Below are 115,343 nucleotides of genomic sequence, written 5' to 3'. Positions count from 1 at the left end.
GCCACCGGGCCGCGGACATCAAGGCAGCCGCGTCCCTGTTGGGCATCGAACACCGCCACGTGGTGCTCTCATGACCACGGAACGCGTCTGCTTCCAACTCCAGGTCAAGCCCGGGCTGATCGAGGAATACACCCGCCGGCACGCCGCCGTCTGGCCGGAGATGCTCCGGGCCCTCAAGGCCTCCGGCTGGAACAACTACTCACTCTTCCTCCGGCCCGACGGGCTCCTGATCGGCTACTTCGAAACGGACAGCCTGACCGGAGCCCAGGCCCGGATGGCAGCCACGGACGTGAACGCCCGCTGGCAGGCCGAGATGGCCGGTTTCTTTGACGATCTCGCCGGAGCACCGGACCAGGGCTTCCTCCAGCTCACCGAAATTTTCAATCTCGAGGACCAGTTGTCCGCGGCCAACGCCGCCGAGGACAACCACCAACCGCAGAAGGAACAATCATGAACACCACAGAAACGGCCCTGGGTCGCCTCGCGGAACTCGCCATCGAGGTCCCGTCCTGGGCCTACGGCAACTCCGGCACCCGCTTCAAGGTGTTCGGCACCCCGGGCACCCCGCGCACCGTCCAGGAAAAGCTGGCCGACGCCGCGAAAGTCCACGAACTCACCGGCCTGGCACCCACGGTCGCGCTGCACATTCCCTGGGACAAAGTGGATGACTACGCGGCCCTGAACGAGTACGCCGCGGGCCTGGGCGTGGGCCTGGGCACGGTGAACTCCAATACGTTCCAGGACGACGAGTACAAGTTCGGCTCGCTGACCTCCCTGAACCCCGCGGTGCGCCGCCGCGCCATCGATCACCACTTGGAGTGCCTGGAGATCATGCACGCCACGGGCTCGCAGGACCTGAAGATTTGGCTCGCGGACGGCACCAACTATCCGGGCCAGGACGACATGCGCGGCCGGCAGGACCGCCTGGCCGAATCCCTGCAGGAGATCTACGCCGCCCTGGGCCCGGAGCAGCGCCTGGTGCTGGAATACAAGTTCTTCGAGCCGGCTTTCTACCACACCGACGTCCCGGACTGGGGCACCTCCTACGCCCAGACCCTGGCCCTGGGCGAGAAGGCCTTCGTCTGCCTGGACACCGGCCACCACGCCCCGGGCACCAACATCGAATTCATCGTCATGCAGCTGCTGCGCCTGGGCAAGCTCGGCTCCTTTGACTTCAACTCCCGCTTCTACGCGGATGATGACCTGATCGTCGGCGCGGCCGATCCGTTCCAGCTCTTCCGCATCATGTACGAGGTCATCCGCGGCGGCGGCTTCGGTAAAGAGTCCGGCGTCGCCCTGATGCTGGACCAGTGCCACAACCTGGAAGAAAAGATCCCGGGCCAGATCCGCTCCGTGCTCAACGTCCAGGAAATGACGGCCCGCGCCCTGCTCATCGACACCGACGCGCTCGCCGAGGCCCAGCGCAACGGCGACGTCCTGGCCGCCAACGGCATCTTCAACGATGCGTTCTACACCGATGTCCGTCCTGCGCTGGCGCAGTGGCGTGAATCCCGCGGCCTGCCCGCGGACCCGCTGGCCGCCTTCAAGGCCAGCGGCTACCAGAAGAAGATCAACGAGGACCGCGTCGGCGGCCAGCAAGCCGGATGGGGCGCTTAAGAGTTATGACTGAGAACAAGACTGTTGAAGAACTGATTGCCCGTTCCAACCGCCTCGGCGCGGACAAGCGGAACACGAACTTCGCCGGCGGCAACACCTCCGCCAAGGGCGCCGAAAAGGACCCGGTGACCGGCGAGGACGTCGAGCTCCTGTGGGTCAAGGGCTCCGGCGGGGACCTGGGCACGCTGAAGGCCGAGGGCCTTGCCGTGCTGCGGCTGGACCGGCTGCAGGCACTGAAAAACGTGTATCCCGGCGTCGAGCGTGAAGACGAAATGGTGGCCGCGTTCGATTACTGCCTGCACGGCAAGGGCGGCGCCGCCCCCTCGATCGACACCGCCATGCACGGCCTGGTCGACGCCGCCCACGTGGACCACCTGCACCCGGACTCCGGCATCGCCATTGCCACGGCAGCCGACGGCGAGGCCCTCACCAAGGAGATCTTCGGCGAGAAGGTGGCGTGGGTGCCGTGGCGTCGCCCCGGCTTCCAGCTGGGCCTGGACATCGCCGCGATCAAGGACGCGAACCCGCACGCGGTCGGCACTATCCTCGGCGGCCACGGCATCACCGCCTGGGGCGCCACCAACGAGGAAGCCGAGGCCAACTCGCTGTGGATCATCGAGCAGGCCGAGCAGTACATCAAGGACCATGGCAGGGCCGAACCGTTCGGGCCGAAGCTGCCCGGCTTCGGCGCCCTCCCGGAGGCCGAGCGCCGCGCGAAGGCCGCCGCCCTGGCGCCCGTGATCCGCGGACTCGCCTCGACGGACAAGCCGCAGCTGGGCCACTTCAGCGATGACCCCGCCGTCCTGGAGTTCCTCGAAGCTGCAGAGCACCCCCGGCTCGGCGCCCTGGGCACGTCCTGCCCGGACCACTTCCTGCGCACCAAGGTCAAGCCGCTGGTGCTGGACCTGCCCGCCGACGCCCCGGTGGAGGATTCCGTGGCCCGGCTCAAGGAGCTCCACGCCGCCTACCGCGAGGACTACCAGGGGTATTACCGCCGGCACGCAACCCCGGACAGCCCCGCCCTGCGCGGCGCGGACCCGGCGATCGTGCTGGTGCCCGGGGTGGGCATGTTCTCCTTCGGGGCGAACAAGCAGACCGCCCGGGTGGCGGGGGAGTTCTACCTCAACGCCATCAACGTCATGCGCGGCGCCGAGGCCGTCTCCACCTACGCCCCGATTGAGGAATCCGAGAAGTTCCGGATCGAATACTGGGCCCTGGAAGAGGCCAAGCTGGCTCGGATGCCCAAGCCGAAATCCCACGTCGGCCGGATCGCCCTGGTGACCGGGGCGGCGTCGGGCATCGGCAAGGCGATCGCCACCCGCTTCGCCGCCGACGGCGCGTGCGTGGTCATCGCGGACCTGAACCTGGACAACGCCCAGGCCGTGGCCGCGGAACTCGGCGGCGCCGACGTCGCGATCGGTGTGCAGGCCGACGTCACCGACGAAGCCCAGATCGCCGCGGCCATCCAGGAAGCCGTCCTGGCCTTCGGCGGCCTGGACCTGGTGGTCAACAACGCCGGGCTCTCCATCTCCAAGCCGCTCCTGGAAACCACGGAAAAGGACTGGGACCTGCAGCACAACGTCATGGCCAAGGGCTCGTTCCTGGTGGCCAAGGCCGCCGCACAGGTGATGATCGGCCAGGAAATGGGCGGGGACATCATCTACATCTCCTCCAAGAACTCCGTGTTCGCCGGCCCGAACAACATCGCCTACTCCGCCACCAAGGCAGACCAGGCCCACCAGGTCCGGCTCCTTGCCGCGGAACTGGGCGAGTACGGGATCCGGGTCAACGGCATCAACCCCGACGGCGTGGTCCGCGGCTCCGGGATCTTCGCCGGCGGCTGGGGCGCCAAGCGCGCCGCCGTCTACGGGGTGCAGGAAGAGGAACTGGGCAAGTACTACGCCCAGCGCACCCTGCTCAAGCGCGAAGTGCTGCCCGAAAACGTGGCCAACGCCGCCGCCGTGCTCACCGGCAGCGAGCTCTCCCACACCACCGGGCTGCACATCCCCGTGGACGCCGGCGTGGCCGCGGCCTTCCTCCGATGAGTGCCGCGTCACCAGCGGATACCGCACTAGCCAGCGGCGGCCTGTCCGCCGGCAGTGTCTTTGTCGCTATCGACATCGGCGCGTCCTCCGGCCGGGTCATCCTGGGCCGGGTCGCGGGCAGTCCCGGTGGGACAAGGACCGAACTGGAGACCGTGCACCGCTTCCCCAACGGCGTCAAAGAGTTCGACGGCGGCCTCCGCTGGGACTTCGACGCGCTGTTCGCCGAGGTCCTCACCGGGCTCGCGGCGGCCGCCACGGCGGCCGCGGCCCGCGGCGAGGGCATCGCCAGCATCGGGATTGACACCTGGGCCGTCGATTACGGGCTGGTGAATGCCGCCGGCGAGCTCGTCGCGGCGCCGTTCAGCTACCGCGATGACCGGTCCCGGGGTGCCGTCGCCCGGGTCCACCAAGAACTCGACACGGCCCGACTCTACGCCACCACGGGGCTGCAGTTCCTGCCGTTCAACACGATCTACCAGCTCGCCACCGAGTCCGGCCTGGACGGGCTGCAGGCCCTGCTCATCCCGGACCTCATCGGATTCCTGCTGACCGGCCGGCGCCGCACCGAGGCCACCAACGCCTCCACCACCGGACTCTTCGACGCCGTCGCGGGGGAGTGGGCCACGGAGTTCCTGGCCGCCCTGGGCCTGCCCGGGGACCTGTTCCCGCCGCTGATCCAGCCCGGCGAGATCCTCGGCACCCTGCTGCCGAAGATCGCGGAACGGACCGGCCTGTCCGCCGCCACGAAGGTGGTGGCCGTGGGCTCGCATGACACCGCCTCCGCCGTCGCCGCCGTGCCCGCGGGCGCCGGAGGTGATGAGGAGAAATTCGCCTACGTCTCCTCGGGCACCTGGTCCCTGGTCGGCGTCGAACTCTCCCATCCGGTCCTGACCGAGGCCAGCCGCGCCGCCAACTTCACCAACGAACGCGGCGTGGACGGCACCATCCGCTACCTGCGCAACGTCGGCGGCCTCTGGCTGCTCAGCGAATGCCAGCGCACCTGGGCCGCCGAGGGCTACCGGCCCGAACTCGAGGAACTGCTCGACGCCGCCGCAACACTTCCTCCCGGCGGCCCGGTCATCAACGCCGACGACCCCTACTTCATCGCCCCGGATAACATGCCCGAACGCATCCGGGCCGCGGTCCGCAACACCGGCACGGTCCTGCCGGAGCATCCCGCGCACATCGTGCGGTGCATCCTCAACAGCCTCGCCGCCGGTTACGCCCGGACTATCGCCGACGCCGAACGGCTCGCGGACGTGCATGCCGGCGTCGTGCACATTGTGGGCGGCGGATCCCAGAACCGGCTCCTGTGCCAGCTCACCGCCGATGCCACCGGAAAACGCGTCATCGCAGGCCCGGTTGAAGCCACAGCCCTGGGCAACGTCCTGGTCCAGGCCCGCGCCACCGGCGTGCTCAGCGGCGGCCTGGGTGAGCTGCGCGCCGTGGTCCGTGCCTCCCAGCAGCCGGCGGAGTACATCCCCTCACGCCGGGCGGCACATCAGGGCGCCGGAGGTGCCCTGTGAGGATCGCGCTGTTTGCCACGTGCATCGTGGACGCCATGTACCCGGCCACGGCGCGCGCCACGGTGTCCATCCTGGAACGCCTCGGCCACGAGGTCATCTTCCCCGCGGGGCAGGCCTGCTGCGGGCAAATGCACGTCAACAGCGGCTACTTCAAGGAGGCGCTGCCGGTCGTCGCCAACCATGTGAGGGCGTTCGAAGAAGATGAGTACGACGTCGCCGTCGCACCGTCCGGTTCCTGCGTCGCCTCCGTGAAGCACCAGCACGCCATGATCGCCCGCCGCTGCGGGGACGCCGGGCTGGAAGCCCGGGCAGCCGCCGTCGGGCGCAAAACCTATGAGCTCTCCCAACTCCTGGTCGATGTCCTCGGCGTCACGGACGCCGCGGCGCAGCTGGGCTCCTACTTCCCGCACCGGATCACCTACCACCCGAGCTGCCACGGCATGCGGCTGCTCCGGCTCGGCGACCGGCAGTTGGAGCTCCTGCGCTCGGTGGCAGGCATCGAGGTGGCCGAGCTGCCCGAGGCCGAGCAGTGCTGCGGCTTCGGCGGCACCTTCTCGATGAAGAACGCGGACGTGTCCTCGGCGATGCTCGCGGACAAGACCGCCAACATCTGCGGCACCGGCGCCGAGCTCTGCGCCGGCGGCGACGCGTCCTGCCTCCTGCATATCGGCGGCGGCCTGTCCCGGCAGGGCAGCGGCGTCACCACGATGCACTTCGCCGAAATCCTTGCCAGCACCCTCGAGCACCCCGCCGCCGTCACCGGCGACGTCCGCCTCACCACCGGAAGGACCGCACAATGAGCGGCACATTCCTGGGGATGCCGTCCCTGCCCGTCTTCGGCATCGGCAACCTGCACGAGCACGAGCCCTTCCCTAAAGCCGCGCACCGCGAACTCGGCAACACCCAGCTGCGGGCAAACCTCGGCCACGCCACCCGGACCATCCGGGACAAGCGGCTGGCCGTGGTGTCCGAGCTCCCCGACTGGGAGGAGCTGCGCGAGGCGGGCCGGGCGATCAAGGAATCCGTCATGGCCCGGCTGCCGGAGCTGCTGGAGCAGTTCGAGGCGAACTTCACCGCCCGTGGCGGCATCATCCACTGGGCCCGCGACGCTGGCGAGGCCAACCGGATAGTCGCCGCCCTCATCCGGGACCAGGGCGCCGACGAGGTGGTCAAGGTCAAGTCCATGGCCACCCAGGAAATCGGCCTCAACGAGTACCTTGAGGAACAGGGGATCGCGGCGTTCGAGACCGACCTCGCCGAGCTGATCGTCCAGCTGGACCACGACAAGCCCAGCCACATCCTGGTCCCGGCCATCCATAAGAACCGCAGCCAGGTTCGGGACATCTTCCTGCGCGAAATGGAGGGCGTGGATCCGGAGCTGACCGACGAGCCGGCCCGCCTCGCCGCGGCCGCCCGGGCCCACCTGCGCCGCAAGTTCCTCAGCGCCAAGGTGGCCGTGTCCGGCGCGAACTTCGCCCTCGCGGACTCCGGCACGCTCGCCGTCGTCGAATCCGAAGGCAACGGGCGCATGTGCCTGACGCTGCCGGAAACCCTGATCACCGTGATGGGCGTGGAGAAGCTGCTGCCGGCGTGGGAGGACCTCGAGGTGTTCATGCAACTGCTTCCGCGCTCCTCCACCGGGGAGCGGATGAACCCGTACACCTCGCTGTGGACCGGCGTCACGCCGGACGACGGGCCGCAGAACGTCCACCTGGTCCTGCTGGACAACGGCCGCAGTGCCGCCCTGGCCGACGAGATGGGCCGCTCCGCCCTGCACTGCATCCGCTGCAGCGCCTGCATGAACGTCTGCCCCGTCTACGAGCGCACCGGCGGGCACGCCTACGGGTCCACCTACCCGGGACCGATCGGCGCCATCCTGTCCCCGCTGCTGACCGGGATCACGGCGGAGGAGAACAGCTCACTGCCGTACGCGTCGTCCCTGTGCGGGGCCTGCTATGACGCCTGCCCGGTGAAGATCAACATCCCGGACATCCTGGTGCACCTGCGCGGCGAGGACGTGGACAGCAAACGCGGCAAGAAGCGACTCCCGAGCCAGATGGACCTGGGCATGAAGGCGGCCTCCTGGGCGCTGTCCTCCGGAAAGAACCTCGGCCTCGTCGAGAAAGCGCTGCCGCTGGGCCGGCTTGCCGCCGGGCCGGACCGGAAAATCACCAAACTGCCCGGCATTGCCGGCGGCTGGACCCAGAGCCGGGACATCCCGGCACCGCCCGGACTGTCGTTCCGGCAGTGGTGGGACAAGGAACACCAGGCCCCGGCCGCACCGCCGGCCGCAACCGGTACCGGGGACGCTGGCACAGAGGAGAACCCGTGAACGCGCGCACAGAAATACTCGACCGGATCCGCTCCGCACTCCGTGATGCGCCGGCGGTACCGGACGTGCCCCGCGACTACCGCCGGTCCTCCGCCCTGGGCGAGGAGGAGCTCATCGAGCTCTTGACGGACCGGCTCCTGGACTACAAAGCGAACGTCTTCGTCGAAGAAGCGGCCACGGTTCCGCAGCGGCTCGCCGCGCTGCTCGAGAGCACCGGCCGCTACGCCGTCCCGCACGGCCTCGACCAGGCCCTGTTCGCGGAGGCGGACGCCCACGACGCCGGCTCCCGCCGCGTCACCGACGCCCCCGGGCACCGGCTCAGCGTCGAGGAACTGGACGGAGTGGACGCCGTCGTGACCGGCAGCGCCGTCGCGGTCGCCGAAACCGGCACCATCATCCTCGACGCCGGCCCGGACCAGGGCCGCCGGGTTATCAGCCTCGTCCCGGACCGGCACATCTGCATCGTGCGGGCCGGGGAGATCACGGCCATCCTGCCGGAGGCGCTCCGCCGGCTCGACGCCACCCGCCCGCAGACCTGGATCAGCGGCCCCAGCGCCACCAGCGACATCGAACTCGAACGCGTCGAAGGCGTCCACGGTCCGCGGACCCTGGACGTGGTAATCGTCCGCGGGTAGGCCGGAGGCCGGGCCCTGCTTCCCTTGAGATAAGGGGAAGCAGGGCCCTCCAGTTTGCGGTGACCGGTTCGGGGAATGGGCCGCTAGCTCCCCGATCACTCAGTGGGTACACATGGTCTTCTCAGCGGGGAGTTGAACCATGGACGCATGTACTTAGTCGATCCCAGAGCCTGTGCACAACGCGTGATGCACCCTGGCGCGTGGTTGCCAAAGCCGATCCGCCGGCACCTGGTCGTCCGGGACCGGCAGCCCACGAACTCCCGGCTCGACTATCTCGAGGCAGGCCTCACGGGAACTCTGAGCACGGCCTCTTCACGGCGCAGGGCCAAGGAACTCGAACAGGCATTCCGGAACGGCGACGTTGCCTACGAAGACGCCTGCTTGGAGATGGAGCAACTCGACGGGGAGCCCTGATCGGCTGCCTGCGCTCGCCAAAACTGAGGGTCCGCTACGATGACGCTATGAGCGCGCTGCAACGCTAGCCCCATTCGGGGGCCGGCGCCAATGGAAAGGCATTCCATGATGAAGCGCGCTCTGCCACATGCACTGTTCTATGTCTTCGGACATCGTGTCTGCTGTGGCACCATTCCTGGCTGGACCGCTCACATCGGCCAGAAGTGGGACACCTTTGATGTCGCACCCTACAACCTCTATAACGTCATCTGGCGCGCTCAGAACTGGGTCTTGCAGAACTGCGACGACTAACCGTCTCGGAGCGTTCTTCGCTAGGAACTGCTCCGGCACCTCGTGGCCAGCGTCTACAACGCCGGCGGCTTGGTGGGCGCGGTCATCCCCGGACCGGCCGGCCCTGCTGAGCGTGGAATGGGAGAACGGGCTTCGCCTGGGGCTATCGGCGAGGACGCCATCTCGTGCTAGGCTCCCCAGAATCCCCACGCGACCGTATGCAAGTCGCAATCACTCAGGAGGTTCGCGGTGCCGGACACCACCTGCCACATGTCGATCTCGCTGGACGGCTTCGTCGCCGGGCCGGACCAGAGCCGCGAGAACCCCCTGGGCAAGCGGGGGCTGGAGCTGCACCGCTGGCACATCGGCGACCCGCGAGCCAACCATGCCGACAAGGTCGCGAGCGAGTGGCTCATGCGCCCGCGAGGCGCGTATTTGATGGGTCGGAACATGTTCGGCCCTGTCCGCGGGGACTGGGATGAGGAATGGACCGGGTGGTGGGGAGCCGAACCGCCGTACCACGCGCCGGTGTTCGTGCTGACCCGTCACGAACATGACCCCATCCAAATGGACGGCGGGACCACCTTCCACTTCGTCACCGAGGGCTTCGACGCGGCCTACTCCGCAGCCTGCCAGGCCGCCGGGGACAAAGGCGTGGACATCGCCGGTGGGGCTTCGACAGTCCGACAGGCACTGATCGCCGGCGTGATCGACGAGCTAACTCTCGACATCGCACCGGTCCTGCTCGGTTCGGGAGAGCGAATCTTCGACGGGGTTGAATCCTTCGGCTTCGAACCCGCCGAGGTACTTCACTCACCGTTGGCCACCCACATCCGCTATCGCCGCCTCAGCTAACTCCGTAGACGTCACCACCCGGATGACGCAGCCTTGCTGCCCGATGACCTGGCGGATCTTCGCGGAGACAGCGAAGTGGGATTTGAAGTGGTCTCGGGCTGATCAGCGGCGGGTTGGCTGAGGACGCTCATCTTTGCTGGTGCGATTCATCATCCCGAGGATGAGGAACGTGACGCCCATCGTGAAGAACGCGATCCAGGCCGTGGTGCCCAGGAAGATCATGGCGATCGCAACGGCAAGGAAGACGATCCCGACCGGCAGAAATACTGTGCTGCTGGATCTTTTGGCTCGGCCGTTCGCTTCTGACGTGGGCTTTCCTTCACCGTTCATCTGGCTGAGACTACGTCGCTGAGTAGATGCCCGCAAAACGGTCTTCCGCAAAGGTGCCTTGAAGTATTTCATTGCCAACAAGTACGTTCCAGACAAAGCAAAAGGCCCTGCTTCCCTTTGTTTACAAGGGAAGCAGGGCCTTTCTCATTCGCGGTGACGGTGGGATTTGAACCCATTTAGAAGCGTTACTGCTGAAAGGAAACGTCTAGTTTCAGGATGTAAGAAGTACTGCGTTGGCGGGCAGTCAAGCCCTTCCCGTTCGCACCACTTCTCCACATCCACCCTCGTGTCCCAGAAGCCGCCCGTCTTGGCGTATTCAAAAAACACTTTCGGGACGTTGCCTGACGGTGTCTTACGCCCGCCTCGGGCGAGCCTTCTGCTACTCATGACGGACCACCCATCCAAGCGCCAGCATCCCGGCGGGGGTGAGCCCTAGCTGCCTGCCTGGGTGCCGCATTTCCTGCGCCTGCCATGCGCTGGCGGATCCCTCATAAACTGCCCGCGCGTGGCAGACATAGGCCGCTACAGCAGGCGCGAACGAGTCGTCATACTCGTTGGCCTGCGGCGATTTCCAGTGTTTCGCCGCAATTTCCTATCTTCTGGTGACCAATTGCCCAACTTTGGGAGTTGTGGAACGGGCAAATCGCAACCTTCGGCGGGTAACTCGATGAGCCCGGAACGCACGCCAGGGCTGCGGTGCCGGGAAATCGGCTTACTTGGATTAGCTTTGGGACCGGGTACGGCCGGCCTCCTTTCGGTTGGGTCTATCTGCTTGCAAAACGTGCTGCTCTCCTCGCCGGCGGTCTGGCTGGGGGCGGGCCTAGCCCCACTGGGCGGGGGTGTGCGGCCCTTCATGCAGGTTGTGCAGAGATGGACGCCTATTGGGACAAATTGATTCGGCCGCCCATATGCTGATCGGATGACCCAGGGAACGCGAGAAGAAGACCAAACGGAGAACGCGCGTCTGATGGTCCTTTACGAGGCGTTGACAGCCCGGGTGGGCGACAGGGACGCCTTGTTGTGGCAATCCCCAGCCTTGGGCATGACGGCACAGGCGTTCCTTCTGGTCATAGCCCTCGGGCATGATTCCAGCCCGGCTGCGCGGTGCCTGGCAGCGCTCCTCGGGATAGTCGTGACGTTTATGTCGGTGCAGTTGATGCTGAAACACAGAATGTATATGACGAGCGATCAGCTAATGATGATCTCGTTGGAGCGCAGGATGGGCATGCCTTCGAGCGCTATCGACTTTCAACACCAGATTGCGTATTTGAAACGAGATGTCACGCTGCCGCGGCTTATCAAAAGGGCAAGACCGAAAAAGTACCTAACGAGACTGCGCAGCGTGGATGTCTGGATGTGGGGCCTTGGACTTTTCGGGGTCATAAATCTGGCCCTCCTTATCTTCTCTACATTTGATGCTTTCGGGTTCCCCTGTTCGTGGACGGTTCACACCGTTTCTGGCGAGACTCGCTGCGTCCTATCCCTTTAGCCCGCCGAATCGCTCGTCCAAACCGTCACGCCCTCTCCGCAACGGCCGAGGCCGTCGAGTTGGTTCGTCTTGAAGCCGAGCATGGGCTGTACTCTGGCGGAGTCAATCGCGCTATTTGGGAGAAAAGTGGAGTTCAAACGTTCAGCCGGGATCTTCGTGGCCGGGATTTCTTTGTTCCTTGGGGGACCGCTGCTGAGCTATGCCGGGATACTCTTCATGGCTTTGTCTGCTTCGAGGAACGACAGAGGCTTGACAGCTGTGTTTGTTAGTCTTTCGATTTTCGGGGCGTTGCTCGGACTGGTGGGGTTCTTCATGCTGCTCGTTGCCACGCACCGGGCCCTAATCAAGATCGATGCGCTGCCCGTGCGCATACAGTCAGCACAGCGGCAGAGCTGGCCTGCGGACCGAGTCTGACAGCCATGTCTTCCTAACGATGGTCGTGCCCGTAGCCGCGGCTATGTAGCTACGGGCACAACGCTTCCCTGCAAGTCGCAAGCCGGCAGGGGCGGGGGATCTTCGGAAATTAGCCCAGGTGAGTTAGATCGAAAGCTAGGCCCTTAGCCAGGTGGTAGCCATCGGGAGCCAGCTTGTCGCGGTGATTGTGCCGGAAGTTACGCCCCAGAGCTTCAGCTTGCCGTCAGGCGCCGCGCCGGCAGCCGTGATCTGCCACGTTGAGCACTGCCCGCCTCGTCTTCGGCCTTCTGCGCATTCGCGGAGATGACGTTGTCACCGTTGCGGATGGGTTCATTGCCGTCCGGTTTCTGGAATCCGAGCGGGGTTGTTTCAACAGCCAAAATGGCTCCTTCTGGTCGTTTTTGGGTACAAAAAACCAGCCATGAGCGGGCTGCGAGGGATGGTCTAACTATTCGCCGAAGGTCTCCTCGGAGTGGCTCGGCGGGGACCTTCAAATGCTGCGGTATTGTCGTCCGTGGAATCTTTTACCACGAGGGGGACAATTGGGTAATTTCATCTATGGGACCGATGGCAACATCAAACTGAACATCAATGACGATGTTCTGCGGGCGTTACAGGAGGCCGTAGTTGGCCGGATTTCTAAGGGAGAGGTGCTGCATCTTGCGTTTACGGGTAAGCAAAACGGTCGAGCCGCAACATCCGCGCTTATTCTTTCTTCGTCTATCCCTATGATGTTCACTTACGAGCTCGAAAAACTTCCCGAGATCAACAAGTCTTTGGTAACTGGCTTTAACGGGCTTATCGATGAAACCGGTGGATTGGATCTTTCCGGGTTGGGATCCCCAGCAAAGTCCTAGGCGGTTGGCCCTCGGCCGCCCTGCAAGTCGCAAGCGGGCAGGGGACCTCACCGTGTGGCTGGATCGCAAGTCAGGGGGCTTGTTTGGCCCGAGAAAGCATTCGCCATCGAGCGTGCTGGCGGGGTTCCTGCCAATCTTATTCGACTGTTGGTTTACACCCTTCGACCGGCCCTGGTATCAGTCTGGTTAGCAGGCGTTCCCGGACCAGCGCCTGGCCAGTGCGCCGTGAGCGGGCTGATTGGCTAATTTGACAGTGTGGAAAGCGCGGGCAAGTGGGAAGGCGCCGGCGCCCCGGTCAGTGGTTTGACCTTCGAGCTTTACGTTGCCGACTTCCGCAAACGTCTATCGGGTTCGAGCGCGACGGGTCTTTCTTAGAGTCAGCGGTTGTTCTACCGTTGCGACTATGAGGCTGCACGTGACCTACCAAGGTGGAGATAAGGACAGTAAGTCTGAGCTTCGCGAATTATCGGAGTTCCCGATAGAACTTCCTGGGGGCAGGTACGACTTGACCTTCAGACACGCGAGCCAAGAACCCGAGCCAACGCAAGCCGCAGCTACTTGGGTACCGCAAGCGCTGCCGACGAGTCAGTAGCCCATCAATCGACCGACTTGGCGATAGCCTCAATGGGCGCATCTGAGGCGTAGGAGCTGATTTCGTCCGGCTTGGGGACCTCGAAGGGGGCTGAGACGGAGAAGGACTGGGAAGAAAAGGAAGCTCTTGCAAAAATGAGCGCACCGGATCCCGAGGACTCGGCTTCGTAAATGGCGACCATAGAGCCTTACGAGACGAAGCTGCGCCGACGCTATCGGGTTCTGTATCGAACCCCGGAACGCAAGCAGATCACCAAACGCGGGTTTACGACCAAGCGCGACGCCGAGCGCTTCGCCAGGAGTATTGAAGTTTCGAAGGACCGAGGCGAGTTCATCAACCCCGCGGATGCGGCTGCAACGGTGGGGGAGTTGGGTTCCGTGTGGATCAAGGCTCAGACACACCTTAAAGCGTCCAGCTACAGGCCTGTCGAGTTGGCCTGGCGGATCCATGTTGAACCGCATGGGGCTCGGTGAAGCTGAGTGACATTCGGTCCTCGGCGGTGCAGCAGTGGGTTTCGGAGATGACTAAAGGCGACGGGCCGGTCGCAAGCCGAAGGCCGGGGCCACTGTTATCCGTTACTACGGCGTGCTCGCGGCAATATTGGATGAGGGGGTCAAGGACCGACGCCTATTGAGCAACCCTGCGCGGGGCATGAACCTGCCCAAGAAGGCCCATATCTATCTGAGCCACGAGCAGGTGCATTTGATGGCCTCAGAGTCGAAATATCCGGCCCTGGTCTTGGTGCTCGCACATTCCGGCTTGCGATGGGGCGAAGCGATCGGACTGCGCGTAAAGGATCTAGACATGCTTAAGCGGCGATTCCTGGTAACTGAGAATGCAGTCGAGGTTGGTTCCCGCATCGTCGTTGGCACGCCGAAGAACCATAAGCATCGCTCCGTGCCCTTCCCGAGGTTCTTGGCTGGGATGCTGGCGCAGCAGTGCTCGGGTAAGCATCGTGATGACCTCGTGTTTGCAGGAGAGGATGGCGGCTACCTGCGCTCCGCGCGTGTCCACGAAGACAACATGAGCTGGTTCGCTGGAGCGGTAAAGCGTTCTGGCATCCCGAGGATCACGCCACACGACCTCAGGCATTCCGCACGTAGCTTTGCTGTCTCTGCCGGTGCCAACGTGAAAGCGGTCCAGAAGATGCTGGACATAGCAGCGCGGCGATGACCCTGGACGTCTACGCGGATCTGTTCGATGACGACTTGGACGCCGTGGCGGACGCGCTAGAAAACGCAGTCTCACGGTCTGATGTTGTCAAAATGTTGCCACGGAAGGCCATCTAGACAAAGCAAAAGGCCCTGCTTCCCTTTGTTTACAAGGGAAGCAGGGCCTTTCTCATTCGCGGTGACGGTGGGATTTGAACCCACGTTGGCTTTTACACCAAACAACATTTCGAGTGTTGCACCTTCGGCCGCTCGGACACGTCACCAACCTGACTAGGCTACCGGAGCAAGGCGCCCATCTACAAAACGAGCCACAACGGCTTCCGCGCAACGCCGCGCCCGCGCGCGGCACGCTTCCCCACGAACAAAGAGGGCACTAGATTCGTAAGCACAATGACTAATTTTGAACGGCACGCCACCGCCTATTGGACCGTCGGCCCGGAGCAGGGCGAGCTCCGCAGCGAGGACCTGCCCACCCCCGGACCCGGGGAGGCGCTCGTCCGGACTCTGTATTCGGGCATCAGCAAGGGCACCGAGCTGGTGGTTCATCACGCGAGCGTCCCGGCGTGCGTCGCCGATGCCATGGCCGCCCCCAACCAGGAGGGGGACTTCCCGTACCCGGTGAAATTCGGCTACCTCACCGTAGGGGTGGTCGAGGCCGGCCCGGAGGGCTGGACCGGCAAGACCGTCTTCTGCCTCTACCCGCACCAGGACCGCTTCATCGTCCCGGTCGAATCACTCACCGTGATTCCCGACGGCGTTCCCGCCCGCCGCGCGGTGCTCACCGGCACGGTGGAAACCGCCGTCAACGGCATCTGGGAGGCCGGACCCCGCCTGGGTGACAGGGTTGCCGTGATCGGGGCCGGACTGGTCGGCGGCATGGTGGCCAAGCTCCTGGCCGGTTTTCCGCTGGCGCGACTGCAGCTGATCGACGTCGACCCCGCCAAGCGCGCGTTCGCGGACGCCCTCGGCGTCGACTTCAGCCACCCCGACGACGCCCTCCCGGACTGCGACATCGTGATCCACTGCTCGGCCTCGCAGGAAGGCCTGCAGCGGAGCCTGCAGTTGGTGGGCGACGACGGCGACATCATCGAAATGTCCTGGTATGCCGACCGGAAGATCTCCCTGCCGCTGGGGGAGGACTTCCATGCCCGCCGTCTGTCCATCCGGGCCAGCCAGGTGGGGATGGTGGCCCGCGCCCGCCGGCACCGCCGCACCAACGCCGAGCGCCTCGCGCTCGCCGTGTCGTTGCTGCAGGACCCGGTCTTCGACGTCTTCCTCACCGGATCCTCGACATTCGAGGAGCTCCCCGGCGCAGTCCAGCGGCTCGCCGACGGGACCCTGGACGCCCTGTGCCACGTCATTGAATATCCGTCCGCCGGAGTCGTGTCCGCCAAGCTCCCGTCCACCCAAGACTCATCCGCCCAAGCCCAGCCCACCGAAGCCACGAGGTAGCCCGTGTTCAGTCTTACCGTCCGCCGTAATTTCATGATCGCCCACAGCCTGCCGCGCGAAGCCTTCGGCCCCGCCCAGGGCCTGCACGGGGCCACGTTCGTCACGGAGGTGACCTTCCGCCGTCGTGAACTCAATGACGACGCGATCGTGCTGGACATCGGCGCGGCCGGGGGCGTGCTGGACGAGGTCATCGAGGGGCTGAACTACAAGAACCTCGACGAGCATCCCGACTTCGCCGGCAAGCTGAGCACCACCGAGGCCCTCGCCCAATACATCGCCGACGCCGTCGCCGCGCAGATCCGCGTCGGCAACGACGGGCGCGAGCTCGCCGGGCTGGACGTCACCCTGCGCGAGACCCCCGATGCCTGGGCCAGCTTCTCGCTGGACTTCGACGCCCGCTAAGCACCGCAGATGCCTCCGGCCAGCCTTCGCCTCCGGTTTGTGGTGCCCGGCAACATCCGGCACAACTCCGGCGGCAACGTCTACAACGCGGCGCTCGCCCGGGAACTGGCGGCCCTCGGCGCCGCTGTGGAATCCTGCCCGCTCGACGGCGACTGGCCTGGAGGCAGCGCGGGGGACCGGCGGCGCCTGGCCAGCCTTTTGCACACGGCACCCTCGGTGATCTTGGTCGACAGCTTCCTCGCCTGCGGTGCGCCCGACGAACTGGAGGCGGCCGGGGCGGCGGGGCAGCAGGTCTGGATCCTGCTGCACATGCCCCTGCCGGACCATGCGGAGCATGAACGCAGGGCCCTGCAGGCCGCGGCCGGTGTCATCTGCACGAGCGGTTCGGCCGCGGCGGGCATCCGCGCCCGGCACGGCCTGGACGGCATCAGGGTGGCCCTGCCCGGCACCGCGCCCGCCCGGTTGGCGGCAGGCAGCCTGTCCGGCGGCTCCGGCGTGCCGCACCTCATCGCCGTGGCCGCATTGCTGGAGAACAAGGACCAGTCGCTCCTGCTGGACGCGCTCGCCCGCCTCACGGATCTGCCCTGGACGGCGTCCCTCATCGGCTCGGACACCGCGGACCCTGTTTATGCCGCGCAGCTTCGGAACTCCGTGGAACGGTTGGGCCTGGCCGGGCGGGTCAGCATTCCGGGCGAGCTCCGTGGCCCGGCGCTGGAGGCTGAATGGGATGCGGCCGATCTCAGCCTGCTGATTTCCCGGGCCGAAACCTACGGGCTGGTGGTCACCGAATCGCTGGCCCGCAGCATTCCCGTGGTGGTGCGCGAGGGCACCGGAGCCGTCGAGGCGCTCGCCGCCGGCAACCTGTCCGGCTCGCCGGTGCCGGGCAACCTGCCCGGCTTGCCGGTACCGGACAAGCCGCTGCCTGGCGCCGCCGTCGGGCTCGGAACGGACCCGGCCCCGCTGGCTGACTTGCTCCGCCGCTGGCTGGGCGACGCCGGACTCAGGGAACGCTGGCGGGACGCGGCAGCAGACGCCCACGGCCGGTTGCCCGGCTGGGACGCCACCGCCCGGACCGTTCTGGAGTTCCTATCGGCGGAAGCCCCAGCAACCTCCGCAACCCCGGAACCTCCCGAAACCGGCGAATCCGGGAAACCGGCGGCGCAGGTTGATACGGCTTCTTGATACCGCTGACAGAGAAGCTGTTGGAGAATGAGCCCATGAGCACCCACCCTGTCGCCACGCAATCACCGTCGGTAGAAGAGCCCGTCAACCTGCCGGAGCCGCAGAGCCTGACCCCGGAGCGGCTCCGGGCGTGGTCCTGGCACCGGCAGGGCCTGGACGGCTCACTGGCCGGCCGCACGGCGGAGCAGGTTTTGGCCCGGGCGGGCTGGGCCCGGTCCGTGGGCGGCGCCAACCCGTATCTCACGCTCTTCGCCCGGGCCGGCATCCGCCGCGAACAGGTGGACACCGACGTCCTCGCCCACCGGATCCTCGAACTGCCCGTCGCCCGCGGCTGCACTTACGTCCTGGGCCGGGAGGACTTCGCTTGGGCGCTGAAGCTCGGCAAGGACGCCGCCGAAGCCATCCGCGTGCTCGGCCGGCTGGGCGTGGAACGGGGTGAAATCACGCTCCTGGAGGAGCAGGTGCTGCACGTGCTCGCCGAGGCGGAGGGGCCGATGGATCCGCGGCAGCTCAAGGAGGAACTGGGCGACTCGGTCCGGAACCTCGGCGAAGAAGGCAAGAAGAAGGGCGCCACCACCACGCTGCCCACCGCCCTGGGGATCCTGCAGGCGCAGGGCAAGATCCGCCGCGTCCCGGCCAACGGCCGCCTGGACCAGCAGCGCTACGCCTACGAGCCCTGGGGCCTGGCGCCCAGCGGCCTGGACGACGACGACGCGCACACCGAGCTGATCCGCCGCTACCTGGGCTGGACCGGCGGAGCCACCTTCAAGCAATCGCAGTGGTTCACGGGGTTCACGGTGGCGCAAAGCAAGGCGGCGCTCGCCGCCGTCGGCGCCGTCGAGGTGCCCACCGCGCCGGCCCCGTCACAGGCCGAGACCGGGGGCGACCCGCTGTGGATGCTGCCCGCGGACGTCGGCCGCCTCGCCGCATTCGAGGAGCCCGCGGGAGAACAGATCCAACTGCTCGCCGGAACGGACTCCCTGTTCCTGCTGCGCCGCAACGCGGCGGACCTGCTCGCGGGGGAAGACCAGCACCAACAGGCGCTGGGATCGCTCGCGCTGCAGGCGGATCTCCCGGACCACCCCATCCTGGACCGCGGCCGGATCATCGGGCTGTGGCAATACGAACCGGCCAAGGAGAGGATCGTGCCCTGGCTGTTCCACGGCCCCACGCCCGCCGTAACGCAGCGGATCGCCGAGGTGGAAGCCTGGATCCGCGAGGACCTCGGTGATTTCCGCGCCTTCAGCCTGGACTCTCCGGCCTCCCGGCAGAAGCGGATCGATGCGCTCGCGGCATCTGCAGGAGCCTCGGCGGCAGGGCCGTCTGCCGCCGGTGCGGCCGTCGGTGCGGCCGGCTAGCGGGAACGGATCAGGCGCGGTGCCCGGCGAAGAAATCCCGCAGCATTGCGGCGCACTCCTGCTCCCGAACGCCCGCAATGACTTCCACCCAGTGGTTGAGCCGGCGCTCACGGAGGATGTCGAACACGGAACCCGCGGCGCCTGCCTTCTCATCCCAGGCACCGAACACGACGCGCGGAATCCTGGCGAGGACGATCGCTCCCGCGCACATCGCGCACGGTTCCAGCGTCACCACCAGGGTGCAGTCCTCCAGCCGCCAGCCGTCGTCGCCCTTGCCTTCCAGCGCCCGGTGCGCCCGCAACCGCGCGGCGGCCTCCCGGATGGCGACCATCTCGGCGTGGGCCGTCGGGTCCCCAAGGGCCTCGCGTTCGTTTCGCCCGGCGCCCAGCACGGAACCGTCCGGTCCGATTACGACGGCGCCGATCGGCACGTCCGCGGTGGCCAGTGCATTCCGGGCCTCGGCCAGGGCAAGGCTCATCCATTCGGCATGGCGCGGCTCAGGGGCAGTCATGGGTCAATGATAGTTTCGATCCTAAGCATGCTGTGCAGCTCGGCTGCGCGGCCCAATTAGTTAATGTAGTCAAGTAGTCGGGAGACGGCCGTGACCACCGGAACAGAGAACTGGCTGGCGCGGCGCTGGGGCAAATGGGTGGTGCCCTACGCGGCCCTGTGGATCACCATGCTGATCGGCGGCGTGGTGGTGGTGATCCTGGCGCTGGTCAGCGCAGAAGTCTACGACAACGTGGTGGACGACGCCGGCCTCGCGAACCTGGACAAGCCGGCACTGGCGTTCATGGAACAGTTGCGCAGCCCTGGCTTGGACGCCTTCATCACCGGGTTCACCAACATCGGCGGCGGCATCGGGATGCCCATCTTAGGCAGCATCCTGACGGCGCTGCTGATCTACACCTCCCGGAGCTGGCGGCCGCTGATCCTGATCGGCGGCGCGGCCGCCGCGTCGGTGACTGCCACAACCCTGGGCAAGAAAATGATCGGCCGCGTCCGCCCGGACCATGCCGACGCGGTGCCGCCCTACGAGACCTCGCCGTCGTTCCCGAGCGGTCACACACTGAACACCACGGTGGTGATCGCGCTCGTGGTGTACCTGGCCTGCCTGCAGATCAAACGGACCAGCGCTCGGATCGGCCTGATCGCGGCGGGTGTGATCTTCATCGTCGCGATGGGCCTCAGTCGGGTCTATCTGGGCCATCACTGGCTGACCGACGTGATCGTCGGCTGGGTCATCGGGCTGGCCTGGGTGGGGATTGTGATCCTGGCCCACCGGTTCTTCCATGTGCTGCGGCGCCGGGAACACGCCGGGGAAGCGCCGACCTTCGAGCATCCCGCCCACCTCCATGACGGCGCCGCCGGCGCCACTGCCGGCGGCCCCGCCGGCGGCACTGCCGGCGGCACTGCACAGACCGACGCCAACGACGCCGATACCCCCGGCACTGCGGGACGGTCCTCAGCAACCGGGTGATAGTTTTGACCCATGCGCACTCTCGTTGTGGACCACCCGCTGGTCGCCCATAAGCTCACCGTTCTGCGGGATAAGAACACCCCGTCCCCGGTCTTCCGCCAGCTCACCGAGGAGCTTGTCACGCTCCTGGCCTACGAAGCCACGCGTGACGTCCGCACCGAACCGAAGACCATCGAGACGCCCGTCAGCACCACCATCGGCACTTACTTCACCAAGCCGACCCCTCTGGTGGTCCCGATTCTCCGGGCCGGGCTGGGCATGCTCGAGGGCATGACCAAGCTGGTTCCCACCGCCGAGGTCGGCTTCCTGGGCATGGCCCGCGACGAAGAGACCCTGGACATAATCACGTACGCCGAGCGCCTCCCGGAGGACCTCACGGACCGGCAGATCTTCGTCCTCGATCCCATGCTGGCCACCGGCGGAACCCTGCGTGAGGCCATCAAATTCCTCTTCAAGCGCGGCGCCTCCGACATCACGTGCATCTGCCTCCTTGCCGCCCCGGAGGGCCTGGCCAAGCTGGAGGAAGAGCTCTCCGACTCCAACGTGACAATCGTCCTGGCCTCGATCGACGAGAAGCTCAACGAGAAGTCGTACATCGTGCCCGGCCTGGGCGACGCCGGAGACCGCCTGTACGGCATCGCCGGCTAGGTCCAGTTCGCCAGGGGTCCCTTCCGCATTGCCGCGGTCCGCGCTAGCGTGTGCGGAATGGATTGGAAACTTGAACTCGTGTTTGTGCCGGTGTCCGATGTGGACCGGGCCAAGGATTTCTATGTCAACAAGGTGGGCTTCAACGCCGACTACGACGAGCGGCCCATGGACGGCATCCGGTTCGTCCAGCTGACTCCGCCGGGCTCCGGCTGCTCGATTGCCATCGGCGAGGGCCTCAACGACGCCCCGCCCGGTACGGCTCCATCCCTGCAGCTTGTGGTCAGCGACATCCAGGCCGCGCACAAGCAGCTCAAGGACAACGGCGTGGACGTCAGCGACGTCGACGTCCAGGACTGGGGGCACTTCGTCCATTTCGCCGACCCCGACGGCAACAAATGGGCCGTGCAGTACGTCCCCCACCGGCCCAACGGCTGATCCAGCCCGACGGTCCGAGGGGACTTCGCCCCGGACCGACGGGCGGCCCGGCCAGCGGATAGACCGGGCCATGCGGCAGGATGGAGGCATGAGCCTTCCAGCCCGTTCCAGTACTGCCACCCTGACCGCCCGCGCCGTCCTGTTCGATATGGACGGCACGCTAGTGGATTCCACCAGCATCGTGGAGCAGGTCTGGACCACGTTTGCCGGGCGCTACGGCCTGGATATCGGCGAGATCCTGCGCTCCTCCCATGGGGTCCAGGCCATGGACACGGTCCGCAGGTTTGCCCCCGCCGGATCCGACGTCCGCGCCCTCGCCGCCGAGCTGGGACGGATGGAGCTGGCCGAGACCCGCGGCATCGTCCCGGTGCCCGGCGCCCTGGAGCTGCTGTCGAGCCTGCCGCCGGATGCAGTGGCGCTGGTGACGAGCGCTTCCCGGGACCTGGCCGAGGTCCGGATGGCAGCTGCGGGGATCCGCGTCCCGGCCGTCTCGGTCATGTCCGAGGACGTCAGCCGGGGCAAACCCCACCCTGAGGGATACCTCCGGGCGGCGTCCCTGCTGGGTGTGGCCCCGGCCGATGCGGTGATCTTCGAGGACGCCCCGGCGGGCATCGCTGCGGGGATCGCCGCCGGCATCCGGACCGTGGCGGTAGGGCCCAACGCCGGCGAACTGCCGGACGGTGTCCTTCACATTCCCGACTACACCGGGGTCGCCGTGACCACGCACGTCACCGGCACCGGAGTGCGCACCCTGTCCTTCACCTTCTAGGCCCAGCCGGGGCCCCGGCGCTGCCGAGGCCCGGCCCCGCCCGCCTAGCCTGCGCCTAACCTGCCAGCAGATACACGCTGGTCCCGCCCACGGTCTGGGCGGTGAAATTGTCCTGCACCCACGCGGCAATCTGCGCGGCGTCGTCGGATCCGCTTTCGCCCTGCATCATGCGCCCGGCGATGAAGTAGTGGATCTTGCCGTCGGCCACGTACTGCTGGAACTGTGCCAGGGTGGGCGCGGGGTCCGTGCCGTTGAACCCGCCCACGGCCATCACGGGGAGCTGCGTTGCCAGCTGGTAGCCGGCGGCGTTGTTGGACCCGACGACGGCGGCAGCCCAGGTGTAGGCGCCCGCGTTTGTCTGCAGCGCGGTCACGAGGTCCGCCGACGGCGTGCTGGCCCCCAGCAGTCCGCCCATTCCGCCGACCCCGCCCGCTCCCGGGCCGCGGCCAGTGCCTGTGCCGGTGCCGTTAGCCGCCGTTGCACCGCCGAGGCCGCCGCCTGTTGCACCGCCGAGGGACGGCGGCAGCCCGGCCCCGCCCCGTCCGGACACGGCCGGCCCGGCACTGACAATCGAGCCGCTGTGCGCCGTGGACGCGGTGGACAGCGAGTACGCCAGCGGTCCGGCGAGGGCCGCGACGACGGCGAGCGTCGCCGTCGTCCGCGCCATGATCCCGGACACCTTCATCCCCGGTCCCGCGACCCCCTTGATTCCCGACCCCTCGATTCCCGGCGCCGCGGCGGCCAGCACCAGGGCCGCGGCGGCGAGGGAGCCCAGGAGCGCCACCCAGCGCAGCCACGGCAAGTACGCCGCGGTGCGACCGAGGAGTACGGCGGCCATGGCCCCGGCCGCCACGATCGCCACGGCGAGGACGGCGGCCGCTACAGGCTGGTCCCGCCGCTGCCAGAGCAGGACGCCGCCGAGCCCGGCGAGCCCGGCCATCCCGGGAGCCAGCGCCACCATGTAATACGGGTGGATGATCCCGGCCATGAAGCTGAACGTCAGGCCGGTGACGGCAACCCAGGAGCCCCAGATGATCACTGCGGCCCGCACTGCGTCGGTGCGCGGCGCGCGCCGGCCCAGCCAGAGCAGCCCGGCTCCGAGGAGCAGCACCGAGGGCAGCAGCCAGGCGATCTGGCCACCGAACTCGCTGTTGAAGAGCCGGAACAGCCCGGGCGTGCCCCAGCCGTTGCTGCCGCCCACACTCCCGGTTTCATCGCCGTTCAGCCGGCCCAGGCCGTTGTAGCCGAGGGTCAGCTCCAGGATGGAGTTGTTCTGCGAGCCGCCGATGTAAGGGCGGTTGGCCGCGGGAATCAGTTCGACGGCCGCCAGCCACCACCCGGCCGCGACGGCCATCGCCGCGCCTGCGCAGAGCAGGTGGAGGATCCGCCGGCCTGCCGCGGCCGGCGCCGCGAGCAGGTAGGCCACGGCGAAGCCGGGGACAACCAGCAGGACCTGCAGCTGTTTGGTGAGGAACCCGAAGCCCAGGAGCGCCCCGGCGAACAGCAGCCAGCGCAGGCGCGCATCCTGGATGGAACGCAACACGGCGTAGGCGGCCGCGGTCATCAAAAGCACCAGCAGGGCGTCCGGGTTGTTGAACCGGAACATCAGCACGGCCACCGGGGTCAGCGCCATGACCGCACCGGCGAGGAGCCCCGCGCGGTGGGCCAGGCGGGCGTCGGCAGTGGCGGGGGACGCGGCCCGGCGTACGGCCAGATAGAGGAGCCAGACCGTGCCGACGCCCATGAGCGCCTGCGGCACGAGGACGCTCCAGGAGCTCAGCCCGAAGATCCGCACCGACAGCCCCATCACCCACAGCGACGCCGGCGGCTTGTCCACGGTGATGGCGTTGGCGGCGTCGGAAGAGCCAAAGAACCAGGCCGCCCAGTCCTGCGACCCCGCCTGGGCCGCCGCGGAGTAGAAAGCGTTCGCCCAGCCGGAGGCGCCGAGGTTCCACAGGTACAGCACGGCCGTGGCCAGTAGCAGGGCCGCGAGTTCCAGCCGCCGCCGCAGCGGCCGGGCGGCTGGGACGGCGCGCGTGCCGCCGGCAGCCACGGGCTCCCGACGCCGGCGACCGTCCGGGACTTGCGGCTGCGGCGGGCCTGGCGTCAGGGCCGGTGCAGCGCTGGGGCTCAGGGTGTCAGTCATGGCGGCCTATACTCCCAGCTTGTAGACAGTGGTGTTGCCCAGGGTCTGGGCCTGGTAGTTGGCCGCGACCCAGGTGGCGACCTCGGAGTTGCCCCCGCGGCCCCCGCCCATTCCGTCCATGCCGCCCATGCCGCCGGAGATGAAGTAGCCGATCTCGCCGCGGTCCACCATCGCCTGGAACTGTGCGAGCGTCGGGTAGGGGTCGCCGCCGTTCCAGCCGCCGAGTGCGATCACGCTGGTGCCGGTGGCGAGTTCCAGGCTCGAGGCCTGGGTGGCGCCGGAGACAATCGCGGACCACTTGGCGCCGGAGGACTTCAGCAGCGCTGTCAGCTCCGCCGAGGACGTTTCCCCGCCCGGGCCGCCACCGACCGCGCCGCCGGCGCCGCCATCAGCACCGTCACTGCCGGTCCGGCCTGCTGCCCCGAAGCCGCCGCCCATCGCGGACGCGGTGGGACCGGACGTGGGGATCGAGCCGGAATGCGGCTGGGCCACGGTCGCCAGCGTCCAGGCGGTGCTCCCGAGCCCGCCGGCGAGCAGCGCGAGGATCACAACCCCCGCCGTGGCGGCCTTGCGGAACCGCGCCGGCAGGGCAGCCAAGCTGTCTGCCCGCAGGAGCAACGCCGCGGCCGCGAGTACGCCCAGGACCACGGCGATCAGCCGGAGCCCGGGAAGCCAGGCCGGATCGCGGCCCAGGAGCACTGCGGACCAGATCGAGGTGGCCAGTACTGTCACGGCCAGGACAACCCGCGCCGGCCAGTAGGCCCGGCCCCGCCACAGTTCCAGGGAGCCGATGCCCGCCAAGGCAGCGATCGCGGGGGCCAGCGCCACGGCATAGTACGGATGCACGGTGCCGCTCATGAAGCTGAAGATTCCGGCTGTGATCACCAGCCAGCCGCCCCACAGCAGGAGCGCCGCACGGGTTTTGGAGGTCCGCGCCTCGCGCCGGGTGAACCACAACCCGGCCGCCAGCAGGATCAGGGCCGCCGGCAGCAACCAGGACACCTCGCCGCCGAAACTGGTCCCGAACATCCGGGTGATCCCGGCCGTGCCGCCGAAGCCCACGTTTCCGTTGCCGCCGGGGCCGCCGGCGTTCCCGCCCAGGTTGCCTCCGGTGTTGCCTCCGGCGGGTATGCCCCCGCCTGACCCGGTGATCCGGCCCAGTCCGTTGTAGCCGAACGTGAGTTCCAGGAAGCTGTTGGTTTCCGAGCCCGCCATGTAGGGGCGGACCGAGGTGGGGGTCAGTTGGAACAGCACAAGGTAGCTTCCTGCCACCACCGCAATCCCCGCGGCGGCGGCCAGCAGGTGCAGGAGCCGGCGGCCGAGCGTGGTGGGCGCCGCCCACAGGTAGGCCAGTGCCAACCCGGGAACGATCAGGAAGCCCTGCAGCATCTTGGACAGGAAGGCCAGGCCGATCACCGCGCCGGCCGCGGCGAGCCACTTCCACCCGGCCTTCTCGATGGCGCGCGTGGTGAGGTACGCGGCCAGCACCAAGCACAGGGTAAGCATCGCGTCCGGGTTGTTGAACCGGAACATGAGGGCGGCCACCGGGGTCAGCGCCAGGGCGCCGCCGGCGAGCAGGCCCGCAGCCGGTCCGGACACGCGCTTGACGGTCAGATAGAGAAGCCCGACGGCGGCCACTCCCATGAGTGCCTGGGGAATGAGCATGCTCAGTGCCGAGAAGCCGAAGATCCGTCCCGCGAGGGCGGGAATCCAGAGGGCGGCCGGCGGCTTGTCCACCGTGATGGCATTGCCGGCGTCGAGGGAACCGAACAGCAGCGCGGTCCAGTCCTTGGTCCCGGCCTGGATCGCCGCGGCGTAGAAGGAATTGGCGTAGCCGGTGGCTTCCAGGTTCCACAGGTACAACGCCGCGGTGATTACCAGCAGCAGCGCCGCCGAGGGCCGCACCCACCAGGCCTGCGGTCCGAACAGCAGGCGGTCCCGGCGGCTCTGGGCTGCGGGAGGGTGGGTCGCGGACACGTGGGCTGCGGGCGGACGGGGCGCCGTCCCGGCGTCCCCAGCTACCGTGCCGGGCGTTTCCCGTGCTGCCGGCGGGCTGCCGGCCGGGGAGCCGGACTGGGCTCCGGCGGTGGGGCTGATGGTTGCCGTCATTTACTTGGCCTTTTCTGTGCGGGGGAGGGAAGCTTCGGGGGCGCCGGGCGCGGGAACAGCATTCGTGGCGCCGGGCACCGGAACGGTGTGGCTGGGCCTGTGGCGGAAGACCACCAGCCGGAAGAGCAGGAATTTCGCTGCTGTGGCGGCCAGATTGGCGGCGGTGACCGTGAGCAGTTCAAGCCAGCGGTCCGGTGCCGCTCCCGACGCGGCGTGCACCAGGGTGAGGGCGCCCGAGGTCAGTGCCAGCCCGATCCCAAAGACCAGCAGTCCCTCGAAATGGTGGCGTGCCGCCTGGCTGCTGCCCTGGATGCCGAACGTGAAGCGCCGGTTGGCCGCGGTGTTGGCCACGGCGGTTGTGAGCAACGCGAGGAAATTTGCCAACTGCGGGTCCATGAGCCCGCGGCAGAGCAGGAAAATCGCCAGGTAGGCCAGGGTAGAGGCGACGCCGATGCTGCCGAATCGTACGAGCTGCCCGAAGAGGCTTCCGCCGGAGCTTTGTTCCTGGGTCCGCGAGGCGGCCGGCAGCGGTCCGCGGGCCAGGGCGGCGCGCAGTTCGGGCACCGGGACCCGGCCCGAGACCAGGTCCCGGCTCAACCGTGCCATGCCGCGCAAGTCGGCGAGGGCAGTCTGGACGATGTCCACGCTCGAATCAGGGTCGTCGGTCCAGTCCACCGGGACTTCGTGGACGCGCAGGCCGCACTTTTCTGCCAAGACCAGCAGCTCGGTGTCGAAGAACCAGACGTTGTCCAGCGTGTGGGGGAGCAGCTGCCGCGCCACATCCGCCCGGATCGCCTTGAAACCGCACTGCGCATCGCTGAAGTGGGCGCCCATGAGGGACTGCAGCAGCAAGTTGTAGCTGCGCGAGATGAATTCGCGCTTGGGTCCGCGGACCACGCGCGAGTTGCGGGTCAGCCGCGTCCCGATCGCCAGGTCGGAGTGCCCCGAAATGAGCGGCGCGAGGAGCGGCCCGAGGGCGGCCAGATCAGTGGAAAGATCCACGTCCATGTATGCCAGGACCGGCGACGCCGAGGCAAGCCACACCTTGCGAAGCGCGTTTCCGCGGCCTTTTTCGGCCATATGGACCACCGTCACTTCGCGCAGCTCGCGGGCTACGCGTTCCGCCGCCTTGAGCGTTCCGTCGGTGCTGGCGTTGTCCGCCACTGTGATCCGGAAGGAGTGCGGGAAGGCGCCGAGAAGGTACGCATGGAGCCGGCGCAGGCATGCTTCGAGATCCCGTTCTTCGTTGAAGACCGGAATGGTGATGTCCAGCACGGGTGTGCTGGTACGCGTGTCAATGGCTGAGCGTCGGCCGCCGGGTCCGGAAAGTAGCCCGCCGGACGGGGCCGGGATGGGCGCGTCGGTCAGGGCGAGCCCTGACCGTGCAGCCGGTGCCGCCGGGCCGGCCGGCGTCGCCGTGGAGCGGGGCAGGGTTCCTGTGGCCTGGTCTGTGGATGTCATGGCTCAACTTTCCCGGCGGCCCATATGTGGGCTTTATGGTCAGGCTGTGCGGGGGCTGTGGAAGTCCGGCCAGTGCGGCAGGTCTGGCCGGGGATACGCAAAGGAGGCCCCGGATCCATGTTGGATCCGGGGCCTCCTTTGGTGGGCCGGGTAGTGCCGGTTTAGTACCAGTTGTGCGCGTAGTGGAAGTTCAGTGCGCCGCAGGGGGAGCCGTAGCGTTCCTTGACGTAGTTCAGACCCCAGTTGATCTGGGTCCGGTAGTTGGTCCTGTAGTCGGCGCCGGCGCTCGCCATCTTCGAGGCGGGCAGGGACTGGACCACGCCGTACGCGCCGCTGCTGGCGTTGGTGGCAGTCGTCTTCCAGTCCGATTCCTTGGTCCAGAGCTTATGCAGGCACTGCATCTGGTTAGGTGCCCAGCCATATTTGCCCAGCTGGGCCGCGGCGTAGGCCTGGGCGCCGGCGGGGTCGTCGATGGCGACCGGGGCCTTGGCGGGTGCGGGAGCCTTGACGGGAGCGGCTGCGCGAACCGGTGCCTTGGCGGGTGCGGGGGCCTTGGCGGGAGCGGCTGCACGAGCCGGGGCCTTGGCGGGTGCCGGGGCGGGTGCTTTGGCGGGCTTAGCCGCCGGGGCCTTGGCTACCACGCTGTTGTCCGCTGGCGCAGTGGGCGCAGCGACCTCGACTCGTTCGAAGTTGAGCTTGGCCAGCGGGTCGGCGCTAGTGGCCGTTTGGCTCCCAACGTTCGCCGTGTGGGCGCCCGGCTCTGCCGCCTGGGCGGCGGCGCCGCCCCCCACCAGCATGGCGCAGGCGGCGGTGATGACGGCGGCGCGGCGGCCGGTGATGCCGAGCCCGGTGGCCAGCCTGGACAGGGCGGATGCCTGCGTGGCCGGTTCGGCGCGGTGGCGCGACTTGGTGGAGCTGGAACGGGAATCGCCGTCAGGGCGCGGCTGTACCTGGAATTCAGTCATGATGATGGCCTCTCAACGCCGGCGGAGTTAGCTGTCGGGTTCGGATGAGGTCATCCGGCCGCACGGAACATCACGTGTCGGCTTCACCCCGAGGGCGCAAGAAATGCAGAATGCCCGGGAACTCTGGGTCCCCCGCCTCTGCCTGGTCCAGCGGAATCCGGGAAGCGGCAGAGTTTGGCGTCCATCCGGATATGCGGCACCAATGGCAGCGCACTCCTAAAACGCTACAGGACCCAAACGCTTAAGTCACATTTTGGTAACAGGAGTCACAGCAGCGGGGTGTCGGCTTGCGCCGGATCCCCCAGGGAGATCGAACCAGGGTTCGTGTGGCTGGCTACGCCGACGGCGGCGCCGCGGGCAGCCGCACGGCGAACTCCGTGCGGCCCGGCCGGGACGTGACTTCGACGGTCCCTCCGTGGGCCTCCACGATCGACTGGACAATGGACAAACCCAAACCGCTCGTGCCCTCCGAGGTCGGCGCGGCAGTCGCCGTGCCCGGACCGCGGCCGCCGCCGGCCGGAACGCCGGAGGCACCAGAAACAGTACCGGAAGCAGCACGGGAATCCGTGCCGGAAACCGAGTGTGCGGCGGACCCGGACCGGGCCCCCGCCGTTACGACCGTTGAGTTCGCTGCGGCGCTGGCTGCGGGACTGGCCGCGGGATTGGTGCGCGCCGCGTCGGCCCGTGCGAAGCGGGCGAAGACCCGGCCGACGAATTCCGGAGCGATGCCGTTGCCGTTGTCCGTCACGGTGACCACGGCGCTGCCGTCAGCCGAACGCATGACGCCCGTGACCACCTTGGTCGCGGGTGCCGTGTGTTTGCGTGCATTGGACAGGAGGTTGGCGAGGACCTGGTGCAGCTGGGTCGCGTCACCGCGCACCACCACGGGCTCCTCCGGAAGTTCCAGCTGCCAGATGCGGTCCGGGGCCATGACTTTCTCATCGCTCACCGTCTCGACGGCCAGCTGCGTGAGATCGACGTCGGAGATCTTGAGCGGCTGTCCCTCGTCCAGGCGCGCCAGGAGCAGCAAGTCCTCCACCAGGGTGGTCATCCGCTCGGACTGGCTTTGCACTCGGGCAAGGGATCTCTCGCCGTCGGGGGTGAAATGCTCGGTCATCCGCATCAGCTCCGTGTAGCCGCGGATGGCCGTAAGCGGGGTGCGGAGTTCGTGCGAGGCATCGGCGACGAACTGCCGCACTTTCATCTCGCTCTCCTGTCGTGCCTCGAGGGCATTGGAGACGTTGTCCAGCATCTTGTTCAGCGCGTAGCCCACGCTGCCCACTTCTGTTCCGCGGTGGGCCGCCGACGCCGGGACGCGTACCCCCAGCGCCACCTCGCCGGCGTCCAACGGGAGGCGGGAGACCTTGGTGGCCACCTCGGAGAGCTGTTCCAGCGGCTTCATGGTCCGCCGGATCAGGGCCGTACCGGCGAGGCCGATCAGCACGAGTCCGCCGGCGGAGACCACCACCATGGTCCAGACCAGCGAGGTCAGCGTGCTGTCCTTTTCTGCCAGCGGAAGTCCGGTGACAATCACGTCGCCATAGGGTGCCCGCACGGCGGTGAGCCGGTACGCGCCGGCTGAGAGGGTCCGGTCCACGGGCACACCGTTCGGGGTGAGCGCCAGGAGGACCGCGTTGTCATCGGGGGAGAGGCTCTTGCGAGTGGCGTCCCCGGCCAGGAAGCCGGCTCTGCTGACCTCACCGTCCTCAATGCGGGCGTTCAGCGTCCCGACGCCCTGCCCCCGGGCTTCGAGGGGGTCGGGGCGGCCGGCCGGGTTGCCGGACGCGGGACGGCCGAAGTCGCTCGAGCGGCGCGAAGCATTACTGAGCTGGTCATCGAGCTGTCGGGTAAGGAACAGGTCCATGGAGGCATAGCTGAACAGCCCCACGGCGCCGCAGATGGCCACCAGCAGCGCCATGGCGACGAGGACCAGGCGGGTGCGCAAATGCCACGTGGACGGGTTGCGCCAGTCGCGTCCGGGGACACGGGTCATGCCGGAAAGCGTGGGCACGGATCAGTCCGCCGGCTTCAGGACGTAGCCGGCGCCGCGGACCGTGTGGATCATAGGCGCATGGTTGACGTCGACCTTCTTGCGGAGGTAGGAAATGTACAGTTCCACGATGTTGGCCTGCCCGCCGAAGTCATAGTCCCAGACACGGTCCAGGATCTGGGCCTTGCTGATGACCCGTTTCGGGTTTTCCATGAGGTAGCGCAGCAGCTCGAACTGCGTGGCAGTCAGATGCAACTCCTCACCGGCCCTGGTGACTTCGCGGGTGTCGACATTGAGCACAAGGTCCCCCACCACGAGTTCGGCGGTGTCCATCGCGGCCACCCCTGAGCGCTGGACCAGCCGGTGCAGGCGCAGCAGGACCTCTTCCATGCTGAACGGCTTGGTGACGTAGTCATCGCCGCCGGCCGCCAGGCCGGTAATGCGGTCCTGGACGGCATCCTTGGCCGTGAGGAACAGCGCCGGCACCTCCGGCGCGAACGCGCGGATCCTGCTGAGCAGCTCGACGCCGTCGAACCCGGGGAGCATCACGTCCAGCACCAGCACGTCGGGGCGGAACTCCTTGGCAAGCCGGACGGCTCCGGGCCCGTCTTCCGCGACAGCCACGGACCAGCCAGCCATCCGCAGGCCCATGCTCATGAGCTCGGAGAGGCTGGGCTCGTCGTCTACCACCAGCGCGCGGATGGGGGAGCCGTTCGGATGCGTGAGCTGGGGAAGGTTGTTAGTCATGGAGTGCGAAGTGGCCATGGGACAACTCTCCGATCTGCCGGTTAGGCGGGGCTTTGGGGACCCTGTGCGGCACCTGTGAATCCCAGCCTAGCGAGCTGAATGCCCTTCCGGGCAGTAGAGGGTGCAACGGCAACGCTCAATCCGGTTTTCCCGTCCTGCCCGAACGTCACAGGCCCGGCTGTCGGCCCGCACAGCCGAGGCACAGAATCACTCAGCACTCTGGGGTGGACACCGATCCGCACCCTAAGGAGAAACACCATGAGCGGTCAGCATGCCGGAGCCGGTCCCGGACCAGCCCCCAAGCCCACCCCCGAATCAGCCCCCAACACAACAGCGGCAGCAGCGGCGCCGGCGCCCGTGACCACGCCCCAGGCGGCTGTGCAGTACAACACCGGACAGTACAACGCCGGACACAATGAGGCCGGACAATACAGCGCAGGACACCCTGAAGCCGGACAATACAGCGCAGGACAACATGAATCTCGGAACCCTGACGCCGTACACAATGGCGCCGGGCAGTTCGACGCCGGGCAGTTCGACGCCGGGCACCCGGCAGCCGGGGCTGCCTCCGGCTGGGGCGCGCCCCCGGTTTCGACAGTGCCGGCATCGGCAGCGCCCTGGGGCATGCCCCGGCAGGAGTCTCAGGCGACGGCGGCCGCCGCAGGCTGGGGCCCGCCGGGAGCGGCCGCCAGGACCGGCTCGTATGCCAAGCCCTGGACCCTCACCCGGGGGCTCGCCGTCGCCGGGGCCGCAGCTGTCCTGGCAGTCGGCGCCGGGGTGGGGGTCTACGCCCTTACCTCAAGTTCAGCGGCAGCCAATGGTGCTGCCGGCACGGCCGCCGGTGGGGCGGCGGGCGGCGGGGTGGGCGGCCAGGGTGTTGCCCCGGGCATGCCCGGTTCGGCACAGGGCGGTTTCGCCGGAGGCGGCATGTCGGGGCAAGGCGGTCCCGGCGACTTTGCTGCCGGCGGGATGGGCGGCGGGCTTTCCGCCGCAGTGCACGCCGAATACGTCGTGCTGCAAGGATCCGAGTACACCACCATGGCCGAGCAGTTGGGCGCCGTGAGCGTGATTAGTTCGTCCTCCGTCACAGTCAAAAGCAGTGACGGGTTCACGCGCAGCTATGCGTTGGACGCCGATGTGGTGGTGAGCAATCTGCAACAGAGGCGCCAGCAGGCGGGCGGTACGGGCACGCAGTTGAGCGTGGCGGACATCGTCGCGGGCGGGACAGTGCGGATCGTGGCGGCCAAGGACGGGTCCGGGTATACGGCGTCGTCGGTCATGGTTGTGGCGGCGACCGCCACGGGCCAGTCCAACTGACACCGCCGCAGCCGCCGTTGCCGCCGAGCCAGGCCGCAATGGCGGCTGCCCACTCCGTGGACGGCCCCGCAGGCAACGGCGGAAGGGCCCGGTTTTGCCTGTTTGCCATGCTGTGAATGATTTCAGTCGAATTGCAGGTAGGTCCGAATAATATTCGGCGAATACCATTTCCCAACCTTCCGGTCGGCAAAACACTTGTTATTTTATTGCAGGCTTAGAATTGTGACTTGCGCTACATTCCTCGGATCTGTCTCACTATGTGGAACCTGGGATCCTTTGTTACTTGCACGTTCGCATTGTTACGTTGCACACTTCAATTGTGAACAAGAACTCAACAGCACCTGCAGCCGCAGCTTCCTGGATCAGCACACCCGCTGGTACCGAGATGCGCTGTTGTCGAATGCACGCCTAACTTTTACACCCCTGAGAGTTTCTAGGCATTCGCCCCCTAGCCCAGAGTCGGGCGCCCCTCCCCAATTTCATTGCGGGGAAAGAAGCATTCGAGCCGCGATGACGGCCATTTCACATTGAGGTAAGCATTCCATGTCAGTTGCATCCGGATACGTCCACATCTCCGTCCGTAACGCCAGCAAGGCCGGCCAGGCCGCCGGTATCCGCCAGGGCTTTGGCGGCCGCTCCGCGTTCGCACCCGCCGGCTCCACCGGCAGCTTCCCCGCCCCCGGATATGCAGCGCAGGGCTACAACCCTGACTCCTACGGCCAGCTCCGTGCCGTTCCGCCCGCGCCCGCCACGGCGCCCACCCCCGTGATTGCCCCCGGTGCCGGCAGCCCGGTCCGTCCGGCCCCCAGCGACAACGTGGCCCGTGGCTTCGTGCTGTACATGGGGATCGACGAGGAAACCGCAGCTGCGGCCGGCACGTCCATCGCCAAGCTTGCCCAGGAAATCCGGGCCTACGCACAGTCGCTCGTTGCCGGCGCCGAAAGCTATGCCGCCGTCGCCGTCGCGCCGGCCAGTGCCCCGGGTTCCGCCCTCGACGTCGTCCGCTCGACTTTCGGTGACCCCACCGCAGGGGCCCGCCAGCGCACCGAGACCGCACGCCTGCAGCAGCCGCAGGATCCGCGGCCTTCCGGAGTGCTGATCGACCTCGCCCGCCGTGAGGTGCACCTCGACGGCGAATCCCTGAACCTGACTTTCAAGGAGTTCGAGCTCCTGAACTACCTCGTGGAGAACGGCACCCGCACCGTGGGCCGCGACGAGCTCCTCGAAGGCCTGTGGCGGAACGCCGAAGAGGTCCCGAACGAGCGGACCATCGACGTGCACATCCGTCGCCTGCGTTCCAAGCTCGGCCGCCTCGCCAACACCGTGCGCACCGTGCGCGGCCAGGGCTACCGGTTCTACGAGCACCCCGAAGTAGTGGTCTGGGCCGCTCCGGAATACTCGATCTAGCTTTTAGCCCACGCAAAGCGTCCGTCCCTCTTGTGGGGACGGACGCTTTCGCGTTTCCGGAAGCTTCAGCGGCTTTCCGCCGTGCCTTAGACACCTCCTTCGTTCCTCAGTCGGCGATGCGGCACTACGCGGAAAACCGCTTCGCTTCCGCCGGGGCAGTCACGCTCGCCCGCCTGCGCAGTGGGCGCTCTGGGTGGGTGGCTGACGGGCATGTGCTTCCGCGGCTTTTGGACCCTGTTGCCTTTTGGGGGCGCGGCGTAGGGTGTGACCGTTGAGCCGACTATTGGGAGGAAGACATGTCTGTTGCACGGATTACTACCCTGAGCGCGAACTCCAAGACCTCGTTTGATGCCGCCATCAAGGAGGGCGTCGACCGGGCCAACAAGACCCTGCGCAATGTCACGGGGGCGTGGGTGAAGGAACAAAAGGTTGAAATCAGCGACGGCGCCGTGGTTGCCTGGCACGTCGTGCTGGAAGTGACCTTTGTCCTTGAAGACTGAGCGGCCGCTGGTGGCGTGGGCGTCTGGGAAGAGCCGCCGCACTAGGATTGGGGCATGAGCGCGCATCACATCAAACGGCTGGTGATCATGCGGCACGCCAAGTCCGACTGGCCCGGCGGGGTTGCCGACCACGAAAGGCCGCTCGAAGAGCGCGGCCACAAAGATGCCCCCGTCGCCGGAAAGTGGCTGCTAAAGCACGGAGTGGTCCCTGATTTCATCCTCTGCTCCAGCGCGCTGCGGACCCGCCAGACCTGCACCTGGGTGTGCCACGCCCTGGGGGACAAAGCGCCGACGCCCAAGCTCGAGGATGGCCTGTACGCCGCGTCCGCCTTGCGCATGTTGACGGTGATCAACCACGTCCCGGACACCGTGACCACCCTCATGGTGATTTCGCACATGCCCGGGGTGCAGGACCTCGCCATGCATCTCGCGTCGCGCGATTCCGACCACGACGCCTATATGGATGCTGCCACGCGCTTTCCGACCAGCGCTCTGACCGTCCTGGAAACGGAAAAGTCCTGGTCCGAGCTGGACGGGCAGGACGCCAAGCTGACCCACTTCAAGGTTCCCCGCGCCAAATAGCCGCAGGTCCGCCCGGACATCGGTTGCTGAGACCATAGCTACCGGCCCAGTTCTGCGGTTTACTGTTGCTGTTTGCTGATGTGGTTTTTCCAGTGGTTTTTGGGGCAGGTTTAGTCACCTAAGAGAAAAGGCGGATCACCGTGGATTCAGGGCAGCTCATAGGAATTATCGTCGGCATCGTCGTGGTGCTCGCGATAGTGGCAGTCGCAGTCATGGTCAGCCGCAAGCGCAAGGTGGCGGCGGACCGGAACCGCGCCGCCGAGATGCGTGAACAGGCCAAGGCCGACGAATTCGCTGCGCGGGAACGTGATGCCAAAGCGGTGCGTGCCGAGGCCGACGCGCAGGAGGCCGACCTCGAAGCCGAGCGCCTGCGGCAGGAAGCCCGCAGCCGCAAAGAAGAGGCAGAAAGCGTCCGCTCCGGCGCGCAGGAGCAACTGCGCAAAGCCGACGAAGTGGACCCTGACGTGGTGACGTCCGAACGCGAAGGCGAAACCAAGGAAATGCCGACCCGCGCGGATCTGCGCTCCGAGAGGGCCGCCGGCCAGCCAGCGACCGGCACGCCCGCCTCCGGCGACCAAGTGTCCGGCGACCAGCGCAGCCGGGACGACGTGACCCGGGCCGACACCGCACAGGGCCCGGATACCGCACAGCGGCCGGATACCGAACAGGGCCCGGATACCGCACAGGGCCCGGATACCACCCCCCGGGAAGACAGGCCTCGAAACCTCTGACTCGAAACCTCTGAGCTGAATCCACTGACCCGAACCTCTCACCCGAAACCGCTGAGACAGTAGAGGGCCGGTGCGCGGGCTTTAGCGACGGGCGGTGGTCCGGGCAGGAGACTTGGCAGCGGGCGCCTTTACCGGTGGCTTGACCGGTGCCTTCGCGGGTGACTTCGCCGCGGGCCGGGCCACCGCCCGCGGAGCCGCCGGCCGCGCGGCGGTTCCCCTCGGCGTCGGACGTGGCGCGGACGGGCGCGGGCTCGCGGATCTGGTCCCCGCGCCTCGTGCGGCAGTCGCCGGGCGCCGTTGCGGAGCCCGCCCCGGGGCACGCCGGCCACCGATCTTGCCGGGCAGGACAGTGCCGGCGAACAGCAACAGCAACGTGACGGCCCCGGCCACCGCGGCCAGATAGAAGTACAAATCCGGATGCTCGGAATCGACGCGCGTGGACAGGGCGTCGGGATCGGGGTTGAAGGCCAGTCCCCACTGGCGCAGGAATGCGATCCCGAACGCGATGAAGAGGATACTGCCGACACCGCTCGCGGCCAGGGTCTTGTGCCGGCGCCTGACCACCACCTCTGCAACGCAGGCCACATAGGCTGTGGCGGCGGCCCCGACGAACCACACCAGCACCCACTCGTGCAGGGTGACTCCGGTCAGGACCAGAAGTGCCAGGGCAGCAAGGAACGCTCCGATGGCGACTTTACCGCTGGTGCCCATGTGACGCATGTGAACAATCATGCCTGAGCGGGCGGCTGCTTCACGACGTAGCCGCGCATGGAGGCCATAATTGCGGCCACACTCTGCTCCCTGGTCCGCTCCGGGTTATACGTCTGGCGATCCAAGCCCACCACGAAACAGGCCCCAAAAATTGCAGTTTCGAGGCTGCCCCGGGATACGGCGGGGTCCACGGGATAGGCGGCGGCCACACCGTCGATGGCGGAGCCGATCACGGCGAGCAGACGCCCGCGGAGCTCGGCGAACGTGTCCTGCCATTCACTGGGGGTCCGCCAGTTTTCGCTGACCCAAAGCCGGGCAAAGGACGGGTACTCGGCCATGAAGTCCATGGCCTGGCCGATCATCTCCTCCATGGCGGCCAGGGGATCGGCGGAGTCATCCCGGACGCTCAGGAGCCGTGCCATGAGGATGTCCACGCCGTGGCGCAGCAGCTGGGCAATCAGGTCCGACTTGCTGCCAAAGTTGTAATACACCGTGCCCTTGGACACCCCGGCTGCCGTGGCGATCTCGTCCACCGTCACGCCGGCCGCGCCGCGCTCCCCGATCAGTTCCATGGACGCTTCGAACAGTTTCTGCTTCGTGGCGTTGGTCCGGGCCGGCCGGAGCTTTTTCTCCGCGTCCCCGGGCTCTGCCGGGCTGCCGCCGCTTTGGCTGGTGGTCATACGGCGATCTCCGGTTTCAGTGTCTTGAGGGTCCAGTATTTGTTCTTCCGGACGGCAACTGTGGACATTGCCAGTCCCAGCAAAGTGTAGCCAACCAGTCCCAGCATGGTGGGCAGGATGATGGCGAGATCGGCGCCGTAGATCAGGTGCCGCATGCCGCTGACCACGTAGCCCATCGGCAGGATCTGGTGCACCACGTGCAGCGGCTCGGGTGTGGTCTGCCACGGGAACGTGCCGCCGGAGGACACCAGCTGCAGGACCAGCAGGATGAGCACCACGAGCTTGCCAGGTGAGCCCAGCAGCGCCACCACACCCTGGATGATTGCGCTGAACGCCATGGCGGCGGCCAGCATGAGGAACCACATGAGCACCGGGTGGGCCGGGTCCAGTCCGAGCCCCACGTCCACCACCAGGGTCAGCAGGCTCGCCTGGACGGCGGACACCGCCAGGAACGGAAGCCAGCCGCCGGCGGCAATCTTCCAGGCCGGTGCATTGGAGGCCAGCGCGCGCTGGGTGACCGGGCGCATGGCCTGCACCAGCATGAAGATGCCGATCCACAGGGCCAGCGTCAGGAAGAACGGCGCCAGCCCGGCGCCATAGGAACCGGCCTTGGCCTGCGAGACATTGCTGACGGCGACCGGATCAGCCATGACCTTGGAGAGGCTGTCCTTCTGGGTGTCGTCGGGGTTGGGGACCTTGCCGGCGCCCTGGGCGAGTTCTGTGGCGAGCGTTCCGGCGCCGTCGGAGGCCGTCGCCGCGCCGCTCTCCAGTTGCGCCGCGCCGTCGTCGAGTTTCTGGGCACCCTGCACGAGTTTGCCGGCGCCGTCGACGGCGTTCTGCTGGCCGGCAGCGAGGGCCGCCGAACCTGCGGCCAGCTGGTCCGACCCGGCCGAGGCCTTGGCGACGGCGCCGCTGAGGGCGGGCGCGGCGCCAGCCAGTTGCGAGGCGCCGGCGCTGACGGCGGCGGAACCGTCGGTCAGCTTCTGGATCTGCGCGGCGGCGGCCTGCAGTTTGGCGGCGGAGGCAGAAGCCGCGGCGGAGGCAGCGGGCGGCGCAGCGGTGGCGTCGACGTCGGCTACCACCCTGTCTGCCTGCTCCTGGCTGAGGACGCCGGCGGCGACCAGGTGTGCCGTGGACGCTACCACCCTGCTCCGCTGGGCCTGGGCTGCGGCCTGCTGCGCGGCTTGTTCTGCGGCTGCGAGTTGTCCGGGAATGGCCTGCACCTGGGCGTTGAGGGCGGCGTTTCCCGCGGCCACCTGGGCGGCGCCGTCTGCCAGCTGTTGTGCGTCGGCGGGCAGGGCTGCGGTCTTGTCCTTGAGCTGGGTGAGGCCGCTGCTGAGCTGACCGGCCCCGGTGCTGAGCGAGGTGGCGCCGTCCCGGAGCTTGACCTCGCCGTTGTAAAGCTCGGTGGCGCCGGATTTGAGCTCGCCGGTGCCCTGGTGCAGGGTCACAGTGCCGTCGTGGAGCCGGGCCACGCCGTCGGCCAGTTGGCCTGCGCCATCGGAGGCCTTGAGCATCTGGGTATGGATGGTGCCGAATCCGGTGAGGAGCTGGTTGGCCGTCTCCTCGCCCACCTCCTTGGCGACCGTCGTGTGCACCGCGGTGGTCAGTTTGTCCACGATGGTGCTCAGGAGATAGTTGTTGGCATCGTTGGTGGTGACATTGAGCATGGCCTGGTTGGCGGCGTCGAAGCTGCCGGGGGAGACCAGGTTCGCGGAAAAGTCCTGCGGAATTTTCAGGGCGAAGGCGTAGGTGCCGTTGCTGACGCCCTGGTCCGCTTCCTCCGTGCTGGCGACCGTCTTCCAGTTGAAGACGTGGCCGTCCACCAGGCTCTCGGCCACCTTCCGGCCGGCCTCCAGCCGCGTGCCGTCGGCGGACGCGGCACCGGAGTCCTGGACCACCAGGGCCGCATCGATCTGGTTCAGCTTGCCGTACGGATCCCAGTTGGCGTAGAGGTACACGGCGCCGTAGAGCAGCGGAACGAGGGCCAGGGCCAGGATGGTCAGCTTGGGCAGCAGCCCGCCGGTCATGCGTTTGAGCTCGGAGCGGGCCAACCGCAGCACAGTCACTTTGAGTCCTCGGTTTCGGGGGAGAGGGATTCGGGCAAGAAGGTTTGGGCAGGGCCAGCTTCGTGAGCCGGGGCACGGTCGGCATCAGCGCCGTCAGTATCGGGTCCGGCCGGCGCGGGTTTGGCGGGTGCGACGGCGTTGCCGATCGCGGCGGCGGCCCCGGTCCAGCCGACCGGAATGCGGGTGACGGTGGCGACGACGGCGAGCGGCCGCCCGGCGTCGCGCGCCAGTTCCTGCAGCCGCGGCAGCCAGTCGGCAGCATCGCCGCTGTGCCGGTCGGGGGAGTCCACTACAAGGAGATCGGTGTCCGGGTTGGCGAGGGCGAGCGCCGTGAGGAGCCCGGTCCGCCGGCCCGCCGGCAGCTGCTCGGTCCAAAGCCCGGCGATGTCTTCGAAATTGTTGAGCCTGAGCCAGGGCCTGCTGCGCGCCGCGTCGCGGTGGCGGCGCGGCACCAAGGCCAGATCCTCGGTGACGAGGTCGCGGACGCTCAGGTGCTGTTCGGGCTCGTTGACGCCGGGGGAGTCGACCACGCTGCTTGCCTGCCGGAGCACCTTGATCCGGGCGTTTCCGTCCCAGCTCACTGTCCCGGCGGAGGGCTTCATGCGTCCGCTCAGGGCCAGGGCAAGGGCAGTGCGCTGGTCCTGGCGGACACCTTCCACGAGCAGGAGGTCCCCGCGTGCGGCCTCCAGCGAGGTGGGCGGCAGCAGGTCATCCCGCCGGCCGGTCACGGAGAGCTGTTGTACGCAGAGCAAGGCGGGCCTTTCGTAGAAACGATGTCCACTCAAGGCTAACTAAACTGACCAGTCAGTTCAAATAGAATGCGTGCGGTGTGATGAACCAGACGTGCCGGGCAGCGATGCGGCGGCGGCCGGGGCTGCGCGGTGCCGGTGTGTCTCCGGCAGATTCAGAGGCCGTACTCCTCCAGCAGGCGGAGCCAGACCTCACTGATCGTCGGATAGGAGGGCACCGCGTGCCACAGTCGGTCCAGCGGCACTTCCCCCACCACCGCGATGGTGGCGGCGTGCAGGAGTTCAGCCACATCCGGGCCGGCGAACGTGGCGCCGAGCAGCACTTTGCGGTCCTCGTCGATGACCAGCTGCGCCCACCCTTCGTAGTGTTCGGCGTGCAGGGAGGAGCCTGCCACCTGGATGGGAAGCTCCACGGCGGAGGCCCGGAAGCCGTCTTTCTCCGCCTGCGCCATGGTCCGGCCGACATTTGCCAGCTCCGGGTCGGTGAACACCACATTCGGCACCGCGTGCTCATAGGCCGTCTGGGCAAAGCGGCTCCACGGCGCCGGCTCGCCGGTGAGTTCACCCTTGGCCCGCGCGGCAATGGCGTCTCCGGTGGCCCGGGCGCCGTACTTGCCCTGATGGGTCAGCATGGCCCGTCCGGCGGCGTCGCCGGCAGCGTAGAGCCACGGATTGCCGGACACTTCGTTGTCAGTTGCGCGGTGGACTAGCCCGGTGGAATCAGTGGTGAGCCGCAGGGTCTGGCCCTCGGACGCCGAGAGCCCGACGCTGTCCAGGCCGAGCCCGTCAAGGGCGGGGTGCCGGCCAGTGGTGACCAGCAGCTTGTCCGCCGTGACCGTCACTCCGCGGGCCGGGCCCTGGTCTGGGCCTGCGGTAGGGCCGGCGCCCGGACCATCCTTGGGGCCGCCGTCGAGCACGACGGTGAGGGAGCCGTCGTCGTTCTCGCGCACGCTTCGGGTGCCGGTATGCAGGCGGAGGTCGACGCCGTCGGCGCGCAACCCGGCCGCAATCAGATCGGCGGCCTGCTCCGGGAAAGCGCCCAAGAGGCTGCCGCGGGCCACGAGGGTGACGGAGGCGCCAAGGCGGGCGTAGGCCTGGGCGAGTTCGACGCCGGCCACCCCGCCGCCCAGGACCGCAAGCCGCGCCGGGACCGCGCGGGCGGAGGTGGCCTCCCTCGTGGTCCAGTACTCGACGTCGTGAAGCCCCTCCACCGGCGGCTGAGTCGGGGTGGATCCCGTGGCGACCACCACGGCATGCCGGGCCGTCAGCGCATAGCTCTTGCCGTCCAGCCCTGCCACTTCTACCTGCCGCGGAGCGGTGATCCAGCCGTGGCCGCGGATCAATTCGATCCCGGTGTCCTCCACCCACTTGACCTGGCCGTCGTCCTGCCAGTTCGAGGTGAAGTAGTCCCGGCGCTTCAGGACGGCAGCCGGATCCAGGGTGCGGGTGACGGCTTCCTGGGCTCCCGGGACTGTCTGCGCGCCGTGCAGAGCAGTGCCTGGACGCAGAAGCGCTTTCGAGGGCATGCAGGCCCAGTAAGAGCATTCGCCGCCTACCAGTTCCGCCTCGATGAGCACCGCTGTCAGGCCGCCCCGGACCACGCGATCCGCCACGTTCTCGCCCACGGCGCCCGCGCCGATCACAATGACGTCGAATTCCCGCAGAAGCTGTGGTGTCATGGCACCAGCCTACGCCGGGGCCATGGCCGGATCCGGGCGGGCGCCCCGGGCGCCGGCGGTGCTGGGTTCCGGCGTAACATGCCGGGCCGAACCCTTTGCAGGAGGGGGGACGGTCGCTACTGTTGGGACCATACTTGGGGGAGGAGGCGGCCATGGCCGCACGCAACATGACAACAGGCACGGCCATGCCGCTGGCGAGGTTCAGTGCCCAGGCCCGGCTCCGGGCGCTTCAGTCGGACATCCTGGAGCTGATCCTGGAGCGCGACCTTGTTCCCGGGGACCCGTTGCCGACCGAGAACGAGCTCACTGCCTCACTCGGCGTCGGCCGCAACACGCTGCGGGAGTCCCTGAAGGCGCTCCAGGCGCTGGGCGTCATTGAGATCCGCCACGGTTTCGGCATGTTCGTGGCGCCGAACAATTTCGAGGCCCTGACTGACGGGCTCACCTTCCGGGCCAGGCTGTCGCTGCGCCACCACGGTGAGGAAGCCCTGCAGCTTGTGGAGGTCCGGCAAGCACTCGAATCCGGCCTGGTCGGCGCCGCCATGGACCGGATCAGCGCGGAGCAGCTGGCCGCCGTGGAGGAATCCGTGCACCAGATGGAAGAGCTGGCCGCTGCCGGGGAGCCGTTCATTGAGGCCGACGCGGAGTTCCACCGCAGGCTATTCGAGCCGCTGAACAACGATCTCTTGATCAGCCTGATGGATGTTTTCTGGAAGGTTTATCGCCGGATCCACCTAGAACTCGGCGGTCCGTACGCCGTCGACCTCGTGGCGACAGCTGCGCAGCACAGAGGGATCTATGAGGCTGTCGCCTCCGCGGACAAAGCCCTGGCAGCCGAACGGCTCAGCACCCATTTCGACGCAATCCGCGACATCATCGCCCAGACCACGGACTGATCCCTGCCGCTGGGCGGCAGTTGGCCGCTGGCTGTGTACCCCCGGCTGTGTACTCTGCGCGTGCCGCGGGCGCTTAAACAGAAAGATCCGCCCCGGCGAACCGGGGCGGATCTTCTTTCTTCTGTGCGCCCAAAGGGATTCGAACCCCTGACCTTCTGTTCCGTAGACAGACGCTCTATCCAGCTGAGCTATGGGCGCATTCTCGGCTCTTGGAGAACTTCTCGCTCCCCGAACCTCGAATTACTTTACGCGAGCCCGGGCCCAGTTACAAATCGAAACGGGTGTAATCTGGCCGACTAGACCGGTCTACGTGACCTTAGTCACAAAACGGGTGCACTCGGGCTGGCTACTTCCTTGAATTTTCGCGGTTTTTGATTTGAGCCGCCCTAGTCATCCCATGTCCGGGCCCGAAATGGGCACCGTGCCGAGCTCTAGCATTTAGGACACACCACTGAACCCGAAGAAGGGAACCGTAATGGGAGATCTGGCGCGATTGCCGTTGCTTGAAAAAGCACCCACCACACATGCCGGTCTGCTGGCATGGGTAGAAGAGGTGGCTGAACTGACTCAGCCGGACCGGATCTACTGGGTTGACGGGTCGGAAGCGGAAAACACGCGGCTCACTAACGAGCTCGTTGCCGCAGGCACCCTGACCCGGCTGAACGAGGACCTCTTCCCCAAGTCCTTCGCGGCCTTCTCCGACCCCGCAGACGTGGCCCGCGTCGAAGAGCAGACCTTCATCTGCTCCGAGAAGGAACACGATGCGGGCTTCACCAATAACTGGATGGCCCCGGCGCAGATGAAGGAAAAGCTGCGCGGCCTGTTCGCCGGCTCCATGCGCGGCCGCACCATGTACGTGATCCCCTTCGTGATGGGCCACCTGGACGCCGAGGACCCGAAGTTCGGCGTCGAAATCACCGACAGTGCCTACGTGGTTGCCTCCATGCGCATCATGGCCACTATCGGCACCAAGGTCCTGGACAAGATCACCGCGACCAACGCGTTCTTCGTCCCCGCACTGCACTCCCTGGGCGCCCCGCTGGCCCCCGGCCAGGCTGACGTCCCGTGGCCCTGCAACCCCGACAAGTGGATTGTCCACTTCCCGGAGGAGCGCTCCATCTGGTCCTTCGGCTCCGGCTACGGCGGCAACGCCCTGCTGGGCAAGAAGTGCTACGCCCTGCGCATCGCCTCGGTGATGGCACGCGACGAAGGCTGGCTTGCCGAGCACATGCTCATCCTCAAGCTGACCTCGCCGGAGAAGAAGAACTACTACGTCTCCGCCGCCTTCCCCTCGGCCTGCGGCAAGACCAACCTCGCCCTGCTGGATCCGACCATCGAGGGCTGGAAGGTCGAAACCCTCGGGGACGACATCACCTGGATGCGGTTCGGCAAGGAAGGCGAGCTCCGCGCCGTCAACCCTGAGGCCGGCCTGTTCGGCGTGGCTCCGGGCACCGGCTGGGGCACCAACCCCAACGCGATGCGCGCCATCGCCAAGGGCCACAGCATCTTCACCAACGTCGCCCTCACGGACGACGGCGGCGTGTGGTGGGAGGGCATGACCGAGGAAGTGCCCGCGCACCTGACCGACTGGCAGGGTAACTCCTGGACCCCGGATTCGGACAAGCCCGCTGCCCACCCGAACTCCCGCTTCTGCACGCCGATCGACCAGATCGACATGCTGGCCGAGGAATACTACAACCCGGACGGCGTGGAGCTTTCCGCGATCCTGTTCGGCGGCCGCCGCAAGACCACCATCCCGCTGGTCACCGAGGCGCGCAGCTGGTCCAACGGCATCTTCATGGGCTCGACGCTGTCCTCCGAGACCACTGCCGCGGCTGCCGGTGCCGTCGGCGTTGTCCGCCGGGATCCGATGGCGATGCTGCCCTTCATCGGCTACGACGCAGGCGATTACCTGAACCACTGGGTCAACCTGTCCGCCAAGGCCAACCCGGAGCGCCTGCCCAAGATCTTCCTGGTCAACTGGTTCCGTCGCAATTCCGAGGGCGGCTTCGCGTGGCCCGGATTTGGTGATAACTCACGTGTCCTGAAGTGGGCCATCGAACGCCTCGAGGGCAAGGCCGACGCCGTGGAGACCCCCATCGGGTTCGTCCCCACCGCGGACGCGATCGACCTCACCGGCCTGGACATGACCCCCGCCCAGGTTGAAGAGGCCGTCCGGGTTGATCCGGCCGAGTGGGCCACCGAGCTGGCCTCCATCGAGGATTGGTTCGCCAACTTCGGCAGCTCGCTGCCCGACGCACTGCAGGCCGAGCTGGACGGGCTGAAGGCCCGCATGGCTGTTCAGAAGTAGAAACAGTTCAGCAGTAGCAGCCTGCACGCAGCGACAACGACGGCGGCCCCGCACCTTTCAAAGGTGCGGGGCCGCCGTTTCCCGTTGCCCCTTGTCCGTTCCCGAGGCCCCGCCGGGACTTAGGTCCCTAGGCCGTGTCCGGGCGGGTCCCTAGGCTTGTCCGCATTCCACCAGCCGCCCAGCGAGACTTCAGGAGTGCACCATGCTTGTCAGCGACGACATCCATGCCTTGTCCAGGGCGGTGAGCGGTCCGGTCGTGTTGCCGGACAGCCCCGCATTCGCGGAGGAGACGTTCGCCTTCAACCTCGCAACGGTGCACCGCCCCGACGTCGTTCTTGGAGCCGCAGATGCACAGGACGTCGCAGCCGCGGTGAAATGGGCGGCGGAACACAGGCTTCCCGTGTCCGTCCAGTCCACCGGGCACGGCGCCGATTCCGCGATCGATGGCGGCCTGCTCATCAACACCCGGCGCCTGCAGGACCTGAAGATCGATCCGGTTGAACGCACCGCACGCGTCGGCGCCGGAGTGAAGTGGCGCACCGTCCTGGAGGCGAGCGTGCCGCACGGATTAGTCGGATTGCACGGCTCGAGTACCGATGTGGGCGTCGTCGGGTACACGGTGGGCGGCGGGCTGCCCGTACTCGGCCGCGCCCATGGCTTCGCGGCGGACCACGTCCGCAGCATGGACATCGTCACCGCCGACGGCGCGCTGCGTCGGATTGACGCCCACGACGAGGCCGAGCTGTTTTCACTGATGCGCGGGGGCAAGGGCAACTTCGGGATCGTGACCGCACTCGAGTTCAGCCTCTTTCCGGTCGGTGAGTTCTACGGTGGCGGCATCATCTATCCCGGGGCGGACGCGGCCCCGATCCTGGCCGCCTTCCGCCAATGGCTGCCAACACTGCCCGACGACGCCTCGCCATCGATCTCCCTGCTGCGTCTTCCGGACATGGACTTCGTACCCGAACCGCTGCGGAACCAGTTCGTCGTGCACCTGCGCTTTGCCTTCCTGGGCAACCGCGAGGACGGCGACGGGCTGCTTGCCCCGATGCGCGCGGTCTCGACGCCACTGATGGACACGGCCGGGCCCATGGACTACCTCGACGTCGACCAGATCCACATGGACCCGACGGACCCGCTGCCCTTCACGGAGGGCGGAGCGCTCCTGAAGGACTTCGGCGACGAGACTGTCGCGGACCTGCTCGAACTCGCCGGGGACGGTTCGGGCTGCCCGTTGCTGCTGGCGGAGATCCGGCCGCTCGGTGGGGCCCTGTCCCGGGCCGCGGTTTTGCCAGATGCACTGCCGGACGCGGTGTCGGGGCGGGACGCGGCCTTCTTGCTGTTCCTCGTCGGCTTCAAGATGCCGCCCATTGCGGAGGCGGTAGCGGCCTCCATCCGCGAGATCCTTGCCGCGATGGCGCCCCATTCAACCGGCTATACGCTGGTCAATTTCCACGGCGAACCGGGCGACGAGGCCGACCGGGCCAGGGCGTGGACTCCCGCGGTCTACGAGCGGATGCGGTCCGCGAAGTCCACGTACGACCCCGGCAACCTCCTGCGTTTCGGCCACGCGATCACCGGGGCGCCGGCCGCGGGCTGACTCCTCGGCGGGCTGCGCAGCGCAAAACGCGTGACAACGACGGCGGTCCCGCACCTTTGTTGCGAAAGGTGAAGGTCGCCGTAGTGCTCTCATCGATTGCTCCGCAGCGGCCCTTTTGACCCCTCAAAAGGGCGTTTACGGAGCAGCCGACGAGTATCTTAGCTGGCGAGCCAGATGTCCGGGCCGAAGACCTCATAGTGGATTTTCGTCGCCGGGATGCCGGCGTTGATGGCCTCGTTGCGGATGTTCTTCATGAACGGCAGCGGACCGCACAGGTACAACGAGGCGTTGGCCGGGAGGTCCACCTCGCGCAGGGTCATGAAGCCCGCGTTGGCGCCGGGCTGCGGTTCTTCGAGCCAGAGCTGCAGGTCGGCGCCGTCGAGGCGTTCGACGTCGTCCGTCATCTGGGAGCGCAGCGCCCAGCTGTCCAGCGTGCTTTCCGCGTGCAGGACCAGGACCTGGCGGTCCGAGCCGGACTCGGCCAGGGAGCGCAAGATGGACGCCGTGGGCGTGCAGCCGATGCCGGCCGAGGCCAGGACCACGGGACCGTCGCCCTCCTTGAGGGTGATCTCGCCGTAGGGGTTGGAGATTTCGAGGACGTCGCCCACCTCGACGTTGCTGTGCAGCACGGGGGAGACCTCGCCGCCGTCGTCGAGCTTGGTGGTGAAGCTGCGGCTGGTGCCGGCGTCCCCGGAGAGGGAGTACTGGCGGACCTGGCGCAGTCCGTCCGGAAGCGTGACCTTGACGCTGACGTACTGGCCGGGCAGCGCCGCGGTGATGGGGGTGTCGTCGGCAGGTTCGAGGGTGAAGGTCATGGAGCCGGTGCCGGCCGGAGTCTTGGCGGCAACCTTCCAGGGGGTCCACATCTTGGTGTTGGCCTGGGCGGCGTAGAGGCCCTTTTCGAGCTTGATCAGGGCATCTGCCATGAGCCAGTAGACCTCGGTCCAGGCCTCGGCGATTTCCGGGGTGATGACCTCGGCCAGGTCCTCGGCGATCGCGGCGAAGAGGTGCTCGTAGACCACCTGGTACTGCGGTTCGGTGATGCCGAGGGAAGCGTGGCGGTGGGCGATCCGGGACAACACGGTCTCCGGCAGGGTGTCCGGGTTGTTCACCAGGTGGCTGGCGAAAGCGGCGATGCTTCCGGCCAGGGCCTGCTGCTGATTGCCGGAGCGCTGGTTGGAACGGCTGAACAGGCCATCCAGCAGTTCGGGGTGGGCAGCGAAGAGGCGGGCGTAGAACTTGGGGGTGATGTCCCCGATGCGGGAACCGACCAGCGGCAGGGTGGCCTCGACGACGGGGAAGGATTTGTCCGAGAGCATGCTGACTCCTGAGGTAGTGGCCCGGGGGTCTTCAACCGGACCGCGATACAAATACTGTCATTCTAAATGCAAGTATTTATGCCTCAGTTCTACACGTTGTAGAAAAACGGAGCAAATCGGCTGGATCCCGGGCGTGGCGGGTGTGTGGGGTGGCGGTATCAGTGGCAAGTGTCGCTGCCGGAGAAGGAACCAGTTGTGCCCATGTTCGTAAACGTCATGCCGGGAAGGGGGAGGAACTGCCAGGAGTAGGACGTCTCGTTCAGGGTCAACTTGAGCGGCCCGAAGGCGCTTCGGCTACGGGCCACCATTGCGGTCAGGAGGGGGTCGGTGTTGGCCGACAACGCCTGGAGATCCGCCCCGCCGGCGCCCGCGGTAAAGGACCGGATCCCGGTCGGGGAGAGCGCCGGTACCGTACCTGAGCCGGAGGCACCGATCGGCTTGAAGATCTCGCTGACGTGGTTGTGCCCGGAGATCATGACGTCGACACCGTGGCTGGCCATGAGGTCCCACATTGGTCCCAGTTCCGGGTAGGAGCCGTGGTTCACGCCCGTTGACCAGCGCGGATGGTGCGCCGCCACGAGGGTGCACGCGGTCGGGGAATTGGTGAGTCGGTCCTGCAGCCACAAATATTCCGGGCTGCCGACACCGCATCCACCCGTCACCCCGCCTGGCCCGCATTCACTGTTCAGGGCGATGAAGGTCCAGGCCCCGATCGTCGTCGAGTAGTAGCCGTCCGTCCGAGGCCCAAAGTCGCCCGTGGTGACGCCGGGGCCATAGAAGTAGTCGAAATAGCCACGGGTGTTGTCAAGATATTCATGGTTGCCGAGCACCGGAGAAGTGATGGCCTTAAGGGCGCCGAACGTGTCGTTGTAGCCGCCGGCCCCCATGAAATCGGCAAGGGTGGCGTTCTGGTACTGAAGGTCCCCAACGGCGATGAACCTGTCCGGCGACTGGGCCGCGACCACCGCGGCGACGTCGCCATGGCGGCACGCGGACGTGGTGACAACTGAGCCGGGGGCACAGGCGATGTCGCCAACAGCCAGCACGGTCGCAGTCCCAGCGGCACCGGGTTGGATGGTGGCGGTGGTTTCGTTGGAGCCGGTGCCGGTGTTTCCGGCGGCGTCGGTGGCGGTGACGCGGTAGTGCCAGGTTCCGGCGGGACGGTTGGTGTCGTTGTAGCTGAGTCCGGTGGCGTCGGCGATCCTGCTGGTGGTGGAGGGGGTGAAGCCTGCGGTGGTGGAGCGGTGGACGGTGTAGCCGGTGACGCCGACGTTGTCGGTCGCTGCGGTCCAGGACAGGGCGACGGCGGTTCCGGTGACTGTGGCGGCCAGGGACCCGGGCGCGCCCGGGGCCGTGGTGTCGGGTGGGGTCGCATCCGTGTAGGTGAGGGTGAGGACGGGGCGCAACGTGGCGGAGGCCTGGCGTGACCAGAACCAGGAGCTGTCGGTGCCGGTGCCGGTCAGGGCCAGGGTCCGGGATCCGGTCCAGCCGGTCATCAGGCTGGTGTCCAGGGTGATGTCGTAGGCCGTGTTGGCGACCGTGCCGCCGGGCAGGGACCCGAGGTTGGGCCCGGAAACCGCGGGGCGGTTGGCGTAGAACGTGCCGGTTTCGGACCACGAGTCCGCTGCCGAGCGGAGGTTGAGGGTGTTGGCGGAGCCGGCGGAGGCCAGGCTGGTGGTGCGCATGCGCAGGATCGCACGGGTCAGGGTTTGCCCGGCCGGGGCGGCCGGGAACTGGAACCGGAGTACCGTCGTGGCGTCCGGCGAGCCGTAGACCGCCAGCGAGCCGCTGGTGCCGAAGTCCGTGGTGGGCGCCGACGAGGAGGTGTAGGTATCCGCCGCACTCTCCACCGCCAGCACCGTCGGGGGAGCGGCCGGTTGGATGGTGGCGGTGGTTTCGTTGGAGCCGGTGCCGGTGTTTCCGGCGGCGTCGGTGGCGGTGACGCGGTAGTACCAGGTTCCGGCGGGACGGTTGGTGTCGTTGTAGCTGAGTCCGGTGGCGTCGGCGATCCTGCTGGTGGTGGAGGGCGTGAAGCCTGCGGTGGTGGAGCGGTGGACGGTGTAGCCGGTGACGCCGACGTTGTCGGTCGCTGCGGTCCAGGACAGGGCGACGGCGGTTCCGGTGACTGCGGCGGCCAGGGACCCGGGCGCGCCCGGGGCCGTGGTGTCGGGCGGGGGTTGGATCGTGGCGGATGCCTCGTTGGATGATGTGCTGGTGTTTCCGGCGGCGTCCAGGGCTGTGACCCGGTAGTACCAGGTTCCGGCGGGCCGGTTCGGGTCGCTGTAGCCGGTTCCGTTCGCGTCGGCGATCCTGGTCGAACTGCTGGGCGCGAATCCGGCCGAGGGTGACCGGTGGATCGTGTAACCGATCACCCCAACGTTGTCGGTTGATGCTGTCCAGGACAGCGCGACGGCAGTTCCCGTTACGGCTGCCGACAAGGCTCCGGGCGCACTCGGTGCGGTGATGTCGGCCGGGGCGGAATCGGTGTAGGTGAGGTTGAGGACGGGTCGCAGTGAGGCGGAGGCCTGTCGTGACCAAAACCATGAGCTGTCGGTGCCCGTGCCGGTCACGGCGAGCGTCCTCGACCCGGTCCAGCCGGAGATCTGGCTGGGGTCGAGGGTGATGTCGTACGTCGTGTTGGGCACGGTGCCGCCGGGCAGGGACCCGAGGGTGGGCCCGGAAACCGCGGGGCGGTTGGCGTAGAAGGTGCCGGTTTCGGACCAGGAGTCCGTCGCGGCCCGGACGTTGAGCGTGTTGGCGGATCCTGCGGAGGACAGGCTGGTGGTGCGCAGGCGCAGGCTCGCGCCCGTCAGGACCTGTCCGGCCGGGGCAGCCGGGAACTGGAACCGCAGGACTGCGGTGTTCTCGGGAGAGCCGTAGACGGCGAGCGAGCCGCTGGTGCCAAAGTCCGTGGTGGGCGCCGACGACGACGTGTAGGTGTCCGCGGCCGGCGCCACCGCCACCACGGTCGGCGCCGCGTCGGCCGTTGGGACGCTCACCAGCGAAACTAGGAGCGTACCCGCGCCGACAGCGGCAAGCCTGCGAAGTCTCTTCATCGGTGGCCTTTCGCGTGGCCGGAAGGAAAGAGGCTCCCCGGCGGTAGTGACATCCTTGGGGGTACTTTGTCATCCCACGCCGGTCCGGTGTCAATGCGTAGCCCTACTTGGGATGCGGTCCCGGGGACCGAGTAGGAGGGTAGTCCTGGACTTCTTCAGCTTCCGTCATCGGGACCGCGGCTGGGGGACAGCCGGGCGAATATCAGAGCCCTGGGCGCAAGCCGATCGCCTCAAAGACGGGTGTCATCTGCCGGGCTGTCGGCAGCGAGGCGATCACCATCCCGTCGAGTTCGCGATAAAAGGCTTCGCGGGCCCGGGCAAGCCCGGCCCGGAGGCGGCACTCGGTGATGAGCGGGCACGTTCCGCCCGAGGCGATGCAATCGGCCGGGTCCAGGCGGGTGTCGAGTTGCCGCAGCAGCTGGCCAACCGTGGCGGTCCGGCCGGCGCTGCTCAGCCGGGAACCGCCGTTGCGGCCGCGTTCGACGTCGATCATGCCCAGGGCGCGCAGCCTCGCCATCGCCTTGCTGACATGGTTGTACGGCGTGCCGACGGCGTCGGCGATGCTCTGCGTGGTCAGCAGCCCGCCGTCCGGAACGGCGGCGAGCACCAGCAAAGCGCGCAGGCTCACATCGGCGAACGCATTGATTTTCATATCCCCAGCCTAAGGGAGGTCTAGTCCACCCAGACGGCGGGCTCGTTGGTATCGGCGGCCAGCTGGCCGAATTCGAGTTCGTGCGTTCCTGCGTTGGCGGCGTAGGGCAGGACTGCGGCGAACAGGGAACCGTCCTGGTGCTCTGCGGCAACGTGTATGGCGTCCGAGTCTTCCTCGAGCAGCGTGATGTCACAGACGACGGCGGCGGCCCGGAACTCCTCCCGGTGCTGCCGGAGCAGCTCGTGGAGGTCCCGGATCATGGCGTCCGCGTCGAAGTCTGCGTCGGATCCTTCGCTCGCGTCCGCCGGGGTCACGGCAACCAGCCGGACTTCGCCGTCCTTCTGGACCACCAGGGCGAAGGGCAGGAAACCGCCGTTGCGTTCCAGCTGCTCCTGCGCGGCGCCGACGCCGGTGCCCAGCAAGTTCTCCAGGTCCGTGGCGCTGGCGTCCGGCACGGAATCGCGCCAGGAACCGGCGTTCGAGGATTCTTCCGGATGTACGGCCACTGCTAGCCCCGGACCAGCGCCAGGACGCGGTCGCGGACGCGTTCCATGGTGGCGGTGTCCGTGGCTTCGACGTTGAGGCGCAGGAACGGCTCGGTGTTGGACGGGCGCAGGTTGAACCAGTAGCTGCCGTCGGCGGCGATAAAGGTGCTGCCGTCGAGGTAGTCGACCTCGACGTCGTCATCGTGGAAATCCTTGCGGACCCGCTCCACTGCGGCGGTCTTGTCCTCGATTTCGGAGTTGATCTCGCCGGAGGACTGGTACGGCTCGTATTCGCGGCCGAGCTCGGATAGCGGGCCGTCCTGTTCGCCCAGGGCGGCCAGGACGTGCATGGCTGCCAGCATGCCGGTGTCCGCATTCCAGAAGTCCCGGAAGTAGAAGTGGGCCGAGTGCTCCCCGCCGAAGATGGCTCCCTCCGCGGCCATGACGGCCTTGATGAAGGAGTGCCCCACCCGGGTGCGGACGGGGCGGCCGCCGAGGCGCTCCACGAGTTCCGGAACCGCGCGTGAGGTCAGCAGGTTGTGGATGACGGTGGGCGTGTCTTCGCCGAGGCCCTGGGCGCGGGCGATCTCGCGGCGGGACACCATGCCGGTGATGGCCGACGGCGAGACGGGCTCGCCCTTTTCGTCGATCACGAAGCAGCGGTCGGCGTCGCCGTCGAAGGCCAGGCCGATGTCCGCGCCATGCTCGACGACGGCGGCCTGCAGGTCGCGCAGGTTTTCCGGCTCCAGCGGGTTGGCCGGGTGGTTCGGGAATGATCCGTCCAGCTCGAAGTACAGCGGCACGATCTCCAAAGGGAGCATGGGCAGGAGGGCATCGCCAAGCACAGCCGGAGTGGTGAGGCCGGCCATGCCGTTGCCGGCATCCACCACAACCTTCAGCGGCCGCGAACCGCGCAGGTCCACCAGGCTGCGCAGGTACTCCGCATAGCCCTTGAGGACGTCCTGCACGCCCACCAGGCCGCGGGTGCCGGCGGCGGGGATGGTGCCGGCGTTGAGGTATTCCTCGGCGCGGGCCTGGATCTCCATGAGCCCGGTTTCGGAGGAGATCGGCACGGCGCCGGCCTTGGCCATCTTGATGCCGTTGTATTCGGCCGGGTTGTGGCTCGCTGTGAACGTGGCGCCGGCGGCGTTGAGGGCGCCGCACGCGTAGTAGAGCTCGTCGGTGGAGATCAGGTCAAGTAGCTGGACGTTGGCTCCGCGGGTGGCCGCGCCGTTGGCAAAGGCTTTGGCGAACTCGGGGGAGGAGGGGCGCATGTCCCCGCCCACCAGTACGGTCTGCCCCGCGAGCTCCAGGACGTCGACGAAGGCGGCACCGACGGCTTCAACGATCTCCGCGGTGATGGATTGCCCCACGATTCCGCGCACGTCATAGGCTTTGAACGAGGTCGAGAGGTCAAAAATCTTTGTCTTGTCCGTAGTCACGCGTCCTATCTTACGTTGCGGCCCTGACGCCGCGGCCGGTGTCCACACGCTGGGATTGTGCACATAGCGGGCCCCGGCTTCATGGCTGTCGGAGGGGACTGGGATACTGAAGCAATGGCCAGTAACCAGAACGCCCTTTCCAGCACCGCCCTCGCCGACACCACGGCCTCGACTCGGGAACAGGCCCAGGCTGTGCTGCGCGAGCTCGTGGGCCACCCGGAGGCGGAGTTCCATGACGGTCAGTTCGAGGCCATTGAGGCCCTGGTCGACGGCGGCCGGCGGGCCCTGGTGGTACAGCGCACCGGCTGGGGGAAGTCGGCGGTGTATTTCGTCGCCTCCCTGCTGCTGCGTCGCCGCGGCGCCGGCCCCACCCTGATCGTGTCCCCGCTCCTGGCGCTCATGCGCGACCAGGTCGCCGCCGCGGCGCGGGCCGGGGTACGGGCGGTCGCCATCAACTCGGCGAACCAGTTGGAGTGGGACTCCGTCCGCGAGCAGCTCGCCGCCGATGAAGTGGACGTCCTGTTGGTTTCCCCGGAACGCCTCACCAACCCGTCCTTCCGGGAAAACCAGCTCCCCGAGCTCGTGCGCCGGACCGGGCTGCTGGTGATTGACGAGGCCCACTGCATCTCGGACTGGGGCCACGACTTCCGCCCCGACTACCGGCGCATTGCGGACCTCATCACGCAGCTGCCGGACACCGTCCCGGTGCTCGCCACCACCGCCACGGCCAATTCCCGGGTGGTGCATGACATCGAAGAGCAGCTCGGCAAGGACGTGCTCACCATCCGGGGCGCCCTGGGCCGGGATTCGCTCCGGCTTGGCGTCCTGACCCTGCCGGATTCCCGCGAACGGCTGGGCTGGCTGCTGACCCACCTGCAGGATCTGCAGGGCAGCGGCATCATTTACACGCTCACCGTGTCCGCGGCCGAGGACACTGCCCGCCTCCTGGCCGAAGCGGGGCACGAGGTGCTCGCCTACACCGGCCGCACGGACCCCGCTGACCGGGAACGCGCCGAGCAGCTCCTGAAAGACAACCAGGTCAAGGCCCTCGTGGCCACGTCCGCGCTCGGCATGGGCTTCGACAAGCCGGACCTCGGCTTCGTGGTGCACCTTGGCGCACCGTCCTCGCCGGTGGCGTACTACCAGCAGGTGGGCCGCGCCGGGCGTGGCGCGGCGAACGCCGACGTCCTGCTGCTGCCCGGTTCGGAGGACCGCGACATCTGGCAGTACTTTGCCACCGCGTCCATGCCGTCCGAGGAAAAAGCTGCGGCCGTCCTGACAGCCCTCGCCGAGGCCGGAACGGCGGTGTCCACGGTGGCGCTCGAGGCCCGGGTGGACCTGCGCCGCACCCCGCTGGAGCTGCTGTTGAAGGTCCTGGCCGTGGACGGCGCCGTCGAACGCGTCGGCGGCGGCTGGCGCTCCACGGGACAGCCGTGGAATTACGACGCCGAGCGGTACAGCCGGATCGCCGAGGCGCGGGTGGATGAACAGGACTCGATGGTCATCTACCAGGACACCGCCGGCTGCCGGATGGAATACATCACCTCGGTGCTGGACGACGAAACAGCCCGCGCCTGCGGCCGCTGCGACAACTGCGCGGGCCGCTGGTTCCGGGCCGACATCGCCGAGGACGCCACGGAGACCGCCGGGCAGACCCTTCGCCGGGCCGGCGTGGTCCTTGAACCGCGGCTGCAGTGGCCCAGCGGCATGGACCGCCTGGGCGTGCCGGTCAAGGGCAAGATCAAGCCCGATGAAGCCCTCGCCGACGGCCGGGTGCTGGCGCGCCTGACAGACCTCGGCTGGGGTGGGGCCCTGCGCGAGGCCTTCGCCGCCGGTGCACCGGACCGGGCTGTGGACCCCGGCATGCTGCAGGCCTGCGTCCAGGTGCTCCGGGAATGGGGCACGGCAGATGCCCGGACCCCGGGCTGGAGCGGGGCCGGCCGGCCCGCCGCGATCATCAGCCTGCCCTCCCGCGGGAAGCCGCTGTTGGTGGACTCCTTGGCCCGCGGGATCTCCGAGATCGGCCGCATTCCGTATCTTGGCCAGCTCCAGCTCAATCACGGTGGACCTACCGGCGGCCGCGGTGGGAACAGCGCCTACCGGCTCGCCGGCGTCTGGGACCGCCTGGTGGTGGGTCCGGAGCTGGAGGAGGCCTTGGCTGGAATCCGTGGCCAGAGCGTCATGCTGGTGGACGACCTCGTGGACAGCCGCTGGACCCTGACCATCTCCGGTCGGGCCCTCAGGCTCGCCGGCGCCGGCGCCGTTCTGCCGTTGGTGCTGGGCCAGGCCGGCTGACCTCGGCGCCGGCGTGACGGGGGAGGGCCAGGCTGTCCAGCGTGCTCAGGAGCATCAAGACCGCGATGGCCACGAACGCCGCCCGGTACGGCGCCGCCGGATCGCCGCTGGCGAGACCGGCTCCTGCAGCCTGGCTGCTTGCCTCGAAGACCCGCAGCAGGAACGCCCCGACAGCGATTCCTGCCGCGGTGGAGAGCTGCACGAGCGTGGCGGAGACGGCGTTGGCGGACGGCAGCTGGGCCGGGGCGACGTCGGCATACTGGACGGATGCGTAGGCCGAGAACCCGATCGAGCGGAACGCTCCGCTGGCCACCAGCACGGCGACAATCAGCGGTTCCGGAGTGCCGGCGTCGAGCAGGGCGCACAGCGCAAAAGTGGCCGCGGACGCCAGCGACGCGAACACCAGAACGGGTTTGAAGCCGAAACGCCGGATCAGGGGCGTGGTGGCGGGCTTGATTCCGATGTTGCCCACGAACACGGCGGACACCATCGCCCCGGCGCGCAGCGGATCCCAGCCGAAGCCGGCCTGGAACATCAGCGGCAGCAGGAACGGCACGGCGCTGATGGTCAGGCGGTACACAAAGCCTCCCGTCGCCGTTGCGCGGAACGTCCGTGCGCCGAAGACGGACAAATTAAACAGCGGCGTGCTGGTCCGTCGCATCCAGGCCGCGGCGGCGGTCAGGAACAGCAGGCCCACTACGATCCCTGCGGCTGCCAGCAGCCCGGCGTCCCGGCCGCCGATCAGTTCCAGACCGACCAGCAGGGAGCCCACCCCGAGCGTGGTCAGGGCCAGGCCGAACCAGTCGAGGCGCCGCGTGCTGTCGCCGCTTACTGCGGGGACCAGGCGCAGCGCGGCCAGGAACGCCGCCAGGCCCAGGGGGAGGTTGACCAGGAAGATCCAGTGCCAGGACAGGTACGTGGTGAGCGCTCCGCCCACGAGGGGGGCAAGGACCGGGGCCAGCAGCCCGGGCCACACCAGGAAGGCGGTGGCCCGAAGCAGTTCCTTCTTTGGGGTTCCGCGGAGCACCACCAACGTGCCCACAGGGACCATCATGGCGCCGCCGGCACCCTGCAGCACACGGCTCAGAGTCAGCATGGTGAGGTCTTGGCTGAGCGCGCAGAGCAGCGACGCGGCCGTGAAGATCGCGATGGCGAGGCAGAAAACCCGGCGCGCACCGAGCCGCTCCGCGAGCCAGCTGCTGAGCGGGATACCCATCGCCACCGTCATCAGGTAGGCCGTCATGGTGATGTTGACGTCGGCGGCCGGCACGGAGAAATCCGCGGCGATACTGGGTATGGCCGTGGTCAGGACGGTCCCGTCGAGGAATTCCATGAAGAACGTTGCGGCCACCAAAAGGGCCAGCCGCGGGCTCCAGCTGCCCCCGGCCGGGACGGCGCTGCGCGAGGAGGCCTTCATGCGCGTGTCTCCGAGTTCCGGTTCACCCATTGCGGAGGGGCGGTTCCGATTCCAGCACGGCCATGGCGGCGTTGTGACCGCCGATGGCACTGACGGCGCCGCCGCGGCGGGCGCCGGAGCCGCAGAGGAGGACCTGCGGATCGTCCGTCGCCACGCCCCACCGGCGCGCCGGGGTGTCCAGCGGTTCGCCGTCCTCCACGAACGGCCAGTCGAGGCCGCCGTGGAAAATGTTGCCCCGGGGCATGCCGACGGCGCGCTCAATATCCAAGGTGGTCTTGGTTTCGATGCAGGGCCGCCCGTCCGGATCCGTCAGGAGCAGGTCCTCAATCGGCTCGGCCAGGACGGAGTTCAGGGAGGCCAGGACGGCCGCCTGCAGTTCGGCGCGGCGGTCCTCGTTGTTCTCGGTCGTGACCAGCCGGTCCGGGACGTGCAGGCCAAAGACGGTCAGCGTCTGGGCGCCGGCGGCCTGCAGTTCCGGGGACAGGATGCTGGGGTCCGTCAGCGAATGGCAGTAGATTTCGCACGGCAGCGGCGATGGCACGGATCCGGCGGCGGCGGTGCTGTAGGCGGCGTCGAGCTGGGACCACGTCTCGTTGATGTGGAACGTGCCGCCGAAGGCGGCCTCCGGGCTGACGGAACCGTCCAGCAGCCGGGGAAGCCGCTTGAGCAGCAAATTGACCTTGACCTGGGCGCCCTCGCGGCGATGGTTCGGGTTGCCGGCAGCGCCCGCCGAAATGCCGCTCGCTGAAATGCCGCCGGCGCCGGAAGTGGGGTCGGCGGCAGGCCGGCTGCGCAGTCGGTCGAGGACGGCCGGCGCCACATTGGACAGCACCCACCGGGCGGAAGACGAGTGGTGTTGCCCGCCGTGGCGGTAGTCCACGACGCCGCCGGGCCGGACGGCCGTGACGTCCGCGGAGGTCAGGATGGTCGCGCCGGCGTCGGTGGCAGCCCGCTCCAGCTCGCCGGACACCGCGCCCATGCCGCCGACCGGCACATCCCAGTCGCCCGTCCCGCCGCCGATCAGGTGGTAGAGGAAGCAGATGTTTTGCTGCAGGTCCTCGTCGCCGGCCCGGGCGAAGGTCCCGATCAGCGCATCCGTCAGCACCACGCCGCGGACCAGGTCGCTGCCCAGTTCCTTGCTGATGGCGTGCCCGATGGGATGTTCGATCATTGCCTCCCACGCGTCGGCGGCGCCGGCCCGGGCGGCGAGGGACCGCGCTTCGGACCGCGGCAGCAGCGGTGAGGTCATGGTGGGCCAGAGGGCCTCGGTGAGCTGCCGGCAGGCGGCATAGAACGCGGAGAAGGCAAGGAACTCGCCGTCGGGCGCGCCGACGGCGGCGAAGGACGCCGCAGTGGCGGCCTCGTCCCCGTTGTCCACCAGCAGGGCCCGGCTGCCGTCCGCGGGGTCCGGGGTATAGGAGGAATAGCGCCGCCGCGCAAGCGTGATGCGCAGGCCGAGGTCGTCGATGATCTGCTGGGGCAGGAGGCTGACGAGGTACGAGTAGCGCGAGAGGCGGGCCTCGACGCCGTCAAACGCGTGCGCGGACACCGCGGCGCCGCCGGCGTGCTCCAGCTTTTCCAGGACCAGGACCTCACGCCCGGCCTTGGCCAGGTACGCGGCCGCGGCCAAGCCGTTGTGGCCGCCGCCGACGATGATGGCGTCAAATTCCTTGTTGCTCGACATGGGCCTATCCTGCCATCCGGATCGGCCGGCGGGCGCGAGGCGTCCGGCCACCGGACGGGAGCAGGGCTTGCTGCCGGCCAGGCTCCGCAGGCGGTGTGCCCGGGAACGCAAAAGGCCCCGGTCCAAGGACCGGGGCCAAACGCGGAGACGGGGGGATTTGAACCCCCGGTGGAGTTGTGCCCCACACTTCATTAGCAGTGAAGCCCATTCGGCCGCTCTGGCACGTCTCCAATTGCTATTAACTAGCCAACCAAGGATACGCAGAAGGTGCCACGCAGTGCAAAACGGGCCGCCCGGGACATCGCGGGGTCACTCCCGGCCCACGGCGGGCGCCGAATACACGGGAAGTGACCCCGTGTTGAGTGTCGCTTTCGGGGGTGCGGGATCAGGCCTCCCGGCCGGCCAGCGCCCGCCACAGGAAATGCTGGCTGCGGCTCTGCAGGGCAGCAGCCTGCCGGTTGTCCGAGGCCCCCGCGTGGCCGCCCTCGAGGGCTTCGTGGAACCAGACATTGGGGATGCCCATGGCCTGCATGCGGGCCGCCATCTTCCGTGCCTGGACCGGGCCCACCCGGTCATCCGAGGTGGCCGTCCAGATAAACGTCTCCGGGTAGTCCACGCCGTCTTTGAGCAGGTGGTACGGGGAGAACGTCTTCAGGAACTCCCACTGCTCCGGCACATCGGGGTCACCGTATTCGCCAATCCAGGAATAGCCCGCCGAGAGTTTGGTGTACCGGCGCATGTCCAGGAGCGGGACCCCGCAGGACACGGCGCCGAACAGTTCCGGGTACTGCGTGAGCATGTTGCCCACCAGCAGTCCGCCGTTGGAGCCGCCCACGCAGCCGAGCCGCTCCCGGGACGTGACACCGCGGGAGATCAGGTCCTTCGCCACGGCGGCGAAGTCCTCGTAGGCGCGGTGGCGGTTGCCCTGCAGCGCGGCGCGGTGCCAGGCCGGCCCGTACTCGCCGCCGCCGCGGATGTTCGCCACCACGTAGACGCCGCCGCGGCGGTGCGGGACCTCACCCTCGGCGCCGCTGGACTCGGCGGTCCGCCGCTCCAGCCACGCCCGGCCGATCGCGCCGCTGTATGCCGGAGTCCGCGAAATCTCGAAGCCGCCGTAGCCGGACAGCTGGGTGGGGTTCTGGCCGTCCAGCACCAGGTCCTTGGCGGCCACCTGGAAGTACGGAACCTTCGTCCCGTCGCTGGAGACCGCGAAGTGCTGCTGGACTTCGTAGCCGGCCTCGCTGAAGAACGACGGCGAGGTCCGGATCACCTCGTTCGTGCTGGTCATGGCGCCACTGTCGCGTGCGAGGGTCCCGCGGGTCAGGGTGGTGGGCGTCGTGAAGCCGGTGGCCACGAGCCAGAAGTCGTTCCCTGCTCCGGGAGCCTCGCCCTCGGCCACCGAGGCGGCGCCGCCGGTGCCGTCGTCGTCCGAGCCTTCGGCGTCGTCTTCGTCATCCACCGCGAAGGCATTGACGTCGTGCAGGGGCGGGCAGGCGTCCAGCACGGTGGCCTCCCACGCGGCGTCCGTCCCCGGGCGCCGCGGATCCAGGACGTGGATTTCCGAGGACACGTCCCGGAGCAGGTTCAGCAGCAGGAAGTCCCTGGTCCAGCTCCAGGACTGCAGGGAGGTGTGCGGATCGGGTGTGAAGAGCACGGTGAGGTCCCGGGAGCCAGCGAGGAAGTCCTCGAACCCGGCCGCCAGCAGGGAACCCGCCGGGTGCGTGGTGCCCTTGACGGTCCAGTCACGCTGGGGGCGGAACAGGAGCCACTCGCGGTGCGAGCTCAGGTTCACGTCTGCGGGCACGTCGATCTGCACCCACTCGCCGTCGCGCAGCACGGAGGTGTTCTTCTCGAAGAAGCTGATCCAGTCGACGGCGAATGTGCGTTCGAAGCCCGGAGTGGAGTCATGGGCCACGATCGCCATCATGTGGTCCTCGGGAATCTCAAAAATCTGCTCGGCCTGCGCCAGGGAAGTACCCCGGTGCAGCTTCACCCCAGTCCGGGCATAGGACGAGGTGGTCCGTGGCAGGTCCTGGGCGGTGGTGGCGACGAGCAGGGTGTCCCCGTCCAGCCAGGAGGCGTTGCCCTTGCCGGTCGGGAGGTCGAAGCCGCCGTCGGCCGGGTCCACGAAGCCGCGGGCCTCGACGTCGAACTCGCGGTGGCGGTTCGCGTCCCCGCCGTCGGGCGAGAAGGCCAGCAGGGCCCGCCGGTGCGGTTCACCCGGGGCCGGACGGAGGAAGTTGGCGCCGTGGAAGACCCAGTCCTGGCCCTCTGCAGCGGCGAGGGCGTCGACATCCAGCAGGACATCCCACGCGGGAGTCCCTGCCCGGTAGCTGTCCCAGCTGGTTCGCCGCCACAGGCCCTTGGGGTTGTCCCGGTCCTTCCAAAAGTTGTAGTACCACTCGCCGTGCTTGCCCACCATGGGGATCCGGTCGGTGGAGTCGAGGACCTCAAGGATCCTGCCTTCCAGGGCGGCGTACTCGGCATCTTCGAGGAGTTCCTCGGTGCGGGCGTTCTGTTCACGGACCCACGCCAGCTGCTCCTGGCCGTAGATGTCCTCCAGCCAGATGTTCTCGTCGACGGGTTCGGGGGAAATCCCAGCCGCCGGGAGGGCGCCGCTGGCTTGGCCGGACGCGGACGGGTGATCAGCTTCTGTGGTGGTCATTTGTCAATCCAAGAACATCGGTGCGGCAGTAGCAAGTCACGCCGGCGTCAAGCCAGCGGCCGGGTTGCCGATACGCTGGATGCCGTGGGCATATCGCGAAGCATCCGGACGGCAGTGATAGGCGCCGGTCCCCGGGGCACGAGCGTGCTGGAACGGCTCCTGGCCAATTGGGCCTCCGCCGGCGCCGAGGGAACCCTGCACATCGACGTGATCGACCCTTACCCGGCGGGCCCGGGGCACGTTTGGCAGCCCGGACAGTCGCGGCTGTACCTGATGAACACACAATCTTTCTATCCCACCGTGGTTCCCGAGGACCCGGAACTTGCTCCGCCCCTTGCCGGGCACACGTTCGACCAGTGGCGCGAACTCCAGCAAGGCCACCCGCAGCCAACACTCACTGACGAGGAACGCGACGAGGTGTCCAGTCTCGGCGAGGCGGACTTTCCCAGCCGGGCCCTCTACGGCCGTTACCTGCGGTCCACCCTCGATGAACTGCTCACTGTGCTGCCAGCCGGCGTCAGCGTGGACTTCCACCCGGCGACGGCGACGTCCGTCCGTCACGCCGCCGCCGAGCCGGTCAATCGGGCGGCCGCGGCCCCTGGGGAATCATTGGTGCGGTTCGACGTCGTGCTCGACGACGGGACGGTGCTTACCGTCGACTCCGTGGTGCTGGCCATGGGCCATCTGGACGCGCGGCTGAACGCCGAGCAGCGGGAGCTGCTCTCCGCGGCGCAGGAACTCGGACTCCTGTACGTCCCGCCGGCGGCGCCCGCCGACGTCGACTGGTCCGTCGTGCCGGCCGGAAAACCTGTCCTGGTGCGCGGCATGGGCCTGAACTTCTTCGACGTGATGGGACAGCTGACGGAAGGGCGCGGCGGCCGGTTCGTTGCCGGGGAAAGCAACGCTGAACTGACTTACCTGCCATCCGGCCGCGAGCCGCTCATCATCGCCGCCTCGCGCCGCGGAACCCCGTACCGGGCGAAGGCGACGCTTACCGGCTACTACCCGGGTGAGGTCCAGTTGCGGTACTGCACCGAGGACGCGATCGCGAAGTTCGCCGAATCCGGAATCCGGCCCTCATTCGACTTCGACCTGTGGCCGCTGCTGCACCGGGACGCGATCTGGGCCTACTACTCGACCCTCGCGCGCTCGCAGCCCGATGCCATCCTGACCGGGCCGGCCGAGTTCCTGCGCGCCCTGGAGGAGGCCCTGCGGCCGCACGCTCATTCGACCGCGAAGTGGGAGAACGCCGCGGAATCGGTGATTTCCGTCCATGTCCGGGCAGCCCACCGCCTGGACCTGCTCGGTCTCGCGGCGCCCCTGGCCCGGCGATCGTTTGGCTCCCGGACTGAACTGGACGCCGCCGTCGTCGACTACCTCCTCGACGACGCCCGGCGCTCGGCACTGGGCGAGGACGACCCCGTGAAGATGGCGATCGGCGCGCTGCATCACGGCCGGGCGGTACTGAAGACCGCTGTGGCCGACAGCGGCATCACGGACGAATCCTGGGTCGCGGGCCTCCGCGGCTGGTTCGAATCCTTCGTGGAGGGCCTGGCGAGCGGGCCGCCGGCGTTGCGCGCTGCACAGCTCGCGGCGCTGGCTCGGGCGGGGGTCGTACGCTTCGTGGGCCCGGACCCCAAGTTCGGCGTGGATCGCCGGGCCCGGACATTCACCGCGGCGTCGCCCTGGGTGGGCGGCGAAACCGAAGAGACGGCGGGCGAAGGGTCAGAGGGTGCCGGGATGTACCGTGCCGGACTGGACCGCGTTGGCGTGGGCTCTGTTAGCGCTGTTGCCGGGGCCGTGGGTGGCGCCGGCATGCAGAGCGCCGCTGTGCGGGGCCTTGGTGCGGCGCGGGTGCGGACGGAGAATGCCGTGCCGGGTGCGGTGTCCGCGACAGCGATGATCGAGGCGCTGGCACCGGCCAACCGGGTCGCCGTCAATTCCTCGCCTCTGCTGGAACAGTTGCTCGCCGAGGGCATGGTGCGGCCGCGCCTCATGATGACCGTGGAGGGAACCCCCGTGGAAACCACCGGGTTGGACGTCGTCCCGCATCCATACCGGCCGCTGGGTGCCAACGGGTCCGTGACGCCGGGACTGTATGTGCTGGGGCTCCAGCTCTCCGCCACGCAATGGGGCACTGCCATCGCAGCCGAGGCCCGGCCGAAGTCTGGCCCCGTCTACCGCAGCGGCCAGCGCACCCTCCGCGATGCAGACGAGATCGCCCGCGACATCCTGGCCCATTAGACCGCACTCGCCCGCCTCGCAAAAATGGACATGCCCCGTGGTTCGCGCGCCTCGCAAAAGTGGGCATGCCCTCCCCTGGGACCGGGCAGTGGACACTTGGTGCTTATGTCCGGTGCTGCGGGCCAGGGGAGGGCATGTGCCGTGGTGTGGGACTAGGAAGTCCGGGCTATGGCATCAGCCCTTGAGGCACTTCCGGTAGGCGGCCATGGCTGTCCCGTAGTTCACTTGGCCCACGACGTCGGCGGGCCTTGTCGGCTTGACCGGCGGCGTGCACTTCGGCGGGACGGGGACGCTGGCCGCGACCTTCACGGACGCTTTGACCACGGTGCCGGATTCGACGGCGGTGAGCACCAGGGTGCCCGTGCCTGCGGCAGCGCCGGCCGGAACCAACACGTCCACGTTGGCGGCGCCGGCGGTCACCGGTACCGTGCCGAGGGGCGTCACGGTACCGGCGGCATCAGTGAACTCGGCGCGCAGCGAGGCGTTCACCGGGCTGCCCAGCGAGGTGAGGTCCAGCTTAGAAACCACCAAGGTGATGGATTCCCCGCCCTTGACCTCGGCCGGCGTCGTGTTCACCACGGCCACGGAGCGTCGGGCGAAGTCGGGCGAGACCGGGGTGTGGGTCTGCAGGTACTTGATCCAGGCATCGCGGTCCACGAGCCCCGAGTCCTTGGTGCCGGCGCCTTCCTTGAAGATGCGGAAGTTGTCGCCACCGGTGGCCAGGAAGTTGAACGTCCCGATCCGGTAGGACTTCGCCGGGTCAATCACTGCACCGTTGACCCGGATCGAGGTGATCCGGTCACCGGCGGCGCGGGCGGCGTCGTAGGTGTAGGTCACATTCTTGGACAGGCCCAGCTGCTGGTACGCGCGGCTGGGAACTGTGCCGTCCGCGTTGGTCTGCCACTGCTGCTCCAGCAGGGTCTTGAACTGCGCACCGGTGAGGGACGTGGTCCACAGATTGTTCACGAACGGCAGCACGGCGTTGGCCTCGGCGTACGTGATGCTGCCGTCGGGTGCGTAGTACAGCTCGTTGCGCAGGCCGCCCGGGTTGACGACGCCGATTTCGGCGGCGCCGAGTTCCGGCGCCTTCAGCGCATCCACAAGGGAGTCCGCCACCAGGTTGCCGAGGGTGGACTCGCTGGCCCGGTCATCGCGCACGGCCGGGGAACCGGCGAACGCCGTGGTGATGTCCGCGGTGACCTTGCCGACCGGCTGGTTGCCGATCACGGCGGCGTCGGCCAGGGCCTTGTCCACGATGGTCTTCACGGCCGCGACCCGCGGGTACTGCGCCACCAGGTCGGCCGCCGGCTGCGCGGCGCTGGTGGTGCGCTGGACGTTGCCGGCCTTGTACCCGGTCACCGCCATGGTCTTGGTGTCGATGGTCAGCTGGATCTGGCCGATGAACTCGCCGTAGTTTCCGGTCTGCACGATCGGGCGGGTCTTGCCGGTGGGCTGGCCCGCCGAGTCCAGGACGGGCGCGTCCCAGGAGTACTGCTTGTGGGTGTGGCCGTTGAAGATCGCGGCAACATCCGGGGTGACCTTCTGGACCATTTTGGCGAAGGGGCCGCCGGCGGCGATCTCCTGCTCCAAAGTGGCGCCGTCGGGCGCGCCTGACCCGGCGCCGTCGTGGTTCTCCACGATGATGACGTCCGCCAGTTTGTCCGCCTTGATCTTCGCCGCGACCCGGTTGATGGCGTCGACGGGATCGCCGAACTCAAGGTCCGCGATGCCCGAAGGCGTGACCAGGGAGGGCACTTCCTGCGTGACGGTGCCGATCACGGCCACCTTGACGCCGTTCATGTCCAGGACCGTGTATTCCGGCAGGACCGGGGTGGTGGTGCCCTTCGCATAGACGTTGGCGCCCAGGTACGGGAACTTGGCGTTGGTCCCGCCGGCGGTGACGCGGTCGCGCAGGTCAGCCCAGCCGCCGTCGAACTCGTGGTTGCCCACCGCGGAGGTTCGCAGGTCCAGCGCGTTCAGCACGTCGATGGTCGGCTGGTCCTTGGCCACCGCTGAGGCGAACAGGGAAGCGCCGATGTTGTCGCCGGCCGAAATGAACGCCGTGGCGCCCGGGGCGGCGGCGGCGCGCAGCTTCTCGATGGTCCCCGCGAAGAACACGGTATTGGAGTCGATGCGGCCGTGGAAGTCGTTGATGCCCAGGAAGTTCAGTTCCACGCCGGCCGGGGTGACGGGCAGGTTCAGGCCCACCACCACCGGATCGTGGTCGCTGGCGCGGAACTGGTCCGGAGCGTAGTAGTCGGTGACGTTGTTGTTGTAGCGGCTGTACTCCAGGGCCACGGACTCCACCGAGTTGATGTTCCAGATGTCCGCGCCGGTGACGGCGGCGTTGGCCGCCGGCGAGGCGAGGATGTGGTCCAGCGAGCCCACGAGGCCGCCGAACAGGTAGGAATGCTTGGCGGAACCGTCGGCGTTTTTCGCCTTCTCGTCTTGGTTGACGTACCCGGCGCCGGTGAGGACGTTGATCGGGTCCTCCTTGGCGTAGGAGTTGAAGTCACCGATCAGGAAGACCTTGTCCGTGCCCTTGGACTTCTGCAGTTCATCGGAGAACGCCAGCAGGGACTTGGCCTGGGCGGTGCGGGCGAGGTTGGAGGCGCCCTGGCCCTTGTCGGTGTCATCCGGCGTTGCCGCGGAGCCCTTGGACTTGAAGTGGTTGGCGATCGCGATGAACTTCTTGTCATCGGCGGCCCCGACGGGCTTGAAGACCTGGGCCATCGGCTTGCGGGCGCTGGCGAAAGCGACCGTGTCGTTGTGGATGATGGACTCGCCCACCGGTTCGGCCGCGGCCTTTTTGAAGATAAACGCGGTGCGGATCATGTCCTCGTCGGCCAGCGGGGGTGCGTTGGCGGGCGTGCGGACGTAGTCCCAGATCCCCGGTGTGGCGATGTTCAGCGCATCCACCAGCTTGGCGAGCGCGTCGTCCCGGGTCTTGCCGAACTGGGCCGAGTTTTCGACCTCCATCAGGGTGACGACGTCGGCCCCGGACTTGGAGATGGCGGCGACGATCTTGTCCTGCTGCCGCTTGAGGTTCTCGGCGTTCGCGGCGCCGCGGACGTTGCAGCCGTCCTTGACAGTGATGGGGTTGCCGTCGCGGTCCGTGTAGAACTTGCAGCCGGCCACCTGGTCGCCGGTCGTCGGGAAGTAGTTGAGCACGTTGAAGGAGGCGAGCTTCAGGTTCCCGCCCACGGCGGCCGGGGTGTCCGCGCGGGTGGCGCCGAAGCTGGCCGGCTGGACGGTGTCCGCGTTGGCGGCCGTCAGCTGGGTCAGGGGCTGGAACTTCCAGGCGCTGTTCGCGTAGCTGAGCACCACGTTGGTTTTGAACGACACCGGCGCGCCGACCCGGACGTGATCGGCCGTGGTCAGGTACGGGAGCACCTGGGCCTTGGTGGCGGCGTCCTTGAGGAAGTTCGTAGTGGCGCCGTCGTCGAGCTTGATGCCGCGGGCGGCGTTCGCCGCGACCGTGGCGGTGTACTCCGCGGAGCCGAAGGGCGCGACGGCTGTGGGCTGCTCCAGCGCGGTGGTGCCGCCGGCCAGGCCGATCTCGCCGTACTGGTTCAGCGAGAAGTTGTCCGCCACGGTGACCGGACCCTGCGGGGTGAGCAGCATGCCCTCGAGGGACTCACGGAAGGCCTCGTCGGCGGGGAGGGCGAAGCCGGTGGCCTTGACCTCGGGGGCGGCCTCGGTGAGCTTCTTCAGATCGGCCGCCGCGGCGACGTTCAGCTGGGTCATGCCGAAGAATTCGCTGACTGCGCCGGTGAGTTCGACGTAGTCGCCGATCCTGACGGAATCGACCGTGGAGGGCGAATAGACGAACACAGCGTCCGACGCCGCGTGGTTGGCCGGGGTGAGATCGCCGCCCGTGCCGGGGGTCTGGAGGTAGTAGCCGGCGAAGCCGCCGGTGGGGAATGTGGCAGTGACCCTGCCGCGTGTGGTGACCGCTGATCCGGCCAGCGGGCTCGCGGCGCCGCTGCCCTGGATTTCGGCGATGGTCTTGGCGGCCGGGGGAGTCCCGGGGTCCGGATCCACGGGCGGGTCCACGGGGCCGGGAGCCGTGCCATTGGCGGCCTTCGGCGTGATGGCCGCGGTGAGCGTGGCGTCAGCGAAGTTGTTGTTCGTGTCCGCGCCGTTGCTGCGGTGCAGGCTCTTGACGTCGGTATTCCCCGAGGGCGCAGCGGCCGCCCGGGTCTCGAACGTGTTGGAGGTGCCGTAGCCGAGCAGGTCCGCGACGTTGGCCGGTTCAATGACCGAGCCCGTCGGCAGCGGGTTGAGCGCGCCAGCCTGCCTGGCCAGCACGATCGTGCCGCCAGCCCCGGCCGGGTTGAAGCCGGTGGCGGTGGCGTCGGCGGCCGGCAGGTCCGCGCCGGAAGTGCCGTTGCTGCCGCCCTTGAGCAGGTAGTAGCCCTTGGCGGCGATACTTCCGGTCAGGGCGGCCACCGAGCTCGGCGCCCCGATCCCGGTGCCGGAGCGGTACTGGAGGGACCAGCCCTCCAGCGAGACCGGCTCATCGGAGCCGTTGTAGAGCTCGACGAACTTGTTCTTGAAGGCCGCGCCGGCGCTGCCGCCGCTGAGGTAGGCCTCGTTGATGACCACCGGTGAGGTTCCGGCTGCTGCCGGGGCGGCCTCCACGGCATTGGCCGGCACTGCCGCCAGCGGAGCCGCTATGAGCGCCGCTGACAAGGCTGTGCCAAGCACTGTTTTCCAGGGTGTTAGTTTCATCCGCTCTAACTCTCATTAGGTGCCCCGGGTAAAGGGCAGTGCAGTTAAAAGGCAGGGTGCAGTGCGTCCGCAGGGTGCAGCGGACAGTGGCCGGCCTGAACTCCTGGTCAAGTCGTGCCGGGCCCATCCAAACAGGGGTGAATGAACAACGCATGGATTAGGCGTGCATTCGGCGGGACGTCCCCCAGCGAGACGCGCCGCAGCCTTCCCGGAGCGGCTCGAAAGCCCCGGGCAACGGTGACTGGTGTTGCAGGTGAGCGGTGGCCGGGTGCCTACACCGGCCGCTCCACAGCAGAATACCGGCCAGTAGCCCTTGGGAAAGGGTCTGGCCGGTATTTCTTACAACAATTTTTGTAATTGGGTGGGAGAGGCCTCCCTGCCCCGGTCCGCTAGGCGTCCGCGGCGGGCTGATCGCCCTGTCCGGTGTCATGGACGATCTTGAACATGGCACCGGTGGGGTCGGTCAGCGTGGCCAGCCGGCCGAACGGGGTGTCGTCCGGCCCGTCGATCACCTTGGCGCCCAGGGAGAGGGCCTGTGCGATCGTGGCGTCGGTGTCCGCGACGGCGAAGTAGACCTGCCAGTTGGACGGGACCTCGGCCGGCAGGTAGGCCGACGCGTCCATGATCCCTGCCTTGGCCGCCGGGCCTGCGCCCAGTGTGGTGTAGCGGAATTCCGGGGTGTCGGACATGACGTCGGTGTCCCAGCCGAACACGTCCTGATAGAACTTGACGGCGGTGGCGTAGTCCTTGGTGTGGAGCTCGTGCCAGGCCGGGGCGCCGGGCTCGGCCGCAAGCTCGTAGCCCGTCATTTCAGCCGGCTGCCATACGCCGACCGACGCGCCGGTGGCATCGGCGATCATCGCCATGCTGCCTTGCTCGGGGACGTCCATGGGCTGCATGTAGACCTGGCCGCCGTGCTCTGTTGCGGCCTTGACGGTGGCGGCGGCGTCCTCCGAGCGCAGGTACGTGGACCACATGTCCGGCCAGGCGGCCTGGTCCTCCTGCTTCTGCATCAGGCCGGCCACGGATTTGCCGTCCTTCCAGGCAGTGATGTACCCGCCGTATTTTTCTTCGTCTCCGGTCTGGTACGTCCAGCCGAACAGCGCCGCGTAGAACGACTTGGCCTTCTCGGCATCCGATGTCATGAGGTCGATCCAGCACGGTGCGCCGTTGGAGTGATCGGGTGTAGGCATGAGGGCTCCTGCTCTCTGTGGCGGCTCGGGCATCGTTGTGCGGCCGCCGGGCTCGGATGGGGGGTGGAGACACAGAGAGACTATGACGGGGCACCGACACTTTCAATGGGGCAGCGCCCACAGCGCAAAAATGCCCCCGTTTCCGGCATGAAATGCAGGAAACGGGGGCATTGTTCGCGGAAGGTAAGAGATTCGAACTCTTGGTACGGGGTCACCGCACACTGGTTTTCAAGACCAGCTCCATCGGCCGCTCGGACAACCTTCCCTAACGAGTAGTCTTTCATAGGCAGTCGGCTGCAACAAAAACCATAAACACGGTGCGCTTGCGGACGCGTGGCGCTCCCCGCCATATTCTGGGGAGTGATGTTGATCGGACCTGGCGATCGCGGCGAACGTGCGCGGAGCCAGTTAGGAATCGGGAGTGCTCCATGAAGGCTGTCTACATTTCAGAGCCCGGCGGACCCGAGGTCCTGGAAGTCCGTGAGGTTCAGGCCCCGGTGGCCGGCCCCGGCGAGGTGCTGATCGACGTCGTGGCCGCGGGCCTTAACCGTGCCGATGTCCAACAGCGCAAAGGGTTCTACCCGCCGCCCCCGGGTGCCTCCGAGGTCCCCGGGCTGGAGGTCTCCGGCCGGATTGCAGGGTTCGGCCCGGGGGTAACCAAGGCATTTTCCGTGGGGGACAAGGTGGTGGCGCTGCTCGCCGGCGGCGGTTATGCCCAGCAAGTGGCCGTTCCTGCCGGGCAGGTCCTTAGGATCCCCGACGGCGTGGATCTGGTCACGGCGGCAGCGTTGCCCGAGGTCGCGGCGACGGTCTATTCCAACCTGATCATGACGGCGCAGCTGCAGCCGGGTGAAACTGTCCTCATCCATGGGGCCACGGGCGGTATCGGCACCATGGCCATCCAGCTGGCCAAAGCCGTTGGCGCCCGGGTGGCCACGACGGCGGGCAACGCGGAAAAGGTCGGCACCGCCAAGGCCTTCCTCGGGGCGGACATCGCCATCAACTACGCGGAGGAAGACTTCCCGGCGAGCCTGCGCGCGCAGAACGGCGGCAAAGGCGCAGATGTCATCCTCGACGTCGTCGGGGCCAAATACCTCGAGCAGAACATCGATGCGCTCGCCGACTACGGGCGGCTCGTAGTAATCGGGCTGCAGGGCGGTGCGAGGGCGGAACTGGACCTTGGGCAGCTGCTGCGGAAACGGGCCGCAATCATCGCCACCGCGCTGCGTCCCCGCCCGGTCGAGGAAAAGACCGTGATCATGAACGCCGTCCGCGACGCCGTGTGGCCCATGCTGACCGACGGCAGGATCAGGCCCCTCGTTGCCAAGACCTTCCCGTTGGCCCAGGTCGCCGCCGCCCACACCTACTTCGATTCCGGCGACCACGTGGGCAAGGTCCTGCTGGTCATGTAGCAGGCACCGGCTGGCTAAAACCGCAGGCCGGGAGCCACTTATTCCGTCCGGAGCATGCGTTGTTTTGCAGCAACGGCAGTAAAAGCGATAGCGTAGGTCCATACGCGGTATACACGCGTCTTGGGGCGCGTGTATGCTGTGTGGTTTCGTGACCTCCGGGAGCGCCATGTCTATCCGCCACAGTCTCCTCGCCCTCCTGCAGGACCGTCCGCGCTACGGCTACCAGCTCAGGACCGAATTCGAGGACCGCACGGGTTCCTCCTGGCCGCTGAACATCGGGCAGGTCTACACAACCCTTGACCGGCTGGAACGCGACGGGCTGGTCCGCAACGACGGCGGCGACGGTGACGGGCACGTCATCTACAGCATCACCACGGCCGGCCAGGCAGAAGTCCGTGACTGGTTCGCGGCCCCGGTATCGCGCGCGAATCCGCCCCGGAATGAACTGGCTATCAAGCTCGCCGTTGGGCTCACGATCCCCGGGACCGACGTCGGCGCCATCATCCAGGCGCAGCGGGCCGTGTCCATCCGGGCGCTGCAGGAGTACACAAAGTCCCGCCGCGACACGGCCGCGCTCCAGCGCCCAGCCGACACCGCGAGGCTCCTGGTGCTGGACTCCCTCATCTTCCAGACCGAAGCCGAAGTGCGTTGGCTGGACCTCTGCGAGGCCCGCCTCATGCAGCTCAGCAACCTCCAGGGGTAGCCTGGCGCGCCGCTCGTCGCGCGAACCATGCCGCCGGGCGCAGGACGGCCGCCAAGGGGCGGCCGCATTGGTAGGGTGCGGGGGGCAGTTCTGTACCGGTGGACTGCCCAGCTGGGTTTCTCAAGGAGGAGACATGGGCACAATGCCAGATGGCACAAAACGCGACAGTACGAACAGCAGCATGCACAGCAGCACGCACGCCACCGCACAACTCGACGACGGGATCGTTCCGGATCCGTCCCACCCACCGACGTCGGTGGATGAGTCTGTCCGCGACTCCGCGGACCGCACCTGGACGCCCGCCAAGATCGCGCTGTGGGCGGCTATCGCACTGCTGGGCGGCGTCGCGTGGTTCATGCTCGCTATCATCCGCGGCGAGACCGTCAACGCCATCTGGTTTGTCTTCGCGTCGGTCTGCACGTATCTCATCGGCTACCGCTTCTACTCCAAGGTCATTGAGCGCTACCTGGCCAAGCCCAACGACCGCCGCGCCACCCCGGCCGAATACAAGGCCGACGGCAAGGACTACGTCCGCACGGACCGCAACGTCCTGTTCGGCCACCACTTCGCCGCCATCGCCGGCGCCGGACCCCTGGTGGGCCCGGTCATCGCGGCACAGATGGGCTACCTTCCCGGCACGATCTGGATCATCATCGGCGTCGTCCTGGCCGGCGCCGTCCAGGACTACCTCGTCCTGTTCTTCTCCATGCGCCGCGGCGGCCGGTCGCTGGGACAGATGGCCCGCGAGGAACTCGGCGTAATCGGCGGCACCGCCGCCCTCGTCGCGACCCTGCTCATCATGGTGATCATCGTCGCCATCCTTGCCCTCGTGGTCGTCAACGCCTTGGGCGAAAGCCCGTGGGGTGTCTTCTCGGTAGGCATGACCATCCCGATCGCCCTCTTCATGGGCGTGTACCTGCGCTTCATCCGGCCGGGCAAGGTCATGGAGGTCTCCCTGATCGGATTCGTGCTGCTCATGGCCGCCATCATCGGCGGCGGTGCCGTGGCAGGCACCGAGTGGGGTGCCGCGTTCTTCCACCTGGACAAGGTCACCATCGCGTGGGGCCTCATCATCTACGGCTTCATCGCAGCCATCCTCCCCGTCTGGCTCCTCCTGGCTCCCCGCGACTACCTCTCCACCTTCATGAAGATCGGCGTGATCGTGATGCTGGCCCTGGCCATCATCGTGGTCCGCCCTGAGATCTCTGTGCCGGCGTTCAGCGAGTACGCCGGCCGCGACAACGGTCCGGTCTTCTCCGGCGCGTTGTTCCCGTTCCTGTTCGTCACGATCGCCTGCGGCGCGCTCTCCGGGTTCCACGCCCTGATCGCCTCCGGCACCACACCGAAACTGATCGAGAAGGAACGCCAGACGCGCCTGATCGGCTACGGCGGAATGCTCATGGAATCCTTCGTGGCAATCATGGCCCTCGTGGCCGCGATCTCCATTGACCGCGGCATCTACTTCGCCATGAACGCCCCCGTGGCGCTGACCGGCGGGACGGTCGAGACCGCGGCCGCTTGGGTCAACAGCCTGGGCCTGTCCGGCGTCAACATCACGGCCGGCGATCTCGCGCAGACGGCCAAGGACGTGGGGGAGCAAAGCATCGTGTCCCGCTCGGGCGGCGCGCCAACCCTCGCCGTCGGCCTTGCCCATATCATGCAGCAGTTCATCGGCGGCACCGCGATGATGGCGTTCTGGTACCACTTCGCCATCATGTTCGAGGCCCTGTTCATCCTCACTGCGGTCGACGCCGGCACCCGCGTGGCCCGCTTCATGCTCCAGGACTCGATCGGCAACTTCATCCCGAAGTTCAAGGAGCACTCCTGGCGCCCGGGCGCGTGGCTCTGCACGGCCATCATGGTGGCGGCCTGGGGCGCGGTCCTGATCATGGGCGTCACCGACCCGCTGGGCGGCATCAACACCCTGTTCCCGCTGTTCGGCATCGCCAACCAGCTGCTGGCGGCTATCGCCCTCTCGGTCTGCCTGGCCATTGCCGCCAAGCGCACCGCGCTGAAGTACCTGTGGATCGTGGCGGTGCCGCTGGCGTTTGCCGCCGTCGTGACCATCACGGCGAGCTTCTACAAGATCTTCTCGCCCGTTCCGGCGGTGGGCTACTTCGCCAACAACGCAGCCTTCGCCAAGGCCCTTGCGGACGGCAAGACCTCGTTTGGAACCGCCAAGACCCAGGCCGCCATGGAAGCCGTGGTCCGCAACACCATGGTCCAGGGATGGCTGTCGATCATCTTCGTGGCGCTGAGCATCATCGTCATCATCACGGCAGTAATGGCAACCATCAAGGCCCTGCGGAACACGGCGGCGGGGCTCCCCAACGCCGAGAACGAAGACCCCGCGCGGGCCTCCCGGGTCTTCGCTCCGGCAGGGTTTGTTCCCACGGCGGCGGAGCGCGACCTCATGACCGAGTGGAACCAGCATCCGGCCGGAGAACGGCTCGAAAAGTCCGGTCACCACTGATGCGGAGCCGGACGTGAACGCGGTACTCGCCGGGTTCCGCGTGTTTGCCGGGTACCTCGGCGGCGTGCTGGGCGCCGATGCCTACAAGAAGTACCTGGAGCACCATGAGGCCTCTGGACACACCGGGCCTCCTCTGACGGAGCGGGAGTTCTGGCGTGACCGGACCGACCGGCAGGACACCAGTCCGCAGGGGCGGTGCTGCTGAGCGGGCGCGGCTGAGCGGTGCTGCTGAGCGGTGTTGCTGAGTGGGCGCTGCTGAGCGGTGTTGCTGAGCGGGCGCCGCTGAGCAGGTGTCCGGCAGGGGCAAAGGGAGGGGCGGTGTTGGGCACAAGAGTGTCCGACGCCGCCCCTTCCGCTTCCGGCGGATGCCGGGGCCGCGTCGCCCGGCGCGTGAGAGTATGAAGCCATGAGCGATCAGCACGACACTCAGTCCGGCGCCCAATCTGCCGACGACGTCCCCGTCGAGGGCACGCCCCTGGACGACGTCCTGCCCGGGACGCCGTCGGCGCCACCGGCTGCAGTGCCGGCCGGCCACGCCGGTGCACCCGGAACCGGGCCCAGGCCGCCCCGGGGCAGCGAACTTCAGGACCTCGTGGACCAACCCGCGAAGGTCATGCGGATCGGCACGATGGTCAAGCAATTGCTGGACGAGGTGAAGACCGCGCCCCTGGACGACGCTGCCCGCGTCCGGCTGGCTGAAATCCACGACCGTTCCATAAAGGAACTCGAGGACGGACTTGCCCCGGAGCTCGTTGAGGAGCTCGAACGGCTCAACCTTCCCTTTCCGGAAAACGCCACCCCCTCCGACGCGGAACTGAGGATAGCCCAGGCCCAGCTGGTCGGCTGGCTCGAGGGACTCTTCCACGGCATCCAGACGGCCATCGCGGCGCAGCACGCCGCCCGGGAGCATACCTACGCCCAGATGCAGCTGCGCCAGCTGCCGCCAGGAACAGTGATCGCACCTGGCGTCATCATCGGGGAGAATGGCGAACCGGTCCGGGCCGCAGCGCCGCGTCGCGGCACGGATTCCTCGCAGGCCCCCGGACCCGCAGACCCGGACCACGGTCCGGGCCAGTACCTTTAGCGCGACCTTGGGCTTCTTCAGCACAGCACGGCAAGGCCGCAGGGACGACGCCGAACTCGGCAAAGGCCTCTGGCGGCGCGCCCATGACAGGTTCAATCGCGGACTTGACCGCTACCACCAGGTCCTCGAGGGGGTCGAAGACGAGGCGCTGTACGGCGAACTCGTCGACATCGCCAACCAGCTCTCCGCTCTCGCGCCCAGGGTGCGGCAGGTCTGCGTCGAGGCCCAGCGGCGGTTTCCCAGCAATGGATTGGATATCCCGGGACCGCTGGCAGGGGTTCACCGGGCCCTGTCGACGGCAGGCAATTCGCTGGCCATGACGGCTGAGGCGGCCGCGATGCTCCGGCTCGCCGTTGGGCCAGTCCCGGCGGGGGCTGCGTCGGTGCGGCGCCGCGCCCATTCCGTGCTGGAGCAGGTCCACGACGCCGAGCGGCGGCTTGCGGAGGCTGACGGCACCGGGTCGACGCCGGCCTAAGCCATTCCGCCTTTTGGCGCCGGCGGTGGCTGGCTCCGGCTTTGCCGGCAGCCCTGATAGCCCCTGCATCCCCGGGTATTCCCGGTTACGCGCCTAGCTTAGCTTCGCCCGAACGCTGGCCGGACGGCGTCCATGTTGGCAGGATACTTATATGACTTTTTCACCGGAACTGACTTTCAATGACGGCAACACCATCCCCCAGCTCGGCTACGGGGTGTGGCAGGTTGAAGATGACGTGGCCGAAAAGGTGGTTCTGCAGGCGTTCGAGGCCGGCTTCCGCCACATCGACACGGCAAAGATCTACGGCAACGAAGCAGGGGTGGGCCGCGCCATTGAGCGTTCCGGCTTCAAGCCCGAGGAAATTTTCATCACCACCAAGCTGTGGAACGCGGACCAGGGCTACGAGTCCACCCTGAAGGCGTTCGAGGAGTCCATGGAGCGGCTGGGCCTCGAAACCCTGGACCTGTACCTGATCCACTGGATGCAGCCCAAGCAGGACAAATACGTCGACACCTGGAAGGCCCTCATCGAACTCCAGAAGCAGGGCCGGGTGAAGACCATTGGCGTCTCCAACTTCACCAAGGAGGGCCTGCAGCGCCTGATCGATGAGACCGGCGTGGTTCCGGCCATCAACCAGGTCGAGCTGCACCCGTTCTTCAGCCAGGCCGAACTGCGCGAATTCAACGCGTCCAAGGGCATCCTCACCCAGGCTTGGTCGCCGCTGGGCCAGGGCGGGGAGCTCCTCGAGAGCGCCGTCATCTCCGAGATTGCCAGCAAACACGGCGCCACCCCGGCCCAGGTTGTCATCGCGTGGCACCTGGCCATCGGCAACGTGGTCATCCCGAAGTCGGTGACCGAGTCCCGGATCCGCGAGAACTACGCGGCTCTGGACGTTACCCTAGACGAGACCGACATCCAGGCCATCAACGGACTGGACCGTTCCGCCGAAGACGCCGGCCGGATCGGCCCGGATCCGGCTGTCTCCGACTTCGCCTAAGCAGCAGTCCCACGACGCCGGCAGCCAGCCGGCGTTCGCACAGGGCCTTCATCCCGCACTGGGTGGAGGCCCTTCTTGCTGCCTACGCGGCGGCCCGGTGCTCTTTCGCCGGGATCGCATCGACGACGGCCCAGCCGTCTTCGCCCGCGATGCACCGGCTGGCGAAGCGGTCCGCAGCGGCAGCGTCATCGAAGCTCTCCGTGCGGATCCGGCCGCAGTCGGTGTCCAGGTAGGTGACCGTGAAATACAGTGCGCCGTCCTGTGCGCCGTTGAAATCCGGTTCGAAACTGTGCTGGATCTCGAAACTGTGCTGGAAATTCTGGTTGTTCTCCATGATTCCAGTGTGCAACCGACCTCCGACAGTAAGACTTCACTCCTCCGGCGTGTTGCCAAGCCGCAGCACCCGTTCCCGCGCCAAGACTTCCTTGCGGCGTTCCCGGTCCGCGGCCCGGGCCGTCTGCTGCGCCAGGGCCGCCGTCAGCTCGGCACGTTTCCGTGCTCCCTTGAGCCCGGTCTCTGCGGCGTCCAGACGCCGCCTGAGGTCGCGCGCCTCATCGGCCAGCCGGGTGGTTTCCGCCGTCGACTCCGCCAACTCCGCGGCCGCGCGGCGTGCTTCCCCTTCGGCCTCCGCGGCGGCCTCCGCAGCCGCCTCCAGGCCGGCCCGCGCCCGTTCCACCGCCGACGGCGTGGGCGTCGCCCGTGCTTTACCAACGGCCCGGAGTCGGGGCTGTTCCGGTGACTTTCCCTCGCTAGTACTGCCGCGTGCGGCCCGTGACGCGGGTTCGCCCCGTGACGCGCGTTCGGCCCGTGTCGCGGGTTCTGTCCCGCGGGCGCCTGCCGCCGGTTCTGTCCCGCGGACGGTGGCCGTTCCCCGCGCGGTTCCAGTACGGGTTGCCGTGGGCGCGTGGCTCCCGGGGACAGCCACGGCGCCGGCGAGATCGACGACGTCGACCCCGTCAGCCGAGAGTGCCCGGAGCAGCCAGCCGCTCTGCACGGCAGCAGCGGCCCCGGGGTCGGCGGTGGCGGCGCGCAGGGTCTGCTCCACTTCGGTCGCCACGGAGGCGCTGATGGCCCGTCCCTGCTCGGCTGCCAAGGCTTGTGCCGTCTTTACCGCGCCGGCCAGAAGCTGGCGCCGTTCCTGGGCGAGGCGGCGGAGGTCGGCGGCATCCAGGGCGTCCTGCGCGGCCTGCATCGATGTTCCCAGGCCGGCCAGCTCGCGCAGGATTTCGGGGTTGTGCGCCGCCAGCATGTTCACCACCCACGCGGCCACGGACGGTTTGGGCAGGGCGCGGACATCGGCGGCCAGGGCACGCTGCTCGGCCGCAGTGAGGCCAACGGTGCTGACGTCTTTGGCCGCGGCCGTTCTTGCCGCCACGAACTCCCCGTACGGCAATGCATACAGCGGCCCTGCAATGCCTTCAAGTTCGCGCGTTCCCATGGAAGCATCATATGAGTCCGTCCCCGCCAGGAAGCCAACCCGCGTCGTCCGTTTGGTCGCGCTAGGGCCCCGACGAGGGGCCCCATGGCCCCGGCTTACACCAATGGAACCAGCGCGGCGGGCACGGCCGCCCGGGCCGCTCGATTCCGTATGGCTGGCTGACGGTCTGGAAAAAGACAATACGCAGGTCAGGCGCCTGTTACCGGGTCGAGGCGCGAAAGAAAATGCGGAAGGAAATATTGACCAAAGTGGTTCTTTCTTGCCTGCGGCTTGGTACTTTTTGAGAGCCGATCCGCATTGTGTGGGCCGGGGGGACCCACAATGACGGATTGAAAGGCTTCACAACCAAGAGCTCACTGCTGTAAAAAATTCTGTGCGCCCCCGGGGAACAGCCAAGGGGGCGCCGACGGCACTTCCCGGCTCAGGCCGGACGGCCCTGACGCATCCGGCCATTACGGCTCCCAGCGACGCTTCCTGCGAACCTGGAAACCGCCCACGCCCTCACGGAGGAACTGTGAAGCTATTTTCGAACCCGCCCCGCCACACCGGCCAGCGGCTTAAACCTGTCACCGCCGCCCTGCTAGGTTCCGCCCTGGCGGGCGTGCTCGCGCTCTCGGTCCTCGCCGTCTCGGCGCAGGCGACGACGGGCGGCGCGCCCCTCGCCGTGGGCGCGGCAACGACTCCGGCGCCCACCGGCTGGCTGCACACCTCCGGCGGGACGATCCTGGACTCGAACAACGCCCCGTACACGATCAAGGCCGCATCCTGGTTCGGCATGGAAACCCCTGACTGCATGCCGCACGGCCTCTGGGGGACCCTGACCATCGACGACGCCCTGGCCAACATCAAGTCGATGGGATTCAACACCGTCCGCCTGCCTTTCTCCAACGAGTGCCTGGCTGCGGCGTCCATCAACGGCAACCTGAATTACTGGGCCAACCGCGCCTACGCGCTTGAGGGCAAAACGCCCTTGGTCCTGATGGACACCGTCATCGCCCGCGCCAAGGCCAACGGCCTCAAAATCATCCTGGACCGACACCGGCCCTCGTCCGCCGACCAGTCCCCGCTCTGGTACACCTCCGCCTACCCGGAGTCGAAATGGATCGCCGACTGGAAGATGCTCGCCACCCGTTACAAGAACGATCCCACCGTCATCGGTGCCGACCTTCACAATGAGCCCGCCGGGGCAGCGACCTGGGGCGGGGCCGCCGCCACCGACTGGCAGGCCGCGTCCACTCGTGGCGGCAACGCCGTGCTTGCTTCCAACCCCAATCTGCTGATCATCATTGAGGGCATTGAAAACCAGGGCAACGGCACCTCCACCTGGTGGGGCGGCGGCCTGGCCGACGTCAAGAACAAGCCGGTCACCCTGGCCACGCCCAACCGCGTGGTGTATTCCCCGCACGACTACCCGGCCTCGCTGTATGCCCAGAAATGGTTCAGCGACGCTAACTACCCCAACAACCTGCCAGCCGTGTGGGATGCCAACTGGGGTTACATCCAGAAGCAGGGCATCGCGCCGGTCTTGCTCGGCGAGTTCGGGACCGCGCTGCAGACCACGTCCGACAAGCAGTGGATGGCGAAGATCGTCTCCTACCTCGGGACCAACTCCATGAGCTTCGCGTACTGGGCGTTCAACCCGAACAGCGGCATCACCGGAGGCCTTGTCCAGGCGGACTGGCGCACGCCGGAGGCCGCCAAACTGACTGCGCTCGCGCCTATCCTGAAGGGCACGCCGTCGCCGTCACCGTCGGTATCCCCGACCCCGACCCCGACGCCGACCGCCACTGCGTCACCTGCGCCGACGGCCACTGCGTCACCGACGCCGACGGTGTTGCCGTCGCCTACAGCCACTGCGTCGCCGTCGCCGACGGCGTCTCCCGCGCCGACGACGGGCGGGTCGATCAGCGCAGTCTGGAAACTCGGCAGTTCGTGGACCGGTGGCTACGTGGCCAACATCGAGGTCACCGGGCTCCGGGCGGCCCCCAGTTGGAGCGTGAGCTGGCCCGACCCGAACGTCACCCGGGTGGCCAACTCCTGGGGCATCAACTGCACGGTGGTTCCCAAGGTGTCGGTGACCTGCAGCGGCGCGGATTGGGCCACCAAGATCGCCGCCGGCCAGAAACTGTCCGTCGGCCTGCAGGTGGATTCGCTGAAAGCCCCTGTCAGTCCGGTGCTGACCCTGAAGTAGCCGGCCGCGCAAAAGCGCGGCGTGACTTTTGACTAGGCGCCTGCTTAGGGAAGTGGCCTGCTCCTGAACTTTCGACGGCGGTCCCGACGGCGGTCCGCGGGACTCACGATGCCCTCAACCCGCGACGTATTGACGGCTGCCCGGCTCCGGCGTAGACCGTGCCGTATCAAACCAATCGCAGGCCGTTGCCTTGCGGCCTGCCGCCTGTGAGGAGAAGAAAATGGCCGTCGCAGTCATCATGGAATTCGCCGGTGCCACGCTGGAGCAGTACGACCAAGTTATAGGCAAGATGGGCCTTACGCCGGGAGGGCCCGCGCCGGCCGGCGCCCTCGGGCACTGGGTGGCCGCCACCGACGACGGGATCCTCGTCACCGATTTATGGCAGACGAGGGAACTCTACGACGCCTTCGCGAAGGACCAGATCGGCCCGTACACTGCCGAGGTCGGTATTCCCGCGCCGCCTACCGTGAAGTATCTGGACGTCCACAACTACTTCACCCCGGGAGCGGGCGCCTGACCGAAGTGAGCGTGCCGAACTGGGACCGGGAGCCGGTACCCGCCAGGACTGCCCGGTCGCCAGTTGCAGGAGACTCGGGAAGAACCCCGGAAATCAACGATTTCCGGGGTTGGGGCCGGGGCGGCCCGCTGGACCCGGGAGACCAGTTCCGCCCGGAGCGCGTTGCTGAATTCGACCACTGTTGCGTGCCGCATTCGCCGTCGTGACGAGCAGCCAGGGAAGGACAGGCCCCTCAACGACCCGCACCGTGTCGCGGCGCCTCCAAAGCTCGAGGAAGGCCGTGGCCATGATGTCTTCTGCGTCATGCCGGTCCCGGGAAAGCCGAAGGATGAAACCGGCCGCGGCCTCAGTGCCCGCCGAGGATCTCCACAAGGGCGTACGAGAGGCCGAATCCGACGGCGATCGCGATCCCGGTGGCGGCGCCGGCGTCCCGGAGCCCCTCCGGCACCATGCGGGTCGTTACGTTCGTCAGGATGCCGCCGGCGGCGAAGGCCAGCGCGAAGGCCACCACCTCGGGCGGGGCTGCCCGCAGCAGCACCGTGAAGAGGGCCACCGACGCGGCGCACAAGAACGTCATGGCCAGCCAGGCGGACATGACGTGGCGGGTGGTCATGCCTGACTTGCGCAGCGGTCCGGTGTCGGCCATGGCCTCGGGCACGCCGCAGAGGAAGACAGCGGCAAGCACCGCGGCACTGATGCCGTAGCCGCTGAGTAGCGCCCCGGTGATAACAACCGCTTCGGCGACCACGGACAGCCCGATCACAAGGAACCTGGGCTCGTGGACGGGAAGTTCCGACAGCCGCCGGCCGCGCACGGCACCCGTCACCACCCATGCCGTCGCCACGGCCCCGCCGATCAGTCCCACCCCGACATAACCGCTTCCGCCGGCCAGCCGCCCGGCCTCGGCGACGAGCTTGTAGGCGACGGCCGAGAGCAGGGCGCCGGCACCGAGCCCGGTCAGGATGCCGAGCAGGACGCTGTTGCCAACGCGCCACCGCAGGGCGAGCAGTCCACCCAGGAAGTACGAGGACCCGGCAAGCAGACCCCAGCCAAATGCCTGCAGCATCGGCGCCCCTTTCGGCTTAGGCACTAAAGCACCGCGCCTAGGCATCATCCCGAACGGCCGCGGGGATGGCAAGGGCCGCGCGCGAGGCGCCGCGGGCTGGAAGCTGTGCTCCGGCCCCGGGGAATGGGGCCGAGCATCACGGCGACAGCAGCCCCTTGGAGGGAACCGGGCCTATTCGGAGACCACCTACCAGCCCATGATCGAACTGCTCCGGTATCTCGAATCACGGCTTCACCTGCTACATCGTCTCCGGCGGCGATCGCGACTTCATGCGGCCCATGACTGCGGACTATTACGGCATCCGGCCGGCGAGGTCCCGGGGGCGGTGTACCTGAGCGAGAGTCGGCAGTGTAAATCTTCCGTTGACCCCAGTTCCTCTGCCAGCCACCTGACCAGCCCTTTGTCCGCCGTGACAGACATGAGTCCACGCGCCGGCGGCTCCCGATGAGGACAGCACCGGAGTAGCCTGACAGCACAAGCGAGAAAGGCATGGAGCATGCGCATTCTTCAGACATCCACCGACGCCCTCAACGTCACACGGATCGACAGGATCGCCTATCTCAACGCTGAAGAGCGGACATTTCTGACCACAACAACCGGCCGGCCGGATTTTGCCACCCCCGGGCAAGGGGAGGTCATTGCCGACATGGGGCGGGACGTTCCCGTCACCTTGGCCTATATCGATGACCAGCTCGAAGGGAGCCTCATCATCGAGCGACTCACTGACCTGATTGCAAACTACGACTGGCCCGTCATCAGATTTGCTGACGTTCGGGAAGCCGTCCGGAAAATGGTCGCCGAAATCCGGTACAGGGAAGCCGAGGATAACGCCGAGCCGGACCGTACCGACCCGCACGAAGACTGATCCGGCTATCACCCTGCCGGGGCTCTGCTGCCGATGGCGGGTCACGGCACTGTGTCAATTTTGGCTGCGTCGTTCTCCTAGCTGGAACAGCAGGGGACTATGTCCCTATGAATAAGCGCACGTCCTGTGTCGTTGCGGCTGTCGCCGCATTATTGAGCGGATGCGCTGCCCCAGCCCCGCCTGCTGCCGGGCCGACCAGCACTGCTCCGCAAACCGCTGTGCGGGGCGAACTGACCGGCAGTGGGACGGTCTTGCAGAAAGGCGACAACCCGCCGGTGTTCTGCCTAGGTGCCATGACTTCTTCCTACCCGCCACAAGCGTGCGGTGGCCCTGTACTCAGGAACTGGGACTGGTCCACCCTGACCGGATACGAAAGGGCAGCCGGCGTCACGTGGGGGAGCTTCACGGTGACGGGAACCTGGGAGAACGGCGAATTCGTCCGAACCCGCGAGCCGGCTCCAGTCTCGCCCACCGAGACTGCTATCCCTGACGCTGCACTGCCCGTCACGGGGAAGCCGGGAACGGGAAACAAGGCACGGCTCATGCAGATTCAACACGATCTTCAATCTGCAGGTGGCCAGCCCATCCTCATATCAGGGATCCAGAATGGTTACCTCGTCATATTGGTTGCCTACGATGACGGCACCATCCAGCGAGAACTGGACAGCAAGTACGGCGCTGACATCATTGTGGTGCGATCCGCACTCAGACCACATGAGTAGCAACGGCACAGCCTACTGGCGAAGACCCCGCGAAAGTGTCGAAATGGTGGGGAAAAGATAGGTCGACGCTGTTGTCAATGAAAACGAAAGAAAACCCCCGGAAATCATCGATTTCCAGGGGTTTCCTTGGCTTGCCGTCAGAGCTTCCTGCCAGAATCGAACTGGCGACCTTCTCATTACGAGTGAGACGCTCTACCAACTGAGCTAAGGAAGCAACCACATGAATGCCCGGCGAACCGGGCGGATCATGCAAGAGACAACTGTAATAGAGTCCCGGCGTCCGGGTCAAAATGAGCGGCAGAAGCCGCCTTGCGGCCCCATCGCGGACCTAGCAGACGGTGTTGTCCGCCGGGACTTTGCCGTCCACCAGGTAATCATCGACGGCGTTGCCGATGCAGCTGTTGGAGCGGCCGTAGGCCGTGTGGCCCTCGCCCTTCCATGTCAGCAGCGAGGCGTTCCCGAGTTGCTTGCGCAGGGCGCTGGCCCATTCCACCGGGGTAGCCGGATCGCCGGTGGTACCCACAACAACAATCGGTGCCGAACCGCTGTACTCCGCCGGGGCAGGGGTACGGAGGTTTTTGTGCGGCCAGTCCTTGCAGTTGCTGCCGCCGTAGGCGAAGTAGTAACCCAGGGTGGGCGACGCCTTGCGGAGCTCTTGGTCCTCGGCGCGCATGGAAGCGGTGTCGGACACCATCGGATAGTCCAGGCAATTGATGGCGTTGAAGGCGAAAGTGCTGTTCGACGTGTAAGTACCGCTGGGATCCCGGTCGGCGCCGAAGTCGGCCAGCTGCAGCATGCCCGTGCCGTCGCCGGTGAGGGCCGTCGCGAGCGCGCGGGTGAGAATCGGCCAGTTGTCATTGTTGTAGAGCGGGATAATGAGGCCGCTGACAAACGTCGAGCCGGAGACCTTCCGGCCGTCCTTCGCCGGCAGCGGGTTCGCGTCGGCCGCGGTGATGGCGTTGTGGATCTTCTGGACGCCTGCCTCGATGCTTCCCGTGAGCGGGCATCCGCTGCTCTGCTGGCATTTGGCGACGTAGGCGTGGAGGGCCTTGTCGAAGGCCAGGGCCTGGCCGCGGGTCAGTTCCTCGTAGCTCAGCGACGGGTCAATGGCACCGTCAAGGACCAGCCGGCCTACGTTGTCCGGGAACAGCGACGCATAGGTGGAGCCCAGGAGGGTCCCGTAGGAGTATCCGAGGTAGTTCAGCTTCGCGTCGTTGGCCACCCCGCGGAGGATGTCAAGGTCCTTCGCGGTGCTGATGGTGTCGACGTGGGCCAGGACCGGTCCGGTCTTCTCCACGCACTTGGCCGCGATGGCCTTGTTGTCGGCGAGGGCCTCGTCCAGTCCGGCGTCGGTGTCCAGGGCGTAGCTCTTGGCGCGGGACGCGTCCCGTTCCTTGTCCGTGAGGCACGAGACCGGGGCGGAACGCTTCACACCGCGGGGGTCGAAGCCCACAATGTCGTAGGCGGACCGGACCTTGTCCGAAATGTTGGTGTTGGCCGCGTCCCTGACGAAGTCGTAACCCGAGCCGCCGGGGCCGCCCGGGTTGACCAGCAGGGTGCCCTTCTTGTCGCCTGTCGTGGCGAGCTTGATGGCGGCAAGCTCAATGCGGTCGCCGTCGGGCTTGCTGTAGTCCAGCGGAACCTTGATCTTGGCGCACTGGAAGCCGTCCCCTTCGCACGGCTTCCAGTCGATCTGCTGGGAGTAGTAGCTGCGCAGTTCCGCCGGCGCCGCGTCGACAATTGACGGGTCCGCCTTCCCAGGTGCCCCCGATGTCGCGGCACTGGACCCGCTGTCGCCCCCGCCGCCGAAAAGGGTGCACGAGGCCAGTGTGATGGCCAGGGCCACGGCGCCGACGGCCCGCATACCGATCGCCAGGGATCGGGATCTTGCGGGCTGGGGTCGAGCAGGCTTCATGCGGTTCTCCTTGGAGGATAGGAACGGAGCGACGATGTTGTTGGTGCGGCCGGGACCGTCAAATAAGGCTGGCAGCCATGGACTCGATCGTCAGCAGCGGAGCCACGTTGGTGGTGGTGATCCGCGTGCGGGCTTTGTTGACAGCGTCCATGCGGGCAAGGGTCACTTCGGCGGTCGAACGGGAGGCGAAGTCTTCGAGCTCGCTTCTGAGTTCAACGTTGACGAGTTCCACGGCGTTCCCCATCTGGATGATCAGGACATCCCGGTAAAAGGACAGCAGGTCCGTCAGAGTGCGGTCAAGGGAATCGGTGACGGAACGCTTGGCACGGCGCTTCTGGTCGTCCTCGAGTTGCTTGACCTGGCTCCGCATGGCCGGCGGCAACGTGCCGCTCTCGGGCGCCCCGAGGGTGGCCAGCAGTGCGGTTTTCTCGGCGGCGTCGCGTTCGTCATTGGAGCTGTTGGCTTCCTCGGTGGCGATCTTGACCAGCTTCTCGGCCATCATGACCGCCGCCGTGACGCCGCGAAGGGACAGGGGAAACCGCACCGTCTCAAGGCGGCGCTCCCGGGCCTCCGGGTCCCGGGCCAGGCGCCGGGCGATCCCGACGTGGCTTTGCGCGGCTCGGGCGGCGCGCTCGGCAACCGCCGGGTCCACGCCGTCACGCTTGACCAGCAGGGCGGCGACGTCGGCGGCCGGCGGAAGCCGCAGCGCCACCGGCCGGCAGCGGGAGCGAATCGTCACGAGGACATCGGCGGGGGAGGGCGCGCAGAGCATCCAGACGGTGCGAGGAGTGGGTTCCTCGATGGCCTTGAGCAGCACATTGGTGGTCCGCTCGGCCATCCGGTCTGCATCCTCCACCACGATGATCCGCCATCGGGCGGACGACGGCCGGTTCCCGGCAGTGGACACGAGTTCGCGTGCCTCATCGATGGTGATGGTGACCTTCTCTGTGCGCACGAACGCGACGTCGGAATGGGTTTCGCCCAGGATGGTCAGGCACGCCGGGCATTCGCCGCAACCCCGCAGGCTGACGTCCTCCTGGTCACAGTTCAGGGCCGCGGCGAAGGCCTTCGCGGCGTTGGAACGGCCGGAGCCTGGCGGGCCGGTGAAAAGCCATGCGTGCGTCAATCCCTCACCCTGGGCAGCCTGGCGCAGCTGGGCCACGACGGCGTCCTGGCCCTGGAGGTCGTCCCAGACGCTCATGCTGTGCTGCTTTGGGTGACGGCCAGCAGGGACTCGACGCGCTCGAAGATCCGGGCGGCGAGTTCGGCGACGGGCAGGCGGGCGGGCAGCACCAAGTAGGCTTCGGGTCGGGCCGCGGCCAGGTCCAGGAAGGCCGACCGGATCTTGGCATGGAATTCGTCGGCCTCGGACTCGAGGCGGTCTTCGGCGGCCTCGCCGGCTGTGCGCCGTTGCCGTCCTACGGCGGGCTCGACGTCGAGAAGTACGGTCAGGTCCGGCTGCAGGTCCGAGGTCGCCCAGGCATTGATGTCCCGGACCGCCTCAGTCCCGAGGCCGCGGCCGGCGCCCTGGTACGCGACCGAGGAGTCGATGTACCGGTCCGTGAGCACGATCTCGCCGCGTTCCAGGGCGGGCCGGATGACCTGGCTCGCGTGCGCGGCACGGGACGCCGCAAAAATAAGGGCCTCGGTATGGGCATCGATGTGGCCGTGGCCGTGATCCAGCACGAGCGAACGCAGCTTCTCGCCGATCGCCGTGCCGCCCGGTTCCCGGGTCCGCAGCACCGTAAAGCCGCCTGATTCCAGCGCTTTGGCGAGTTCGGCCGCCTGCGTGGACTTACCGGCGCCGTCTCCGCCCTCGAAGGCAATAAACAGTCCGGGCAACAGTCTGGGCAACGGCCGGCGGGACGCTCCGGGGCTCTGGGTAGTCACTGTTCAAGAGTACCGACAATCACCGACACTTCAGTGCCCGGCGTAACGGCTTGGGTACCCTGCGGGGCGCCCACGTAACCTGTCTCCATGAGTCTTTCTGAAGAGCAGGCCGCCACGCTTTCGCCGGATTCCCTGGTTGTGGCGGCAGGGCGCCCGCCGCGCACCCGCGACGAACCGGTCAACCCGCCGCTTGTGCTGTCCTCGACCTACTTCGGCACAGGACCGCTGGGCGACGGCGACCGCGGCTACGGCCGGTATTCCAATCCCACGTGGGACCCCTTCGAAGAGGCACTGGCCCAGCTGGAAGGCGCGGACCTACCGGGCCTGCTTTACGCCTCGGGACTCGCCGCCGTGAGTTCGGCCCTGTCCCTGGTGCCCGCCCAAGGCGTGCTCGTGATGCCGTCGCACAGCTACGCGGGTTCGGTCACCATGGCCACCGAACTGGCGGCCAAGGGCTTCCTCGAGCTGCGGACGGTGGACATCGCGGACACCGACGCCGTAGTGGCCGCACTGGCCCCGACCGGCGGCCGCGCTGCCAGCATGCTGTGGCTGGAGAGTCCCACCAACCCCATGCTCGGTATCGCGGACATGCGGGCCCTGACCGCCGCGGCGCATGAGGCCGGCGCGATCGTCGTCACGGACAACACCTTTTCCACGCCCCTGGTGCAGCAGCCTCTGAGCTTGGGCTCCGACGTCGTGCTGCATTCGGTGACCAAATACCTCTCCGGCCACTCCGACGTGGTGCTCGGTGCGCTGGTGACCTCCGACGCCGGTCTCCGCGCCGCCCTGCTGCACCACCGCACCATCCACGGCGGGATCGCCGGACCCTTCGAGGCGTGGTTGGCGCTGCGCGGGCTCCGGACCCTGGCTTTGCGGATCGAGCGTTCGCAGGCGTCGGCCCAGGTCCTGGCCGAAAGGCTCAACGGCCATCCGCGGGTTGCCGGCATCCGCTTTCCCGGCCTGCCCTCGGACCCCGGCCACGTGCGGGCCAAGGAGCAGATGAAGGGGTTCGGGTCCGTCCTGTGCATTGAGGTGGCACCGGTAGTTGGGCAGGACAGTGGCAGCAGCGGCGCGGAAGCCGCGGACCGGATGATCCGCGCCCTGCGCCTCTGGCTCCCCGCCACGTCCCTGGGCGGGGTGGAATCCCTGATCGAACGCCGGCGCCGGCACACGGCCGAGCCGGAGAGCGTGCCGGACAATCTGGTCCGGATGAGCGTGGGCATTGAGAACGTCGAAGACCTTTGGGCCGATTTGGAGCAGGCATTGGGCACTCTGGACGGCTAGGCTGGGGGAGTGGACGGACGCATACTCATTTACTTTGTCGAATCCGGGGTTTACCTGGTCCTGGCCGTCGTGGCCTTTGCCTTGGAGGCATGGGCGTTTTTCGACTGCCTCCGGCACAAGGCCAACGCGTTCGAGGCCGTATCGAAGCGGACCAAGACCTTCTGGCTGGCCCTGACCGGCGGCGCGTTCGCCGTGGGCCTGTTCTCCCTGCTCTCGCAGCTGGGCAGCGGCGGCGGCGCCAGTTCACTCGGCATTTTCGGCCTTGCCGCCGTGACAGCAGCGTCCGTGTACCTTGCCGACGTCCGTCCCGCGGTCAAAGACGCCGGCCGCGGCCGCAACATGGGCCCCTACGGCCCCTGGTGACCGCGGCTACCTAAGCTCGTCCGGCCCCCTAAGTCCGCAATCGCTTAATTTCCCGGCTCCACGGCTTCCCAGCCGACCGTCACTTCGCCCAGCCGCCAGCGGGACGGACCGTCCTGGATGGGCCAGCCGGCGTCGAGCAGCGCACGGCACATTGCTGTAAAGCGCTGCCGGCTGCCAAACGACGCCAGCGGCGCCGCATCCAGCCAGGCCTTGTCCATCGCCTGCAGGTAGGCGTGAATTTTCTCTCCGGGGACGTTGCGGTGGATCAGGGCCTTCGGCAGCCTTTCGGCCACGTCGGAGGGCAGCGCGAACGCGCCGAACCGCATGGACAAACTCAGGCTCAGCGGCCGCTCGACGTCGAGCGCCACCCAGGAGGCACGCCGCCCGATTTCATCACACGTGCCGTCGATAAACAGCCCGCCCGGCGCGAGACGGTCCTGCACCAGCCGCCAGATGCCCGCCACGTCGGCTTCCTCGTATTGCCGCAGCACGTTGAAGGCGCGGACCAGCACGGGATTTCCGGTCACTGGCAGTTCGAAGCCGCCCAGCTGGAACATCAGGCCGGGCCGTTCAAGTGCCTGGGCCTGCCGGACACGCTCCGGTTCGATTTCGATGCCCACCACCTGCATATCCGCGCGGACCGCGGCGAGGCGTTCGAAGAGTTCGACGGCGGTGGCCGGCGAGGCGCCGTAGCCGAGGTCGACGGCGAGGGGATGGGCCGCGGCGCGCAGCCGCCAGGCCTGCGGTCCGGTCAGCCAGCGGTCCACGCGGCGCATCCGGTTGGGGTTCGTGGTTCCACGGGTCACGTTGCCCACGGGCCTGCCGCCACGCGCGCCGCTTCTCGTTCCGCCCTGGTTCCGGGGGGACAGCACCCGTTGAGCCTTCTGCACCACCGGCCAAGCCTATCCTCCAACGAGGGTCACCTCCGGCCCAGGGTGAGCCGCGCGACGGGCCGGAGGGGAGCGTTTACTGCGGTGAAGCGCACACCGTGTAACGCACGGCACCGCCGCCAACCGCTCGGCTAGGATAAAAACCATGACTTACAAGCTGATTCTGCTGCGCCACGGCCACAGCGACTGGAATGCCAAGAACCTTTTCACCGGCTGGGTGGACGTTGACCTCAATGACCAGGGCCGTGCCGAGGCGGTGCGCGGCGGCGAGCTGCTCGTGGAGAACAACATCCTCCCCGACATCCTCTACACCTCGCGGCTGAAGCGGGCCATCAACACGGCGAACATGGCCCTCGAAAAGGCCGACCGCGGCTGGATCGACGTCAAGCGTGACTGGCGGCTCAACGAGCGCCACTACGGCGCGCTGCAGGGCAAGGACAAGGCCCAGACCCTCGCCGAATTCGGCGAGGAGCAGTTCATGCTGTGGCGCCGGTCCTACGACACCCCGCCGCCGCCCCTGGCCGACGATTCCGAGTTCTCCCAGGTGGGGGACCCGCGTTACGCGGACCTCGGCGACGCCATCCCGCGCACCGAATGCCTCAAGGACGTCCTGATCCGACTCATGCCGTACTGGGAATCGGACATCAAGGAAGACCTCAAGGCCGGGAAGACCGTCCTGGTCACAGCTCACGGCAACTCGCTCCGCGCCCTCGTCAAGCACCTTGACGGCATCAGCGACGAGGCCATCGCCGGTCTGAACATCCCCACCGGCATCCCGCTGGTCTACGAACTGGATGAGGACTTCAAGCCGCTGAACCCGGGCGGCACCTACCTCGACCCCGAGGCCGCCGCCGAGGCCATCCAGGCAGTCGCCAACCAGGGCAAGAAGTAAGCGGCACCCGCAACTCAAAATCAAGCGCTAAGCGCAAGCGCAGTACAAACGACGGCGTCCGGCCACCCCCAAGGTGACCGGACGCCGTCGTTGTGTCAGCGCGTTTGTGCCAGCGCAGTTGCCCCAGCGTGTTTGTGGCAGCGCAGTTGCGTCAGAGCGAAGCCGGCGTCAGCTGTGTTCGATGCTGTTCGGCTGCCACGCGCCGGTGACCAGGTACGTGACCTTCTGGGCCACCGAAACGCCGTGGTCGGCGAAGCGCTCAAAGTAGCGGCTCGCCAGGGCAACGTCCACCGTGGTGGCCGGCGACTCCTGCCAGTCGCTGCGCGCGATCGCCTTGAAAACGCTCAGGTGCAGGTCGTTGACGGCGCTGTTGGCCTTCATAATGTCCCGGGCCACGCCAAGATCGCGGGTTGCCAGCAATTCCGTGAGCTTCTGCGCGATCAGCAAGTCCTGTTCCGCGAAGCTCTTGAAGGTCTCGCGCAGCTGATCCGGGACCACTGACGCCGGGTAGCGCAGCCGCGCCAGCTGGGCCAGATGGCGGGCGAGGTCGCCCATGCGCTCCAGCGAGGCGCTCATCCGGAGCGAACCAACCAGCATGCGCAGATCGCTCGCCACCGGCCCCTGAAGGGCAAGGATGTCGATGGCGCGCTCGTCGAGGCTGTTCTGCAGGAAGTCGATGCGGGCATCGGCGGCAATCACGTCCTCGGCGAGGTCGATATCGGCGCCCTCGAAGGCTGTCGTGGCCTTGTCGATGGCCTCTGTGACCAGCGTTGAGATCTCGACGAGCTGTTCCCTTACCTGGGCGAGCTCCTCCTGAAAAACCTTACGCACGTGTGCGTCCTTTCCTCGGAAATATTGCCTGCAATCGAAGTGGCGGGCCTATTTCGGTTCACCTACCGGCGCTCCAACGCTCAACTCTTTCAGTGTCCGGTGAACTGTTACGCCCCAATAGGTGAACGTTAGCTGAACCGGGACCCGAATCGCAGGAGATTTCGGTTTCGGCCCTATGCCAGAGCATAAGCTGGAGCCGTGGATCCAATGCTCATCGGCGTAATCGCCGGCCTGATCGGCCTCTCGTTTGGCATGTTCGGCGTACTCGCGTTCCGCGTGAGTGAGCAGCAACGGCACATTGTCGACGTCGACGTCGACGACCCCTCGCTGCCCGAGGGCGCCGCGGAGGTGCTTGCCGTCCTCGGCCGCGCTTTTGTGGTGGTGGATGCGATCGACGGCGTGGTCCGCGCCAGCCCTGCCGCCTACGCCTATGGCCTGGTCCGCGGGCACACCGTGGTGCACCAGCAGCTGCTGGAACTGACGGCCAAGGTGCGGCGGGACGGTGTCATCCTCGAAAAGCAACTGGAGCTGCCGCGCGGCCCGCTCGGCCAGGGAACGATTATTGTCCAGGTCCGGGCCGCCGTCATTACGGAGGAATACATCCTGCTGCTGGCCGATGACCGGACGGAGCTCACCCGCACCGAGGAAGTCCGCAACGACTTTGTCGCGAACGTCTCCCACGAACTGAAGACCCCGGTCGGGGCGATCTCCCTCCTGGCTGAGGCACTCGAATCGTCCGCTGACGACCCGGAGGCGGTCAAACGGTTCGCCAAGCGCATGCACAAGGAATCGACCCGGCTTGCGGCCCTGGTGCAGGACATCATCGAACTCTCCCGGCTCCAGGGTGCCAACGTCGTGCAGCAGGGCCGCCCGGTGGACATTAACACTGTGGTCAGCGAGGCCGTGGACCGCTCCCAGCTGCCGGCCGAGAGCAAGAACATCCAGCTGGTGGTTGGCCGGCACGCTGATGCCGTGGTCTACGGCGACCAGGACCTCCTCGTGACCGCCCTGCGCAACCTGATCGACAACGCCATCCGGTACTCACCGGAGAACACCAAGGTTGGGGTGGGCCTCCGGGTCAAGGACGGCCTCGTGGCAGTCTCGGTGACGGACCAGGGCGATGGGCTCAGCGCCGAGGACCAGGAGCGTGTCTTTGAGCGCTTCTACCGGGTGGATGCCGCCCGCTCCCGTCAGACCGGAGGCACGGGACTTGGCCTGAGCATCGTCAAGCACGTCATTTCCAACCACGGCGGCGAGGTGACCCTGTGGTCCCAGCCCGGCCAGGGTTCCACGTTCACCATTCGACTTCCCGAGATGGAAGGGCAGGACGACGGCGACGCCTCCGACGCGGGCAAGCCCGCTGCCCACACTTCCGGTCGGTACCCCAGACCGCAACGACGTGACGCCGCCGGCGTCCATGAGCAAGGAGCAACCGCTTGAGCCGGATTCTGATTGTCGAGGACGAGGAGTCCTTCAGCGACCCCCTGTCCTATCTGTTGGGTAAAGAAGGGTTTGAGGTCGAGGTGGTGGACAACGGACTGGACGCCATCACCGAATTCGACCGTAACGGCGCCGACCTCGTCCTCCTGGACCTGCAGCTGCCGGGCCAGTCAGGCACTGAGGTCTGCCGCCAACTCCGGCAGCGCTCCGGGGTGCCCGTGATCATGCTGACGGCCAAGGACTCGGAAATCGACAAGGTGGTAGGGCTGGAGCTGGGCGCCGACGACTACGTCACCAAGCCCTACTCCTCGCGGGAGCTCGTGGCCCGGGTCCGCGCCGTCCTGCGGCGCCAGAGCGAACCGGAGGAACTCGTCTCCAGTACGGTGCAGGCCGGTCCTGTCCGGATGGACATTGAACGCCACGTGGTCAGCGTCGGGGGCGAGCAGATCGCCTTGCCGCTCAAGGAGTTCGAGCTGCTGGAAATGCTGCTGCGGAACTCCGGCCGGGTCCTGACCCGCGGTCAGCTGATCGACAGGGTGTGGGGCTCCGACTATGTGGGGGACACCAAGACCCTCGACGTCCACGTCAAGCGGCTGCGCAGCAAGATCGAACCGGATGCCTCCGCGCCACGGTACCTGATTACCGTCCGCGGGCTGGGTTACAAGTTCGAGCCCTAAAGCCGGACCAAGCTGCCCGGCGGCCCGGCCGGGCAGCTGTAGGTCCAGGACAGCTGCAAGTCGAGGCGACATGCAAAAGGAGGGGGGCCCGCAGGTGCCCTCCTTTTGCGTTAGATCCAGCTTCTGAGCTAGTGGCCGGCGGTGCTGCTCGGCGTGGGCGTTTCGGCCGCAGGTGCCGTCTCAGGCGACGTCGCCGCGTCCGTGGCGGTGGGCTCCGGCGTCGGCAGGTACGCCTTGTAGTCGGCGATCGTGCCGTCCATGACCGGAACCTTGAACTTGGCGTCCTGGCTGGTGCCGTCCTCGGAGATGGTCACCTCGGCCACGGATCCCGGCTTGGCGCCCGCGGCGCTCAGGATCGCCGGGGCGGTGGAGTCGTTGAGCATGGTGTAGGACTTCTGCTTGACCGGAACTTCGGCCTGCGACCCCGCCGCGCCCTTGATGGTCAGCACAACGTCCTTGGAGGAGGTGTTGTACACGGCGCCGATCACGCGGCCCGGCTTGTCCTCGCCGTCGGCGATGATGATGAAGTTGCGCAGCTGCAGCGCTCCGAGGTCAGTGCGGGTTCCGTCGGATGCCGAGTACTGCTCCGAGGTCTGCTGGGGGTTGATGTAGCCACAGCCGGTCACGGACAGCAGGCCAATGCCAAGTGCAGCCGTAGCCATTGCCAGCTTGCCGCGCTGGCCCCGGTTCATCGCAGTGAAACGCACGTCACGCACTCCTTGAGAGTCTTGGAACATTATTCAGCCATAGCCTATCCGCAATCGGCCTCAAACAAGGACTCGGCGCCTACACATAAGCGCAGGGATGCGTGCCGCTCCCGGCGGCCGGAGCCCGCTTGGCGGGGGCCGGAAACCTCTTGGCAGTTAAGGCCAAAGGCACTATTATCCGCATTCGTCAAGGGGTTTGAGGGGGTGGATTGAGGCCATTTTCCCCGGATTCATGCGGTTCCCGGCACCTTTGGGTGCCAGTTGTATGCCTTAATCGTGATAAACTGGTCTGCGGGAAAGGGGAATGTCCACATGGTTTTTGAGGTCGGCGAGACAGTAGTTTACCCTCACCACGGTGCAGCGAAAATTGAAGAAATCAAGATGCGCACTGTCAAGGGCGAAGAGAAGATGTATCTCAAGCTCAAGGTGGCTCAGGGTGATCTGACCATTGAAGTTCCAGCAGAAAACGTTGACCTGGTTGGGGTTCGGGACGTAGTGGGCAAAGAAGGTTTGGAGCACGTGTTCGATGTGCTGCGGGCCGAGTTCACTGAGGAACCCACCAACTGGTCGCGTCGTTACAAGGCAAACCTGGAAAAGCTTGCTTCCGGTGACGTCATCAAGGTAGCTGAGGTCGTCCGCGATCTCTGGCGCCGTGATCACGACCGGGGTCTCTCCGCTGGAGAGAAGCGCATGCTGGCCAAGGCCCGCCAGATCCTGATTTCGGAACTGGCACTGGCTGAGAAGACTGATGAAGAGAAGGCTGCAAGCGTTCTCGACGAGGTCCTGGCTTCCTAACACAGGGCCGGCCCCAGCAGGGCCGGCGCAGATAAGAATCGAACCCCGGTGGCCTCAGGCCGCCGGGGCTTCTTTTTGCCGTTTTTTCGGTTGCGCTATCACTTTGGGTCCCTCTGAGCGCCCAGAGCAGCCACAACTGATAGCGCAACGGGATAGTCGAGGGCGCGGGGACGTAGTCTTGTGCGCATGGATACTGCACCGACGAATACGTCACCGGCCGGTCCCGCCACCGCGGTCATTGTTGTGGCCGCCGGCTCCGGCCAGCGGCTGGGCTACGGCATGCCGAAAGCAAAAGTGCCTCTCGGCGGGGACAGTATCCTCACCCACGCCCTGCGCGGCGTGGCAGCCGCCGGGATCGCGCAGCAGATCTGCGTTGCGATCCCACCGGGGGACACCGAGCTGCGGGCGCTGTGCGAGGCCTTCGCGCAAGAGCTTGCGGCCGGGCACGGCCTCACGGCGGAGTCCCCTTACGGGGTCCAGGTCCCAGTCGTCACGGTGGTCGACGGCGGTGCGAACCGCGCCGATTCCGTCCGCGCTGCGATGGCTGCCCTCCTGCCTGATACCGAATCGGTTCTGGTCCACGATGCCGCCCGGGCATTGGTGCCAGAGGCCGTCTTTCATCGAGTGGCAGCGGCGCTTGCCGCCGGTGCCTCGGCCGTCATTCCGGTGATTCCGGTGGTCGATACGGTCAAGACCGTCGAACCGACCACCGGCGACGGCGCAGCGGTGGCCCCCGAGCTGGTCACCGGGACGGCGCCGCGGGAGTCGCTCCGCGCCGTGCAGACGCCGCAGGGATTCGCCTTCACCACCCTCAAACGTGCCCACGAGGCTGCCGCCGGGTTCGACGCCGGCCAGGCCGCCCTCGTCACGGACGACGCGATGCTCGTGGAGCTGATCGGTGTCCCCGTCCACGCCGTGCGCGGCGCCAGCCAGTCCCTGAAGATCACCACGCCCCTGGACCTGATCCTGGCTGAAGGCCTCCTCGAGGGGCCCCTGGGTGTGCGCTGGGTGGAGGGATGAGCATGTCCACCAACGCGCCGCTGATCCCCAGGACCGGGATCGGGATCGATGTCCATGCCTACGCCGCCGAAGACATGCCGCAGCCGTTGTGGCTCGGCGGACTCTTCTGGGAGGGGGAGCGGGGACTCTCCGGCCACTCCGACGGCGACCCCGTGGCGCACGCCGCGGCCGACGCGCTTTTCTCGGCCTGCGGGATAGGGGACCTCGGCACGCATTTCGGTACGGACCGGCCCGAGTATGCCGGGGCGTCCGGCGTGACCCTGCTGGCAGAGGCCGCCAGGATTGTTCGCGCCCACGGGTTCGTAATCGGCAATATCGCCGTTCAGTTCGTGGCCAACCGGCCCAAATTCGGCCCGCGGCGGGAGGAATCCCAGCGGGTCCTCAGCGCGGCTGCCGCAGCACCGGTCAGCGTCACAGCCACCACGAGCGACGGACTCGGATTTACCGGCCGGGGCGAGGGGATCTCGGCCGTCGCAACAGCGCTGGTCTATCCGGCCGGCTAACCAACGCAGCCTAAACACTTTAAACACTGCCGGCCCCGGTCCCCTACGCTTGAGGGGAAGACCCGACTGTGACCTCCCGTTCCGAACCGCCAGGAGACCCGCCGTGAAAAAGCTGCTGACCGCCGTCGTACTCGTGGCAGGGACCATGCTGAGCGGCTGTGCCGGCTCGACGACGGCACCCAGCGCCACGCCGAAGTTGAGTGTTGAGGAAAGCTGCAAGTTCCTCAACAACGACACCTTCGTGCCCTCCGGGAGCGCGAAGGAGCAGGCCGGGCAGATTGGCCAGCACTACCAGGAAGTTGCGGACAAGGTGGCGCCGGAAGTGGGCGCCCCTATCCAGCAGATGGCCGACATCATGAAGCAGGTTGCGGCGAGCCCCACGGGAACCAAGACCGCCGAACAGACAGCCCAGCTCACGGAGCAGATCAACAAGATCGGGCAATACTGCAAGTAGGTTGCCGGATCGGAGGCTCCCGGACTCCCGGGCCTGCCGCCCCCCGGTAAAGCCGCGGGTAAGCCGTAGGTAAAGCCGCGGAGCGCCATCGGCTAATCTGGAGCGGTGACCCTGCGCTTTTACGACACTGCATCCGCCGAAGTCCGCGACTTCGTCCCCCTGGTACCTGGCAACGTGAGCCTGTACTACTGCGGAGCCACCGTGCAGGGCATGCCACATGTCGGCCACATCCGCTCGGCCATCGCGTTCGACCAGCTGACCCGCTGGCTGCAGTACCGGGGCTTCCGCGTGACGGCGGTCCGCAACGTCACCGACATCGATGACAAGATCCTCGTCAAGTCCGCAGCGTCCTTCGGCCCCGACTTTGAAGACGAGCCCGGGGCGCTGCGCAACGAGGAATGGTGGGCCCTGGCTTACCGCTACGAGCAGGAATTCCTCAAGGCCTACGACACCCTGGGCGTCTCCCGCCCCACCTATGAGCCTCGCGCCACCGGGCACATCCCGGAAATGCACGCCCTCATCCAGCAGCTGATCGACCGCGGCCACGCCTACCCGGCCCTCGACGACTCCGGCGACGTCTACTTCGACGTGCGTTCCTGGTCCAAATACGGAACGCTGACGCGCCAAAAACTAGACGACATGCAGGGGGCCCCGGACGCCGACCCGCGCGGCAAGAAGGACCCCCGCGACTTCGCGCTGTGGAAGGGCTACAAGGACGGGGAGCCGACGACGGCGAGCTGGGCCTCCCCGTGGGGCCCCGGCCGCCCGGGCTGGCACCTCGAATGCTCCGCGATGGTGACCAAGTACCTCGGCACCGAGTTCGACATCCACGGCGGCGGACTGGACCTGCGCTTCCCGCACCACGAGAACGAAATGGCGCAGTCGCAGGCGGCCGGCCACGGCTTCGCCAACTTCTGGATGCACAACGGCATGGTCACCTACGCCGGCGAGAAGATGTCCAAGTCCATCGGCAACACCGTCAGCCCGGCGGAAATGCTCGAACTCGCCCCGCCGCGCGTCGTCCGGTACTACCTCGGGCAGGCGCAGTACCGCTCGGTCCTGGATTATCAGCCGACGTCCCTGCAGGAGGCCGCCGCCGCCGTCGAACGCATTGACGGGTTCATCAGCCGCGCACTTCGGAGCACGATGGCGCATGACGGCGCGGTCGGCGTATTCAGCTACGGCACAGTTCCGGATGCCTTCGCGGCCGCCATGGACGATGACCTCAACGTGCCGCAGGCCCTCGCCGTCCTGCACGACACAGTCCGCGCCGGTAACACGGCTCTCACGGACGGTGATCGCGACGCCGCGGGGCAGGCACTGGCCAGCGTCACCGACATGATGCGTGTCCTTGGTCTCAACGACACCGCGGCGCCGGCAGTCGACGAGCACGCCACCACAGCCCTGGGTGTCCTGGTTGAGGCGCAACTGGAGGCGCGGGCACAGGCTCGGGCCGCCAAGGACTGGGCTGCGTCCGACGCCATCCGGGACACCCTGGCCGCCGCTGGCGTTGTCGTCGAGGACGGCCCGGACGGGGCGAGCTGGAGCCTGAAGCGCGGCTGAACCTCGTTGACGACGGCCGGTGAAGTGGGCCGTCGTCGTCCCTTCCGGTCGAGGATTTAACTCGAGTCAGTAGACTGGAGGTCAGACTTATCAACGAATCGCGTATTTAAAGGGTGAAACTCATGGCCAACAACGGTCGCCGCTCGGTCAAATTGAAGAAGGGCCCCTCCGTCGGAACCGGCGGTCACGGCCGCAAGGCACTTGAGGGCAAGGGCCCCACGCCGAAGGCGGAGGACCGCCCCTACCACAAGGCGTTCAAGAACAAGCAGCTCTCGGAACGTTCCGAGGCCAAGCGCGCCAGTGGCAGCCGCACTACCAGCGCCGCCGCCCGCACCGGCCGTTCCGGTCCCAAGGGCCGCGCCACGGAAGAAGTTGTCACCGGGCGCAACTCGGTGGTCGAAGCCCTGCGCGCCGGCATCCCGGCCAAGGCCCTGCACGTCGCCGTCCGCATCGAAATGGACGACCGTGTCAAGGAATCCCTGAAGCTCGCCGCCGAACGCGGCATCCCGCTGATGGAAACCGGCAAGCCCGAGCTCGATCGCATGACCGACGACGCCATCCACCAGGGCCTCGTGCTGCAGATCCCGCCGTACGAATACCAGGACGCCTACGAGCTCGCCGAGGAGACCCTCGAGTCCTGGAAGAAGGGCCACGTATCCAACGCCCCGCTCTTCGTTGCCCTCGACGGCATCACGGATCCCCGCAACTTGGGCGCGATCATCCGCTCCGTCTCGGCCTTCAGCGGGCACGGCGTCATCGTCCCGGAGCGCCGCTCCGTGGGCGTCACCGCCTCGGCCTGGAAGACCAGCGCCGGCGCGGCCGTCCGCGTCCCCGTCGCACGCGCGGCCAACCTGAACAACACGCTCAAGGCCTTCAAGAACATGGGCATCTACGTCCTGGGCCTCGACGGTGACGGCGACGTCTCGCTGCCCGCACTCGCCCTGGCCACCGAACCGGTGTGCATCGTCGTAGGGTCCGAGGGCAAGGGCCTGAGCCGCCTGGTCCGCGAAAACTGCGACCAGATCGTCTCGATCCCGATCGACTCCGCCATGGAATCCCTGAACGCCTCCATGGCAGTCGGCATCTCCCTCTACGAAATCTCCCGCCAGCGCGCCGCCAAGTAGTCCCACTTCGGGGCGGGCTGGGTTCCGCCGGAACCGGGGTTTTGCCGTCGCCGGAGTCGTGGCTGGGTTCCGCCAGAAGCGGGGTTTTGCCGTCGCTTAGACACCTCCCGTCGACGCTTTCGGCCGCGGGCGGCCTCAAGCCTCTCTGGTCGGCGATGCGCTCCTTAGCAAAACTCCGCTTCCGTCTCAGACGCTCCGTCACCTTTCGCGCACTACGGAAACGCTCCCTCACACCTTGTGGGGGAGCGTTTCCGTTTATCTCGAAAACGGTGGGCAGCGTCTGCCTTGTTGCGCTCTGGTCGGCGATGCGCTCCTTAGCAAAACTCCGCTTCCGTCTCAGACGCTCCGTCACCTTTCGCCGGTTGCTTTCGCACCGTTCGCTGTTAGGGGCAACTGCTCCCTCACGTCTCGTGAGGGAGCAGTTGCCTTTAACGCTCAGAATCGGGGTTCTCCTTGGCTCTGATGTTCCTCCGAAGTACCTCGACGCAGGACGCACGTTCCTTCCTGCGACGCGCATTTCCTTCTGCGACGCGCTGATGTCTTCCCGCGACCCGAATACCCCTAGCGCCAGGGCGTTTGCGCGTCGCCAGGCTGAATGAGCCGCGGAAGTCATTGTGAATACCGAAGTGATCGACGCGGGTGGGCAGAATCGAGCGGGCGGCGGTGTCTTGCTAAGGACCGCTAAGCGACGGCAGGGCGCCGATGTCCGCGGGTGGTGACCACAGTCAGAAGCATCTGTCTGTGGAACAGGTGGCTTAGAACTTGTGCCGGTTGGCTAAGACCGGGAGTTTGGTGCGGGCTTCCTTGACGGCGGCGGTGTCGAGGTCGGCGAATAGCAGGCCCGGGGCGCCGTCGAGCTCGTCCAGGATGTCGCCCATGGGGGACACGACCACGGAGTGCCCGACGCCGGTGGGGGCGGAACCCTTGACCGGGATGCCCTGACTGGCGGGGTCGCCCTGGCCGCAGGCAAGGACCAGAGTGGTGGAGTCCAGGGCGCGGGCGCGGGCCAGGAGCTTCCACTGGTCGGCCTTGCCGGGGCCTGATCCCCAAGAGGCGCACACAATGTTTACGTCGGCCCCGCGATCCGCGTTTTCCGTGAACAGGTCCGGGAAGCGGACGTCGTAGCAGGTGGCGAGGCCGAAGGTCACGCCGTCGAGTTCGAAGGTGACGGGGGCGGTGCCGGCGTCAACAGTGTCGGACTCGGCGAAACCGAAGGCATCGAAGAGGTGGATTTTGTCGTAGCTGGCCTCAAGGCCGGGGCCGGTGACCAGCAGGGTGTTGCGCACCTTGGCGCCATTGCCGGCAGTGCCAGGGGTGAACATACCCGCGACGATAACTATGCCGAGCTCCGCGGCGAGGGCGCGCACGCGTGCAGCCCACGGACCGTCCAGTGGCTCGGCGATGTCCAGGAGCGAATTGCCGAAGGCCCGCATGGTCGCTTCCGGGAACACCACCAGGTCCGCGCCGCCGGCCTTTGCCTGGCGCGCGTAGCCGTCCACGAGGGCCAGGTTCGCGGCCAGATCGCGGCCGGTGACGATTTGGGCTAGTGCAACGCGCACATTTACCTCCAACTCGGCGCTTCATTACAGTATGCAGTGCGGCGGTCCGTACACTGCAAAACGTCATGAAAACGAAAACGGGGGCCACTTGTCCGGCCCGGCTAAGCTTTAAGCAATGGTTATGTCTTACATAGATACCGCTTCCACCGTAGACGCTTCGCGGGCGTTTCCGCTGGGGATCAGCACTCCGCACACCGGATCACCGGCAGTGGACGATCCCCGGGGTGAGTGCGCCAACGTGGCCGTCTACGCGCCCGGCGTGACCACCCTGGAGATCGCGTATCAGGCGCCGGGGGGCACCTGGCAGGTAAAGACCCTGCCCAATTACACCGACGGCGTGCACCACGGCATTGTGGAGGGCATTCCCTCCGGGACGCGCTACGGCTTCCGGGCCTCCCCGGAACACGAGGCCCTCCCGCTGTCCATGCCCGCCACAGATTTTGATGCTGTCGGCGAGCAGCCGTTGCTGATGGACCCCTATGGCCGGGGCGTCGACGAACGTGAGGGTCTGATCACCAGCGTCCGGGTCGGCGACGACTTTGACTGGGGGCTGGACCGCAGCCCGCGCGTCCCGTGGCGCAACACGATCGTCTACGAAGCCCACGTGAAGGGCCAGACGAAGCTGCACCCGGATATTCCGGAGGAACTGCAGGGGACATACGCCGGGATGGCCCACCCCGCCATGATTGAGCACCTAGTCTCCCTGGGTGTCACGGCCATCCAGCTGCTGCCCGTCCATTTCCACGTGGACGAGCCGCACCTTCAGCAGCTCGGGCTGACGAACTACTGGGGCTACAACACAGCCGCCTTCTTCGCCCCGCACCCCGGCTACGCCACCGCGGCCGCCCAGGCCGCCGGCGCCCGCGCGGTCCAAGACGAGTTCAAGGGCATGATCAAACTGCTGCATGCAGCCGGGCTCGAGGTCATCCTCGACGTCGTGTACAACCACACCGCCGAGGGCGGCACGGACGGCCCCACCCTGAGCTTCCGTGGCCTGGGCGAGATGCAGTATTACCGCAACGACGGCCACGGCAAGTATGTCGACACCACGGGTTGCGGCAACAGCCTGAACTTTGGCGAACCTCGCGTGGTGCAGCTGGTGCTGGACTCCCTGCGCTACTGGGTGAGCGAGTTCCACATCGACGGCTTCCGCTTCGACCTTGCCGTCACGCTGTGCCGGAACAGCGCCAACGAATTCGATCCGCGGCACCCCTTCCTCGTCGCGGTGGGCGCCGATCCTGTCCTGTCCGGGGTCAAGCTGATTTCCGAACCCTGGGACGTCGGCTACGGCGGCTGGCAGACCGGCCGGTTTCCGGCCGGTTGGGTGGACTGGAACGACCACTTCCGGGACGCCGTCCGCAGCTTCTGGCTCGCCGACCGCGCCGCGATGGACGGCGGCGGCAGCGGCGGCCCGGTGGCCCGCCTCGCGGACGCTCTCTCTGGTTCCGCCCAGTTGTTCGAGTCCTCGGGCAGGACCCGGCTGGCCTCGCTGAACTTGATCACAGCCCACGACGGCTTCACCCTGGCCGACCTGACCGCCTACGACCGCAAGCACAACGAGGCCAACGGCGAGCAGAACCGGGACGGCCACGGCGACAACCGCAGCTACAACCACGGTTTCGAGGGCCCCACCGAAGACGGCGACATCCTCGCCCGGCGCGCCCAAAGCCGGCGGAACCTGATGGCCTGCCTGATGATTTCCCAGGGCGTACCCATGATCACCGCCGGGGACGAGATCGGCCGGACCCAGCAGGGGAACAACAACGCCTACTGCCAGGACAACGCGCTCACCTGGATCGACTGGACCAGCACCACGGAATCCCACGCGATGCTGCGCACCACCAAGCGCGTCATCCGGCTGCGCAAGGAGTTCCTGGCCGGCCAGCCGCATGATTACCCGGCCCGTGACACCCAGTCTTACTTCCACTGGTTCGATGTGGACGGCAAGCCCATGTCAACCGACACGTGGCATGACCCCGGCCACCGCGTGATCCAGCTCCTGCACGGGTCCGACGACGGGCACGTGGACGGCCTCGTGGTGGTCAACGGCGGCGCCGACGACGTCAAGGTCACGTTGCCGCAGCTGAGCAACGATGACGGCTTCGGGCACCGGCTCTTCGAGCTTCGCGTGACAACGTCCGAACTCCATGACCGGCGTCAGGGCGCCCGCGTAGCCTCCGGTGAACGGGACCTCGTCCAGGCGAACACGATCAATATCTACCGCACCTAACTATTTCGAAATTTAAGGACCCCATGAAGATTTACTCGGCTGAGACCTGGACCATCGAAGAACTCACGGCGCAAATCGACGACGCCGGCCGCCGCGCCTTGGTGGTCCCCGCCGCTGCTACCAAACAGGAGGTCCTGGACACGTTCGGCGAACTCCTGGACATCCCCGATGAGTACGGCACAGATCTGGATGCCCTGCACGATTCGCTGCACGACGTCGCGGATGCCGTGACGGACGACGGCGAGGCCCCTGTCACCTTCATCTGGCAGGTGCCTGCCGCTTTCCGCGCGGACCTCTCCTTCGCCGTCATCTGCGAAACGCTGCAGGACGCCGAAGGCTATGCCGGCAAGAGCCTGGACGTCATCGCCGTCTGCCTCTAGAGGACGCCGGGCGCTGGACGATCAGGCGCTGGACGATCAGGCGTTGACGATCAGGCCCAGTTCAGCCTTGGACGCCAGCGCCTCATTCTTGGGGAGCACGCGCACGGTGTAGCCGAAGGACCCCGAACGGTCGATCACCAGCGTGCCGCTGAAGAGATGGCGGCCCTTGCCGAGGTCCTCGGCGGCCTTCAGCTCCGCGACCGTGATGTCCGTCAGCTCGTCTGTGTCCCCGGCCCGGCCGTAGGCCACTTCAACATAGACGTCGTCCGGGGCGAGCTCACGCAGCGCAACGTACGCGTTGACCTGCAGCAGATCGCCGATCTGCGGGTCCTCGGAAACCCCCACAGAGTCGACGTGTTCCACCTGGATCTGCGGCCACGCGGCCCGGATTCGGGACGTCCACGCCGCCAGCGCCTTGGCCTGCGCGTAGTTATTGGCCACGGCGTGGCGTCCCGCGATCGCCGCGGGCCGGTACAGCACGTTGACGTAGTCCCGGAGCATCCGTTCCGCTGAGACTGCCGGGCCAAGGTGGGACATGGTGTGCTTGATCATGGAGACCCAGTGCGTGGGAACCTTCTGCGGGCCAGGCTGGGACGCTCCGGCGGCTCCGGCCGCGTCGGACACGGTCAGCCCGTAGAACCGCGGTGCCACCTGCGTCTCGAGCAGCTCGTACAGTGCCGCCGCCTCGATGTCGTCGCGTTCTTCCGGGGAGGCGTCGTTGTTGGCGGTCGGGATCGCCCAGCCGTTCTCGCCGTCGTACATCTCGTCCCACCAGCCGTCCATGACCGAGAGGTTCAGCGAACCGTTCAGGGCAGCCTTCATGCCGGACGTTCCGCAAGCCTCGAGCGGGCGCAGCGGGTTGTTCAGCCACACATCGCAGCCGGGGAACAGGGTCCGGGCCATGGCGATGTCGTAGTTGGGGAGGAACGCGATCCGGTGCCGCACGGCGGGGTCGTCGGTGAACCGGACCAGGTCCTGGATCATCTTCTTGCCGGCGTCGTCTGCCGGGTGCGACTTCCCGGCGATGACCAGCTGGATGGGGTGCGTCTTGTGCAGCAGCAGCGCCTTGAGACGATCGGGGTCGCGCAGCATCAGGGTCAGCCGCTTGTAGGTCGGCACGCGCCGGGCAAATCCAATGGTCAGGATATCTGGATCCAGGACGGAGTCCGTCCACGCCAGCTCGGCGTCGGCCGCGCCGCGCTTCTTCCAGGCGGCCCGGAGCCGGCGCCGGACATCATCCACCAAGGACACCCGCATCTCGCGCCGCAACGCCCAGAGATCTTCGTCGGTGACGTTGTAGGCCAAGTCCCAGCGGCCCTCCGCCTCCGCCTCGGCACCGAAATGGTCCCGCGCCAACGCTGAGATCCGAGGGTCCACCCAGGTGGGGACGTGCACGCCGTTAGTGACGGAGGTGATGGGGATTTCGGAGTGGTCGAAGCCCGGCCAGAGGGCGGCGAACATTCCGCGCGAGACTACGCCGTGCAGTTTGGCCACACCGTTGGCCCGCTGGGCCAGCCGCAGTCCCATGACCGCCATGTTGAAGACGAACGGGTTGCCGTCGGCGAAGTCCTCACGGCCCAAGTCCAGGATCCTTGCCACCGGGACGTCCGGGGCGAGGCCGGCTTCGAAGAAGTGCTGGATCTGGGAGATCTCGAAACGGTCGATCCCCGCCGGGACCGGCGTGTGCGTGGTGAACACCGTGGACGCCCGCCCGGCGGCCAGGGCTTCCTCCCAGCTCAGCGGCTCCGCGCCGGACATCAATTCCTGGATCCGCTCGACGCCGAGGAACCCGGCGTGGCCCTCGTTGGTGTGGAATACCTCCGGCGCGGGGACGCCGGTGAGTCGCTGGAACTCGCGCAGCGCCTTGACCCCGCCCATGCCCAGCAGGAGTTCCTGCTGCAACCGGTGGTCACCGCCGCCGCCGTACAGGCGGTCGGTGATGCCGCGGGCGGCTTCGTCGTTGCCCGGAACGTTGGAGTCCAGAAGCAGCAGCGGAACGCGCCCGACGTCGGCCCGCCACACGTGCGCCAGCAGGCGGCGGCTGTGGGGGAGGGGGAGGGAGATCTGGATCGGTTTGCCGTTGCCGTCCGGGGCGGCCTCGCGCAGGAGCGTCAGCGGCAGACCGTCCGGATCGAGGACCGGGTACGTTTCCTGCTGCCAGGCGTCCCGGGAGAGCGACTGCTTAAAGTAGCCGGCCTGGTACAGGAGGCCGACGCCGATCAGCGGCACGCCAAGATCCGAGGCCGCTTTCAGGTGGTCGCCGGCGAGGATGCCAAGGCCGCCCGAGTACTGGGGCAGGACCTCGGTGATGCCGAATTCGGGCGAGAAGTAGGCAATGCACGCCGGTGCGCCGTCGCCCAGGCTCTGGTACCAGCGCGGCTGTTCCAGGTACCGGTCGAGGTCGTCGGCCGCCGCATGGATCCGCTGCACTACGTCCTGGTCCGCCGCGAGGCGCTGCAGCTCTTCCCGGCTTACCAGGCCCAGGAAAGTCACGGGGTCGTGGGCGCTCTCCGCCCAGATCCCGGGGTTGAGCCCCTCAAATAGCTCCCGGGTGGGCCGGTGCCAGGACCACCGGAGATTGGTGGCGAGCCGGGCCAGCGGCCGGATCGACTCCGGGAGAACGGTTCGGACAGTAAATCTGCGGATTGCCTTCACCAGCGAAACACTAACGGACAAGTCGTTGCCCCGGAACTGCTTTAAGATTCTTTCCTGTAAATGACGGATATCGGTCGGCCAGAACCGGAAACGTCCCCAAAACGTTCGAGGCCTTAGCATTCTGGCCGTTTTCTAGATAACGTCGAGCCTGTGACGAATAACTCGCGAACCAGCGCCGTGTCCAAGCAAAAGCCCAAGGCCCTGATCACGGATGGCCTGCGATTTGGCCGCTTTCCGATTACCGCCGTGCAGCCTTCGGTAGAGGGCGGAAAGTTCCCCGCCAAAGCCGTCGAGGGCCAAACCATTGTCGTGGGAGCCACCGCGTTCCGGGAGGGACACGATCAGCTCGGCGTCAGCGCCGTCCTGCTCGACCCCCGCGGCAAAGAGCGGCAGCGGGTCCGCCTCGCGCCGCCGCGCGGACCGCGAGGGATGGGCACGGACCGCTGGGAAGGCCTCCTGACCCCTCCCGCCACCGGCAACTGGTCCTTCGTCATCGAGGCCTGGCACGACCGCTACGGCACCTGGCACCACAACGCCGAGGTCAAGGTGGAAGCCGGCATCGACGTCGAGCTGATGCTGGCCGAAGGCGCCGCACTGCTGGCGGAGGCCTCCGAGGACGCCTCGCGCCCCTCCGGTGACCGCAGGACGCTGCGGATGGCCGTCGTCGTCCTCTCCGATACTTCCCGGTCACCCGAGGAACGCCTCGCCGCCGGCTTCGGCGCCGACGTCGCTGCCGTGGTCGAACGCCAGCCCATCCGGGAATTTGTGACAGTTTCCGAGCCCTACCCGCTGCTGGTGGAGCGTGCGCTGGCCGGGTCCGGCTCCTGGTACGAATTCTTTCCGCGTTCCGAAGGCGCCGTGCGCAACCACGAGACTGGGGAATGGACCTCCGGTAACTTCCGCACGGCAGCGCGGCGCCTCGACGCCGTCGCCGCCATGGGTTTTGACATCATCTATATGCCGCCGATCCACCCGATCGGTGTCCAGCACCGCAAGGGACCGAACAACACCCTGATCGCCGGGCCGCACGATCCCGGCTCACCGTGGGCCATCGGGTCCCACGAGGGCGGCCATGACGCCATCCACCCGGATCTGGGCACCTTCGAGGACTTCGACGCCTTCGTGGCCCGGGCCGGCGAACTGGGACTGGAAGTGGCCTTGGACCTGGCGCTGCAGGCCGCGCCGGACCACCCGTGGGTGCAAAGTAACCCGGAATGGTTCACCGCGCGCGTCGATGGCACTATTGCGTACGCGGAGAATCCGCCGAAGAAATACCAGGACATTTTCCCGCTGAATTTCGACAACGACCCCGCCGGGCTGTCCAACGAAATTCTCCGGATCGTGCTGCTATGGGTCAGCCACGGCGTCAAGATCTTCCGGGTGGATAATCCGCACACCAAACCCGTGTGGTTCTGGGAATGGCTGATCGCCAAGGTCAATAAGAAGCACCCCGACGTCGTGTTCCTGGCCGAGGCATTCACCCGCCCGGCCATGATGCACGCTCTTGGCCGGGCCGGCTTCCAGCAGTCCTACACGTACTTCACCTGGCGGAACACCAAGGAGGAACTGGAGAAGTACTTCCAGGAGGTGAGCCACGAATCGGCGGCCTACTTCCGGCCGAATTTCTTCGTCAACACCCCGGACATCCTCACCGAATACCTGCAGTTCGGCGGCCCGGCGGCCTTCAAGATCCGTGCCGCCCTGGCCGCGACGGCGAGCCCCATCTGGGGCGTGTACGCCGGCTTTGAGCTCTACGAACACGTGGCCCGTCCCGGCGCCGAGGAGTACATCGACAACGAGAAGTTTGAGTACAAGTCCCGCGACTGGGACGCGGCGGCCGAATCCGGACGCACATTGGCTCCGTACCTGACTCGGCTCAACGCGATCCGCCGCGCGCACCCGGCCCTCGGGGACCTGCAGAACCTGACGGTGCACCAGAGCTCGGACACTTCCACCGTGGTGTACTCCAAGCACAAGACCCTCCCGGACGGGACCAAGGACACCTTGATCGTCGTCGTCAACGTGGACCCGCACGGCACCCGGGAGAGCACCGTATCCCTGGACCTGCCGGCGCTGGAACTGGACCCGGAGAACTTAACGCACAACGGCCGTTTCATGGTTGATGACCTGCTGACCGGCGAGAGTTGGGAATGGGGGGAGTACAACTACGTCCGTCTGGACCCGCACGTCGAGCCCGTTCACGTTCTTAGCATCCGGAGGTAGTGCCAGTGAGTTTCAGCCCGCAGAACCCCAGCCAGCACTTCAGCCCGAGGGGGAGCTTTGAACTGAACGCTCCAGGGCTCCAGCACGATCCCCTCTGGTACCGCAAGGCGGTCTTCTACGAGGTGCTCGTCCGGGGCTTCGCCGACGGAAACGGAGACGGCTCCGGCGATTTCCACGGCCTGATCGACAAACTGGACTACCTGCAGTGGCTGGGGGTGGACTGCCTCTGGCTCCCGCCGTTCTTCCAGTCACCGCTGCGCGACGGCGGCTACGACATCTCGGACTACAATTCCGTGCTGGACGAGTTTGGCACCATTAGCGACTTCAAACGGCTCGTGGCGGAGGCGCACGCCCGGGGCGTCCGGGTGATCATCGACCTTCCGCTGAACCACACCTCCGACCAGCACCCATGGTTCCAGGAGTCGCGCAAGGACCCCGACGGCCCTTTCGGCGATTTCTATGTCTGGAGCGATACGGACGAGAAGTATGAAGACGCCCGCATCATCTTCGTGGACACGGAGGAATCCAACTGGACCTTCGACCCCATTCGCCGCCAGTTCTTCTGGCACCGGTTCTTCAGCCACCAGCCCGACCTCAACTTCGAGAACCCCAAGGTCATTGACGCGCTATTCGACGTCGTGCGGTTCTGGCTTGACCAGGGGATCGACGGCTTCCGGGCCGACGCCATTCCGTACCTGTTCGAGGAGGAGGGCACTAACTGCGAGAACCTGCCCCAGACCCACGAATTCCTGCGCCAGTTGCGCCGGATGGTCGATGAAAGCTATCCGGGCCGGGTAATCATTGCCGAGGCCAACCAGCCGCCCGCGGAGGTGGTGGAGTATTTCGGCACCGAAGAGGAACCGGAGTGCCACATGGCGTTCCATTTCCCGATCATGCCGCGCCTCTATTATGCGCTGCGTGACCAGAAGGCGGCCCCCATCATCGAGACGATGAAGGACACGCCGGACATCCCCGAAGGCGCCCAGTGGGGCACCTTCCTGCGCAACCACGACGAACTGACGCTGGAAATGGTCACCTCCGACGAGCGCGCGGCGATGCTCGGCTGGTACGCGCCGGATCCGCGCATGCGCGCCAACATCGGCATCCGACGCAGACTGGCCCCGCTGCTGGATAACTCCCGCTCCGAAATTGAGCTCATCAATGCCCTGCTGCTGTCCCTGCCGGGCAGCCCGTTCCTGTACTACGGGGACGAGATCGGCATGGGGGACAACATCTGGCTCGAGGACCGCGACGCCGTCCGCACCCCGATGCAATGGAACCCGGACCGAAACGCCGGGTTCTCCGCCGCCGACCCCGGCAAGCTGTACCTGCCAGTGATCCAGTCGCTGGTCTACAACTACAGCATGGCGAATGTGGAGGCCGAGGCCGCCCATTCCGGTTCGCTCTTGCGCTGGACCCGGCAGATCCTCAGCGTTCGCAAGAACCACCCTGCCTTCGGGCTGGGGGGATTCAAGCATGTGGAGGCTGACCACGACGTCGTCCTTGCTTACCTGCGTGAGCTCCCGGAGGGCAACGCCGCCGGCGCGGACGCCGAGACCATCCTGTGCGCCTTCAATCTCTCCCAGCATCCGGTGGCGACCACGCTGCGCGTGCCAAGCTTCGCCGGCAGGGGCCTCCGGGACGTTTTCGGCGGCCAGGCGTTCCCGGGCATCGGCGAGGACGGAACCCTGACGCTGACCCTGGGCAGCCACGATTTCTTCTGGCTGCGGATCCGGTCCGCCGCCTCCAACCCGGCATCCCCGTTCACGCAGGCGATGCCCGTCCTGTCCATTGAGGGTTGAGATGACTCGACCAGCACTTGCCCCGGCCTTGAGCGGACTGCTTGGCGCCTGGCTGCCGCGCCAGCGATGGTTCCCCGTCAAGACTGCCGAGTTCACCTTCGAGCCGGCGGGCGGTCTGCGTCTGGAGACTGCCGCGGGCGAGGGTGCCCCCGACGCGGCAGCCTTTGAGGTGTTGCTAGTTGCGGTGTCCTACCCCACTCCCAGTGGCAGCCGGACCGACATCGTCCAGGTGCCGCTCAGTTTCCGGCCGGAACCCCTGCCGGGGGGAGAGCGTGCGTTGATTGGCGAACTTCCCGGAACCCGTGCTGATGCCGCGCACCGGTGGGTCTACGACGGCGTCCATGACGCCTCCTTCGTCTCCGCCTGGCTCGAGCTCATGCGCCACGGCGGGAGTACGCCGTCGGGGAATGCCACCGGCCACCTGGTGGAGTCCGGCTACCGCCTGCCGTTCGCAACGGGCAAGGTCAAGGTGCTCGCCGGCGAGCAATCGAACAGTTCAGTGATAGTCGACGACGGCGGCTCAGCCGCCATCGTGAAGTTCTTCCGCGTGCTCTCGGAAGGCCAGAACCCCGAGGTTGAAATCGGTGCGGCATTGACCGCAGGGCGCACCGAGGAGGTCCCGGCAACCCTTGGCTGGGTAAGCGGCGAGTGGGAGACTCCGGCGGCCGCCCTCGGGACGGAACCGTCCGGCGCCGCCCGACCTGCCCGCGGCGAGCTCGCTGTTGCGCACGAATTCCTCGCCGGCGGGCTCGATGCCTGGGGGCTCGCCGTGGACGCGGCCAGCCGGGGGATCGGGTTCACTGCCGAAGCCCACGCGCTGGGCGCCGCGACAGCCACCGTGCACCGGAGGCTTGCCGAGGCACTGGGCACAGCCGCCGAATCTGCGCCGGGGCAGGACATTGCTCCGGGAGTAGCCCAGCGCGTCCGCGAGTCCTGGGCCCAGGCGTCCAACGCCGTCGGGCCGTACGAGGAAGCGCTGAACGGTCTCCTCGGCCGGCTCGAAGGCACCAGTGCCGGACCGCTCCAGCGGATCCACGGCGACCTCCATCTCGGGCAGATCCTGCAGGTTCCGGGTGACGCCGGAATGGCGCCGCGCTGGGCCATCCTCGACTTCGAGGGCGAGCCTTTGCGCCCCATCTCGGAACGCAACTTCCCCGACGTCCCCCTTCGCGATGTCGTGGGCATGCTGCGGTCCTTCGACTACGCCGCCGGCGCCGCCGTCCGCGAAAATCCCGGTGCCGTGGTGCCGGGGACCTGGGTGGACGACTGCGCTGAGGCCTTCCTGGCCGGCTACGCCGAAGTCATCCCCGGCAGCATCGACCGCGACTCGCCGCTCTTTGTGGCGCTGTGGCTCGACAAAGCCCTCTACGAAGTCATCTACGAACTAAGGAACAGGCCGGACTGGCTCCCCATTCCGGTGAATGCATCGCGTCGTCTCCTCGGCAGTACAGGTTCCGGCGTCGCCGCCGAAGCCGCAGCGGAAGGTATAAAAATGACAGGATCAGCACGTATCGATCGGCCCGGCGCACCACTGCCCGTGGACGGTGAGACCCTTGCGAGGGTCGCCAGCGGCGAACACCACGCGCCCCACTCGGTCCTGGGCGCCCACCTTGATGACCACGGCCACGTCACGATCCGGACGGTCAAGCACCTTGCGGAAGAAGTGTCTGTCGTGACGTCGGCAGGCACCACGCCCATGACGCACGAAGCGAGCGGCGTGTGGGTGGCCGTGATGGAACCGCTCGAGCGCGGCCACGTGCCGGATTACCGGCTCGAAGTGACGTACAAGGACCACGAGCCGCAGGTCATGGATGAGCCCTACCGCTACCTGCCGACCATTGGCGAAGTGGACTTGCACCTGATCGGGGAGGGCCGGCACGAACGCCTGTGGGATGTGCTGGGCGCGCATGTCCAGCACTACAAGTCCTCGCTGGGCGACGTCGACGGCGTGTCCTTCGCCGTCTGGGCCCCGAATGCCCAGGCAGTGCGCGTCAAAGGCGACTTCAACGGCTGGGACGGCCGCGAACACTCCATGCGCTCCCTAGGTTCCACCGGTGTGTGGGAGGTCTTCATCCCGGGTGTTGTAGCAGGGGCGTGCTACAAGTTTGAACTGCGGACCCGGCACGGATACTGGGTGGAAAAGGCGGACCCGCTGGCCTTCGGGACCGAGGTGCCCCCGCTGACGGCATCCCGCGTGGTTGAGCCCTCCTATGTCTTCAAGGATGCCGAGTGGATGGACGCCCGCGCTGCCCGCGATCCGCACAACTCGCCCATGAGCGTCTATGAGGTCCACCTCGGCTCGTGGCGAGTGGGACTGGGCTACAAGGAACTGGCCAAGGAACTGGTCGAATACGTCAAGTGGTTGGGCTTCACCCACGTGGAATTCATGCCCGTGGCCGAGCACCCCTTCGGCGGTTCGTGGGGCTACCAGGTCACCTCCTACTTCGCGCCGACCTCGCGCTTCGGGCACCCGGACGAGTTCCGCCACCTCGTCGACGAACTCCACCAGGCTGGCATTGGCGTTCTCCTGGACTGGGTCCCGGCGCACTTTCCCAAGGACGAATGGGCTCTGGCCCGGTTCGATGGCGAAGCCCTGTACGAGCACGCCGATCCGAACCTGGGCGAACACCCGGACTGGGGCACGCTGATCTTCGACTTCGGCCGCACGGAGGTGCGCAACTTCCTGGTGGCCAATGCGCTGTACTGGCTCGAAGAGTTCCACATCGACGGACTGCGCGTGGACGCCGTCGCCTCCATGCTGTACCTGGACTACTCGCGCGAAGAGGGGCAATGGCAGCCAAACCGGTATGGCGGCCGCGAAAACCTTGAGGCGATCTCCTTCCTCCAGGAGGTCAACGCCACGGTCTACAAGACCCACCCTGGCGCGGTCATGATCGCCGAGGAATCCACCGCATTCCCGGGCGTCACTGCACCCACGAGCGGCGGCGGCCTGGGCTTCGGCCTCAAGTGGAACATGGGCTGGATGCATGACTCGCTCAAGTACATGGCCGAGGACCCGTACAACCGCCGGTGGCACCACGGCACCGTCACGTTCTCGATGGTCTATGCCTTCACGGAAAACTTCCTCCTGCCGATCAGCCACGACGAAGTTGTGCACGGCAAGGGCTCCATGCTGCGCAAGATGCCCGGCGACCGGTGGCAGCAGCTGGCAAACCTGCGCGCTTTCCTGGGATATCAGTGGGCCCACCCGGGCAAGCAGCTGATCTTCATGGGCACCGAGTTCGGCCAGGAAACCGAATGGTCGGAGCAGTATGGCCTGGACTGGTGGCTGGCGGACATCCCCGCTCACAAGGGCATGCAGCTCCTGACCAAGGACCTCAACGAGCTGTACCGTTCCACGCCGGCCCTGTACGAGCAGGACAACCAGCCCGAAGGCTTCCAGTGGATCAACGGGGGAGACTCGGACCGCAACGTGCTGACGTTCATCCGCCGCGATGCGGACGGCAACCCGCTGGTCTGCGCCGTGAACTTCTCCGGCGGCCCGCACACGGACTACCTCCTGGGCGTCCCGGCGGCCGGCGAATGGCAGGAAGTGCTCAACACCGACGCCGCCAGCTACGGCGGTTCCGGGGTGGAGAACGCCGGCACCCTGATTGCGACGAAGGACGCCCTCGACGGGCAGCCGGCCGCACTCGTCGTGACCTTGCCTCCGCTCGGGGCGGCGTACTTCAAGCCGCTGGGTTAGCCGCTGCACCCGGGTAACTGGGCGGGTGGCGCCGAGGCATACCCGTGAGAGGCCCGGAATCCGCGTGATTCCGGGCTTTTCTGCACCGTCTTCCAGGCGGCTTTGTCAGCCAAGCGAAGTGGTGGTAGAGTTTATTTCCGCGCTGCTCCCCGGAGTTGAACGGCCACCAAGACCCAGAAGCCAATGGCAAGACTGAGTTTGGATCGCCGATTTGACTAGGGTGAAGCGGCCGGGTAAGTTTGAAAAGTTGCTCCGGAGCGATCCTTGACCGTTTGGTTGTGGTGGTGCCGGGTGTGTCTGTTGTTTGAGAACTCAATAGTGTGCCAAGTTTGTTGATACCAATTTATTGTATTGAATTGGTTGAATTGACCAGGTTGCGCCACCCCG

98 protein-coding genes, 5 tRNA genes and 1 riboswitch (1 of these 104 running past the window's edge) are annotated in these 115,343 nt (G+C 67.2%); of the genes, 61 read left to right on the top strand and 42 right to left on the bottom strand.

Annotated features, from left to right (window positions below; all coding sequences use genetic code 11):
• From M2428_RS14095 to M2428_RS14045, 11 genes are all read left to right on the top strand, one after another.
• On the top strand, window positions 1-74 hold the 3' portion of the coding sequence (locus tag M2428_RS14095; RefSeq protein ID WP_277526572.1) for an L-fucose/L-arabinose isomerase family protein. Its footprint begins 1,375 nt before the window's first position; only the last 74 of its 1,449 coding nucleotides appear in the window; its start codon lies off the left edge, out of view; the stop codon is at window positions 72-74.
• Window positions 71-454, top strand: coding sequence for an L-rhamnose mutarotase (locus M2428_RS14090; RefSeq protein ID WP_277526571.1), 384 nt, complete (start codon window positions 71-73; stop codon window positions 452-454). Before M2428_RS14095 ends, M2428_RS14090 begins: the two co-directional genes overlap by 4 nt.
• The gene (rhaI, locus tag M2428_RS14085; RefSeq protein ID WP_277526570.1) at window positions 451-1,617 is read left to right on the top strand and encodes an L-rhamnose isomerase; all 1,167 of its coding nucleotides are present in this window, start codon (window positions 451-453) and stop codon (window positions 1,615-1,617) included. The genes M2428_RS14090 and rhaI overlap by 4 nt, the downstream gene beginning before the upstream one ends.
• Before the next feature lie 5 nt (window positions 1,618-1,622).
• Window positions 1,623-3,662, top strand: a complete 2,040-nt coding sequence (locus tag M2428_RS14080) for a bifunctional aldolase/short-chain dehydrogenase (protein ID WP_277526569.1) — start codon at window positions 1,623-1,625, stop codon at window positions 3,660-3,662.
• Window positions 3,659-5,188, top strand: a complete 1,530-nt coding sequence (locus M2428_RS14075) for a rhamnulokinase family protein (RefSeq protein ID WP_277526568.1) — start codon at window positions 3,659-3,661, stop codon at window positions 5,186-5,188. Before M2428_RS14080 ends, M2428_RS14075 begins: the two co-directional genes overlap by 4 nt.
• The gene (locus tag M2428_RS14070) at window positions 5,185-5,988 is read left to right on the top strand and encodes a (Fe-S)-binding protein (protein WP_277526567.1); all 804 of its coding nucleotides are present in this window, start codon (window positions 5,185-5,187) and stop codon (window positions 5,986-5,988) included. The genes M2428_RS14075 and M2428_RS14070 overlap by 4 nt, the downstream gene beginning before the upstream one ends.
• Window positions 5,985-7,520, top strand: coding sequence for a LutB/LldF family L-lactate oxidation iron-sulfur protein (locus M2428_RS14065; protein WP_277526566.1), 1,536 nt, complete (start codon window positions 5,985-5,987; stop codon window positions 7,518-7,520). Before M2428_RS14070 ends, M2428_RS14065 begins: the two co-directional genes overlap by 4 nt.
• Window positions 7,517-8,155 (top strand): LUD domain-containing protein, encoded by a 639-nt coding sequence (locus M2428_RS14060; RefSeq protein ID WP_277526565.1) that lies wholly within the window; start codon window positions 7,517-7,519, stop codon window positions 8,153-8,155. The genes M2428_RS14065 and M2428_RS14060 overlap by 4 nt, the downstream gene beginning before the upstream one ends.
• 204 nt (window positions 8,156-8,359) lie before the next feature.
• On the top strand, window positions 8,360-8,569 hold the full coding sequence (locus M2428_RS14055) for a hypothetical protein (protein ID WP_277526564.1): 210 nt from the start codon (window positions 8,360-8,362) through the stop codon (window positions 8,567-8,569).
• Window positions 8,570-8,674: 105 nt separating this feature from the next.
• Complete coding sequence (locus M2428_RS14050; protein WP_277526562.1) at window positions 8,675-8,860, top strand: hypothetical protein; 186 nt, start codon at window positions 8,675-8,677, stop codon at window positions 8,858-8,860.
• Between the two features lie 228 nt (window positions 8,861-9,088).
• On the top strand, window positions 9,089-9,694 hold the full coding sequence (locus tag M2428_RS14045; protein ID WP_277526561.1) for a dihydrofolate reductase family protein: 606 nt from the start codon (window positions 9,089-9,091) through the stop codon (window positions 9,692-9,694).
• 102 nt (window positions 9,695-9,796) lie between these two features.
• Here the strand turns inward: M2428_RS14045 and M2428_RS14040 are convergent, their stop codons facing one another.
• Complete coding sequence (locus M2428_RS14040) at window positions 9,797-10,096, bottom strand: hypothetical protein (RefSeq protein ID WP_277526560.1); 300 nt, start codon at window positions 10,094-10,096, stop codon at window positions 9,797-9,799.
• A gap of 847 nt (window positions 10,097-10,943) precedes the next feature.
• Between M2428_RS14040 and M2428_RS14035 the strand changes: the two genes are divergently transcribed.
• Together M2428_RS14035 and M2428_RS14030 are read left to right on the top strand one after the other, a co-directional pair.
• Window positions 10,944-11,513, top strand: coding sequence for a hypothetical protein (locus M2428_RS14035; protein ID WP_277526559.1), 570 nt, complete (start codon window positions 10,944-10,946; stop codon window positions 11,511-11,513).
• Between the two features lie 126 nt (window positions 11,514-11,639).
• On the top strand, window positions 11,640-11,927 hold the full coding sequence (locus M2428_RS14030) for a hypothetical protein (protein ID WP_277526558.1): 288 nt from the start codon (window positions 11,640-11,642) through the stop codon (window positions 11,925-11,927).
• A gap of 212 nt (window positions 11,928-12,139) precedes the next feature.
• On the opposite strand, the gene M2428_RS14025 is transcribed toward M2428_RS14030, so the two are convergent.
• Window positions 12,140-12,307, bottom strand: coding sequence for a hypothetical protein (locus tag M2428_RS14025; protein ID WP_277526557.1), 168 nt, complete (start codon window positions 12,305-12,307; stop codon window positions 12,140-12,142).
• 162 nt (window positions 12,308-12,469) lie between these two features.
• On the opposite strand from M2428_RS14025, the gene M2428_RS14020 reads away from it, so the two are divergent.
• On the top strand, window positions 12,470-12,784 hold the full coding sequence (locus tag M2428_RS14020; protein WP_277526556.1) for a hypothetical protein: 315 nt from the start codon (window positions 12,470-12,472) through the stop codon (window positions 12,782-12,784).
• A gap of 596 nt (window positions 12,785-13,380) precedes the next feature.
• On the opposite strand, the gene M2428_RS14015 is transcribed toward M2428_RS14020, so the two are convergent.
• A complete protein-coding gene (locus M2428_RS14015; protein WP_277526555.1) occupies window positions 13,381-13,557 on the bottom strand; it encodes a hypothetical protein in 177 nt (58 codons plus the stop codon).
• Between M2428_RS14015 and M2428_RS14010 the strand changes: the two genes are divergently transcribed.
• Both M2428_RS14010 and M2428_RS14005 read left to right on the top strand, forming a co-directional pair.
• Window positions 13,547-13,849 (top strand): Arm DNA-binding domain-containing protein, encoded by a 303-nt coding sequence (locus M2428_RS14010; protein WP_277526554.1) that lies wholly within the window; start codon window positions 13,547-13,549, stop codon window positions 13,847-13,849. The genes M2428_RS14015 and M2428_RS14010 overlap by 11 nt on opposite strands.
• 157 nt (window positions 13,850-14,006) lie before the next feature.
• Complete coding sequence (locus M2428_RS14005) at window positions 14,007-14,549, top strand: site-specific integrase (RefSeq protein WP_277526553.1); 543 nt, start codon at window positions 14,007-14,009, stop codon at window positions 14,547-14,549.
• A gap of 175 nt (window positions 14,550-14,724) precedes the next feature.
• Here the strand turns inward: M2428_RS14005 and M2428_RS14000 are convergent.
• Window positions 14,725-14,811 (bottom strand) — tRNA-Ser (locus tag M2428_RS14000).
• Window positions 14,812-14,938: 127 nt separating this feature from the next.
• On the opposite strand from M2428_RS14000, the gene M2428_RS13995 reads away from it, so the two are divergent.
• From M2428_RS13995 to M2428_RS13980, 4 genes are read left to right on the top strand one after another with little or no spacing between them, the layout of a single operon-like run.
• Window positions 14,939-16,000, top strand: coding sequence for a dehydrogenase (locus tag M2428_RS13995; protein WP_277526552.1), 1,062 nt, complete (start codon window positions 14,939-14,941; stop codon window positions 15,998-16,000).
• A 3-nt stretch (window positions 16,001-16,003) separates the two neighbouring features.
• Complete coding sequence (locus tag M2428_RS13990; protein ID WP_277526551.1) at window positions 16,004-16,402, top strand: 6-carboxytetrahydropterin synthase; 399 nt, start codon at window positions 16,004-16,006, stop codon at window positions 16,400-16,402.
• A 9-nt stretch (window positions 16,403-16,411) separates the two neighbouring features.
• Entirely contained in the window at window positions 16,412-17,584 is a 1,173-nt protein-coding gene (locus tag M2428_RS13985; RefSeq protein ID WP_277526550.1) for a glycosyltransferase family 4 protein, read from the top strand.
• Window positions 17,585-17,619: 35 nt separating this feature from the next.
• Window positions 17,620-18,942, top strand: coding sequence for a crosslink repair DNA glycosylase YcaQ family protein (locus tag M2428_RS13980; protein WP_277526549.1), 1,323 nt, complete (start codon window positions 17,620-17,622; stop codon window positions 18,940-18,942).
• Between the two features lie 10 nt (window positions 18,943-18,952).
• On the opposite strand, the gene M2428_RS13975 is transcribed toward M2428_RS13980, so the two are convergent.
• Window positions 18,953-19,453 (bottom strand): nucleoside deaminase, encoded by a 501-nt coding sequence (locus tag M2428_RS13975; protein WP_277526548.1) that lies wholly within the window; start codon window positions 19,451-19,453, stop codon window positions 18,953-18,955.
• 90 nt (window positions 19,454-19,543) lie between these two features.
• On the opposite strand from M2428_RS13975, the gene M2428_RS13970 reads away from it, so the two are divergent.
• From M2428_RS13970 to M2428_RS13955, 4 genes are all read left to right on the top strand, one after another.
• A complete protein-coding gene (locus M2428_RS13970; RefSeq protein WP_277526547.1) occupies window positions 19,544-20,422 on the top strand; it encodes a phosphatase PAP2 family protein in 879 nt (292 codons plus the stop codon).
• Window positions 20,423-20,434: 12 nt separating this feature from the next.
• Window positions 20,435-21,070: a uracil phosphoribosyltransferase gene (gene upp, locus M2428_RS13965; protein WP_277526546.1), complete on the top strand. Its 636-nt coding sequence runs from the start codon at window positions 20,435-20,437 to the stop codon at window positions 21,068-21,070.
• A gap of 57 nt (window positions 21,071-21,127) precedes the next feature.
• A complete protein-coding gene (locus M2428_RS13960) occupies window positions 21,128-21,505 on the top strand; it encodes a glyoxalase superfamily protein (RefSeq protein WP_277526545.1) in 378 nt (125 codons plus the stop codon).
• Between the two features lie 88 nt (window positions 21,506-21,593).
• Window positions 21,594-22,274, top strand: a complete 681-nt coding sequence (locus M2428_RS13955) for an HAD-IA family hydrolase (protein WP_277526544.1) — start codon at window positions 21,594-21,596, stop codon at window positions 22,272-22,274.
• A 55-nt stretch (window positions 22,275-22,329) separates the two neighbouring features.
• Here M2428_RS13955 and M2428_RS13950 read toward each other — a convergent pair whose 3' ends face one another.
• The 6 genes from M2428_RS13950 to M2428_RS13925 form a co-directional block, all read right to left on the bottom strand.
• Entirely contained in the window at window positions 22,330-24,420 is a 2,091-nt protein-coding gene (locus M2428_RS13950; RefSeq protein ID WP_277526543.1) for a glycosyltransferase family 39 protein, read from the bottom strand.
• A 6-nt stretch (window positions 24,421-24,426) separates the two neighbouring features.
• A complete protein-coding gene (locus tag M2428_RS13945; protein ID WP_277526542.1) occupies window positions 24,427-26,529 on the bottom strand; it encodes a glycosyltransferase family 39 protein in 2,103 nt (700 codons plus the stop codon).
• Window positions 26,530-27,990: a bifunctional glycosyltransferase family 2/GtrA family protein gene (locus M2428_RS13940; protein ID WP_277526541.1), complete on the bottom strand. Its 1,461-nt coding sequence runs from the start codon at window positions 27,988-27,990 to the stop codon at window positions 26,530-26,532.
• Between the two features lie 161 nt (window positions 27,991-28,151).
• Window positions 28,152-28,955: a hypothetical protein gene (locus tag M2428_RS13935; protein ID WP_277526540.1), complete on the bottom strand. Its 804-nt coding sequence runs from the start codon at window positions 28,953-28,955 to the stop codon at window positions 28,152-28,154.
• A 4-nt stretch (window positions 28,956-28,959) separates the two neighbouring features.
• Window positions 28,960-29,118, bottom strand: a riboswitch (cyclic di-AMP (ydaO/yuaA leader).
• Between the two features lie 171 nt (window positions 29,119-29,289).
• Complete coding sequence (locus M2428_RS13930) at window positions 29,290-30,948, bottom strand: HAMP domain-containing sensor histidine kinase (RefSeq protein ID WP_277526539.1); 1,659 nt, start codon at window positions 30,946-30,948, stop codon at window positions 29,290-29,292.
• A gap of 21 nt (window positions 30,949-30,969) precedes the next feature.
• Entirely contained in the window at window positions 30,970-31,710 is a 741-nt protein-coding gene (locus M2428_RS13925) for a response regulator transcription factor (RefSeq protein ID WP_277526538.1), read from the bottom strand.
• A gap of 240 nt (window positions 31,711-31,950) precedes the next feature.
• On the opposite strand from M2428_RS13925, the gene M2428_RS13920 reads away from it, so the two are divergent.
• The 5 genes from M2428_RS13920 to M2428_RS13900 all read left to right on the top strand — a co-directional run bounded on the left by M2428_RS13920 (window position 31,951) and on the right by M2428_RS13900 (window position 36,229).
• Entirely contained in the window at window positions 31,951-33,009 is a 1,059-nt protein-coding gene (locus M2428_RS13920) for a hypothetical protein (RefSeq protein ID WP_277526537.1), read from the top strand.
• 543 nt (window positions 33,010-33,552) lie between these two features.
• Window positions 33,553-34,416, top strand: coding sequence for a winged helix-turn-helix domain-containing protein (locus M2428_RS13915; protein WP_277526536.1), 864 nt, complete (start codon window positions 33,553-33,555; stop codon window positions 34,414-34,416).
• A gap of 296 nt (window positions 34,417-34,712) precedes the next feature.
• Window positions 34,713-34,916: a dodecin family protein gene (locus tag M2428_RS13910; protein WP_230012628.1), complete on the top strand. Its 204-nt coding sequence runs from the start codon at window positions 34,713-34,715 to the stop codon at window positions 34,914-34,916.
• Between the two features lie 54 nt (window positions 34,917-34,970).
• On the top strand, window positions 34,971-35,498 hold the full coding sequence (locus tag M2428_RS13905; protein ID WP_277526535.1) for a histidine phosphatase family protein: 528 nt from the start codon (window positions 34,971-34,973) through the stop codon (window positions 35,496-35,498).
• A 140-nt stretch (window positions 35,499-35,638) separates the two neighbouring features.
• Window positions 35,639-36,229 carry a hypothetical protein gene (locus M2428_RS13900; protein WP_277526534.1) on the top strand — a complete coding sequence of 197 codons (591 nt, stop codon included), beginning with the start codon at window positions 35,639-35,641 and terminating at the stop codon, window positions 36,227-36,229.
• An 81-nt stretch (window positions 36,230-36,310) separates the two neighbouring features.
• Here the strand turns inward: M2428_RS13900 and M2428_RS13895 are convergent, their stop codons facing one another.
• The 5 genes from M2428_RS13895 to M2428_RS13875 all read right to left on the bottom strand — a co-directional run bounded on the left by M2428_RS13895 (window position 36,311) and on the right by M2428_RS13875 (window position 42,117).
• Window positions 36,311-36,949 carry a hypothetical protein gene (locus M2428_RS13895; RefSeq protein WP_277526533.1) on the bottom strand — a complete coding sequence of 213 codons (639 nt, stop codon included), beginning with the start codon at window positions 36,947-36,949 and terminating at the stop codon, window positions 36,311-36,313.
• Between the two features lie 8 nt (window positions 36,950-36,957).
• Window positions 36,958-37,620: a TetR/AcrR family transcriptional regulator gene (locus M2428_RS13890; RefSeq protein WP_277526532.1), complete on the bottom strand. Its 663-nt coding sequence runs from the start codon at window positions 37,618-37,620 to the stop codon at window positions 36,958-36,960.
• Window positions 37,617-39,689, bottom strand: coding sequence for a YhgE/Pip family protein (locus tag M2428_RS13885; protein ID WP_277526531.1), 2,073 nt, complete (start codon window positions 39,687-39,689; stop codon window positions 37,617-37,619). The genes M2428_RS13890 and M2428_RS13885 overlap by 4 nt, the downstream gene beginning before the upstream one ends.
• On the bottom strand, window positions 39,686-40,441 hold the full coding sequence (locus M2428_RS13880) for an ABC transporter ATP-binding protein (protein WP_277526530.1): 756 nt from the start codon (window positions 40,439-40,441) through the stop codon (window positions 39,686-39,688). The genes M2428_RS13885 and M2428_RS13880 overlap by 4 nt, the downstream gene beginning before the upstream one ends.
• A 152-nt stretch (window positions 40,442-40,593) precedes the next feature.
• A complete protein-coding gene (locus M2428_RS13875) occupies window positions 40,594-42,117 on the bottom strand; it encodes an NAD(P)/FAD-dependent oxidoreductase (RefSeq protein ID WP_277526529.1) in 1,524 nt (507 codons plus the stop codon).
• Window positions 42,118-42,284: 167 nt separating this feature from the next.
• Here M2428_RS13875 and M2428_RS13870 point away from each other — a divergent pair, with 167 nt between their 5' ends.
• Complete coding sequence (locus tag M2428_RS13870; RefSeq protein WP_277526676.1) at window positions 42,285-43,013, top strand: FadR/GntR family transcriptional regulator; 729 nt, start codon at window positions 42,285-42,287, stop codon at window positions 43,011-43,013.
• 124 nt (window positions 43,014-43,137) lie between these two features.
• Here the strand turns inward: M2428_RS13870 and M2428_RS13865 are convergent.
• Window positions 43,138-43,211 (bottom strand) — tRNA-Arg (locus M2428_RS13865).
• 277 nt (window positions 43,212-43,488) lie between these two features.
• Here M2428_RS13865 and M2428_RS13860 point away from each other — a divergent pair.
• Window positions 43,489-45,324 carry a phosphoenolpyruvate carboxykinase (GTP) gene (locus M2428_RS13860; RefSeq protein WP_277526528.1) on the top strand — a complete coding sequence of 612 codons (1,836 nt, stop codon included), beginning with the start codon at window positions 43,489-43,491 and terminating at the stop codon, window positions 45,322-45,324.
• Window positions 45,325-45,526: 202 nt separating this feature from the next.
• Window positions 45,527-46,924, top strand: coding sequence for an FAD-binding oxidoreductase (locus M2428_RS13855; protein WP_277526527.1), 1,398 nt, complete (start codon window positions 45,527-45,529; stop codon window positions 46,922-46,924).
• 158 nt (window positions 46,925-47,082) lie between these two features.
• On the opposite strand, the gene M2428_RS13850 is transcribed toward M2428_RS13855, so the two are convergent.
• The 5 genes from M2428_RS13850 to M2428_RS13830 all read right to left on the bottom strand — a co-directional run bounded on the left by M2428_RS13850 (window position 47,083) and on the right by M2428_RS13830 (window position 53,878).
• A complete protein-coding gene (locus M2428_RS13850) occupies window positions 47,083-48,243 on the bottom strand; it encodes a globin domain-containing protein (protein ID WP_277526526.1) in 1,161 nt (386 codons plus the stop codon).
• Between the two features lie 158 nt (window positions 48,244-48,401).
• Window positions 48,402-51,242 (bottom strand): DNRLRE domain-containing protein, encoded by a 2,841-nt coding sequence (locus M2428_RS13845; protein WP_277526525.1) that lies wholly within the window; start codon window positions 51,240-51,242, stop codon window positions 48,402-48,404.
• A gap of 259 nt (window positions 51,243-51,501) precedes the next feature.
• Window positions 51,502-51,951, bottom strand: a complete 450-nt coding sequence (locus M2428_RS13840) for an Rrf2 family transcriptional regulator (RefSeq protein ID WP_277526524.1) — start codon at window positions 51,949-51,951, stop codon at window positions 51,502-51,504.
• Window positions 51,952-51,971: 20 nt separating this feature from the next.
• Window positions 51,972-52,457 carry a hypothetical protein gene (locus tag M2428_RS13835; RefSeq protein ID WP_277526523.1) on the bottom strand — a complete coding sequence of 162 codons (486 nt, stop codon included), beginning with the start codon at window positions 52,455-52,457 and terminating at the stop codon, window positions 51,972-51,974.
• 2 nt (window positions 52,458-52,459) lie between these two features.
• Entirely contained in the window at window positions 52,460-53,878 is a 1,419-nt protein-coding gene (locus tag M2428_RS13830; protein WP_277526522.1) for a phosphomannomutase/phosphoglucomutase, read from the bottom strand.
• Between the two features lie 114 nt (window positions 53,879-53,992).
• Between M2428_RS13830 and M2428_RS13825 the strand changes: the two genes are divergently transcribed.
• On the top strand, window positions 53,993-56,173 hold the full coding sequence (locus tag M2428_RS13825; protein WP_277526521.1) for a RecQ family ATP-dependent DNA helicase: 2,181 nt from the start codon (window positions 53,993-53,995) through the stop codon (window positions 56,171-56,173).
• On the opposite strand, the gene M2428_RS13820 is transcribed toward M2428_RS13825, so the two are convergent.
• The 4 genes from M2428_RS13820 to M2428_RS13805 form a co-directional block, all read right to left on the bottom strand.
• Window positions 56,118-57,590, bottom strand: coding sequence for an MFS transporter (locus tag M2428_RS13820; RefSeq protein ID WP_277526520.1), 1,473 nt, complete (start codon window positions 57,588-57,590; stop codon window positions 56,118-56,120). The genes M2428_RS13825 and M2428_RS13820 overlap by 56 nt on opposite strands.
• A 22-nt stretch (window positions 57,591-57,612) precedes the next feature.
• A complete protein-coding gene (locus M2428_RS13815; RefSeq protein ID WP_277526519.1) occupies window positions 57,613-59,274 on the bottom strand; it encodes an NAD(P)/FAD-dependent oxidoreductase in 1,662 nt (553 codons plus the stop codon).
• A 142-nt stretch (window positions 59,275-59,416) separates the two neighbouring features.
• Window positions 59,417-59,504 (bottom strand) — tRNA-Ser (locus M2428_RS13810).
• Between the two features lie 155 nt (window positions 59,505-59,659).
• On the bottom strand, window positions 59,660-61,939 hold the full coding sequence (locus M2428_RS13805; protein WP_277526518.1) for a prolyl oligopeptidase family serine peptidase: 2,280 nt from the start codon (window positions 61,937-61,939) through the stop codon (window positions 59,660-59,662).
• An 84-nt stretch (window positions 61,940-62,023) separates the two neighbouring features.
• Here M2428_RS13805 and M2428_RS13800 point away from each other — a divergent pair, with 84 nt between their 5' ends.
• A complete protein-coding gene (locus M2428_RS13800; protein WP_277526517.1) occupies window positions 62,024-64,183 on the top strand; it encodes an FAD/NAD(P)-binding protein in 2,160 nt (719 codons plus the stop codon).
• A 174-nt stretch (window positions 64,184-64,357) separates the two neighbouring features.
• On the opposite strand, the gene M2428_RS13795 is transcribed toward M2428_RS13800, so the two are convergent.
• From M2428_RS13795 to M2428_RS13785, 3 genes are all read right to left on the bottom strand, one after another.
• Window positions 64,358-68,917, bottom strand: coding sequence for an ExeM/NucH family extracellular endonuclease (locus tag M2428_RS13795; protein ID WP_277526516.1), 4,560 nt, complete (start codon window positions 68,915-68,917; stop codon window positions 64,358-64,360).
• 389 nt (window positions 68,918-69,306) lie between these two features.
• Window positions 69,307-70,110: a VOC family protein gene (locus M2428_RS13790; protein ID WP_277526515.1), complete on the bottom strand. Its 804-nt coding sequence runs from the start codon at window positions 70,108-70,110 to the stop codon at window positions 69,307-69,309.
• Window positions 70,111-70,287: 177 nt separating this feature from the next.
• A tRNA-Ser gene (locus M2428_RS13785) sits at window positions 70,288-70,375 on the bottom strand.
• 163 nt (window positions 70,376-70,538) lie between these two features.
• On the opposite strand from M2428_RS13785, the gene M2428_RS13780 reads away from it, so the two are divergent.
• The 7 genes from M2428_RS13780 to M2428_RS13750 all read left to right on the top strand — a co-directional run bounded on the left by M2428_RS13780 (window position 70,539) and on the right by M2428_RS13750 (window position 77,254).
• Entirely contained in the window at window positions 70,539-71,522 is a 984-nt protein-coding gene (locus tag M2428_RS13780) for an NAD(P)H-quinone oxidoreductase (RefSeq protein WP_277526514.1), read from the top strand.
• Window positions 71,523-71,688: 166 nt separating this feature from the next.
• Window positions 71,689-72,225 (top strand): PadR family transcriptional regulator, encoded by a 537-nt coding sequence (locus M2428_RS13775; RefSeq protein WP_277526513.1) that lies wholly within the window; start codon window positions 71,689-71,691, stop codon window positions 72,223-72,225.
• A 181-nt stretch (window positions 72,226-72,406) separates the two neighbouring features.
• Complete coding sequence (locus tag M2428_RS13770; protein WP_277526512.1) at window positions 72,407-74,698, top strand: carbon starvation CstA family protein; 2,292 nt, start codon at window positions 72,407-72,409, stop codon at window positions 74,696-74,698.
• Between the two features lie 13 nt (window positions 74,699-74,711).
• Window positions 74,712-74,903: a YbdD/YjiX family protein gene (locus M2428_RS13765; protein ID WP_277526511.1), complete on the top strand. Its 192-nt coding sequence runs from the start codon at window positions 74,712-74,714 to the stop codon at window positions 74,901-74,903.
• A 201-nt stretch (window positions 74,904-75,104) separates the two neighbouring features.
• Window positions 75,105-75,782, top strand: a complete 678-nt coding sequence (locus M2428_RS13760) for a bacterial proteasome activator family protein (protein WP_277526510.1) — start codon at window positions 75,105-75,107, stop codon at window positions 75,780-75,782.
• A 7-nt stretch (window positions 75,783-75,789) separates the two neighbouring features.
• Window positions 75,790-76,257 carry a hypothetical protein gene (locus tag M2428_RS13755; RefSeq protein ID WP_277526509.1) on the top strand — a complete coding sequence of 156 codons (468 nt, stop codon included), beginning with the start codon at window positions 75,790-75,792 and terminating at the stop codon, window positions 76,255-76,257.
• Window positions 76,258-76,408: 151 nt separating this feature from the next.
• Window positions 76,409-77,254 (top strand): aldo/keto reductase, encoded by an 846-nt coding sequence (locus M2428_RS13750; protein ID WP_277526508.1) that lies wholly within the window; start codon window positions 76,409-76,411, stop codon window positions 77,252-77,254.
• An 82-nt stretch (window positions 77,255-77,336) separates the two neighbouring features.
• Here the strand turns inward: M2428_RS13750 and M2428_RS13745 are convergent, their stop codons facing one another.
• Window positions 77,337-77,588 carry a hypothetical protein gene (locus M2428_RS13745; protein WP_346780751.1) on the bottom strand — a complete coding sequence of 84 codons (252 nt, stop codon included), beginning with the start codon at window positions 77,586-77,588 and terminating at the stop codon, window positions 77,337-77,339.
• Between the two features lie 36 nt (window positions 77,589-77,624).
• Window positions 77,625-78,692, bottom strand: coding sequence for a hypothetical protein (locus M2428_RS13740; RefSeq protein ID WP_277526507.1), 1,068 nt, complete (start codon window positions 78,690-78,692; stop codon window positions 77,625-77,627).
• A 514-nt stretch (window positions 78,693-79,206) separates the two neighbouring features.
• Here M2428_RS13740 and M2428_RS13735 point away from each other — a divergent pair.
• Window positions 79,207-80,883 (top strand): cellulase family glycosylhydrolase, encoded by a 1,677-nt coding sequence (locus M2428_RS13735; protein ID WP_277526505.1) that lies wholly within the window; start codon window positions 79,207-79,209, stop codon window positions 80,881-80,883.
• Between the two features lie 220 nt (window positions 80,884-81,103).
• Entirely contained in the window at window positions 81,104-81,400 is a 297-nt protein-coding gene (locus M2428_RS13730; RefSeq protein WP_277526504.1) for a hypothetical protein, read from the top strand.
• A gap of 93 nt (window positions 81,401-81,493) precedes the next feature.
• Here the strand turns inward: M2428_RS13730 and M2428_RS13725 are convergent, their stop codons facing one another.
• Complete coding sequence (locus tag M2428_RS13725) at window positions 81,494-81,772, bottom strand: sigma factor (RefSeq protein ID WP_277526503.1); 279 nt, start codon at window positions 81,770-81,772, stop codon at window positions 81,494-81,496.
• The gene (locus M2428_RS13720) at window positions 81,747-82,466 is read right to left on the bottom strand and encodes a hypothetical protein (RefSeq protein ID WP_277526502.1); all 720 of its coding nucleotides are present in this window, start codon (window positions 82,464-82,466) and stop codon (window positions 81,747-81,749) included. Before M2428_RS13720 ends, M2428_RS13725 begins: the two co-directional genes overlap by 26 nt.
• 496 nt (window positions 82,467-82,962) lie before the next feature.
• Between M2428_RS13720 and M2428_RS13715 the strand changes: the two genes are divergently transcribed.
• Both M2428_RS13715 and M2428_RS13710 read left to right on the top strand, forming a co-directional pair.
• The gene (locus M2428_RS13715) at window positions 82,963-83,331 is read left to right on the top strand and encodes a hypothetical protein (protein ID WP_277526501.1); all 369 of its coding nucleotides are present in this window, start codon (window positions 82,963-82,965) and stop codon (window positions 83,329-83,331) included.
• Between the two features lie 293 nt (window positions 83,332-83,624).
• A complete protein-coding gene (locus M2428_RS13710) occupies window positions 83,625-84,053 on the top strand; it encodes a hypothetical protein (RefSeq protein WP_277526500.1) in 429 nt (142 codons plus the stop codon).
• Window positions 84,054-84,194: 141 nt separating this feature from the next.
• Here the strand turns inward: M2428_RS13710 and M2428_RS13705 are convergent.
• The 4 genes from M2428_RS13705 to tmk form a co-directional block, all read right to left on the bottom strand.
• A tRNA-Thr gene (locus M2428_RS13705) sits at window positions 84,195-84,267 on the bottom strand.
• 114 nt (window positions 84,268-84,381) lie between these two features.
• Window positions 84,382-85,968, bottom strand: a complete 1,587-nt coding sequence (locus M2428_RS13700; RefSeq protein WP_277526499.1) for an alpha/beta hydrolase — start codon at window positions 85,966-85,968, stop codon at window positions 84,382-84,384.
• Between the two features lie 58 nt (window positions 85,969-86,026).
• Window positions 86,027-87,169 carry a DNA polymerase III subunit delta' gene (locus tag M2428_RS13695; RefSeq protein ID WP_277526498.1) on the bottom strand — a complete coding sequence of 381 codons (1,143 nt, stop codon included), beginning with the start codon at window positions 87,167-87,169 and terminating at the stop codon, window positions 86,027-86,029.
• A complete protein-coding gene (tmk, locus tag M2428_RS13690; RefSeq protein ID WP_277526674.1) occupies window positions 87,166-87,822 on the bottom strand; it encodes a dTMP kinase in 657 nt (218 codons plus the stop codon). Before tmk ends, M2428_RS13695 begins: the two co-directional genes overlap by 4 nt.
• A gap of 123 nt (window positions 87,823-87,945) precedes the next feature.
• On the opposite strand from tmk, the gene M2428_RS13685 reads away from it, so the two are divergent.
• The gene (locus M2428_RS13685; RefSeq protein ID WP_277526497.1) at window positions 87,946-89,142 is read left to right on the top strand and encodes an aminotransferase class I/II-fold pyridoxal phosphate-dependent enzyme; all 1,197 of its coding nucleotides are present in this window, start codon (window positions 87,946-87,948) and stop codon (window positions 89,140-89,142) included.
• A gap of 9 nt (window positions 89,143-89,151) precedes the next feature.
• Window positions 89,152-89,505 (top strand): DUF2516 family protein, encoded by a 354-nt coding sequence (locus M2428_RS13680; RefSeq protein WP_079552051.1) that lies wholly within the window; start codon window positions 89,152-89,154, stop codon window positions 89,503-89,505.
• Between the two features lie 44 nt (window positions 89,506-89,549).
• Here M2428_RS13680 and M2428_RS13675 read toward each other — a convergent pair whose 3' ends face one another.
• Window positions 89,550-90,398, bottom strand: a complete 849-nt coding sequence (locus M2428_RS13675) for a class I SAM-dependent methyltransferase (RefSeq protein WP_277526496.1) — start codon at window positions 90,396-90,398, stop codon at window positions 89,550-89,552.
• Between the two features lie 142 nt (window positions 90,399-90,540).
• Between M2428_RS13675 and M2428_RS13670 the strand changes: the two genes are divergently transcribed.
• On the top strand, window positions 90,541-91,287 hold the full coding sequence (locus tag M2428_RS13670; protein ID WP_277526495.1) for a phosphoglyceromutase: 747 nt from the start codon (window positions 90,541-90,543) through the stop codon (window positions 91,285-91,287).
• 168 nt (window positions 91,288-91,455) lie between these two features.
• On the opposite strand, the gene phoU is transcribed toward M2428_RS13670, so the two are convergent.
• Complete coding sequence (phoU, locus tag M2428_RS13665; protein ID WP_277526494.1) at window positions 91,456-92,118, bottom strand: phosphate signaling complex protein PhoU; 663 nt, start codon at window positions 92,116-92,118, stop codon at window positions 91,456-91,458.
• Window positions 92,119-92,325: 207 nt separating this feature from the next.
• Here phoU and M2428_RS13660 point away from each other — a divergent pair, with 207 nt between their 5' ends.
• Window positions 92,326-93,558: an ATP-binding protein gene (locus M2428_RS13660; RefSeq protein ID WP_277526673.1), complete on the top strand. Its 1,233-nt coding sequence runs from the start codon at window positions 92,326-92,328 to the stop codon at window positions 93,556-93,558.
• Entirely contained in the window at window positions 93,555-94,235 is a 681-nt protein-coding gene (locus M2428_RS13655) for a response regulator transcription factor (RefSeq protein WP_090583992.1), read from the top strand. Before M2428_RS13660 ends, M2428_RS13655 begins: the two co-directional genes overlap by 4 nt.
• A gap of 128 nt (window positions 94,236-94,363) precedes the next feature.
• Here the strand turns inward: M2428_RS13655 and M2428_RS13650 are convergent, their stop codons facing one another.
• Window positions 94,364-94,942 carry a hypothetical protein gene (locus tag M2428_RS13650; RefSeq protein WP_277526493.1) on the bottom strand — a complete coding sequence of 193 codons (579 nt, stop codon included), beginning with the start codon at window positions 94,940-94,942 and terminating at the stop codon, window positions 94,364-94,366.
• A gap of 312 nt (window positions 94,943-95,254) precedes the next feature.
• On the opposite strand from M2428_RS13650, the gene M2428_RS13645 reads away from it, so the two are divergent.
• The 6 genes from M2428_RS13645 to rlmB all read left to right on the top strand — a co-directional run bounded on the left by M2428_RS13645 (window position 95,255) and on the right by rlmB (window position 100,401).
• Window positions 95,255-95,737, top strand: coding sequence for a CarD family transcriptional regulator (locus M2428_RS13645; protein ID WP_026266570.1), 483 nt, complete (start codon window positions 95,255-95,257; stop codon window positions 95,735-95,737).
• Between the two features lie 186 nt (window positions 95,738-95,923).
• Window positions 95,924-96,757, top strand: coding sequence for a 2-C-methyl-D-erythritol 4-phosphate cytidylyltransferase (ispD, locus tag M2428_RS13640; RefSeq protein WP_277526490.1), 834 nt, complete (start codon window positions 95,924-95,926; stop codon window positions 96,755-96,757).
• Window positions 96,754-97,260, top strand: coding sequence for a 2-C-methyl-D-erythritol 2,4-cyclodiphosphate synthase (gene ispF / locus M2428_RS13635; protein ID WP_277526489.1), 507 nt, complete (start codon window positions 96,754-96,756; stop codon window positions 97,258-97,260). The genes ispD and ispF overlap by 4 nt, the downstream gene beginning before the upstream one ends.
• Before the next feature lie 103 nt (window positions 97,261-97,363).
• Window positions 97,364-97,714 (top strand): hypothetical protein, encoded by a 351-nt coding sequence (locus tag M2428_RS13630; protein WP_277526488.1) that lies wholly within the window; start codon window positions 97,364-97,366, stop codon window positions 97,712-97,714.
• Between the two features lie 105 nt (window positions 97,715-97,819).
• Window positions 97,820-99,277, top strand: coding sequence for a cysteine--tRNA ligase (cysS, locus tag M2428_RS13625; RefSeq protein WP_277526487.1), 1,458 nt, complete (start codon window positions 97,820-97,822; stop codon window positions 99,275-99,277).
• Between the two features lie 122 nt (window positions 99,278-99,399).
• Window positions 99,400-100,401: a 23S rRNA (guanosine(2251)-2'-O)-methyltransferase RlmB gene (rlmB, locus tag M2428_RS13620; RefSeq protein WP_277526486.1), complete on the top strand. Its 1,002-nt coding sequence runs from the start codon at window positions 99,400-99,402 to the stop codon at window positions 100,399-100,401.
• 755 nt (window positions 100,402-101,156) lie between these two features.
• Here rlmB and M2428_RS13615 read toward each other — a convergent pair.
• Window positions 101,157-101,960: a carbon-nitrogen hydrolase family protein gene (locus tag M2428_RS13615; protein ID WP_277526485.1), complete on the bottom strand. Its 804-nt coding sequence runs from the start codon at window positions 101,958-101,960 to the stop codon at window positions 101,157-101,159.
• A 115-nt stretch (window positions 101,961-102,075) separates the two neighbouring features.
• On the opposite strand from M2428_RS13615, the gene glgX reads away from it, so the two are divergent.
• Window positions 102,076-104,190 carry a glycogen debranching protein GlgX gene (gene glgX, locus M2428_RS13610; RefSeq protein ID WP_277526484.1) on the top strand — a complete coding sequence of 705 codons (2,115 nt, stop codon included), beginning with the start codon at window positions 102,076-102,078 and terminating at the stop codon, window positions 104,188-104,190.
• A 23-nt stretch (window positions 104,191-104,213) separates the two neighbouring features.
• Window positions 104,214-104,570 (top strand): barstar family protein, encoded by a 357-nt coding sequence (locus M2428_RS13605; RefSeq protein ID WP_277526483.1) that lies wholly within the window; start codon window positions 104,214-104,216, stop codon window positions 104,568-104,570.
• 36 nt (window positions 104,571-104,606) lie between these two features.
• Here M2428_RS13605 and glgP read toward each other — a convergent pair whose 3' ends face one another.
• Complete coding sequence (gene glgP, locus M2428_RS13600; protein WP_277526482.1) at window positions 104,607-107,225, bottom strand: alpha-glucan family phosphorylase; 2,619 nt, start codon at window positions 107,223-107,225, stop codon at window positions 104,607-104,609.
• Window positions 107,226-107,375: 150 nt separating this feature from the next.
• Between glgP and M2428_RS13595 the strand changes: the two genes are divergently transcribed.
• From M2428_RS13595 to M2428_RS13585, 3 genes are read left to right on the top strand one after another with little or no spacing between them, the layout of a single operon-like run.
• Entirely contained in the window at window positions 107,376-109,448 is a 2,073-nt protein-coding gene (locus M2428_RS13595; protein ID WP_277526481.1) for an alpha-1,4-glucan--maltose-1-phosphate maltosyltransferase, read from the top strand.
• A gap of 5 nt (window positions 109,449-109,453) precedes the next feature.
• Complete coding sequence (gene treS / locus M2428_RS13590; RefSeq protein ID WP_277526480.1) at window positions 109,454-111,250, top strand: maltose alpha-D-glucosyltransferase; 1,797 nt, start codon at window positions 109,454-109,456, stop codon at window positions 111,248-111,250.
• 1 nt (window position 111,251) lies between these two features.
• Window positions 111,252-114,956, top strand: coding sequence for a 1,4-alpha-glucan branching enzyme (locus tag M2428_RS13585; protein WP_277526479.1), 3,705 nt, complete (start codon window positions 111,252-111,254; stop codon window positions 114,954-114,956).
• Window positions 114,957-115,343 lie beyond the last annotated feature (387 nt).

Source organism: Arthrobacter sp. ES3-54 (assembly GCF_029504395.1).
Classification (GTDB): Bacteria; Actinomycetota; Actinomycetes; order Actinomycetales; family Micrococcaceae; genus Arthrobacter.
The sequence above is the reverse complement of the archived record's forward strand: the minus strand, read 5'-3'. Positions and strand labels throughout refer to the sequence as shown.

Coding starts and splice junctions, on each gene's coding strand:
- M2428_RS14090 (WP_277526571.1), top strand. CDS start 71: ATGACCACGGAACGCGTCTGCTTCCAACTCCAGGTCAAGCCCGGGCTG.
- rhaI (WP_277526570.1), top strand. CDS start 451: ATGAACACCACAGAAACGGCCCTGGGTCGCCTCGCGGAACTCGCCATC.
- M2428_RS14080 (WP_277526569.1), top strand. CDS start 1,623: ATGACTGAGAACAAGACTGTTGAAGAACTGATTGCCCGTTCCAACCGC.
- M2428_RS14075 (WP_277526568.1), top strand. CDS start 3,659: ATGAGTGCCGCGTCACCAGCGGATACCGCACTAGCCAGCGGCGGCCTG.
- M2428_RS14065 (WP_277526566.1), top strand. CDS start 5,985: ATGAGCGGCACATTCCTGGGGATGCCGTCCCTGCCCGTCTTCGGCATC.
- M2428_RS14050 (WP_277526562.1), top strand. CDS start 8,675: ATGATGAAGCGCGCTCTGCCACATGCACTGTTCTATGTCTTCGGACAT.
- M2428_RS14040 (WP_277526560.1), bottom strand. CDS start 10,096: ATGAAATACTTCAAGGCACCTTTGCGGAAGACCGTTTTGCGGGCATCT.
- M2428_RS14035 (WP_277526559.1), top strand. CDS start 10,944: ATGACCCAGGGAACGCGAGAAGAAGACCAAACGGAGAACGCGCGTCTG.
- M2428_RS14010 (WP_277526554.1), top strand. CDS start 13,547: ATGGCGACCATAGAGCCTTACGAGACGAAGCTGCGCCGACGCTATCGG.
- M2428_RS14015 (WP_277526555.1), bottom strand. CDS start 13,557: ATGGTCGCCATTTACGAAGCCGAGTCCTCGGGATCCGGTGCGCTCATT.
- M2428_RS13995 (WP_277526552.1), top strand. CDS start 14,939: ATGACTAATTTTGAACGGCACGCCACCGCCTATTGGACCGTCGGCCCG.
- M2428_RS13985 (WP_277526550.1), top strand. CDS start 16,412: ATGCCTCCGGCCAGCCTTCGCCTCCGGTTTGTGGTGCCCGGCAACATC.
- M2428_RS13980 (WP_277526549.1), top strand. CDS start 17,620: ATGAGCACCCACCCTGTCGCCACGCAATCACCGTCGGTAGAAGAGCCC.
- M2428_RS13975 (WP_277526548.1), bottom strand. CDS start 19,453: ATGACTGCCCCTGAGCCGCGCCATGCCGAATGGATGAGCCTTGCCCTG.
- upp (WP_277526546.1), top strand. CDS start 20,435: ATGCGCACTCTCGTTGTGGACCACCCGCTGGTCGCCCATAAGCTCACC.
- M2428_RS13960 (WP_277526545.1), top strand. CDS start 21,128: ATGGATTGGAAACTTGAACTCGTGTTTGTGCCGGTGTCCGATGTGGAC.
- M2428_RS13955 (WP_277526544.1), top strand. CDS start 21,594: ATGAGCCTTCCAGCCCGTTCCAGTACTGCCACCCTGACCGCCCGCGCC.
- M2428_RS13950 (WP_277526543.1), bottom strand. CDS start 24,420: ATGACTGACACCCTGAGCCCCAGCGCTGCACCGGCCCTGACGCCAGGC.
- M2428_RS13945 (WP_277526542.1), bottom strand. CDS start 26,529: ATGACGGCAACCATCAGCCCCACCGCCGGAGCCCAGTCCGGCTCCCCG.
- M2428_RS13940 (WP_277526541.1), bottom strand. CDS start 27,990: ATGACATCCACAGACCAGGCCACAGGAACCCTGCCCCGCTCCACGGCG.
- M2428_RS13935 (WP_277526540.1), bottom strand. CDS start 28,955: ATGACTGAATTCCAGGTACAGCCGCGCCCTGACGGCGATTCCCGTTCC.
- M2428_RS13930 (WP_277526539.1), bottom strand. CDS start 30,948: ATGACCCGTGTCCCCGGACGCGACTGGCGCAACCCGTCCACGTGGCAT.
- M2428_RS13925 (WP_277526538.1), bottom strand. CDS start 31,710: ATGGCCACTTCGCACTCCATGACTAACAACCTTCCCCAGCTCACGCAT.
- M2428_RS13920 (WP_277526537.1), top strand. CDS start 31,951: ATGAGCGGTCAGCATGCCGGAGCCGGTCCCGGACCAGCCCCCAAGCCC.
- M2428_RS13915 (WP_277526536.1), top strand. CDS start 33,553: ATGTCAGTTGCATCCGGATACGTCCACATCTCCGTCCGTAACGCCAGC.
- M2428_RS13910 (WP_230012628.1), top strand. CDS start 34,713: ATGTCTGTTGCACGGATTACTACCCTGAGCGCGAACTCCAAGACCTCG.
- M2428_RS13905 (WP_277526535.1), top strand. CDS start 34,971: ATGAGCGCGCATCACATCAAACGGCTGGTGATCATGCGGCACGCCAAG.
- M2428_RS13895 (WP_277526533.1), bottom strand. CDS start 36,949: ATGCGTCACATGGGCACCAGCGGTAAAGTCGCCATCGGAGCGTTCCTT.
- M2428_RS13890 (WP_277526532.1), bottom strand. CDS start 37,620: ATGACCACCAGCCAAAGCGGCGGCAGCCCGGCAGAGCCCGGGGACGCG.
- M2428_RS13875 (WP_277526529.1), bottom strand. CDS start 42,117: ATGACACCACAGCTTCTGCGGGAATTCGACGTCATTGTGATCGGCGCG.
- M2428_RS13870 (WP_277526676.1), top strand. CDS start 42,285: ATGACAACAGGCACGGCCATGCCGCTGGCGAGGTTCAGTGCCCAGGCC.
- M2428_RS13860 (WP_277526528.1), top strand. CDS start 43,489: ATGGGAGATCTGGCGCGATTGCCGTTGCTTGAAAAAGCACCCACCACA.
- M2428_RS13855 (WP_277526527.1), top strand. CDS start 45,527: ATGCTTGTCAGCGACGACATCCATGCCTTGTCCAGGGCGGTGAGCGGT.
- M2428_RS13850 (WP_277526526.1), bottom strand. CDS start 48,243: ATGCTCTCGGACAAATCCTTCCCCGTCGTCGAGGCCACCCTGCCGCTG.
- M2428_RS13840 (WP_277526524.1), bottom strand. CDS start 51,951: ATGAAAATCAATGCGTTCGCCGATGTGAGCCTGCGCGCTTTGCTGGTG.
- M2428_RS13825 (WP_277526521.1), top strand. CDS start 53,993: ATGGCCAGTAACCAGAACGCCCTTTCCAGCACCGCCCTCGCCGACACC.
- M2428_RS13820 (WP_277526520.1), bottom strand. CDS start 57,590: ATGAAGGCCTCCTCGCGCAGCGCCGTCCCGGCCGGGGGCAGCTGGAGC.
- M2428_RS13815 (WP_277526519.1), bottom strand. CDS start 59,274: ATGTCGAGCAACAAGGAATTTGACGCCATCATCGTCGGCGGCGGCCAC.
- M2428_RS13805 (WP_277526518.1), bottom strand. CDS start 61,939: ATGACCACCACAGAAGCTGATCACCCGTCCGCGTCCGGCCAAGCCAGC.
- M2428_RS13795 (WP_277526516.1), bottom strand. CDS start 68,917: ATGAAACTAACACCCTGGAAAACAGTGCTTGGCACAGCCTTGTCAGCG.
- M2428_RS13790 (WP_277526515.1), bottom strand. CDS start 70,110: ATGCCTACACCCGATCACTCCAACGGCGCACCGTGCTGGATCGACCTC.
- M2428_RS13780 (WP_277526514.1), top strand. CDS start 70,539: ATGAAGGCTGTCTACATTTCAGAGCCCGGCGGACCCGAGGTCCTGGAA.
- M2428_RS13775 (WP_277526513.1), top strand. CDS start 71,689: ATGTCTATCCGCCACAGTCTCCTCGCCCTCCTGCAGGACCGTCCGCGC.
- M2428_RS13770 (WP_277526512.1), top strand. CDS start 72,407: ATGCACAGCAGCACGCACGCCACCGCACAACTCGACGACGGGATCGTT.
- M2428_RS13760 (WP_277526510.1), top strand. CDS start 75,105: ATGAGCGATCAGCACGACACTCAGTCCGGCGCCCAATCTGCCGACGAC.
- M2428_RS13750 (WP_277526508.1), top strand. CDS start 76,409: ATGACTTTTTCACCGGAACTGACTTTCAATGACGGCAACACCATCCCC.
- M2428_RS13745 (WP_346780751.1), bottom strand. CDS start 77,588: ATGGAGAACAACCAGAATTTCCAGCACAGTTTCGAGATCCAGCACAGT.
- M2428_RS13740 (WP_277526507.1), bottom strand. CDS start 78,692: ATGGGAACGCGCGAACTTGAAGGCATTGCAGGGCCGCTGTATGCATTG.
- M2428_RS13730 (WP_277526504.1), top strand. CDS start 81,104: ATGGCCGTCGCAGTCATCATGGAATTCGCCGGTGCCACGCTGGAGCAG.
- M2428_RS13720 (WP_277526502.1), bottom strand. CDS start 82,466: ATGCTGCAGGCATTTGGCTGGGGTCTGCTTGCCGGGTCCTCGTACTTC.
- M2428_RS13715 (WP_277526501.1), top strand. CDS start 82,963: ATGCGCATTCTTCAGACATCCACCGACGCCCTCAACGTCACACGGATC.
- M2428_RS13710 (WP_277526500.1), top strand. CDS start 83,625: ATGACTTCTTCCTACCCGCCACAAGCGTGCGGTGGCCCTGTACTCAGG.
- M2428_RS13700 (WP_277526499.1), bottom strand. CDS start 85,968: ATGAAGCCTGCTCGACCCCAGCCCGCAAGATCCCGATCCCTGGCGATC.
- M2428_RS13695 (WP_277526498.1), bottom strand. CDS start 87,169: ATGAGCGTCTGGGACGACCTCCAGGGCCAGGACGCCGTCGTGGCCCAG.
- M2428_RS13685 (WP_277526497.1), top strand. CDS start 87,946: ATGAGTCTTTCTGAAGAGCAGGCCGCCACGCTTTCGCCGGATTCCCTG.
- M2428_RS13670 (WP_277526495.1), top strand. CDS start 90,541: ATGACTTACAAGCTGATTCTGCTGCGCCACGGCCACAGCGACTGGAAT.
- M2428_RS13660 (WP_277526673.1), top strand. CDS start 92,326: ATGCTCATCGGCGTAATCGCCGGCCTGATCGGCCTCTCGTTTGGCATG.
- M2428_RS13645 (WP_026266570.1), top strand. CDS start 95,255: ATGGTTTTTGAGGTCGGCGAGACAGTAGTTTACCCTCACCACGGTGCA.
- ispD (WP_277526490.1), top strand. CDS start 95,924: ATGGATACTGCACCGACGAATACGTCACCGGCCGGTCCCGCCACCGCG.
- ispF (WP_277526489.1), top strand. CDS start 96,754: ATGAGCATGTCCACCAACGCGCCGCTGATCCCCAGGACCGGGATCGGG.
- rlmB (WP_277526486.1), top strand. CDS start 99,400: ATGGCCAACAACGGTCGCCGCTCGGTCAAATTGAAGAAGGGCCCCTCC.
- glgX (WP_277526484.1), top strand. CDS start 102,076: ATGGTTATGTCTTACATAGATACCGCTTCCACCGTAGACGCTTCGCGG.
- M2428_RS13605 (WP_277526483.1), top strand. CDS start 104,214: ATGAAGATTTACTCGGCTGAGACCTGGACCATCGAAGAACTCACGGCG.
- M2428_RS13585 (WP_277526479.1), top strand. CDS start 111,252: ATGACTCGACCAGCACTTGCCCCGGCCTTGAGCGGACTGCTTGGCGCC.